Source organism: Streptomyces sp. L500, from assembly GCF_054551825.1.
Genome location: NZ_JBTOLC010000001.1, coordinates 455,302 through 569,604, shown reverse-complemented (window position 1 = coordinate 569,604; position 114,303 = coordinate 455,302). Strand labels below are relative to the sequence as shown.

The window sequence follows — 114,303 nt, the reverse complement described above, 5'->3', positions numbered from 1 at the left end:
TGCCGCGTGACATCCCGATGAAGTTCCGGCCGGGCGCCATGGCGGACGTCGACCGCTGGGTGCGCGAGGAGAGCCGGAACATGCTGTTCGTCTACGGGCAGAACGACCCGTGGAGCTCGGAGCCGTTCCGCCTCGGCAGGAACGCCGCGGCCCGCCACGACCACCGCTTCTACGCGCCGGGCGGCAACCACGGCTCCAACATCTCCCAGCTCGTGGCCGACGAGCGGGCCGTGGCCACGGCCGAGGTGCTGCGCTGGGCCGGTGTCGCGAACGCCGCCGTGCAGAAGGACGACAAGCTGGCCAAGCCGCTGGCGCCCTTCAACGCCAAGCTCGACAAGCAGACCGTGGAGCGGCAGTCCACGCTCCGCCCGTAACCCCACGGGGGCCGGAGCGGGGCTAGAGGCGGCGGGCGCACCCGACGGGGCGCCCGCCGCCGACCTGTACGTACAGGTCGGTCGAGGGCGGGCACTCGTCGCGGGTGCGCACCGTCGAGTCCACCCGGAACTCCGGCGCGTGGCCCCGCGAACCGTCGCAGGCCGTCTCCTTCACGACCCCGTGCCGCTCGGTGTACACGCAGTCGCCCGCCACCGTCAGCGGGCCGCCGCCCATGCCGGGGTCGCCCGGGTGCGGCGGGCGCAGACCGCGCATGCAGGCGTAGCCCTCGGGGGCGCTCTCCGACTCCGACGTGCCGGCGTTGACCGCCGTGATGTGCAGCACGAAGTCGGTGCTGTCGGGGCAGCGCGGACCGTCCTCCTGCGGGCCGTAGTAGCGGGCGAGGACGGCGGCGGTGGCGCGCTCGTCGGCGCAGTCCAGCTCGGTGAAGCCCGTCCGGTCCCGGCCCGCGCACGACCCCTGGGCCAGGAAGGTGGTGCTCCGGCCCGGATCGGCCCGTTCGAGCGCGGCCTGTCCGCCACCCTGTCCACCCTGTCCGGCCTGGCCGCCCTGTCCGCCTTGGGTGACGATCTCCGCGCCGGGGCGCCCCTGGAGCTGACAGCCGACGAGGGTCCCGAATCCGCACAGGACGGCGAACGCGAACAGCGCCTTCGGTAGCGCGCGATGGCGCATGATCTCCCCCAACCACCGACCGAGCGTCCAGAGTTACCCGACGGCCACCGGCGCACGCCAGGCGTGCGGGAGGGTTCGCGGAGGGTGACCGCGCGCCCCGCTCCCGCCCGCCGGCGTCCGCCGCCGGTGTGGTGGAGGGGGTGTGACCGGCGGCGGCGCGCTACCGGGCACAGGCGGCGGAGAGGGAGTGGCCCGCGCCGTCGGTACGGCGGGGCCGGCACCGCTCTGCGGGGACCGGCGGCAGCACGCCCCTTGGACGGGCCGCGCGCCGGAGCGGTTCCGCGCGGCGGCGCACCGGGCTAGCCGGCCCGGCGCCGCGCCCTGCCGAAGCCGCGCGACCGGCCGAAGCGCACGGGGACGCGCCGGGCCAGCAGCCCGGCGCGGGGCGCGAGCCGCCGGACCATCCCGAAGACCGACTCCGTCCGGGTGCGGTCGGCGTCCAGGACCGTGAAGAGGTTCACCCCGAGGTAGAAGACGACGGCGGCGTTGGCCAGGTCGCGCGGCGGGGTGAGCCGGGCGAGGGGGGTTCCGCCGATGACCCGTTCCAGGGTCTCCTCCATGAAGGCCATCCACGGCTCGACCCGCACCCGGATCTCCTCGCGCAGTTCCGGCTTGGCCACGGCCGCCGCGACGAGCTCGGAGAGCAGGGCGATGTGGCCGCCCTCCAGGTCGTCGCGGTAGATGACGGTGGCCCGTTCGGCGAGCTCCTCCAGGGTGCGCGCGTCCGCGACGGTGGCGGTGTGGCGCTCCATCCGCTCGGCCGAGGAGCGGTCGAGAGCGGCGAACAGCAGGGGGTCGACGCCGCCGAAGTGGTAGAAGACCAGCGCCGAGTTGACGCCGGCCTCCTTGGCGATCGTCCGCGCGCTGGCCTTGCCGTACCCCTGGGTGCGCAGGACCGTGCCCGCAGCGGTGATCAGCCGTTCCTTGGTCTCCACTGACATCCGCCGCCCCCTCGAAGAGCATTCATCATACGTTTTGAGCGGTTGCTCAAAATGATCGGTCCGGCCATTGCTCGCGCAGCATGCGCACCGTTTCACGTATCGCGGGGCGCCGGGCGGCGCCCTTGCGCCAGTAGGCGAACAGGTGCCGTACGGGCACGGGCTCCAGGGGCAGCGCCACGACCTCGGGGGGCAGCGGGCCGCGCCCGAGCCGGGGGGCCATGGCGATGCCCAGACCCGCCGCGACGAGCGCGACGTGGGTGTGGTTCTCGGCGGCCTGATAGGCGAGGTCCGGCTCGTCCCCGGACGCGCGCAGCGTCCGGACGAGCCAGTCGTGGCAGACCGTGCCGGGCGGCTGGCTGATCCAGCGCTGCCCCTCCAGGTCCGCGTGGCACAGCCCGTCGCGCCCGGCGAGCTCGTGACCTCGGGGCACCAGGATGTCGCAGAGGTCGGCGCCCACCCGTATCCGCTCCAGGCCCTCGGGCACGGGCAGCGGCGAGATGTCCCACTCGAACGTGACGGTCAGGTCGAGCACGCCCTGCTCCACGAGCCCCACGGACAGGTGGGGGTCGACCTCGACCAGCCGGGTGTCCAGGGACGGGTGCTCCCGGGCCAGCGCGGCCAGCACGCCGGGCAGCAGGCCGCGCGCGGCCGACGCGAACGCCCCGACCGTCAGCCGGCCCGTCGGCAGCCCGCGCCGCTCCTCCAGCTCGGTCTCCGCCCGCTCGACGAGCGTCAGCAGCTCGTGCGCCGCCTCCGCCAGCCGGACCGCCGCGTCGGTCAGCGCGATCCCGCGCCCCCGGCGCTCCAGCAGGGTGGTGCGGGTCTCCCGCTCCAGCTTCGTGATCGACTGCGACACGGCCGAGGGCGTGTACCCCAGGGCGACGGCCGCCGCGCTGACGGAGCCGTGTACGGAGACGGCGTGCAGCGCGCGCAGCCGGGACAGATCCAGCATGGTCCTTGGACCCCCAATGTTGAGCGTTGCTGAATCCCATCATGAAGAAACATGTGCTGGTGCTACATGGTTGGCGCATCGGATCCTCGTCACATGCGTCCTCAGCACCTCGCCCTGGCCGTCGCGGTCGCCGCCCTCTGGGGCGTCAACTTCGTCGTCATCCACGTCGGCCTCGACCACTTCCCGCCCCTGCTCTTCTGCGCGCTGCGCTTCCTCGCGGCGGCGGTGCCCGCCGTCTTCTTCGCCGGGCCGCCCCCGGTGAAGTGGCGGTGGATCATCGGGGTGGGACTGGCGCTGGGGGTCGGCAAGTTCGGGCTGCTGTTCGTCGGCATGCACGCCGGGATGCCCACGGGGCTGTCCTCGCTGGTGCTCCAGGCCCAGGCGGTCTTCACCGCCCTCTTCGCCGCGCTCGCCCTGGCGGAACGCCCCGGCCGCGGCAGGCTGCTGGGCATGGCCGTGGCCCTGGCGGGCATCGCGGTCGCCGCCGCGGACGAGGGCGCCTCCGGCCCGCTGACGGGCTTCGCCCTGGTCGTGGGCGCGGCGGCCTTCTGGGGCGTGTCCAACGTCCTCACCCGCAAGGCCTCGCCCCCGGACGCCCTGCGTTTCACCGTGTGGATCAGCACCGTGCCCGTGCTGCCGCTGCTGGCACTGTCCCTCGTGTTCGAGGGACCGGCCGCCGACGCCGAGGCGCTGCGCTCCCTCGACTGGACCGGCGTCGGCGCCCTGCTGTTCGTCGCCTGGGTGAGCACGCTGCTCGGATTCGGCGCGTGGGGATACCTGCTGCGCACCTACGACGCGTCGGTCGTGGCACCCTTCTCGCTGCTGGTACCGGTGTTCGGCATGTCCTCGGCTGCGCTGCTGCTGGGCGAGCACGTGAGCCCGCCGCGCTGGTGCGCGGCGGTGCTGCTGGTGGGCGGCGTCGCCCTCACGTCGCTCGCGGGGCGGCGGCGACCAGCCCCCGCAGATACTCCGCTCCCGCCCCCGCCAGCTGAGGAAAGCCGGCCGACCCCGGATACCAGCGCTTCTCGTACTCCCAGCTCAGCCAGCCGTCCCAGCCCGCGCGGCTGAGGGCGCTGACGCAGGCGCCCAGAGGCAGCACTCCCGCACCGAGCGGCAGCGGAGCGGTGTCCTCCGCCGAGGCGACGTCCTTCACCTGCACATAGCCCAGATGGGGAGCCAGCGCCGGGAGGCTGGCGGCCGGTTGCTCGCCGCCCAGCCAGGTGTGCAGCAGGTCCCAGAGGGCGCCCACGCTGCGGTGTCCCACGGGCCCCAGCACGCGCACGGCGTCCTGGGCCCGCCGGTGCGAGTCATGGGTCTCCAGCAGGACGCGGACGCCCGTGTCGGCGGCGAGCGGGGCGATCGAGCCGAGCCTGCGGGCGGCCGCCGCGTCGGCCTCCTCCGCCGGCCGCTCGCCCCCGCCGGGGAACACCCGTACGTACGGCGCCCCCACGTCCCCCGCCAGCCGGACCAGCTCGGCGAGCTCCGCCAGCACCGGCTCGTCGGGCCCGGGGGCGGCCACTCGGGCGTACCCGGCCACGGCCAGGACGCTCACGCCCGCGTCCGCGAACTCCATGGCCACCGCCGCCCGCTGCGCGGCGGAGATGCCCGGGTGCACGGGCTCCTCGGGGTGGGCGCGCAGCTCCACGCCGTCGTAACCGCAGGTGGCGGCGAGCCGCACCACGTCGCGGGGCGGCATCCCGGGGACGCCGAGGGTCGAAAAGGCCAGCTTCATGCCTCTTTCGCTTCCCCGTGGGGGCGTGGGAAATGCGTGGGCGTCGTCAGGGAGAGGGGTGGGGAGCGAACAGGGGTTCCCTACGGTAAGTAACGGATTGATAACAGCTTGAAATCGGTGCAACCCCGCGGGGCCCCCGGGGGTCGTATTGGACATCGGGCTTCCCGGGGAGGGATCCGGGGGGATTCGGAGGAGGCCCGTTCAGGGGGGAGCGCGAGGGGCCCGGTCGTCGGACCGGGCCCCTCGAATCATCCGCGCCCCGACCGCCGCCGATCGTCACCGCCCCCGGTGGGGCCCGGTCGAAGCGGAATGACGGCTATCCACAGGCCCGAACGCCCTGTCGGTCCTCGGCGGTACCGTCGGGGCATGGTGCAACTGGCTGTGGTCGAAGGGGTCCTGGAGCGGATCACCTACGCCAATGAGGACAGCGGCTACACGGTCGCGCGCGTCGACACCGGGCGCGGCGGCGGTGATCTGCTCACGGTGGTCGGCTCCCTGCTCGGCGCGCAGCCGGGCGAGTCGCTGCGCATGGAGGGCCGCTGGGGCTCCCACCCGCAGTACGGCAGGCAGTTCACCGTGGAGAACTACACCACCCTCCTGCCCGCCACGATCCAGGGCATCCGCCGCTACCTGGGATCCGGTCTCATCAAGGGCGTGGGGCCGCGCATCGCCGACCGCATCGTCAGCCACTTCGGCACGGACACCCTCGACGTCATCGAGAAGGAGCCCACGCGCCTGATCGAGGTGCCCGGCCTCGGCCCCAAGCGGACCAAGTCGATCGGGGCCGCCTGGGAGGAGCAGAAGGCCATCAAGGAGGTCATGGTCTTCCTCCAGGGCGTCGGCGTCTCCACCTCCATCGCCGTGCGCATCTACAAGCAGTACGGCGACGCCTCCATCACCGTCGTCCGCGAGGAGCCCTACCGGCTGGCGGCCGACGTGTGGGGCATCGGCTTCCTCACCGCCGACCGCATCGCCCAGTCGGTCGGCATCCCGCACGACAGCCCCGAGCGGGCCAAGGCCGGTCTGCGGCACGCCCTGTCCCAGTCCGCCGACCAGGGCCACTGCTTCCTCCCCGAGGAACAACTGATCGCGGACGCGGTGAAGTTGCTCCAGGTCGACACGGGGCTGGTCATCGACTGCCTGGCCGAGCTGGCGGAGGACGGGCCGGACGGCGCGGGAGTGGTCCGCGAGAGAGTGCCCGGCCCCGACGGAGGGGAGCCGGTCACCGCCGTCTACCTGGTCCCCTTCCACCGCGCGGAGCTCTCCCTCGCCGCCCAGCTGACCCGGCTGCTGAAGGCCCCGGACGACCGTCTGGCGGCCTTCCGGGACGTCCAGTGGGACAAGGCCCTGGCTTGGCTCGCGGGGCGCACGGGGGCCGAGCTGGCGCCCGAGCAGCAGGAGGCCGTCCGGCTCGCGCTCACCAGCAAGGTGGCCGTCCTCACCGGGGGCCCGGGCTGCGGCAAGTCCTTCACCGTCCGGTCCGTGGTGGAGCTGGCCCGGGCCAAGAAGGCCAAGGTGGTGCTGGCCGCGCCCACCGGCCGGGCCGCCAAACGGCTCGCCGAGCTCACCGGCGCCGACGCCTCCACCGTCCACCGGCTGCTGGAGCTCAAGCCCGGCGGCGACGCCGCCTACGACCGGGACCGGCCGCTGGACGCCGATCTGGTGGTCGTCGACGAGGCGTCGATGCTGGACCTGCTGCTGGCCAACAAGCTGGTGAAGGCCGTCGCCCCGGGCGCCCACCTGCTGCTGGTCGGCGATGTGGACCAGCTGCCGTCGGTGGGCGCCGGGGAGGTGCTGCGCGACCTGCTGGCCCCCGGCAGCCCCGTCCCGGCGGTCCGGCTCACCCGGATCTTCCGGCAGGCCCAGCAGTCCGGTGTCGTCACCAACGCCCACCGCATCAACTCCGGCGTCCAGCCCATCACTCAGGGCATGGCGGACTTCTTCCTCTTCGTCGAGGAGGACACCGAGGAGGCGGGCCGGCTGACGGTGGACGTGGCGGCCCGGCGCGTCCCCGCGAGGTTCGGCCTCGACCCGCGCCGCGACATCCAGGTGCTGGCCCCCATGCACCGCGGCCCGGCCGGCGCCGGCACCCTCAACGGGCTGCTCCAGCAGGCCATCACACCCGCCCGCCCCGATCTGCCCGAGCGCCGCTTCGGTGGCCGGGTCTTCCGCGTCGGCGACAAGGTCACCCAGATCCGCAACAACTACGAGAAGGGCGAGAACGGCGTCTTCAACGGCACGGTCGGCGTGGTCACGGCGCTGGACGAGGTCGAGCAGCGGCTGACCGTGCGCACCGACGAGGACGAGGAGGTCGGCTACGACTTCGACGAGCTCGACGAGCTCGCCCACGCCTACGCGGTGACCATCCACCGCTCCCAGGGCAGCGAGTACCCGGCGGTGGTGATCCCCGTCACCACGGGTGCCTGGATGATGCTTCAGCGCAACCTCCTCTACACCGCCGTCACCAGGGCGAAGAAGCTCGTGGTGCTGGTGGGGTCACGGCGTGCCCTGGGTCAGGCGGTGCGCACGGTCTCGGCGGGGCGGCGCTGTACGGCGCTGGACTTCCGCCTCGCGGAAGGTGGTGTTCGTCTCTGACCGGTTTACCAATCAGGGCGAAGGGGGCAGGATGGGCAGGCTGGGCGGCACTGAGTGCCGCCCTTGGGCCCTATGGCCGACCCCGAGTGCACGTACATCGTCCAAATGGGGGAAGGTAGGGGTAGTCAGGGCACCTCGAAGAAGAGGCACAACGTCGGTGAGGGATGACGTGAGCGACAACTCTGTAGTAGTGCGGTACGGGGACGGCGAGTACAGCTACCCGGTGGTCGACAGCACTGTCGGCGACAAGGGCTTCGACATCGGCAAGCTGCGTGCCCAGACCGGTCTGGTGACCCTGGACTCCGGCTATGGCAACACCGCCGCCTATAAATCCGCGATCACCTACCTCGACGGCGAGCAGGGCATCCTGCGCTACCGCGGTTACCCGATCGAGCAGCTGGCCGAGCGCAGCTCGTTCCTCGAGACCGCGTTCCTGCTGATCAACGGCGAGCTGCCCACCGTCGACGAGCTGGCGACCTTCAAGGGTGAGATCACCCAGCACACGCTGCTCCACGAGGACGTCAAGCGGTTCTTCGACGGCTTCCCGCGCGACGCCCACCCGATGGCGATGCTGTCCTCCGTGGTCAGCGCGCTGTCGACCTTCTACCAGGACAGCCACAACCCGTTCGACGAGAAGCAGCGTCACCTGTCGACGATCCGGCTGCTGGCCAAGCTGCCGACGATCGCGGCGTACGCGTTCAAGAAGTCGATCGGTCACCCGATCGTCTACCCGCGCAACGACCTCGGCTACGTCGAGAACTTCCTGCGCATGACCTTCTCGGTGCCCGCCGCCGAGTTCGAGCTGGACCCGGTCGTCGTCAGCGCCCTGGACAAGCTGCTGATCCTCCACGCCGACCACGAGCAGAACTGCTCCACCTCGACGGTGCGCCTGGTCGGCTCCTCGCAGGCCAACCTCTTCGCGTCGATCTCCGCGGGCATCAACGCCCTGTGGGGCCCGCTGCACGGCGGCGCCAACCAGGCCGTCCTGGAGATGCTGGAGTCCATCCAGGCCTCCGGCGGCGACGTCGACGCCTTCATCCGCAAGGTGAAGAACAAGGAGGACGGCGTCCGCCTGATGGGCTTCGGCCACCGGGTGTACAAGAGCTTCGACCCCCGCGCGAAGATCATCAAGGCCGCGGCGCACGACGTCCTCTCCGCCCTGGGCAAGAGCGACGAGCTGCTCGACATCGCGCTCAAGCTCGAGGAGCACGCGCTCAACGACGACTACTTCGTCTCGCGCAACCTCTACCCGAACGTGGACTTCTACACCGGTCTGATCTACCGGGCCATGGGCTTCCCGTCGGAGATGTTCACCGTGCTGTTCGCGCTCGGCCGGCTGCCCGGCTGGATCGCCCAGTGGCACGAGATGATCAAGGAGCCGGGTTCCCGCATCGGCCGCCCGCGCCAGATCTACACGGGCGTCGTCGAGCGCGACTTCGTCCCCGTCGAGCGCCGCTAGCCGGAAGGCTCCACGGAGCCGCTCCACAGGCGTACGAGAGGCGCCCCGCACCGGACCGGTGCGGGGCGCCTCTCGCGTGTGCGGGCGATGCGGGCGATGCGGGCAATGAAAAGCGCCCCGTCTCCGATCCCCCCACGGGTCGGAGCGAGGCGCTTCCCTGCCCCGGCACGGATTCCCCCCACGGGATCCGGCCGGGAGCCGGCGGACGCGATCTGCCGGGACGCGTACGTACGGGAGGGCCGCTCAAAGCTCCCCGGGTACGTGCCCCGGCCACGCGTGGCCGGTTCGTCCCCCAAGACGATCCAGCACTGCCTGGTTAGACCAATGCCCCCCCTCGATGGTTACCCCCCAATCGCTGTGATCTAGGTCTCCAGGCATAAGGGGTGTAAAAGGGCAAGAGGCTCCTTGTGGTGATTCTGTGAAGGTGCCTCGCGCCGGGAGCGCCTCAGGCGCGGCCGGACAGTTCGTATCCGGCCTCGTCCACGGCGGCGCGGACGGCCTCGTCGTCCAGCGGCCCGGCGGCGGTGATCGTCACCAGGCCGGTGGCGGCCACGGCCTCGACCGAGCTCACGCCGGCGAGCGCCGAGACCTCCTCGCGCACCGCGGACTCGCAGTGGCCGCAGGTCATGCCGGACACCTTGTAGACGGTGGTGGTGCTCATGGGTGTGCTCCTCGGAAGTGGGCTGCGCAGGGCTTCTGCCGATGCCTGGGTCATCGTACCCCCGGGGGGTATTCCGAGGGGTGGGAAACGGCGGAATCAAGGTTTCTTCGGACGGCGGTCGCGGTAACCGGGGCGCCGCGTCACCCAGTCACGGATGGTGTCCGCGAACCAGTAGGGCTTGCCGCGCTCGTGGAGGTCCGGAACGGGCAGCAGTCCGTGCTTCCGGTACGAGCGCACGGTGTCGGTCTGCACGCCGATGTGCGCCGCGATCTCCCGGTAGGACCAGAGCCGACGGTCGGTCATCTCTCGCCTCTCCGCCGCGGCGCAGCCACGGAGGAGGGGTCCGTCGGGGAGCTGCGGCGCGGCCGTTCTCGGTCGCTTGAGCCTCGCCCCGGGAACGACGGAGAGTGATCATTCGCGAGGGCCTGTCGGACTTCTGTGACGGAAGGCTCGCGCTGATGTGACGCTCGTAACAGGAAGGTGACTTGGTAACAGCGGGCGGTCCCGGCGGCAGGCCCGGCGGTGGTCCCAGCGGTAGGTCCCGGCGGCCGTGTCAGCCGACGTCGGCCAGGCGGACCGGCCGGGCCTCCCGCCGGGAGACCTCGCACGCCTCGGCGACGTGCAGGGCCCGCAGCCCCTCCGCCCCCGGGCAGGGGTTGCCCGCGAGCCCCCGCGCGGCTCGGACGAACGCCGCCAGCTCGGCCCGGAAGGCGTCCTCGAAGCGCTCCTGGAAGTCCGCCCAGGGCCGCCGCGGGGCGGCCGGGCCGCCGGGTTCGGCTGAGGTCAGCGGTGCCCGGTCGGCCAGCCCGGCGACCCACTGGTCGCGCTCCCCGGACAGCTCCACGCGCACGTCGTAGCCGGCGCCGTTGTACCGGGTCGCGGTGGCCGTGACGAGCGTGCCGTCGTCGAGGAGGAGCAGGGCCGCCGCGGTGTCCACGTCGCCGGCCTCGCGGAAGAAGGCCGCGCCGCCGTTCGACCCCCGCGCGTACACCTCCGTCACCTCCCGGCCGGTCAGCCAGCGGACGGCGTCGAAGTCGTGGACCATGCAGTCGCGGAACAGCCCGCCGGACAGCGGCAGGAACTCCGCGGGCGGCGGCGCCGCGTCGGAGGTCACGCACCGGATGGTGTGCACCCGCCCCAGCACCCCCGAGCGCAGCGCCTCGCGCGCGGCCAGGAACCCGGCGTCGAAGCGCCGCTGGAAGCCGATCTGGAGCAGGGTGCCCGCCGCCTCCACCTCGCGCAGCGCGGCGATCGTGCCCGCCAGGTCCGGCGCGACGGGCTTCTCGCAGAACGCGGGCAGCCCGGCGCGGGCCGCGCGGGTGATCAGGGCCGCGTGGGAGGCGGTCGCGGTGGCGATGACCACGGCGTCCACGCCCGCCGAGGTGAAGACCTCGCCCACCGTGCGGGCGGGACGGGCCCCCACGGCCTCCGCGAGGGCCGCCGCGCGCCGGGGGTCGGCGTCGGCGACGACCAGGTCGGCGACGCCCGGGGTCGCCGTCAGCCGGGCCGCGTGCCGGGAGCCGATCCGCCCGGCGCCGAGCAGCGCGACCCGCAGCCCGCCGCTCATCGCGGCGGGGCGGCGTAGAGGGCGGGGCGCTCGGGGAGGACGACCGGGACGCGCCCGCCGGTCTCCTGGGCCCGTACCGCCGCCTCGCAGACCACGGCGGCCGCGTAGCCGTCCCAGACGCTCGGCCCCGCCGTGTCCCCGCGCCGCACGGCGTCCACCCAGGTCTGGACCTCGCGGTCGTAGGCGTCCCGGAAGCGCGTGACGAAGTCCTGCGCGATCTCCCCGCCCCACCGCCCGGCGGCGTGGACGGTCGGCCCGTGCGCGTCGCCGATCCGCGCGGTGCCGCGCTCGCCGACGGCCTCGCAGCGCACCTGGTAGCCGAAGCCGCAGTTGACGAAGATCTCGACGTCGACCACCGCGCCCCCCTCCGTCTCGAACAGCACGAGCTGGGGGTCGCTCAGCCCCTCCGGGGCGCCGGAGGAGGGGGTGGGCCGCAGCACGGTGACGGCGGTGATCTCCTCGCCGAGCAGCCAGCGGGTGGCGTCGATCTCGTGGACGACCGAGTCGTTGATCGTCATCTGGCTCGTATAGCCGGGCGGTGTCGAGACGTTGCGGTGGGTGTAGTGGAGCATCAGCGCGCGCCCGAGGTCTCCCGCGTCCAGAAGCGCCTTCAGGTGCTGGTATTCGCTGTCGTAGCGGCGCATGAAGCCGACCTGGACCAGCCGGCGCCCCAGCCGGGTCTCCGCCTCCAGCACCCGGCGCGCGGAGGCGGAGTCGGGGGTGAGGGGCTTCTCGCACAGGACGGGCAGGTCCCGTGCGAACGCCTCCAGCAGGGCCTCCTCGTGGGCGGGCCCGGGGGAGGCGATGAGCACGGCGTCCACGTCGGCCGCGGCCATGGCGGCGGCCGGGTCGGTGTGGGCGGCGCAGCCGTCGATACGGGCGGCCGCCGCCTCGGCGCGGCGCGGGTCGATGTCGACGACGGCGGTCACGCGCGCCCCGCTGATGGCCTCGTCGAGACGCCGGACGTGGTCGGCGCCCATTCTGCCGGTGCCGATGACGGCCACGCCGAGCGTTCCGTGTTGCGTCATTGCATGTTCCTCGGTGCTGGTGCGCAAGCGAGTACGGGTGCGCATGGTGGTGCGGGTGGGGGCAGCCATGCTGGTGGGTTCGGTGGTGCCGGTGGGCGCGGTCACGCGCCGCAGGAGCGCAGGAAGGCGCGGGTGCGCCGGGCGATGGGCAGGGGCTTGTCGGGCGGGCAGGGGTACATGTCCTGCTCGACGATGGCGAAGAGGTCGACGCCGAGCCCCTGGGCGGCCGTCAGCACGGGCTCCAGCGCCGGGACGCCGCGCGGCGGTTCGCACATCACGCCCTGGCGCACGGCCGGGCCGAAGGGGGTGCCCCGCTCGACGACGTCGGCCAGGATCACGGGGTCCACCTGCTTGAGGTGGAGGTATCCGATGCGTTCCCCGTAGGTCTTGATGAGCTTGACGCTGTCGCCGCCGCAGTAGGCGTAGTGCCCGGTGTCCAGGCAGAGGCTCACCAGCGTCGGGTCGGTGGCGTCGAGGAAGCGCTCGACGTGCCTCTCGGTGGCGATATGGGTGTCGGCGTGGGGGTGGACGACCAGGGAGAGCCCGTAGGCGTCGCGCACCTCGGCCGCGAGCCGTTCCGTCCCGGTGGTCAGCGCCCGCCACTGATCGGCGGTCAGCTCGGGGCTCTCCAGGGCCGCGGCGGTCTTGTCGTCCCGCCAGAAGGCGGGGATGACGACGAGGTGGCTGGCGCCCGTGTCGCGCGCCAGCGCGGCCACGCGGGAGACCTGCTCCCAGGTCTCCTCCCAGACCGCCGGCCCGCGGTGGAGCGCGGTGAAGACCGTGCCCGCCGACACCTTGAGACCGCGGCTCCCGGTCTCCTCGCGCAACCGGGCCGCATCGGTGGGCAGATAGCCGTAGGGGCCGAGCTCGATCCACTCGTAGCCCGCCTCGGACACCTCGTCGAGGAAGCGCCGCCAGGGCGGCTGGGCCGGGTCGTCGGCGAACCACACGCCCCAGGAGTCCGGCGCGGAGCCGACGCGGATCCGGGCCGGCGCGGGGGGCGGTGACGGGCTGCGGTCGTGGGCGCGGACGCTCTCCGAGCGGCGGCTGTCCATGCGGCGGCTCTCCTCTCGCCGGTCGGCGCTGACCGGACAAGGGCTGGGGTTGCCCGTAGCCTCCCGGGTGGGCCGGGGAGTGTCAAGGTTACGTCCGGACATAAGGACGTAACGTCATTACAGCTCAGCCGGACGTCAGTATGTAAGGACAAATGCTTGACATGGGTGTCCGCGCCCGGCTAGACCTGGGCCCCGGATCGTGCCGACGCGCGGAGGGGAAGACCATGACCGGTCCGTACGACCTGATCACCATGGGCCGGCTCGGGGTGGACCTCTACCCGCTGCGGACCGGGGTCTCGCTCGCGGAGGCCGACACCTTCGGGAAGTTCCTCGGCGGCTCGGCGGCCAACGTCGCCGTCGCCGCCGCCCGGCTCGGCCGCCGCACCGCCCTCGTCAGCCGCACCGGCGACGACCCCTTCGGCCGCTACCTCCACGACGAGCTGCGCCGCTTCGGCGTCGACGACCGCTGGGTGACGCCCGTGGCCGCCTACCCCACGCCCCTGACCTTCTGCGAGATCCATCCCCCGGACGACTTCCCGCTGTACTTCTACCGCCGCCCCAAGGCCCCGGACCTGGAGATCCACACCGCCGAGCTGGACCTGGCCGCCATCCGCGCCGCCCGGATCTTCTGGATCACCGGGACGGGCCTGAGCGAGGAGCCCAGCCGCGGCGCGACGCTCGCCGCGCTCCAGGAGCGGAAGAGGAACGGGATCACCGTCTTCGACCTCGACTGGCGGCCCGTGTTCTGGCCGGAGGGCCCGGCCGCCGCCCGGCCCTGGTACGAGCGGGCCCTCGCCCACGCGACGGTGGCCGTGGGCAACGCCGAGGAGTGCGAAGTCGCCACGGGTGAGCGGGACCCGTACGCGGCGGCGCGGGCGCTCCTCGAGGCCGGGGCCGAACTCGCCGTGGTCAAGCGGGGTCCGAAGGGCGTCCTCGCCGTCCACCGCGACGGCACCGTCGCCGAGGCGGCCCCGGTGGAGGTCGAGGTCGTCAACGGCCTCGGCGCCGGCGACGCCTTCGGCGGCGCGCTCTGCCACGGGCTGCTCGCCGGCTGGGACCTCGGACGCGTGACGCGCTACGCCAACGCCGCCGGGGCCATCGTCGCCTCGCGGCTCGCCTGCTCGTCCGCGATGCCGACGGAGGACGAGGTGACGGCGCTGCTGGCCGGCACCGCCGGGAAGGCGGACCTCCGGTGACCGTCCGCATCGCCGACCTGCCGCGCGTGCGCAGCCGCCACCCCGAGGCCATCGCCGAGGCCGCCGCCCGGCGGGGCCGGCGTCCCCTCGTCGGCGACAGCGGCCGGCTGATGATCGTCGCCGCCGACCACACGGCGCGCGGCGCGCTCGACGCCGGCGGCCGGCCCCTGATCATGGCCAACCGCGCCGACCTGCTGGAACGCCTGTGCCTGGCCCTCTCCCGCCCCGGCGTCGACGGCGTCCTCGCCACCTCCGACATCCTGGACGACCTGCTGCTCCTGGGCGCCCTGGAGAACAAGGTCGTCATGGGCTCCATGAACCGCGGCGGCCTCGTCGGCGCCGCGTTCGAGATGGACGACCGCTTCACGGGGCCGCGTGCGGACGACCTCGTCCGGCGCGGCTTCGACGCGGGCAAGCTGCTGCTGCGCATCGACCACGACGACCCCGGCTCGCTCGCCACGATGGTCTCCGCCGCCCGCGCCATCGACGACATGGCGGAGCGTCGGCTTCCGGTCTTCGTCGAGCCCTTCATCTCGCGGAGGGTCGGCGGCCGGGTCCGCAACGACCTGAGCGCCGAGGCCGTCACGAAGTCCATCGCCATCGCGTCGGGGCTGGGCGCGACGTCCGCGTACACCTGGCTGAAGGTGCCGGTCACGAACGACGCCGCCGACATGGCGCGGGTGATGGAGACGTCCACGCTGCCGGCGGTGCTGCTGGGCGGCGACGTGGGGGACGACCAGGACGCGATGTACGAACGGTGGCGGTCGGCGCTGAGGCTGCCGACGGTGCAGGGGCTGGTGGTGGGGCGGGCGTTGCTGTATCCGGCGGACGGGGACGTCGTCGGGGCCGTGGACACGGCGGTGGGGCTGCTGTGACGGTCCGGTTCCGCGCCGTCGTGGCGGGAGGAGTGCCCCGGACCCGCCCCTTCCCGTTTCCTGGGGGCAAGCCCCCGGACCCCCAGCGCCGCAGGGGGCCGGGGCGCACCGGACAAGGAGCCGCATGACGTACACCCTCGACATCACCCCCGAATCCGCGGGCTGGGACCACTCCTCCCTGCGGGTGCTCACGCTCCCCCCGGGCGGCACCCACACCTTCCCCACCGGCGACAGCGAATGGATCGTGCTGCCGCTCAGCGGCGGCTGCGCGGTCCGGACGGAGGGCGAGACCTTCGAGCTCCACGGCCGTCCCGGCGGCGTCTTCACCGCCGTCACCGACTTCGCCTACGCCCCACGCGACGCGCACGTCACGCTGACCTCCCCGGCGGGTGGCCGGTTCGCCCTCGCCGGGGCGCGCTGCGAGCGCCGGCTCCCCGCCCGTTACGGCCCCGCCGAGAACGTTCCCGTCGAGCTGCGCGGCACGGGCGCCTGCTCCCGGCAGGTCAACAACTTCGCCGCGGCCGACACCTTCGCGTGCGACCGGCTCATCGCCGTCGAGGTCCTCACCCCGGGCGGCAACTGGTCGTCCCATCCGCCTCACAAGCACGACGAGCACCTCCCGGGCCGGGAGTCCCGGCTGGAGGAGATCTACTACTTCGAGATCGCCGAGGGCCCCGGCGGCACCCCCGGCCTCGGCTATCAGCGGGTGTCGCCGTCCCGTGACGGCGGGACGGACGTCCTCACGGAGGTCCGCACGGGCGACGCCGTGCTGATCCCCGACGGCTGGCACGGCCCGTCCATCGCCGCGCCCGGCCACGACATGTACTACCTCAACGTGATGGCCGGCCCCGGCCCCGAGCGGGAGTGGCTCATTCGCGACCACCCCGACCACGCCTGGATCCGCGGCACCTGGCCGGACCAGCCCGTGGACGCGAGACTTCCGCTCTACGGCCCGGGGCGCCCGGGCCCGCCGGACGACCGCGCAGGAGGAGACCGATGACCCGTCCGACCCGACGCCTCACCGTCGCCCAGGCCCTCGTGGCGTTCCTCGCCCACCAGTACACCGAGCGCGACGGCCGGCAGCAGCGGCTCGTCGCCGCCTGCTGGGGCATCTTCGGCCACGGCAACGTCGCCGGGATCGGGCAGGCCCTGCTGGAGACCGGCGACGAACTCCCCTACCTCCAGGGCCGCAACGAACAGGCCATGGTCCACGCGGCCGTCGGCTACGCCCGCCACCGCGACCGGCTCTCCGCCCACGCCGTCACCACCTCCATCGGCCCCGGCGCCACCAACCTCGTCACCGGCGCGGCCCTCGCCACCGTCAACCGCGTTCCGGTGCTGCTCCTGCCCGGCGACACCTTCGCCACCCGCCCCGCCGACCCCGTCCTCCAGCAGCTCGAACACCCCGGCGCGGGCGACGTCTCCGTCAACGACTGCCTGCGCCCCGTCTCCCGGTACTTCGACCGGATCGTCCGTCCCGAGGCGCTGATCCCCGCCGCGCTCGCCGCCATGCGCGTCCTGGCCGACCCCGTGGAGACGGGGGCCGTCACCCTCGCCCTGCCCCAGGACGTCCAGGCCGAGGCGTACGACTGGCCCGAGGCGTTCTTCGCCGACCGCGTCTGGCACGTCCGCCGCCCCGCCCCCGACCCGGCCGAACTGGCGGCGGCCGCACGGGCCGTACGGGCGGCCCGCCGTCCGCTGCTGATCGCGGGCGGTGGCGTCCACCACAGCGAGGCCGAGGACGCCCTGCGCGCGTTCGCCGACGCCACCGGCATCCCCGTCGCCTCCACCCAGGCGGGCAAGGGCTCGCTGCGCCACGACCACCCGTCGGACGTCGGCGGCATCGGCCACACCGGCACGGCCGTCGCCGACGCCCTCGCCCGCGCCGCGGACCTCGTCATCGGCGTCGGCACCCGGTACAGCGACTTCACCACCGCCTCCGCGACCCTCTTCGCCGCCCCGGACGTCCGCTTCGTCAACCTCAACATCGCCCCGCACGACGCCCACAAGCTCGCCGGGCTCCCGCTCGTCGCCGATGCCCGCAGCGGCCTGGAGGAGCTCACGGAGGCCGTCGCGGGACACCGCGCGCCGGACGCGTACGTCAGCGCGTACACCGCCGGGAAGGCCGAGTGGGAGACGACCGTCGCCCGCGCGTACGCCCCGGACGACGGCCGGGGCGACGGCGCCCGGCCCACCCAGGCGCAGGTGCTCGGCGCGCTGGACTCCGTCGTCGACGACGAGGACGTGATCGTCAACGCGGCGGGTTCCCTCCCCGGCGACCTCCACAAGCTGTGGCGGACCCGTTCCCGCCGCCAGTACCACCTCGAATACGGCTACTCCTGCATGGGCTACGAGATCCCCGGCGCCATCGGCGTCGCCCTGGCCGCACCCGGCCTGCCGGTGTGGGCGCTGGTCGGCGACGGGACGTACCTGATGATGCCCACCGAGCTCGTCACCGCCGTGCAGGAGGGCATCCCCATCAAGGTGATCCTGGTGCAGAACCACGGCTACGCCTCCATCGGCGGCCTCTCGGAGGCCGTCGGCGGCGAGCGCTTCGGCACCGCCTACCGCTTCCGCGCGCCCGACGGCACGTACACCGGCGCCCCGCTGCCGGTCGACCTGGCCGCCAACGCCGCCTCGCTCGGCATGAGCGTGCTCCGCGCCCGCACCGCCCACGAGCTGCGCGCCGCGCTGGCGGAGGCACGCGCCGCCGACCGTCCCACATGTGTCTACGTGGAGACCGAAACGGCCGACACTGTGTCCGGGGCGCCCCCCGCCCAGGCGTGGTGGGATGTGCCCGTCGCCGAGACCGCGACCCGCCCGGCGGCCGTGTCGGCCCGGGAGGAGTACGACCGCAACGCAGCCGCCCGCCGTCGTTACCTTTGACGTAGGGCCTTTGAGGCAAGAGAGGTCGCAGCAGAGATGAAGACCGTCAACCACTGGATCGACGGCAAGTCCGTCGAGGGCACCTCGGGCACGTACGGGCCGGTCACCGACCCGGCCACGGGCGTCGTCACCACGCGCGTCGCGTTCGCCACCGCCGAGGAGGTCGACGCGGCCGTGGCCGCCGCCAAGGCCGCCTACGGCACCTGGGGCGGCTCCTCCCTGGCGCAGCGCACGGCGGTGCTCTTCCGCTACCGCGCCCTGCTCGACGCCCACCGCGAGGAACTCGCCCGGCTGATCACCGCCGAGCACGGCAAGGTCCACTCCGACGCCCTCGGCGAGGTCGCGCGCGGCCTGGAGGTCGTGGAGCTGGCCTGCGGCATCACCCAGCAGCTCAAGGGCGAGCTGTCCACGCAGGTCTCCAGCCGGGTGGACGTCGCCGCCATCCGCCAGCCGCTGGGCGTCGTCGCGGGCATCACGCCGTTCAACTTCCCGGCCATGGTGCCGATGTGGATGTTCCCGCTCGCCATCGCCTGCGGCAACACGTTCGTCCTCAAGCCCAGCGAGAAGGACCCCTCGTCCGCGATCCGCCTCGCGGAGCTCGCCGCCGAGGCCGGGCTGCCGGACGGCGTCCTCAACGTCGTCAACGGCGACCGGGTCGCCGTCGACCGGCTCCTGGAGCACCCGGACGTCGCCGCCGTCTCCTTCGTCGGCTCCACGCCCATCGCCCGGTACATCCACACCACCGCCTCCGCCCACGGCAAGCGCGTCCAGGCCCTCGGCGGCGCCAAGAACCACATGCTGGTGCTGCCCGACGCCGACCTCGACGCCGCCGCGGACGCCGCCGTCTCCGCCGCCTACGGCTCGGCGGGCGAGCGCTGCATGGCCATCTCGGCGGTCGTCGCGGTCGGCGGCACCGGGGACGAGCTGGTGGCGAAGATCCGCGAACGCGCCGAGAAGATCAAGATCGGTCCGGGCGACGACCCCGCCTCGGAGATGGGCCCGCTGATCACCAAGGACCACCGGGACAAGGTCGCCGCCTATGTGGCGGGCGCCGCCGCCCAGGGCGCGGAGGTCGTCCTCGACGGCACGGGCTTCACGGTCGAGGGCTACGAGGACGGCCACTGGATCGGCCTGTCCCTGCTCGACAAGGTGCCGACCGACGCCGACGCCTACCGCGACGAGATCTTCGGCCCGGTGCTGTGCGTGCTGCGCGCCGGGACGTACGAGGAGGGCCTGGCCATCGTCAACGCCTCGCCGTGGGGCAACGGCACCGCGATCTTCACCCGTGACGGAGGCATGGCCCGCCGCTTCCAACTGGAGGTCGAGGCGGGGATGGTGGGCGTCAACGTGCCCATCCCGGTGCCGGTGGGCTACCACTCCTTCGGCGGCTGGAAGCACTCGCTCTTCGGCGACCACCACATCTACGGGAACGACGGCGTCCGCTTCTACACCCGCGGCAAGGTCGTCACCACACGATGGCCGGACCCGGCGGACGGCGGCGTCGACCTGGGCTTCCCGCACCACGGGTAGGCCCACCGGGCCGCGCCACCCTGCGCCGATCCGTCCCGGTACGGGACGTAAGCTCAGCCCATGACCTGGGCCAGCGCCCTCAAAAAGACAGCCCGCGCCGGGCTGGCCATCGAGCGCGTCACCCTCGAACCGCTCGTGGCCGTCCGCGGCGCCTGCGGCGTGGCGGTCGTCGTCGGCCTGATGCTGGCCTTCGGTTCGCCCGCCCTCGCCGTCTCCTCCGCGTTCGGCGCGTTCGCCTCCGGCCTGGCGACCTTCCAGCGCAGCTGGCGGCCCCGCCCCCTGCTCGCGCTGGCGGTCGCGGGGGTGCTGGGCCTCAGCACCTTCCTCGGCTACCTCGCCGCCGCCCACCTCGCCCTCTTCGTCGCGCTGCTGGCGGTGTGGACCCTGCTGTCGGGCATGGCCTGGGCCGTCGGCCCGGTGACGGGGTTCGTCGCCACCCAGACGATCGCGGTCATGCTCGTCACCGTCACCCTGCCCACCTCCGTCGCCGGGGCGGCCGAGCACGCCGCGCTCATCCTCGTGGGCGGCCTGGTGCAGGCGGCGCTCATCGTCGTCTTCCCCATCCGCCCCTGGGGCCGCCAGCGCGACGCCCTCGCGGACGCGCTGGCCGCCGAGGCGGACTACGCGCGCCGGCTGCGCCACGACCCGGTCGCCCACTTCGACCCCCAGCCGCTGATGCAGGCCCGCAGCGCCGCCGAGCTGACCCCGCGCCAGGCACGCAGCAGACCGCGGCAGCTGGGCGGTGCGCGCGGGGTCGCCGAGCGGATCCGGCCGGTGCTCGCCTCCCTCGCCGACCCCGTCGTGGGCGCGCCCCCGGAGGGCCCCGGGCGGGACCGGGCCCGGGAACTGCTGGGCGCCGCCGCCGACGTCCTCGACGCCGTCGCGCGTGCCATCCGGCGGGGCCGGCCCGTGCGGGTGACGCCCGAGGTGATGGCCACGCTGGAGGTGCCCGAGTCCGGGCCGCGCCTCGACGGCGCCGCCCGCCGCTCGGCGCTGCGGCTGATGGCGCTGCTGGCCGACGTGGTGGAGGCCGGCGACGAGCCCCTGCGCGCCACCCGGCCGACGGCGGGGACGGAGCGGCGGCATCTGCTGCGGCCCACCGTGGCCGGGCTCGTCCCCGTGGCCTGGCGGGCGCTGCGGCGCGAGGCGCGCTGGTCCTTGCCGGTGGGCCGGCACGCGGTGCGGGTGACGACCGTGGCCTGCGTGGGCTATCTGCTCGGCACGGCGCTGCCGCTGGGCCACGGCTACTGGGTGCCGATGACCTCGGTGATGGTGATGCGGCCCGACTTCGCCCAGACCTACCAGCGCGGCGTCGCCCGTTTCGTGGGCACGCTCGTCGGCGTCTGGGCGGGCGCGGGCATCATGGCGCTCACCCACCCCGGCCCCCCGGTCTGCGCGGCGCTGGCCGTGGTGAGTGTGGGGCTGCTGTATCTGCTGATGCGGACGGGCTACATCGTGGTGTCCGCGTGCATCGGCGCGTACATCGTCTTCCTGCTCGGCATCGCGGGGGAGGGCTGGTCGCAGACCGTGCAGGCCAGGCTGGCGCTGACGCTGCTGGGCGGGGTGCTGGCACTGGCCGCCTACGCGCTGTGGCCCACCTGGGAGACGCCCCGGCTGCGCGACCGGCTCGCCGACTGGCTCCGCACCAACGGCGACTACGCGCTGGCGGTCCTCGACGCCCACGCCCGGCCGGAGAACCGGAAGCGGCGGGTCCGCGAGGCGTTGCTGGACGCGCGGGCGGCGCGGCTGGAGTGGGAGGAAGCGGCCGCCCGCGCGCAGCAGGAGCCCGTGCGCCACCGGGGCATCTCGCGCGCCGCCGAGCGGGCGGCCGAGTCGGCGCTGGCCACGCTGGGGCGGGCGGCGATGCTGATGGAGGCCCACCTGCCGGGCCCGGACGCCGAACCGGATCCCGGGGCGGGCGAGTTCGCGGCGGCCCTGCGCGCCGCGCTGCCGGACGCCGTGACGGCGGTACGGGAGCGGCGGCGCCCGGACTGGTCCGCGCCGCACGCGGCGCTCGCCGCCTGGGTCGCGCGGGTCGGCGACGAAGGGGTGGCCGTACGGGGCTCGGAGCTGATCGTGGAGGCGCTCGACGAACTGGCCGAGGCGCTCGCGCCGGGGCAGCGGGGGCGCAACAGGGCGGCGCGCCGCTGAGCCTGTCGCCTCTTCAGGTGAACGGCCGGTTTCAGGTGAACGGCCGGTTTCAGGCGAACAGCCGGTCCAGGTGCGCGTCCACCAGCCGCATCGCCTCCTCGCCCGGCAGCACGTCGAGCAGGACGTAGCCGGTCAGGCCGTCCACGAGGGAGATCAGCAGCATCGCCTCGGTGTCCGGGTCGCGGTCGGCGGCGACGTCGCCCCCTTCCTTCGCGCGCCGGATCTGCGCGGCGAAGAACTCCCGCAGCGCCGGGATGCCCTCCTTGGCGTGCCGACGCAGCCGTTCGTCGTGGACGGCACGGACGAAGTAGGCGATCTGCACCAGCTGGCCGGTGCGGCTCTTGTCGTCCAGCGGCAGCATCTCCGCGAGCGTCTCGCGCAGCAGTGTCCGGGGGGAGGGGTCCCCCGTCAGGGAGCCGACGCGGGCGCCGATCCGCCGCGCGGCCAGCTCGCTGATGTGGCCGAGGGCGAAGACGAGCATGTCGTCCTTGGTGCGGAAGTAGTGCTGGAGCTGCCCCAGCGAGATGCCCGCCTCCGCCGCCACGTCGCGCAGGCTCGCGCCGTCCAGCCCGCGCTCGGACGCGATCCGCCACAGGGCCTCGGCGATGCGGTGGCGGCGTTCGTCGTGGTCGACGCGCTTGGGCACGGGGACCGGTCCCTCTCGTTTACAGGTCAGTTGTATTGCGATAGCTTAGCGCCTTGTGTTTGGCAATACGGTTGACTTGGAAAAGGGGTCGTCGTGGGCGGCGCGGCTCAGGGCGCCGCGCCATTCCGCGGATCCCCGGGCGCGCGCCTGGTGGACGGCCCGGGCGCTCCTGACCGTGAGCGGACCGGCGGGGCTGGTCGCCGCCACGCTGCTCACCCTCTGCTTTCTCTTCTTTCCCGGCGCCGCGTCATGGCTGGTGCCGCTGGTGACGGGGGTGCTCGTGGCGCCCGCCGTGGCGTACGCGGTGGTCATGCCGGCGCGACGGTGCCGGACGCACGGGTGGGAGCTGGGGGAGACGGCGCTCTACGCGGTCTCCGGCTGGTACGGGCGGCGGCGCCGGATCGTGCCGCTGGCCCGCGTGGAGTCCGTCGCGGTGCGCCGCGGACCGCTGCTGCGGCGGTACGGGCTGGCCGTGGTGGTCGTCGGCATGGGGCCGGACGCCGACGCCGTACGGATCACGGGGGTGCCGGAGGCGGAGGCCCGGCGACTGCGGGACGGAATCGAGGCTTCGGCTGCGGAGGCGGCCATTCCTCGTCGCGAGGCAGCGGTTTCCCGCGCCGAGGACGGGCGTGGCGCCGGGGTCCTCGCTGTCGGAAGGGCGGGCTGGCTGCGGTACGCCCCGCTGACGTTCTGGGTCTGGGGCGGCGTCCTCGTGGCGGGCGGCACGGCCTGGCGCATCCTCAACGCCCTGGGCGTCAAGCCCTGGCGGATCGGGATCGTCCGCCGCCTGTGGGCCGGTTACGGCGCCGGTGCGCCGTGGCTCGCCGTGCTGCTCGGCCTGGTGGCCGTGACCCTGCTGGGCGTGGCGGGGGCGCTGGCGGTCCACGCCGCGACCTGGTGGCGGTACCGGCTGGAGCGCACCCCCGCGGGCGGTCTCGACGTCCGGCGCGGGCTGTTCGCGACATCGGTCGTCTCCATCGAGGCGGACCGTTTGTGCGGGGTCGCACTGCGGGAACCGCTGCTGCTGCGCGCGGGCGGCGGGGCGTCCGTACGGGCCGTGGCGGGCGGCCTGGGCGACCGGGAGCGCAACCGCAAGCGGAGCGTCGTACTCCCTCCGGCGCCCCGGGCGGAGGCGCTCCGGGTGTGCGCCGAGGTGCTCGGGACGGACGGGGTGCTCGAGGCGGGGGCTCTCCGTCCCGCGCCGAGGGTCGCGTTGCGGCGGCGGCTGGTGTGGGCGCTGGGGTGGGGCGTCCTGCCGATGGCACTGGTGCTCGTCGTACTGGGGTGGCTGCTGGCTCTGCCGGTGCTGCTGTGGTGCGCGGCGGGGTGGGTGGCGGTGGCCTCGCCGGTGGTGTGCGCGCTGGCGCGCGACGCCTACCGGGCGCTGGGGTACGCGGTGCGGGGGCGGCATCTGGTCGTACGGTCCGGGACGTTCGAGCGGGAGACGGTGGCCCTCGACCGGAGTTCCGTACAGGGGTGGACATTTACCGATACGCCCTTTGCGATCCGGGCGGATGTGGTCACTGTCACTGCGGTGGTCGCCGCCGGGGAGGGCGGATACCGCATACGGGACATGTCGGCGGCGGAGGCCGTCCAGTTTGCGGAATATGCGGCTCCGGGGATCGTTCGTGAGTTCTTGATCCGGACATCCGCCTGAACCACCTGTCGTACATTCGCACCCAACTTTTTTGTTATCTGCCGATCGGCGCCCGGTCTCCCAGGTGTCGGATCGAGCGCCATTCGTGGCGGGTGCGGAAAGAGGTGCGGGCGTGAAGAGTGTGAGCGTGGCCGTGATCGAGGCGGCGCGTGCCGGGGACACGGCGGCACAGGACGAGCTCGTCGCAACCCACCTGCCACTCGTCTACAACATCGTCGGCCGGGCCCTGAACGGCCACGCGGACGTCGACGACGTGGTCCAGGAGACCATGCTCCGCGTGATCAACGGCCTGGACGGGCTGCGCGACGCCGCGAGCTTCCGGTCCTGGCTCGTCGCCATCACCATGAACCAGATACGCAGCCACTGCCGGGAGGAGCGCCCCGAGGCTCCCGTCAGTGGTCTGCAGGAAGTGGTCGGCGAAGTGCCCGACCCGAAGGCCGACTTCGTCGACCTGACCATCGTCCGGCTGGGCCTGGAGGGCCAGCGCAAGGAGGCCGCCGAGGCCACGCGCTGGCTGGACGAGGGGGAGCAGGAGGTCCTGTCCCTGTGGTGGCTGGAGGCCGCCGGCGAGCTGAAGCGCGCCGAGGTCGTCGCCGCGCTCGGGCTGACCCCGCAGCACACCGCCGTCCGGATACAGCGGACGAAGGCGCAGCTGGACGTCGCCCGCGGCGTCGTCCAGGCGCTCGCCGCGTACCCGCGCTGCGAGCGGCTCGGCGAGGTCGTCGCCGCGTGGGACGGCGTCCCGTCCGCGCTGTGGCGCAAGCGCGTCGCCCGGCACGTGCGCGCCTGCGGCCGCTGCACGGGCGCCCTGTCGACGCTGGTCCCGGCCGAGGGCCTGCTGGTCGGCCTCGGTCTGGTGCCGGTCGGCGGCGCGCTGCTGGGCTGGTGGGGCGGCGGTGCCGTGGTGCCGGGCGAGCCCGTGGGCTACGCGTCGGCGGCGCACCCGGCCGCCGCGCCGGCCGCACCGCACGGCGGCCGGGCGGCCGGCCGCCGCGCCGGGGGCCACCGGGGCGGCGGGCACCGGTCCGGCGGCCGCTCCGGCGGGCACCGCGCGGGCGGCGGGCGGTCGCGTACGGGCCGGAACGCCGTGATCGGCGCGGGCGCCCTCGCCCTGCTCGCCGGCGGTGTGCTGGGCGGCGGCTACCTCATGGAGGACTCGCCCGCCACGACCGTCAAGACGCAGGCCGTGGACGCGTCCGGCGACCTGAAGCAGCTGAACGCCCGGGAGCCCCTGCCCATCAAGCCCACGCCGTCGCTCTCCGCCTCGCCGAGCGCCTCGGCGTCCGCGTCGGCCTCGGCGAGCGCCTCGCCGAGCGGTTCGGCGAGCGCGTCGCCGTCGGCCAAGTCCTCCGAGTCCCGGGCGAGCGACCCCGCCCCCGAGCGCACGGCCGCCCCGGCCCGCACGCGGGCACCCAAGCCGCCGTCCTCCGGTGGCGACGGTTCCATGGCCGCGCAGGTGGTGGCGCTGGTCAACGCGGAGCGCGCGAAGGTCGGATGCTCGGCCCTGACCTCCAACAGCCTCCTGGACGCGGCCGCCCAGGGCCACTCCGACGACATGGCGGCCCGGAACTTCTTCAACCACACCAACCCCGACGGCAAGGGCCCGGGCGACCGCATCACCGCGGCGGGCTACAACTGGAGCACCTACGGCGAGAACATCGCCTACGGGCAGCAGGACGCGGCGTCGGTCATGGACTCGTGGATGCACAGCGACGGCCACCGCAAGAACATCCTCAACTGCTCCTTCAAGGAGATCGGCGTCGGCATCAACAAGGCGCCGGGCGGTCCGCGCTGGACCCAGGTGTTCGGGGCGCGGTGAATTCCGCCCGTTCCCCCATATGTTGATGGTTGAACTATGAGGATGACTGACCGCTGATTTTCATGTCGCCGTAAATGTCGCGGCGCGCCCGGGAGTTCCCCGGGCGCGCGTCGCGATAGGGCGCCCGTATTTCACCACCAAGACCATGGCCATAACGTTGTGATGATCTGTTCGTCATATTTACTCTCTTCGTGCGGCCGGGATCGAGAGATCCGGGAGGCGTCGCCCCCTGCCCGTACGAGCAGTGGTGTGCGCGTGGGTGAGGGGGCGCTCCCCCCGGCCGTGAGCAGGTGACCTGCGGTTCATCGTTCCCATCGCGAAAAAAGGAGAACGCCATGACGTACGAGCGTCCCACCATCGCCAAGGCCGGAGGCTTCCGTAAGGTGACGGGCCTGGCCAGCAAGACCGCGAAGGACGTTCTCGGCGGTCACAACCTCGTCTGAGGCGGGCAAAAAGGGCCCCGCCGTCACTGGTCGAGTCCAATGAAGAATGACCGGTGACGAGCGGAAGGCCCCCGGAATCGGGGGGTGAGGGCCATGGGCCGTTCACCCCCCGATTTCCATCCGCTTTCCGTGAAGTGCCGGTAATGCCGCCCGGATCGGCGGCCGGAGGTGTCTGCGCATGGACCGTTCCTCGTCCCTGTCCGCCCTGCCCAGCTGGTTCCTCGTCCTGCCCGACACCGCCGGCGAGGCGGTCACGGAGATCGCCGCGCGGGCCCGCCCCCACGCGGTCCAGAGCGTGCCCCACCCCTCCGGCCGGCCGTGGCTGCTGGGCCGCTGGGACCCGGAAGCGTTCGCCCTGGGCGAGGCCGGGGACGCCCGGGTGGCGGTCCTGGGCGAGCACACGGTGTCCGCCGCCGAGGCCGCACGGGCCGCCGGGGCCGTCCGGACGGCGGGAACCCTCGACGCGCTCGGCCGGTTCGCCGCCGCCTGGCCGGGAAGCTTCCACCTGCTCGCCCGGGACCCCGCCGGACGCGTCCGGATCCGGGGCGGCGTCGTCGGCGTACGGCGCGTCTTCCACGCCCGTACGGGCCCGGACGCCGTCGCGGCGGACCGCGCGGACGTGCTGGCCGACCTCCTCGACGCCGGCCTCGACGAGGACCGCCTGGCCGTCCAGCTGCTCGCGATGGGCCTGCTGCATCCCCTGAACTCCCGGCCGGTCTGGCACGGAATCGAAGCCCTGCCCGGGAGCCACCACCTCACCCTCGACCCCGGGGGCCCCGCCCGCACCGAGCGCTGGTGGGCACCGCCGGAGCCCGACGTGCCCCTGGCCGAGGGCGCCGCGCGCCTCGCGGCGGCGCTGGGCGCCGCCGTCGACGTCCGCACCCGCGGCCGCTCCCTGGTGACGTGCGACCTCGGCGGCCTGGACTCCACCGCGGTCTGCTGCCTGGCCGCACGCGGCGACGCCAAGATCGTCGCCTATACGGCCGCCCTCCGCGACCCCCTCGGCGACGACACCCACTGGGCGCGCCGCACCGTCGACGCCCTGGGCACCGTCGAGCACCACGAGATCCCGGCCGGGCAGGTGCCCCTGACCTTCGACGGCCTCGGCACCTTCGACCAGCTCCTCGACGCGCCCTCCCTCATGACGGTCGACCACAGCCGCCGCATGAGCATCGTGCGGCTGGCCGCCGAGCGGGGCTCGACCCTCCACCTCACCGGCATCGGCGGGGACGAGGTGCTCAGCGGCGCCTCCGCCCGCCTCCACGCCCTCGCCCGCACCCACCCGCGCGTCGCGCTGCGCCACCTGCGCGGTTACCGCGCCAAGTACCGCTGGCCCCGGGGGCTCGTGCTCCGCCAGCTCCTCGACCGCCGTTCCTACCGGTCCTGGCTGGCGCGGGTCGCCGCGGACCTCACCGAGCCGCCCGCGCCGTCGAACGCGCCGGTGCTGGACTGGTCCGAGCGGCCCCGGATGCCCCACTGGGCGACTCCGGAAGCGGTCGCGTCCGTACGCCGCCAGATCCTCGCCGCGGCCCGCACCGCGGCACCCCTGGCCCGGGACCACGGCGCGCACCGCGAGCTGGCGACCATGGAGTGCATCTCCCGGTTCGCCCGGCACGTGGGGCAGCTGGCCGGCCCGCTGGGCGTCGTCTGCTCGGCCCCGTACTACGACGACCGCGTCGTCGAGGCGGGCCTGTCGGTACGGCCGCAGGAGCGGATCACCCCCTGGCGCTACAAACCCCTGATCGTCGAGGCCACCCGAGGCGTCGTCCCCGAGGTCAGCCGCACCCGGGCCACCAAGGCCAACGCGTCCCTGGAGGAGGAGACGGGCCTGCGGGAGCACCGCGCCCGGCTGCTGGACCTGTGCGAGGACTCCCGCCTCGCGCGGCTGGGCCTGATCGACGCGGGCGCGCTGCGGGACTGGTGCCTGCGCCCGCTCGAAGTGGAGGTCGAGAGCAGCCTGTTGCACACCACCGTGGCCTGCGAAGTGTGGCTGCGCTCACGGGAATCGACGAGCCGCTGACGAACCGGAAAGGTGGAAAATGTCGCTCCGACTCCGCTCCGGAGTGGTGATGACCGAGACCGACTACGGCATCGCCCTGCTGGATCAGACCACTGGTGAGTACTGGACCCTCAACCCCACCGCCGCGCTCGTCCTGAGGACGCTCCTCGACGGGGAGTCCAGGGGAAACGCCGCCCACGCGCTGACCGCGCGCTACGACGTGGATCCCGGCGAGGCGGCACGCGACGTCGAGCGCGTCTACGGCGAACTGCGGTCGGCCAGGCTGCTGTCCGGGACCCGGCCATGACGACCCCGGAGGCGGTTCCGTACCGGCCGGGCGCCGTCCCCCTCGCCACCCGCTGGGCCGCCCGCGCCGCCGTCGCCCTCGCCCACCTGCTGGCCACCCAGCCGCCCGGGCGCATCCGCGCGGTCCTGCGCGTGCTCCGGCGCGGGGCCCGGCCCGCGAGCCTCGCCGAGGCGACCGGCGCCAGGGACGCCGTCCTCGCCGTCAGCCTCGCCAGCGGAGGGCAGAAGGGCTGTCTCCCACGGTCCCTCGCCACGGTGCTGCTGTGCCGGATGCGTGGCCAGTGGGCCGTGTGGTGCGTGGGAGTCCGCTCCCGGCCGCCCTTCGCGGCACACGCGTGGGTGGAGGCGGAGTCGGTCCTGGTGGGCGAGGGCGCACCGGCCGACTACTTCCAGCGCTTCTTCACCGTGGAGTGAGTGTCATGGAGACCGTGAACGAGGCCGCGGAAGCGTGGGAGACAGGGCGGGGGACCGGGGACGCGGAGAGCGCGGCGCGGCCGCGGGGCGCGGGCCGCCGGGCCCTGGCCCGGTACCTCCGGCCGCAGCGCCCCGCCATCCTCGGCGGGGCGCTGCTGGGACTCGCCGGCGGCGCCCTGGGCCTGGCCCAGCCGCTGGCCGCCGAACGCCTGGTGAACGACCTCGAACGGGACCGGACGGCCACCACGGAGGTGATCGCCCTCGGTGTGCTCGTCCTGCTGGGCGCGGTCCTCGTCGCCCTCGGCCACCTCGTGCTGGAACGGGCGGCCGAACGACTCGTGTGCACCGCCCGGCGCGGGCTCGCCGACCGGCTGCTCAGGCTGCGGGTCCCCGTCGCCGAGCGCCATGAACCCGGCGATCTGATATCCCGGGTCACCGCCGATACGACGCTGCTGCGTCAAGTGGCCACACAGGCGATGGCCGCGGCGCTGACCGGCACCGTCATCACCCTCGTCACCGTCGTGATGATGGGGGTGCTGGACCTGGTGCTGCTCGGTGTGACCCTCGCGGTGATCGCGTTCATCAGCCTGAGCAGCGGCCTGGTGATCCCCCGCATCGGCCGCGCCACCCGGCAGACCCAGGAGGCCGTCGGCGGCATGGGCGCCGCCCTGGAGCGCGCCTTCGGCGCCTTCCGCACGGTCAAGGCGTCCGGGGCCGAGCCGCGCGAGATCGCCCGCCTGCACGAGGCCGCCGAGCGGGCCCGCCGCATGGGAACGCGCGCCGCCTCCTGGGAGGCCGTCTCGGACACCGTCTCCCAGGTGTCCGTGCAGGTCTCCTTCCTGGTGGTCCTCGGCGTGGGCGGGGTGCGCGTCGCCTCCGGGGCGATCGACGTCTCCACGCTCGTCGCCTTCCTGCTCTACCTCTTCTCGCTCGCCCCCCGCATCAACCAGCTCGTGGGCGCCGCCGGCCAGTTCCAGGTGGGAGCGGCGGCCGCCCTGCGGATCCGGGAAGCCGAGGAGATGGCGGTCGAGGACCCCGGTGCCGGGCCGGAGCCGGCGGCGGACGCCGGATGCGGGCCCCGCCCCGCGTCCGTCACCTTCGACCGGGTGCGCTTCGGCTACCGGGCCGGGCTCCCCGCCGTGCACCGCCGTATCTCCTTCACGGTGCCCGCCCGCGGGCTGACCGCCTTCGTCGGCCCGTCCGGCGCGGGCAAGACCACCGTCTTCTCCCTCATCGAACGGTTCTATGAACCGGACAGCGGCCGCGTCCTGCTGGACGGCCGGGACGTCCGCCACTGGCCCCTGGCCGCGCTGCGCGCCGCCATCGGATACGTCGAACAGGACGCGCCCGTCCTCGCCGGAACGCTGCGGGAGAACCTCCTCCTGGGCGTCCCGCACGCCACCGACGGGCAGCTCCGGGAGGCCCTGCGCCGGGCCCGCCTCGACGACCTGGCCGACCGGCTGCCGGAAGGGCTCGACACGACCGTCGGCCACCGGGGCAGCATGCTCTCCGGCGGCGAGCGCCAACGCGTCGCGATCGCCCGCGCGTTGCTGCGCAGCCCGCGGCTGCTGCTCCTGGACGAGGCCACCTCGCAACTGGACGCGGCCAACGAGGCGGCCCTGCGGGGCACCGTCGCCGACGCGGCACGGACGATGACGGTGCTGGTCGTCGCCCACCGGCTGTCCACGGTGACCGGCGCGGACCGGATCGTGGTCATGGAGGCGGGCCGCATCCGGGCCGTGGGCACCCACGCCAAGCTGCTGGCGAGCGACGAGCTGTACGGGCAACTGGCGGCCACGCAGCTGCTGGCGAACTGAGTGCGCCGGAGTGCACACAGCCACACGCGCCGGGGTGCACACAGCCGCACGCGGCACCACCTTCGGGTGAATGGATTGTTTGTGTTGACGGTGGGGTGCGGTCCTCGCGGGGATCATGCGAGGCGTACCCCCGTATCGAGACGGAGCACGCCATGGCCCAGTGCAACACGTGTGGCAACGACTACTGGCTGGCCTTCGAGGTCAAGACCATCACCGGCGACACCTATACCTTCGACAGCTTCGAGTGCGCGATCAGCAAGCTCGCGCCCAAGTGCGAGCACTGCGAGTCCCGCATCATCGGCCACGGCGTCGAGGTCGCGGGCCGCTTCTTCTGCGGGGCGCACTGCGCCCGCGAGGGCGACTCGGGGCTGGGCAGCCAGATCCGCGACACGGTGGGGGCGCACCCGGGGTGACGAGGGGTGACGGCGGGGGCCGACGGGGGGCCGGCGGGGAGCGCTGAGCGGCCCGTCAGATTCTGGCGCGCAGCCACGGCCAGTAGCGCGGCAGGCCGCGCGCCGGCCAGATCAGCACCCACCACCAGACGGCCACGAGGGGGGCGGCCAGGGCGACCAGGAGGGCGACGGTGGCGATGACGGCGATCGACGCGTTGTCGAACACCTCCCGGGCGACCTGCTGACGGGTGACCTCCGGCCTGCGGAGCGGGCCGGGGTCGCGCAGCCGCAGCGCCATGACGGCCAGCAGCGCGGCTTCCAGGCCGATGGCGCCCGTGTAGACGGCCATGGCCACGGGCGCGCCGCCGTGTTCGCTCATCAGCCGGGCGGTGAAGGGCAGGAAGGCGATGACGGCCAGCAGGGCGAACTCCAGCCGGACCATGGCCCGGTCGAGGGTGGCCATCAGCCGGAAGAGCTTGTGGTGACCCAGCCAGATCGCCCCGACGAGCACGAAGCCGACGAGGTACGCCAGGACCTTCGGCAGCAGGTGGCCGAACGCCTGGCCCACCTCCGCGTCGGGCAGGCCCTCCGGCACGTGGATCTCCAGGGCCAGCAGCGTGATCGCGATGGCGGTCACGGCGTCGGCGAAGGCGAGCATGCGGTCCATCTCGATGACGTACGGGTCGCGCGCCACGGTCGTCAGCGTAGGGCGGACGCGGGGAACTTTACGGGGGTATCGACGGAAAACCGCACGATCGGATGATTCGGTGCCGCCCGGAACCGAGGTTTTCCACAGCGGAAAGTCGAAAGTTGCCGCTCTGGAAACCGTGTGCTTGACTTTCCGGCATGGCAACTGACGAGAACTCGCGGTCGTCCCGGCCGCCCATGCCCTCCCGGGAAGGCGCCGCCGAGGCCCTGGCCCTGGCCGAGCAGGCGCAGGTGGCGGTCGCGTCCCTCACCCCCGGCCGGGCGTTCGATGTGAAACTCTCCCTGTGCGTGGCCGGGGTGTATCTGTCCCATCTCCTGCCGGAGCCGTGGGACATCGTGGGCCTCGCCCTGATGTACGTGATCATGCTGACCGTGCTGGCGCTGCAGTTCCGCTCCAGCGGTGTCCGGCACCGAGTGCAGCCGGGCATGAAGCGGAGCATGCTCGGTGCCGCCGCCCTCGCCTTCGGGCTCTATATGGTGGCGCTGTACCTGGACGATCACCAGGGCATGCCGTGGATATGGGCCCCGGCGGGTCTGCTGGCCGCAGGGGGCATCCTGGCCCTGGACAGCAAAACCCGCAAGAAGGGCATAGCAGCGTCGTGACCGACCCCGAAGACGGCTTCAACGAGACGATCCACGCGCCGAACCGGCTCCGGATCTGTGCCGCGCTCGACGCCGTCGAGGAGATCGAGTTCGCGACCGTCCGCGAGACGCTGGGTGTGAGCCCGTCCGTGCTCAGCAAGCATGTGACGGTGCTGACCGACGCGGGGTACGTGGAGCAGCGGCGGGCCGTGCGCGACACCCGGCAGCGCGTGTGGCTGCGCCTGACCAAGGACGGCCGCGACGCCTACCGCGCCCACCTCGCCGCCCTCCGGGCGATCGTCAACGCCGACCTGGGGGAGGGCTGAAACCGGCGTCCGCGCCCGCGCCCGTGCCTGTGCCTGTGTCTGTGTCGGTGGGGGTCGGCTCAGCGGCGTCGTCCGGCGCCCTTGAGGGTGGCCCGCAGGTACTCGCGGTTCATCGTCGCGATCGACTGGAGGGGGATGCCCTTGGGACAGGCCGTGGCGCACTCGCCGGTGTTCGTGCAGCCGCCGAAGCCCTGGTCGTCCATGGCGCCCACCATGTCCAGCACCCGGGACTCGCGCTCCGGCGCGCCCTGCGGCAGGACGTTCAGGTGGACGACCTTCGCGGACGTGAAGAGCATCGCCGAGCCGTTGGGGCAGGCGGCCACACAGGCGCCGCAGCCGATGCACTCGGCGTGCTCGAAGGCCAGGTCGGCCACCGGCTTCGGCACCGGTGTGGCGTGGGCCTCGGGCGCGGAGCCGGTGGGCACGGAGACATAGCCGCCGGCGCCGATCACCCGGTCGAAGGCCGAGCGGTCGACGACCAGGTCCTTGACGACGGGGAAGGCGGCGGCCCGCCAGGGCTCGACGTCGATGGTGTCGCCGTCGGAGAAGTGCCGCATATGGAGCTGACAGGTGGTGGTGCGCTCCGGGCCGTGGGCCCGGCCGTTGATGACCATGCCACAGGCGCCGCAGATGCCCTCGCGGCAGTCGTGGTCGAAGGCCACGGGCTCGTCCCCGGCGAGGATCAGCTCCTCGTTGAGGTGGTCGAGCATCTCCAGGAAGGGCATGTCCTCGCTGATGCCACTGACCTCGTAGGTGGTCATGACCCCGGCGTCCTCGGGGGAGCGCTGGCGCCAGATGCGCAGGGTGAGGTTCACGCGTAACTCCGCTGGGTGGGGTGGACGTACTCGAAACGAAGCTCTTCCTTGTGGAGCACGGGAGGGCTGCCGGTGCCCGTGAACTCCCAGGCCGCGACGTAGGAGAACGCCTCGTCGTCGCGGGCCGCCTCGCCGTCGGTCGTCCGGCTCTCTTCCCGGAAGTGGCCGCCGCAGGACTCCGTGCGGTGGAGGGCGTCGAGGCACATCAGCTCGGCGAGCTCCAGATAGTCCACGATCCGGTTGGCCTTCTCCAGTGACTGGTTGAGCTCCTCGCCCGTCCCCGGCACCTTGACCCGCCGCCAGAACTCCTCGCGGAGCGCCGGGATGCGGTCCAGGGCCTTGCGCAGTCCGCTGTCGGTGCGGGCCATACCGCACTCGTCCCACAGCAGTTCGCCCAGTTCGCGGTGGAAGGAGTCGGGGGTGCGGTCGCCGTCGTTCGCGAGCAGCCGGCGCAGCCGGTCGGTCACCTCACGGGTCGCCTCCACGACCGCCGGATGGTCCGGTGGTATCTCGTCGTGGGAGTGGCGGGCCAGATAGTCGTTGATGGTGGAAGGGAGGACGAAATAGCCGTCGGCCAGGCCCTGCATCAGCGCGGAGGCGCCCAGCCGGTTGGCGCCGTGGTCGGAGAAGTTGGCCTCGCCGATGGCGAAGAGGCCGGGCACGGTCGTCTGGAGGTCGTAGTCCACCCACAGTCCGCCCATCGTGTAGTGGATGGCCGGGTAGATCCGCATGGGGACCTCGTAGGGGTTCTCCGCCGTGATCCGCTCGTACATCTCGAAGAGGTTGCCGTACTTCGTCTCGACGGCCGCGCGGCCCATCCGTGCGATGGCGTCCGCGAAGTCGAGGTAGACGCCCTGGCCGCCCGGGCCGACCCCGCGGCCCTCGTCGCAGACGTTCTTCGCGGCGCGGGAGGCGATGTCGCGGGGGACGAGATTGCCGAAGGAGGGATAGATCCGCTCCAGGTAGTAGTCGCGCTCGGATTCGGGGATGTCCCCGGGCGCCCTCGTGTCGCCCTTCGCCTTGGGCACCCAGATGCGGCCGTCGTTGCGCAGCGACTCGCTCATCAGCGTCAGCTTCGACTGGTGGTCGCCGGAGCGTGGGATGCAGGTCGGGTGGATCTGGGTGAAGCAGGGGTTGGCGAAGTGGGCGCCGCGCCGGTGGGCCCGCCAGACGGCGGTGGCGTTGGAGTTCTTGGCGTTGGTGGAGAGGTGGAAGACGTTGCCGTAGCCGCCGCTGGCGAGGACCACGGCGTCGGCGAAGTGGGTGCTGATCCGGCCGGTGATCAGGTCCCGGGCGACGATGCCGCGCGCCCTGCCGTCGACGACGATCAGGTCGAGCATCTCGGTGCGGGCGTGCATCTCGACATGGCCCGCGGCGATCTGGCGGCTCAGCGCCTGGTAGGCGCCGAGGAGAAGCTGCTGGCCCGTCTGGCCGCGGGCGTAGAAGGTGCGGGAGACCTGGACGCCGCCGAAGGAACGTGTGTCCAGCAGCCCTCCGTACTCGCGGGCGAAGGGGACGCCCTGGGCCACGCACTGGTCGATGATCTCGACGGAGACCTGGGCGAGCCGGTGGACGTTGGACTCGCGGGCGCGGAAGTCGCCGCCCTTGACGGTGTCGTAGAAGAGGCGGTGGATGGAGTCGCCGTCGTTGCGGTAGTTCTTGGCGGCGTTGATGCCGCCCTGGGCGGCGATGGAGTGGGCGCGGCGCGGGGAGTCCTGGTAGCAGAACTGCGTCACGCGGTAGCCCTGTTCGGCGAGGGTGGCGCCCGCCGCGCCGCCCGCGAGGCCGGTGCCGACGACGATGACGGTCAGCTTGCGGCGGTTGGCCGGGTTCACCAGCTTCGCCGTGAAGCGGCGGCGGTCCCAGCGCTCGGCTATGGGGCCTTCGGGGGACGCCGTGTCGACCAGCGGCTCGCCGACCGCGTAGGGGGAATACTCGCTCATCTCAGCTCACGACTCCTGTCAGGACACCGACGGGCACGGCGATGAAACCGCAGGTCAGTAGGGCGGCCAGGCCGTTGGCGAGGGCCTTGAGGAGCCGGTCGCGCCGGGGCGATCCCACGCCCAGCGTCTGGGCCGCGCTCCAGAAGCCGTGCCGGATGTGCAGCCCGAGGGCGAGCATCGCGGCGATGTAGAAGGCGGAGACGTACCACCGGTCGAAGGAGGCGACGAGGTTCTCGTACGTCCGCCCCTCCTGGGCGTTGGGGTTCACGGTGAGGGTGGTGAGGTCGAGGATGTGCCAGACGATGAACAGGCCGAGGATCACCCCGCCCCAGCGCATGGTCCGGGTCGCGTAGCTCGCGCGCCGCCGCCCGCGCCCCCGGTACTTCACCGGGCGCGCCGCGAGGTCCCGGCGGCTGAGCTGGTACGCGGCCACACCGTGGAGGACGACCGCGGCGCTCAGCGCCACCCGGGCCAGCCACAGGAACCACTCGCGGTGGAGGAACGGTTCGCCGATGGTGCGGATCCAGGCCGCGTAGTGGTTGAACTCCCCGGCCCCGAAGAAGACCTTGAGATTGCCCAGCATATGGGCGACCAGATACGCCAGCATGATCAAGCCGGTGACCGCCATGACCGCCTTCTTGCCGACGGTCGAGCGCCACACGGAGCCGATGAGGGACGGAGGTTTCGCCGTCCGGGTCGCCAGTGCCATGCCGCCGACGCTAGGTCGAGGGCCTTCGATGCGTCCAAGACATGATGGGGCTCGTTTCCATAGGCTCTCCCTATTTACCCTGGTGGGGTGCAACTCCAGCAGCTCCGCTACTTCGCCACGGTCGCCGAGGTCCGGCACTTCACCCGGGCCGCCGAGGCCCTCCACGTCGCCCAGCCCTCGCTGTCCCAGCAGATCAGGGCGCTGGAACGGGAGCTGGGCGCCGAGCTCTTCCACCGCGCGCGGGGCAACATCGCCCTGACCGACGCCGGCGAGGCCCTCCTGCCGCTCGCCCGCCGCATCCTCGCCGACACCGAGACCGCCCACCGCGAGGTGCAGGAAGTGGCCCGGCTGCGGCGCGGCCGGGTCCGGCTCGGCGCCCCGCCGAGCCTCTGCGCGAGCCTGGTGCCGGACGTGCTGCGCACGTACCACGCCCGGTTCCCCGGCATCGAGCTCCACGTCGACGAGGGCGGCTCACGGGACCTGGTGCGCCGGCTGGCCGACGGCGGGCTCGACCTGGCCCTGATCATCACGCCCCTCGGCGTGGGCGCCCCCGCGCTGGAGACGACGGAACTGCTGCGGGAGGACCTGGTGGTGGTGTCGGCACCGGACGGGCCCGCGCCCACGCGCCGGAGCCGGATGCGGGTGGGCGAGCTGCGGGAGCTGCCGATGGTGATGTTCCGCAGCGGCTACGACCTGCGCGAGATCACCATCGCCGCCTGCCGGGCCGAGGGCTTCGAGCCCTCCTTCACCGTCGAGGGCGGCGAGATGGACGCCGTTCTCGGCTTCGTCCGGGCCGGGCTGGGCCTGGCCGTCGTCCCCGGGATGGTCGCCGCCCGCTCCGGCCTGCGGGTCACCCCCTTCGAGGGCGACCGCATGCGGCGGACCGTCGCCGTCGCCCACCGCAAGGACACCCCGCCGCCCCGCGCGGCCCGCGAACTGCGCCGAGTGCTGCTGGACCACCTGGAAGCCGCGCCGGACGAGGACTGAGGACGAGGGCTACGTCAGCGCCTGCCCCAGCGCCACGCCCGCGAACGCCGCGCCCAGCCCGCACACCACGCTTCCGGCCACATTGAGCACCGCGTACCCCCGTGCCCCGTCCTCGGCCAGCCGCAAGGTCTCGTAGGAGAACGTGGAGTACGTCGTCAGGGCGCCGCACAGGCCCGTGCCCAGCAGCAGCCGCGTCGGCTCGTCCACCGCGCCCGTCAGCACGCCCAGCACCAGACAGCCCACGACGTTCACCGTGAACGTGCCCCAGGGGAACACCGAGTCGTGCCGGGCCTGGACGAAACGGTCCGTCAGATAGCGCAGCGGAGCACCGGCCATGGCGCCGGCCACCACGAGGAGCCAGTTCACGCGGGCCGCTCCCCGTCCCGGCCCCGGTAGGAGACGACCTCCACCCGGTCGAGGGTGACGAGGCCCTCGGTCACCAGCTCCGCCAGCTCCGCGACGAACGCCCGTACCCGCTCCTCCGTGTCCACGATCACCACCGCCACCGGCAGGTCCTCGCTCAGCGACAGCAGCCGGGAGGTGTGGACGACCGAGGACGCGCCGAAACCCTCGACGCCCCGGAAGACACTCGCCCCGGCCAGGCCCGCCGCGTGGGCCCGGTGGACGATCTCGGAGTAGAGGGGCCGGTGGCCGTGGGTGTCGGACTCGCCCACGTACACGGTCAGCCGCAGCGCGCCGCCCTGAAGTCTCATCGCGCTCATCGCGCCCTCCGCAGGACGAACAGCCGCCGTGCGGCGGTCGCCGCCGCCCACACCGAGGCCAGTGCGAGCAGCGGCGTCGCCACCAGATAGGCCAGCCCCTCGGCCGTCCGGCCGTCCGTGACCAGCCGCTGCACGTCCACCGCGTAGGTGGAGAACGTCGTGAAACCGCCCAGCACCCCCGTGCCCAGGAAGGGCCGGGCCAGCCGGTGGGGGGTGCCGACCTCGGCGATCGTCACCAGCAGCACCCCGATCAGGGCACAGCCCACCGCGTTGATCAGCAGCGTCGTCCAGGGGAAGGCGGCCGGCGCGGTCGGCCACAGCAGCCCCGCCGCGTACCGGGCCAGGGCCCCGAGGCCGCCGCCGAGCGAGACCGCGACGACGACCGGTCCCTGACCGGTGGAGGCGCGGCGTGGCGCCCGCGTCCCGCTTCCCGTCACCGTCTTCGGCGGTGCCGCGCCCGTGGTGCCCATCCGGCCAGGCTAGCTCACGGCCGCGCCACCGGACCGGCCCGCCACCGCCGCCAGGCACGCCTCGGCCCGGTCGGCGTCCATCAGCCACTCCTGGTAGTCGGCCGGGTCGGCGAAGCCGTTGACGTAGCGGTGGGCGAGCGCGGGGTGCCGGGCGGCCGCCGCCATCACGTCCTCGAAGTGCCGGGGGCGGGCCGCGTCCAGCACCATGTTGGTGAACGCCGTGGTGTGCCGGGCGTGCTCCCACCAGCCCGCGAACGTCTCGTGCATCCACGCCCGGTCGAAGGGCCGCTCGCCCCGCTCGACGATCGACGCCAGATAGCGGTCCGCGCAACGCGCCGCGTTGTTGGAGCCCTGCCCGGTGATCGGGTCGTTGAGGACCACCGCGTCGGCCATGCCCAGGACGTACGAGCCCGGGGCGACCTCCGCGACGGGATGGCGCACCACGGGCGTGAGGCTCCCGGTGAGGGCCGCCCCCGGATCGGTCGGCTCGGCCTGCGCGCACAGCTCGTACTCCCACGGGGCGTACGAACGCAGCAGCTGCCAGGAGCGCTCCAGCGCCGCACCCGGCCCGGAAACGTTTTGCCAGCAGTCGAACGGCCCGCCCGGACTCCCCTCCCAGAGCAGGATCACGCACGGACCCGAACCGGTGAGCGCGGGCAGCACGAAGAACTCCCCGGCCCCCGGGAACGCCGACATCCGCAGGAACGACGGCGGAAGCTCCGGATCCGGCCGCACCCCGTGGACGTACACACAGGCCAGGACGCGCTGCGGCCGCTCGTACGGGCTGTGCCGCTCGTCCCGCCCGAAGACCTCGCCCAACGGGCCGTGCCCCGTGGCCAGCAGCGTCAGCTCGTATCCGGAGGCCAGCGCGGGCAGCTCCTCGGGGGCGACCGGCCGGTACTCCACCCGCCCCCCGCGCTCCTCGAACAACTCCAGCCACCGCGCGGTCTTCACCCGCTGGTCGACGGACTGGGCGGGCGTGTCCAGCCGTGCCCCCACGGCCCGTTCCGGGATCCGGGCGCCGGGCGGGTCGACGGGGCTGATGACCACGCCGTCGATCGCCGGCGTCTGCTGGTCCCACAGATTCAGCCCCGCCCGCCGCTCCAGGGCGAGCGCCGGACCGTACATCAGCTGGGTGGACAGCACCCGCCCGGCCCGGACCTCCTGGGGCGTCCGGGCGGCGACGACGGTCACGTCGTAGCCCCGCTCCCGTAGCCCCAGGGCCAGCTGCAAGCCCGCCTGGCCCGCGCCGACGATCGCGATCCTGCGCATGGTTGCCTCCGAAAAAGCCGGATTCCCGTGGCCCGCCCTCGATGTAACAGCCCTCGGCGCGCCCTGTACAGACGGCACGCGAGGGCCGCGCCGACCGTCACCCCCGGCGCGCGACGGGCTCCCCGGTTGGCAGGAAACCGGCGCTTCCGCCGGGCCGGGCTGGGCAGTCTTCCGACCGGTCACCCTCCGCCACGACAGAGCGGAGCCGCCGCTCGTCAGGGGCGGCCGAAGGCCGCGACCGGTCCAGGGAGGCAGAGGCACCACATGACGAAACGACACCATTCCCCGCCGCGCCAAGTGCCGCCCGGCTCGGTGCCGCCGCAGCTCCAGCGCGCGAAGATGCTCGACCGCGTCGAGGAACGGCTGCGCGGCCTGTTCGAGGAGGAGCACCGCCGACGGCGCACCTCCGACGCCCGGGGCGCCGAGCTCATCGAGTCCCTCGCCGAGCTGCTGGCCGCCGGCGGCGACCGGGCCCGGCCGGTCGTCTTCCTCACCGGCTACCTCGCGGCCGGCGGCGAGGTGGCCGGGCGGGCCGCCGACCTCGCCGTCGACACCGCCGTAGCCCTCGAACTCCTCGACACCGCCACCCTCATCCGCGGTGACGTCCGCGACGACGCGCCCCTGCGCCGGGGCATCCCCACCCTCCACGTCGCCCGGGCCGCCGAGCACGAGCGCAACGGCTGGGCGGGCGAGTCCCGGCGCTTCGGCGAGTCCACGGCGACCCTCGCCGGCGATCTCGCCCTCGCCCACGGCGACCGGCTGGTGCTGCCGCTGCCCGCCGAGGCCCGGGGGATCTGGGACGAACTGCGCGTGGAACGGGTCATCGGCTCGTACACGCGCGAGGCCATGGTCGCCGAATACCTGGAGGACCCTTGGCCGGGGCGCTGCGTCTCCGGCTGCGACCGGGGCTGCGCGGCGGGCTGGTACGCCCTGCGGCACCCGCTGCGCCTGGGCGCGGCACTCGCGGGCCGGGCGGATCTCGGGCTCTCGTACGACGCGTACGCCCGCCCGCTGCACGCCGCGTGGCGGTTGCGGGGCTTCCTCGACGGCGGCCCGGAGTACGGGTGGGACGCGCGGCTGCTGCGGGAGATCCTGCTCGACCCGGACGAGCGGGAGGTCGCCGAGCAGATGATCGAGGAGCTCGTCGACCACGCGCGCAGGAGCGCGGCGGGCCTGTCGCTGGCCGCGGGCTGGCACGAGGAACTCGCCTCCTTCGCGGCCAGGGTGGCGGCCCAGGACGAGTGACGGGTGCCCCGCGCCTTTTGGGCGCGGGGCACCCGATTACGCGCCGACCGCGATGGCCGTCACGACCAGACCGTCCCGCACGAGCCATCGCCCCTCGAACCCCGACAACCGGCCCCCGGTGGCCGCCCGGAGCGGCTCCGGGGTGAGAATCGTCGCCCGGAAGGTCTTTGCGTCCGCATCGACCTCGAGAATCGCGTCCTGAAAGTCCAGCCACTGCCTCGTGAGCGGAAACCACGCCTTGTAGACGCTCTCCTTGGCGCTGAACACCAGCCGGTCCCAGCACACCTCGGGCCGTTCCGCGGCCAGCCGGGTCAGCCAGCCCTGTTCCTCGGGGCGCGTCACCAGTTCCCGTACTCCGCCGTTGGGCAGGGGCTCATGGGGTTCCGCGTCCAGTCCTATCGTCAGAATGTCGGTGGCGCGGGCCACCGCCGCCGCGCGATAGCCCGCGCAGTGCGTCATGCTGCCGATCACACCGGAGGGCCACTGGGGCGCGCCGCGCTGCCCGGGCACGATGGCGACGGGCCCGAAGCCCAGCCGGCCCAGGGCCGTACGGGCGCAGTTCCGCACCGTGGTGAATTCCCGGCGCCGTTTCTCCACGGCCTTGGCGACCAGCGCCTCCTCCTCGGGGAAGAGCGCCGGCGCGTCGGCCGGATCGGCGAATGCCTCGGCCGTCTCGATCGGTAAAGGCAGCAGGGTCCCAATCATTCTCGCGCGTCATTCCCCTGGTCGAAGCGGCCGGAGTGTCTGTACGAAAGGAACCCTGCCAGCTCGGCATCCCATGGGGAAACCCCCATTTCTGTTGATCGGCCCACACCCGGGATCACCCGGACGCTTCATCGACGAAACCTTTGCGACCCCCAAACGTTGATCCGGGCTCCCGGCCGTCACCGACCGGGTGCTCGTCCGTACGACCAAGCAAAGGTGTCTCCCCATGTCACGTATCGCCAGGGCAGTAGTCGTCACTGCCGCTGTGGGCGCCTCGCTCGCCGGTTTCGCCGGTAGCGCGGTCGCCGACTCCGTAGCCAACGGCGCAGCTGTCGGTTCCCCGGGTGTCGTCTCGGGCAACGTCATCCAGATCCCGATCCAGATCCCGATCAACCTCTGCGGCAACTCCATCGACATCGTCGGCCTGCTCAACCCGGCATCGGGCAACACCTGCATCAACGGGGACGTCGAGGGGCCCACCCTCGTGTCCGAGGAGCATCACAGCCACAGCCACCACGGCCACAGCCACCACGAGCACTGATGTCCGGCTCCGGGGCGCTCCCCGCCCCGGAGCGACAGCGGGCGTCGTACGCCGCCTGATCCTCGGGCGGCGTACCCGGCCGACCGGGCGGGGGCCGTCCTCTACGACCGAACGAAGGTGTTCTCTCCCATGTCACGAATCCTCAAGGCCGTGGCGGTGACCGCCGCCGTGGGCGCCTCGCTCGCCGGTTTCGCCGGTGGCGCCGCCGCCGACGCCGGAGCCCGCGGCGTGGCCGTCGGTTCCCCGGGTGTGGTCTCGGGCAACGTCATCCAGGTCCCGATCCACGTGCCGATCAACCTCTGCGGCAACTCCATCGACATCATCGGTCTGCTGAACACGGGGGCGTCCAACACGTGCGTCAGCGAGTGACCCGCGGCTCCGGGCCGCTCTCCGCCCCGGAGTCGTAAGCAGCGCAGCCTGGCGCCCCGGCCGACGGCCGGGGCGCCAGGCGCGTTTCCCGCCCTGTGCCGAGAGGCGTCCGAACGTAGGATCTTGCCCCACGACCGAGGCGGGCCAGGGGGGAACGCATGGGCGACGAGATCCGGAACGCCATCGAGGGCGGGACGTACCACGGACCGGTACTGCAGGGGCGGGAGATCCAGTACCACCATCACCACCACGCCGCCGCGCGGACACGGGCACCCCGTCAGCTCGCCTCGGAACCGGACGTGTTCGTCGACCGGCACCCGGTCTTCGCCGAGCTCGAACGCGCCGCCGCCGGGCGGGCCGCGCGGAACACGCCCCTGATCGTGGCGCTCACCGGCCTCGGCGGCATGGGGAAGACGGCAACCGCCCTGCGCTGGCTGCACCGCCTGCGCCGGCACTTCCCCGGCGGCCAGCTCCAGGCCGACATGAGCCCGCACGGCCACCTCCGGCCGCTCGACCCCCACTCCGTGCTGCAGGGCTTCGTCCAGGAGCTGGGGACGCGGGCGGACGAGAGACCGGCCGGACAGGCCGCGCTGGAGGCCCACTACCGCTCGCTGACGGCACACGCGCCGCTGCTCGTCCTGCTGGACGACGTGGTGAACGTCGGCCAGGTGCGGCCGCTGCTGCCCGCGCACCCCGGCAGCGTGGTCGTCGTCACCAGCCGTATGCCGCTGACCGCGCTGAAAGGCCGCTACCCGAGCATGCTCGCCCTGACGCTGGGCAGTCTGGACAGGGAGGCCAGCGCCGAGCTGTTCCGCGCCGTGGCCGGTGAGGACGCCGTCCCGGGCGCGGCCGCCCTGGAGAGCGTGCTCGCCGCCTGCGGCGGCTACCCGCTCGCCGTGCGGATCGCCGCCGCCCGCGCGGGCGAGCTGCACGGGCTCGGCGAGGACCCCGCCGAACTGGCCCGCGAACTCGGCGATCACCGGACCCGCCTGGAGGCGCTCGAAGTGGACGACCTCTCCGTCCCCCAGGTGCTGGGCGCCGTCCACCTGTCCCTGGCCGACGGCCCGGCCGCGCTCTACCGGGCGCTCGGCGCCCACCCGACGCCGGAGTTCTCCCGCGACCTGGTCACGTGGCTGGCGGGGAACGACACCGACACGCGCACGCTCGTCCGGGAACGCGTCCTGGAACCGGCCGGGGAGGGGCGGGTGCGCATGCACCGGCTCGTCCACGACCACGCGCGGTCCGTGGCGGACGGCCGGGCGCCCGTGGACCGGATCCTGGAGTGGTACCTGCGCCGGGCGGCCGCCGTGGAGCGGCTGGTCTCCGACCGCTGGCGGTACGGCCCGGTGTTCACCGGGCCCGGGGAGGAGGCGGGAGGCGCCGGCTTCACGGACGCCGAGGCCCTGGACGCCTTCGAGCCCGACCGCGCCAACGCGGTGGCGGCGGCGAGGCTGGCCCACGACCTCGGGCGGTACGCCATGGCGTGGCAACTGGCCGAGGCGCTGCGCGGGTTCTTCTTCCGGCGCAAGTACCACCCGGACTGGATCGAGGTGTGCGAGCTGGGCCTGAAGGCCGCCGCGGCGTGCGGCGACGACCTCGCCGTGGCCCGGATGCACTACGAGCTCGCCTTCGCCCACGCCGACCGCGGTGACGCGGCCGACGCCGGGACCGCCGGACACCACTACCGGGAGGCGCTGCGGCTGGCGTCCGCCGCCGGGCACGCCCGCACGGAGTCCTCGGCCCTGGAGGGCCTGGGCCTGCTCGCGCTCCGCGAGGGCGCCCCGGAGGACGCCGTCGAGCATTTCCGGCGGGCGGCCCGGGCGCTCGACGGGCTCGACCACCCGCGCGGCCGGGCCCTGCTCACCTTCCACCTGGGCCGCGCCCACGCCGCCGGGCACCGCCACCAGGAGGCGGCCGAACTGCTGCTGCGCGCCCGCCGGATGTTCGCGGAACTCCCGGGCCGCCCCGACCGCTTCAACGAGGCCAAGTCCCTCTGGCACCACGCCCGGGCCCGCCTCCGCGCGGACCGCCCGGATGAGGCCCTCCCCAGCCTGGACGAGGCCGTCACCCTGATCGCGGCCTGCGGCGCCCCCAAGGAGCAGGCCGACATACTCCTCGACCGAGGCGACCTCCTGGCGACCCAGGGCAACCGCCCGAAGGCGGAAACGGACTGGCGCCAGGCGCTGACCCTGTACGAACAGGCGCTCAGCGCCTCGGCGGAGAGCGCGCGGGGCAGGCTGCTGTAGCTGGTTTGTGGGCAGGCGTTCCGCAGGGCTGGGGGCACCTCCCAGCGGTAGCTGGGGGAGGGTGGGCACAAACCACCCACCGGCGGCCAGGTGTCACCCCACCCGCAGCACCCCCACCCCACCCCCGACCCGCACCGAAACCACCGACTCCGCACCCGCCCCCGCAACCGCGTAAAGCACCGAGGCCGCCACCCCGAACCCCAACGCGGCGCCCCCCTCCTCCCACCGCCCGCCGAGAACGTCTCCGTCCCGCGTGACCGCGACACACCCCGCCCCGCCGACGGCACGGTCCTCGAACGCCACCAGCCAGCACCCTCCGTACGACGCGAACACCCGCTCCGCGGCCGAGCGGTACGTCTCGCGCGGGCCCGGCGCCCGGCCGAGGACGACGTCGGCCGCCCCGGCCCACCGCCCGTCCGGGTCGCCCTCGGCCACCACCAGGTGGGGATCGGCGAGGTGACCCGTCACCGTCCCCTGGAGCCCGGCGACGTGGCGGCGCAGCACCAGCGTCCCGTCCGGCTCGGGCCGGGCGTCGACGAACATGGGCGGCGGCACCGGCCCGTACCGCTCCGCGGGGAGCGGCAGCGGCAGGGCGACGGGCCGGGGGACGGCGGGCCACGCCGGCTCGTCGAGCTCCAGGCGCTCGTAGTAGAGGCGGCGCAGCAGTTCGGCCGCCCGCGCGGGGCGGGAGGTGACGAGGCCGCCGATCGCGGCCAGCCGCTCGTCGCCGGCCCGGGCGGCGGCCGCGCGGCGCAGCTGGCGCCCGAGCGGCACGTGCGGCGCCACGCGCGGCAGTGCCGTGCCCAGCCGGGCCATGGGCGAACCGGCCGCCACCACGTCGTCGCCGAAGGCGCCGAGCAGGCCGGGCACGCCGAGGGCGGCGGCGTAGAGGGTCAGGGATCCGTGGTCGCCGATGAAGGCGTCGGCCGCGACCAGGGCCGCCTTCCAGGTGTCCGTCTCCGGCGCGGGCAGGAGAAGTCCGGCCCGCAGGTACGGCGCCAGCCAGGCACGGACCTGCCAGCCGCCGTGCCCGTACCAGACGTTGGGGTGCACGGCCGCGAGGACGCGGTACTCGTCGTGCGGCAGCTCGGCGAGGGCCCGGCGGACGAGGTCCATGTTCGCGCCGAGGAGGGAGCGCGGCCCCCAGGTGGAGGTGAGGACGAGGAGTTTCCGGCCGGGCGTCAGGCCGAGGGCGGCACGGTACTCCGCGCGGAAGGGGAGGCCGGCGCGGAGGTCGTCCATGCACGGGTCGCCGGCGACGACGGAGATCGGTACGGCCTCGGGGCAGCCGCGGCGGAGGCGTTCACGCTGCTCGTCGTGGGAGAGGACGATCGCGGAGGGGATCAGCTCCCCGTCGTGAGTGAGCCATTCCGCATCCAGGCCGAAGGCCTCCGGCTCCCGGCTCCCGGCTCCCGGCTCCCGGCTCCCGGCTCCCGGCTCCCGGCTCCCGGCGCAAGTGTTTATTGTATCCAGCGCCGTGCGGTGCGCCCACAAGTGGGGCGTTGAGCTTATGGAGTTCGCCGCCCCGGCTGCTGCTGACCGCGAGGTCGAATTTCTCCCGCTTCGCTTCCTCCCAGGATATCCAAGGGAGTTGTCGCGCGGCTATGAATTCCCGCGTTCCGTTCTCGAACGCCGACGACCCGGTGCAGGTGAACACCACATGCACCCGGCTGTCGCCCTCGAAGGGCGCGAGCAGCTCCAACAGCCGGGTCGCGGACGTGACGTTGTGGATGACTCCCAGCACCGTACGCTCCGGCGCGGCGGTGGCCCACCGCCCCGCGTCGTCCCGCAGCAGGATGTGCGACGGTCGCGACGACCCCGCGTGCGGCATCGCGAACCTCCTCGTCGGTCGGTGCGTCGGTCGGGTGAGTCGATCAGGCGCGCGCAGGGCGCGCTCGGCATCCGGCCGACGATACCTCGCTCCAGGGCGCCGATTCCGCAGAGCAGTACGATCATTACTTTGCGTATATATGCATGTTTCGGGGGAGTAGGTGGTAAAGGGGGTGGGGGCATGGCGGCTGGGGGATCGGCATCGACCAGGGCCCAGGAGGCCCGGCGGCACGAGCGTGAGCTGCGTGAGCAGCTGAGGGCCGCGCAGCGGGAGGCGCGGCGGTGGGAGGCGGCCAGCGAGGGCGAGCGGAAGGTCGCCGCCCAGTTGCTGATGCTCACCGAGCGGGGCTGGCGGCTGCTCGTGGACCGGCGCTGGCCGGGGACGCGGTCGGCCAATGTGGACATGCTGCTGATCGGGCCCGGCGGCGTGTTCGTCATCGACGTCAAGAACTGGCGGGCCGCCCCGGAGACCGCCGACGGCCATCTCGCCGCCGCCCGGCAGCGCCGCGACGGGGAGGTGGGCAAGCTGCTGGCCGTGACCCGGCTGGCGGAGGCGGCCGTGGCGGAGCTCGGCATGTCGCCCGTGGCGGTCCGGCCGGTGATGGTCTTCGCCGGCCGCTCGTTCAGCGGCGAGCTCGGCCGGGTGCGGCTGCTGGGGGAGCGCGAGGTGGGGCCGGCGCTGCTGGCCGAGCGCACCCGGCTCGCCCCGGCCAGGGTGGGGGAGGTCGCCGGTCATCTGGCCCGGGTCTTCCCGGCGTACGAGGGCTCGTCCGTACCCGCCGAACGCTCCGGCGCGAGCCCGGCGGCGCACGCGCCCCAGGAGCCGACGGACGCCCTGTTCGACGTCGAGAGCCTGCGGGACGCGGCCGTCGAGGCCGCCCGCCGGGGCCCGATCGAGCAGTGGATGACCTTCCTCCACCCCGACCAGGTCGCCCTGGTCCGGCGCAACTGGTCGGGCCCGGCCCGGGTCAGTGGCCCGGCGGGCACGGGAAAGACCGCCGTGGCCCTCCACCGCGCCGCGCTCCTCGCGCAGCGCACGACCGGACGCGTGCTGTACGTGACGTTCGCCAGCAATCTGCCCCGGGTGCAGGCCACTTTCCTGCGGACGATGTCCCCGGCCGTCGCCGACCGGGTCGAATTCCGCAGTCTGCATTCCTGGTCGCTGAAATTCCTCGAAGAGCGCGGAATTCCCCACCGGCTGCACGGCGAGGGCGCGTTGACGGCGTTCAACCGGGCCTGGATACACCGCGGTCGCGACAGCGTGCTCGGCACCCTCGACCCGTCGCCGCACTACTGGCACGAGGAGGTGGACTGCGTCATCAAGGGCCGGGGCATCACCCGCTTCGAGGAGTACGCCACGCTCAGGCGCCACCGCCGCCGCACCCACCTCCGCCGTCCGCACCGCGAGGCGGTCTGGGCACTGTACGAGGAGTACGAACGGGTGCGCGCCGAGCGGGGCGTGCACGACTTCAACGACATCCTCGGCCTCGCCCTGGCCGAGGCCCGCGCCCGGCCGGGCCGCTCGCCGTACGCGGCCGTCATCGCCGACGAGGTCCAGGACCTCACGCTCGTCGGGGTGCGGCTGCTGCACGCGCTCGTCGGCGACGCGCCCAACGGCCTGCTGCTGGTCGGCGACGGCCAGCAAGCCGTCTACCCCGGCGGTTTCCGGCTCTCCGACGCCGGGATAGACGTGCGCGGGGACCGCGGCCAGGTCCTGCGCGTCAACTACCGCAACGCCAAGGAGATCCTGGACACGGCCCTCGCCGTCGTCGCCGAGGACGCCTTCGACGACATCGACGGCACCCGGCTGGCCGGCCTGCGCGACGTCGACCTCACCTACCGGGGCGGCCAGGTCACCCGCGCCGTCCTGCGGACCCCCGCCGAGCTGGACGAGGCCCTGCTCGCCGCGCTGCGCGGGCGCGGCGAGGCAGGCTGGCCCGACTCGGCGGTGCTGTGCCCCACCCGGCGCGAGACGGAGCACTACCAGCGGCTGCTCGCCCGGGCGGGGATCCCGCAGTGCTCCCTGGAGCGCTACGACGGCCGGCCCGTGCCCGGAGTGAAGGTCGGCGGCTACCGCCGCGCCAAGGGGCTGGAGTTCAAGCATGTCTACCTGCCCGGCCACACCGCGGCGGGCTCCCCCGGACCGCCGGACGAGGACGGCATCGCGCTCGAACGCGAGGAACTCGGGCGCGCCCGGCTCTTCGTGGCCATGACCCGGGCGAGGGACACGCTGTGGCTGGGCTCGGTCGCGCCCCGGGCCAACGGCGCCCCCGTGGGCGATGTCCCACCGGTCGGTGTGCCGGCCGTGGCCTCGGCGGCCCCGGCGTCGGGGCCTGCCCGATTGTGATCTTCTCGTGGGTGCCGGTACGGGCTAGCGTGCGGGACGACGCCCGTAGGCATTCGACGACCCACCGACGACAGACACTTGGAGCACCGCTCGTGGACGACTCCCGCTCGGCCATACGCGCCGCACGCCTCTTCGACGGCGAACGGGCCCACCACGGCCCGGTGCTGGTCCTGGTCGAGGACGGCCGGATCACCGATGTCGACCTCACCGGGGCCAACCCGCCGGAGGGAGTGCCGCTCACGGACCTCGGGGACGCCACCCTGCTGCCGGGCCTGATCGACGCCCACAGCCATTTGGCCTTCGAGGCGGGCGGCGCCACCGAGCACCAGATGTGCCACGACGACGACGCCACCGTGCTCGCCCGGATGCGGGAGCACGCGGCCCGCGCCCTGCGGGCCGGGATCACCACGATCCGCGACCTGGGCGACCGGGGCTATCTGTCGCTGCGGCTGCGCGAGGAGTTCGCCGAGGGAGGCACGGGCCCCCGGATCGTGGCGGCCGGCCCGCCCCTCACCCGTACCCGGGGCCACTGCTGGTACCTGGGCGGCGAGGCCGACGGGGCGGACGAGGCGGTCGCCGCCGTCGCCGACCGGGCCGGGCACGGTGTGGACCTCGTCAAGATCATGGCGACGGGCGGGATGTCCACGACGGGTTCCGACCCCGGCGGGTCCCAGTACACCCTGGCCGAGCTGCGGGCTGTCACCGAGGCCGCGCACGGCCGGGGGCTGCCCGTCGTCGCCCACGCGCACGCGGCGGCGGGCATCGCCGACGCCGTGGCCGCCGGGGCCGACGGCGTCGAGCACTGCACGTTCATGACCCCGCAGGGCGTGCGCCTGGACCCCGAGACGGTCGACGCGATGGCCGCCGCGGGCACCTTCGTCGGCTGCACGGTCGTCAAACCCCGCGCGGGCATGCCCGAGGAGGTGCTGCGGACCATCGAGCCCTACTGGGAGAACCAGGCGTACATGCACCGCCGGGGCGTGCGGGTCGTCTGCTGCACCGACGCGGGCATCAACGCGCACAAGCCGCACGACGTGCTCCCCGTCGACCTCGTGTACTTCGCCTCGCAGGTGACCACCAACACCGAGGCCCTCACGTCGGTCACCTCGCTCGCCGCCGCGTCCTGCGGCCTCGCGGGCCGCAAGGGCCGCGTCGCCCCCGGCCACGACGCCGACCTGCTCGCGGTGGCCGGGAACCCCGTGCACGACCTCGGCGCGCTCTCGCGCGTCCGCGCGGTCCTGCGCGCGGGACGACGGGTCGCCGGTGCTCCGTCGGAGGGCGACGCGGTCCCGCCGCAGGCCGGCGTGTCAGGAACCGCGTCAGGAGCCGGCGCCCACCGCTGACGGTGTCTCGGGCCGGAAGCCGTCGGCGAAGGAGGCGACCGTACGGGAGCGCAGCGCCCGGTGCAGCCGCAGCATCCGGCGGATCTCGCGGTGCACGGTCGACCGGTCGGCGAGGACCTCCGGCAGCAGGTCCTTGTCGAGCTCCTTGTGGTAGAGCTTGTCCGCTCCGGCCGCCGCCTCCCGCCGGGTCACCTCGATCCAGCAGGCGGCGGCCGTCAGCCGCTGCCGCTGGACCAGGCGGGACTGCCCGGGACCGCCGGAGTACGGCGGCGCGCCCGTCGCCTCCCCGGCCTCGTGGAGGAGCTCCGGCGACGCCCAGCCGTCGTGCAGGAACGTGATGCTGTCGTGGATCTCGATGACCCGCTGGTGCAGCCGCTCCCAGGCGCTGTCGAAGGCCAGCAGGTCCGCCCTCCGCGACGGGGGCGGCGCCACGACGAGTTCGGGCGTCGCGCGCCGCAGCAGCAGCCACAGCCCGTACAGCCGCTGTCGGCGGTACCAGTAGAGGGACACCTGCCACAGCGGCTCCAGCGCGGCCAGCGAGCACCCGAGGGCGACGAGGACGAACCGCGCGAAGGAGCACCAGAATCCGGCCAGCGCGAGCGACGCCGGGGCCTCGGTGAACCACCGGACGCCGCGGATCAGCAGATAGGGCACCTCCGCGCTGGTGCCCACGGCGAGCGCCAGCACGCTGACGCGCAGCACCGGGCTGCGCATCGCGACACCGTGCCGCCAGAAGACCGCGGCCGCCCCCACCGCCGTGATCAGCCCGTAGGCGATCCACACGACCGCGTACCCGGCCCACCAGCCGTGCGCCCGCGCCCCGAACCGGTCGGGCGCGGGGGTGACGGTGAAGAAGGCGAAGGCGAGCGCCGCCATCGCGGCCGCGCAGACCACCGGCGCCCGGCGCAGCCAGGCGGGGACGGTCCGCCCGGCGCCGTCCAGCGCCACCGCGAGCCACCACACGAACGCGAAGTCCGTGAGGGCCACCAGCGCGACGGCGAGCTCACCGGCCTTGGGCACCCCGGTCACCTCGTCGACCCAGCCGCCCACCTCCGCCTGGATCACCAGCGAGCCGGTCGCCAGGACCGCCAGGGCGATCCACACCGGTCGCTGCGGCGGCCGTCGCAGCGCGGGTACGCGCAGGACCAGCACGGTCCAGGCGATCAGGAGGATGACCTCCCGCAGCGTCTCGACCCATGCGGGAACGTCATGCACGGCCGGCTCCGAGGAGGTTCCCCGCCCGCCGCTCGACCGCGCTGATCCCCTTGGGCCGCATCTGCCCGGCGATCCTCAGCACCAGGGAGGCGAACGTCTCCGCCAGCTCCTCCTCGGCGTCGCTGCACGACTTGCCCTTGGCCCGCCGCCCGTCCGCGCCCGAACCCGACCCCGGACCGCTCAACACTTCCTGCAGCGCCGTCCCGTGCCCCGCGAGCATGTGGCAGATCTCGTGCAGCACGATGTGGTCGCGGTAGTAGCCGGTGGCGGACGAGCGGATGATGATGTGGTCGGTCGCGCCGTCGTCGTACCACATCCCGAACGGCAGCGCCGGAAGGTCCGCGGAGTGGAGCTTCAGCGTCCTTCCCCGGGCCCGTCCCAGCGCCCGGCAGAGCTCTTCGACGTCCCATGGCTGGGGGAGTTCGGGAAGCCGGGCGACGAGCTTCTCGGCCATGGCCCGCACGTGCTTATTGGCCACGACGTACCCCCTCCCTCGCGATCGCGGGCACCGTCGGCTCACCCCTCCCCGACCAGGTGCCGCACTGTCCTCTCGCCGCCACGCGCCATTGCCCCGCTCCCTTTGCTCACGACTGCTCACGACAACCGGAAGACGGCCCCCCCAAGCCCCCTGAAACGCGGTCGAGTGTACAGACCGGCCGGTACGGCAGCACGAAAAACGCCCCTCCCGGAGGGAGAGGCGAAAGGGTCCGGCGGAGCGCCCCCGGCAGGACTCGAACCTGCGGCCAAGCGCTTAGAAGGCGCCTGCTCTATCCACTGAGCTACGGGGGCCGGTGTGTGCGGCGGTCGCGGACGGCTGAAGCCCCGGGCTCGGTGGTGCCGTGACCTTGCCGGGGACAAGGATAGGGCTCCGCGTACCTCGTCCCGGTTGCTTCACCTCCGTGACACGATGTGGAGGTTCGGTGAAGCGGTCCTGATAATCGCAGGCAGGTGCGATTTTCGCATCGTTTTTGACGCAGTTGGTATCGGGTGTTGTGTACTCGTTATGCCTGGGCCCCATACGCCACGCCTCGCGCGCCGTGGCCTATATGTTTCAAAATCACCCCAGAATTGGGCATTCTGCACGTGTGGCGACCTTGGACGTACGGCCCCGACTGCTTGACGCGCTGTCCGCACTGCGTGACCGCGTGGACGCCGCACGCTTCCCGCTCCCCCTTCCCGGCGCCGCTCGCGCCCGCCGTAACCGGGCCGAGCTCCTGGCGCAGCTCGACGACTACTTGGTGCCCCGCCTGTGCGCCCCCGAAGCGCCGTTGCTGGCGGTGGTCGGGGGGTCCACGGGGGCCGGCAAGTCCACTCTGGTCAACTCGCTGGTGGGGCGGAGGGTCACTGAGGCGGGGGTGCTGCGGCCGACAACCCGCACGCCAGTGCTGGTCTGTCATCCGGACGACCACCACTGGTTCGCCGGCCCCCGGGTGCTGCCCCGGCTCCAGCGGATCTGGGTGCCCGCGCAGGACGGCGCGTCCGGCGCGTTCGAGGCGGAGGGGGCGGACGAGGAGGCCGGTGCCGCCTGCGAGCCGGAACCGGCCGAGGACGGGCCGCTCGCCCTGCGGATCGAGACCGACCGCGCCCTGCCGCGCGGGCTGGCGCTGCTGGACGCCCCCGACATCGACTCCCTCGTCGCCGGCAACAGGGAGGTCGCCGCCTCCCTGATCTGCGCGGCCGACATCTGGGTGCTCGTCACCACCGCGACGCGGTACGCCGACGCGGTGCCCTGGCACCTGCTGCGCACCGCCAAGGAGTACGACGTCACGCTCGTCACCGTGCTGGACCGGGTGCCGCACCAGGTGGCCGTCGAGGTGTCCCGGCAGTACGACGCGCTGCTGGAGAACGCCGGCCTCGGCGACGTCCCCCGCTTCACCATCCCCGAACTGCCCGAGTCCGCCGACGGCAGCGGACTGCTGCCCGCCACCGCCGTCGCCGGGCTGCGCGCCTGGCTCGCCCAGCGCGCCGAGGACCCGGCCGCCCGGCTCGTCGCGACAGCGCGCACCGCGCGCGGAGTGCTCTCCTCACTGGGATCCCGGCTGCCGGGACTGGCCGGCGCCTCGGCCGTCCAGCACGCGGTGGCCGTACGGACCCTCCAGCGCGTCGAGGACGCCTACGGACGGGCGGTCGAACGGGTACGACGGGAGATCGCGGCGGGGGAGGCGCTGGCCGGGGACGCCCTCACCCACTGGCGCGGCTACCCGGACGACAGCACCCCGGACGAACTGCTGACCGCCCTCACCGGTTCCGTCGTCGCGCTGCTGAGCTGCGCCGCCGACGCCGCGGACGAGGAGATCGCCGCCGCCTGCGCCGACGACCCGGTGGCGGCGGCCGCCCTCGCGCCCCCCGACCCCGACGGCGCGCGGGCCAGGATCGGCGTGGCCGTCCGCCGTTGGCGGCGCTGCCTGGAGGAGATCGCCGAGGAGGAGGTCCGCGCCGCCGAGCGCGACCGGGGCACCGAGAGCGAACGGACCGCCGCGCTGCTCGCGGCCGAGCTGCTGGGCGGCCGCCGGGCGGGCCGGGCCGGCGACAAACTCGCCGGGACGTTCGGCGCCCAGCGCGCGCTGCGGCTGCGCGACCGCGGGGCCGAACTCCTGACGAGCTGTCTGGAACAGGTCCTCGACTCCGAACGGGACCGCAGGGCGGCGCCCCTGGAGGCCCTGGAGATGACCCCCGAGCACCAGGTCGAGCTCATCGCCGCGCTGTCCCTGCTGCAGAAGGAGAGGTGACCGCCATGACCCCCGACGTACCTCCGTGCGCGCCCCCGAAGAACGGAGCGGAAGGAGGAGGCGGCAGGAAGGGGGCGGACGGGGACCGCTACTGGTACGACGGCGTGATCGCGCGCCGCGTACGCCCGGAGCCCACCCCGCGCCCCGGGCGCGCGGCACCGCTCGCGGACCCGTCCTCCTCCCCCGTGCCCCGCGTCGCCGCGCCCCCCTCGCCCGTCGGCCTGGCCCTGCGGCCGCGGCTGGACGCCCTGCGCGAGCTGGTCGGGCTGTCCCGGGCCCGGCTGGACCGGCACACCCTCGCCGAGGCGAGCCGGGTGCTGGACGAGGCCGCCGCCCGCCACCGCCACTCCCTGGACCTGACGGTGGTGGCCATCGCCGGAGCGACCGGAAGCGGCAAGTCCACCCTGTTCAACGCCCTGGCCCGGGCCCAGCTCTCGGAGGCCGGGGTACGCCGGCCGACCACCGCGCTGCCCGTCTCCTGCGCCTGGAGCGACCGCGCGGAGGGGCTGCTGGACCGGCTGGGCATCCCGGCCAGGGCCCGGCGCACGCCCGTCCGGCCCTACGACCCGGCGCTCGCCGGGCTCGTCCTGCTCGACCTGCCGGACCACGACTCGGCGGCCGCCGGCCACCGGGAGCAGGTGGACCGGCTGCTGGCGCTGGTCGACGCGGTGATCTGGGTGGTGGACCCGGAGAAGTACGCGGACGCCGTGCTGCACGAGCGCTACCTGCGGCCGCTGGCCGGGTACGCGGAGGTGACGTTCGTCGTCCTCAACCAGGTCGACCGGCTCTCCGCCGACGGCGCGGACCAGGTCCTGGACGACCTGCGGCGGCTGCTGGACGAGGACGGGCTGGCGCTCGGCGAGTACGGCGAGCCCGGCGCCTCGGTCATGGCCCTGTCGGCGCTGACCGGCGCGGGCGTGGGCGAACTGCGCGAGGCGCTGGGCGCGTTCGTCGCCCGCCGCAACGCGGCCGAGCTACGGCTGACGGCGGACGTCAACGGCGTGTCGGCGCGGCTGCGCCCGGCGTACGTGACGGACGTGCGGCCGGGGCTGACGGAACGGGCGCGGCAGGAGTTCGAGGACCGGCTGGCGGAGGCGGTGGGCGCCCAGGCGGCCGGGCTGGCGGCGGAGCGGGCGTGGCGCCGAGAGGCCGAGCGGGCGTGCGGGACGACGTGGACGCGGCTGCGCTTCGGCTACGAGCGCTGCAAGGGGCTCCTGGGCCTGGGCTCCGGCGGCCGGGCGGCGCTCGACGGCGACGGTCACGACACCGGCGGCCGGGGCACGGGCGGGCTCGCGGGCGGCGCGTCCGCGCCGCGCCGGACGGCGTCCCGGCCGCTGGTCGAGCAGGCGGTGCGCACCCTGGCGTACGAGGCGTCCGCCGGGCTGCCCGGCCCCTGGGCCCTGGCCGTCCGCGAGGCGGCGGGCCGGGGTGCGGAGGGCCTCGCGGAGGCGCTGGACGCGGTGGCCGCCGCGTCGGCCCCGGCCCTGGTGCCGGGCACCAGGCGCGCGGGCGGGCGCCCCCCGGGCGGCGTGGCGGGCGCGGACGGCGGGCGGACGGGCGTCTGGCCCACGGACGCGGGGACGGGCGGCGGGCGCACGCGTGGGGGCGCGGGGGCGCGGATGGTACGGCCCCGGTGGTGGGCGGCGGTGGCGGCGGGGCAGGGCGCGCTGTCGGCGTTTCAGTTGATGGGGCTGGCGTGGCTCGTGGGGGCGTTCATGGGCGAGTTCGGCGGGCCGTGGTGGGTGCCGGTGGTGCTGATGTCCGGCGGTGGCGTGGGCGGTCCGGTGCTGGCGTGGTGCGGGCGGCTGGCGGCGCGGGGTCCGGCGCGGGGGTACGGGCTGGAGACGGAGCACCGGCTGCGGAGCGCGGCGGCGGGCTGCGGGCGGGCCCGGGTGCTGGAGCCGGTGGCGGCGGAGCTGCTGCGGTACCGGGAGGTGCGGGCGCAGTTCGTCATCGCGGCGGGGGAGGGCTGAGGCGGGGGAGGGCCGAGGCTTCTCGTGGGGAGTGGCTAGTCCCCTGTGGGTGACGGAGTTGTGCACAACCGCGGAGTTGTCCACAGCCCTCGGCGGGCCTCGCCGATCACGGTCACTATGGGCCCACGGACACGGGGGAGGCGTTCAGGATGAACGAGACACTGGTGACGGTCGTGGGCAACGTGGCCTCGCAGCCCGACTACCGGGAGGCGGCCAACGGCTCGGCCGTCTCCCGCTTCCGGCTGGCGGCCACGGTGCGCCGCTGGGACCGGCAGCGGGAGGAGTGGGCGGACGCCCATACGAGCTTCTACACGGTGTGGGCGTGGCGGACGCTGGCGGCCAACGTGGTGGGCTCGGTGTCGGTCGGCGAACCGCTCATCGTGCAGGGGAAGTTGCGCGTCCAGGACCAGGAGCGCGAGGGAAAGCGCTGGTTCTCGGCGGATATTGACGCCGTGTCCATCGGGCACGACCTCACGCGCGGTACGTCGGCGTTCCGCAGAGTGTCACCGGCCAGGCCGCTGCCGATCGAGCCGGTGCGGATGGTGGCCGGGGGCGGCAAGGGGCCTCTTGCCGAGTCGGCGGAGGCGGCGGCCGGGGCTGCGGCACCCCTGTGAAATGCGGGGTTTGTCCCGGCGATTTATCGATAATCCCGGGCCGGAAACCTTGCGGGGGTAACGATTCCGATTCGGAACCGCCATCCGAAGGGATGTGCGACTTCCAAGTGATCACCGCTCCCTAAGATCACCCTCCATAGCAACGGGGGCTGCTGAGTTTTGAGTTGCCCTGCGGGGCGCGTCCGCGACGACCCGGAGCCGGTCCTCGCGGGATCCGCGCCCGCCCGAAAGGAAATCCATGAACTCTGTCACGAGACGGGGCGCCGCCCGTCTTGCCGCGGTGGCGCTGACGGCAGGGCTGGCCGTCGCCGGTACGGCCGCCGCCGCGGGCGCCGCGGTCGCGGACGAGGCGCCGCGGAGCCAGGGCGGCGTGTCCGCCACCCTCGGCCGGATCACGGCCGGCGGCCCGGCCGTCCTGCGCGAGGGCGGCGGCCGGAACGTCCTGGCCGGACTCTTCGAGATGAAGGTCGACGGCGGCGGAACGCTCCAGACCTACTGCGTCGACATCCGCACCAGCACCGTCGACGGCGCCAGGTACCGGGAGACCGGCTGGAGCGAGTCGTCCCTCCACGCCAACAAGAACGCGGGAAGGATCCGCTGGATCCTGGAGCACTCCTACCCGCAGGTCAACGACCTCAGCGCGCTCGCCAAGGCGTCCGGCGCCGGGACCCTCGACGCCAACACCGCCGCCGCGGGCACCCAGGTCGCCATCTGGCGCTACTCGGACGGCGTCGGCGTCGACGCCGGGAACCCCGCGGCCCAGAAGCTCGCCGACTACCTCCACAAGAGCGCCGAGGACGCCGAGGAGCCCAAGGCGTCCCTGACCCTCGACCCGCCGGCCGTCTCCGGCAAGGCGGGCGGGCGCCTGGGGCCGGTCACCGTCCGCACCGACGCGGGCAGCGTCACCGTCACGCCCTCCACCGACGCCGCAGGCAAGGGCGTGAAGATCGTCGACAAGGACGGCAAGCCGGTCACCACCACGACCAACGGCACCGAGCTCTACTTCGACGTCCCGGCCGGCACCCCCGACGGCTCGACCACGCTCCGGGCCACGGCCAGCACCAAGGTCCCGGTCGGCCGGGTCTTCGTCGGCGACCACACCAAGACGCAGAGCCTGATACTCGCCGGCTCCAGCGAGAGCACCGTCTCCGCCGGCGCCACGGCCAGCTGGGCCGCCAAGGGCGCGATACCCGCGGTCAGCGCCACGGTGAACTGCGCCCGGGGCGGCGTGGAGATCACCGCGGTGAACAAGGGCGACCAGCCCTGGACCTTCGACCTGGACGGCAGGAAGCACACCGTCGCGCCCGGCGGCACCGACACCGCCTTGGTGAAGGTCGGCGAGGACCAGCCCTACAAGATCACCGTCACCGGTCCCAACGGCTTCTCGAAGACGTTCTCCGGCATCCTCGACTGCAACACGGCGACGCCCGTCACCGCCATGAGCGGCCCCGGCAGGCCCGCCGCCTCGCCGAGCCCCACCCCGGCGAAGAGCTCCGGCGGCCCCGGCGGCCACGGCTCGGGCGGTCACGGCTCCGGCGGGTCCGTCAGCGGTGACCTCGCCAGTACCGGTGGCAGCACCGCGACGCCCAAGATCGCGGGCCTGGCCATCGTCCTCATCGTGGCCGGCGGCGGCGCCGTCTTCCTCCTCCGCAGGAAGGAGCCGTCCGGCCGCTAGCACGGCCCGCTCCACGACGTTCGGTGACCGAGGAGTTCCGCTCGGTCACCGGCACGTCGCCCATAACGCGTTTCCGCCCAGGGCTTCCCGTACGGCAAGATGGGGTGTATCTGCCCTCACGCGGCGGAGCCGCACATTGGCCCTTCTCGACTGCCGGACGGTTTCTCTTGGCTGAGTACATCTACACCATGCGCAAGACGCGCAAGGCGCACGGCGACAAGGTCATCCTCGATGACGTGACGCTGAGCTTCCTGCCCGGTGCGAAGATCGGTGTGGTCGGCCCCAACGGTGCCGGTAAGTCCACCGTCCTCAAGATCATGGCGGGCCTGGAGCAGCCGTCCAACGGTGACGCGTTCCTGTCGCCCGGCTACAGCGTCGGCATCCTGATGCAGGAGCCGGAGCTCGACGAGAACAAGACCGTGCTCGAGAACGTCCAGGACGGCGTCGCCGGGATCAAGGGCAAGCTCGACCGGTTCAACGAGATCGCCGAGCTGATGGCGACCGACTACTCCGACGCGCTGCTCGAGGAGATGGGCAAGCTCCAGGAGGAGCTCGACCACGCCAACGCCTGGGACCTCGACGCCCAGCTGGAGCAGGCCATGGACGCGCTGGGCTGCCCGCCCGCCGACTGGCCGGTCGTCAACCTCTCCGGTGGTGAGAAGCGCCGCGTGGCCCTCTGCAAGCTGCTGCTGGAGGCCCCCGACCTGCTGCTCCTCGACGAGCCCACCAACCACCTCGACGCCGAGTCGGTGAACTGGCTGGAGCAGCACCTGGCCAAGTACGCCGGCACCGTCGTGGCGATCACCCACGACCGCTACTTCCTCGACAACGTCGCCGAGTGGATCCTCGAGCTCGACCGCGGCCGCGCCCACCCCTACGAGGGCAACTACTCCACCTACCTGGAGAACAAGGCCTCCCGTCTGAAGGTCGAGGGCCAGAAGGACGCGAAGCGCCAGAAGCGCCTCAAGGAAGAGCTGGAGTGGGTCCGCTCCAACGCCAAGGGCCGCCAGGCCAAGTCCAAGGCGCGCCTCGCCCGCTACGAGGAGATGGCGGCCGAGGCCGACAAGATGCGGAAGCTGGACTTCGAGGAGATCCAGATCCCGCCGGGCCCGCGTCTGGGCAGCGTCGTCGTCGAGGTCAGCAACCTCTCGAAGGCCTTCGGCGACAAGGTCCTCATCGACGACCTGTCCTTCACCCTGCCGCGCAACGGCATCGTCGGTGTCATCGGCCCGAACGGCGCCGGCAAGACCACCCTGTTCAAGATGATCCAGGGCCTGGAGAAGCCGGACTCCGGCACGATCCGGGTCGGCGAGACCGTCAAGATCTCCTACGTCGACCAGAGCCGCGCCAACATCGACCCCAAGAAGACGCTGTGGGCCGTCGTCTCCGACGAGCTGGACTACATCAACGTCGGCCAGGTCGAGATGCCGTCGCGCGCCTACGTCTCCGCGTTCGGCTTCAAGGGCCCGGACCAGCAGAAGCCGGCCGGTGTGCTCTCCGGTGGTGAGCGCAACCGCCTCAACCTGGCGCTGACCCTCAAGCAGGGCGGCAACCTGCTGCTCCTCGACGAGCCCACCAACGACCTCGACGTCGAGACCCTCTCCTCGCTCGAGAACGCCCTGCTGGACTTCCCCGGCGCGGCCGTGGTCGTCTCCCACGACCGCTGGTTCCTGGACCGAGTGGCCACGCACATCCTGGCGTACGAGGGCGACTCCAAGTGGTTCTGGTTCGAGGGCAACTTCGAGTCGTACGAGAAGAACAAGATCGAGCGCCTCGGTGCGGACGCGGCCCGTCCGCACCGCGCCACCTACAAGAAGCTCACCCGGGGCTGATCGTGGCGCGCCACATCTACTCGTGCCCCCTCCGCTGGTCCGACATGGACGCCTACGGCCATGTCAACAACGCGGTCTTCCTGCGCTACCTCGAGGAGGCGCGGATCGACCTCATCCACCAGCTGAAGGCGGGAGCGGGCAAGGAGTCCTTCGTCGACGGGTCCGTCGTGGCCCGTCACGAGATCGACTACCTCCGCCCGCTGGTCCACCGGCCGGAGCCGGTGACCGTCGAGACGTGGGTGACCAAGGTCGGTGCCGCGTCCATGACCGTCTCGTACGAGGTCAAGGACGACGAGCAGGTCTATGTGCGGGCGTCCACCGTGATCGTCCCGTTCGACTTCGCCGCCGGCCGGCCCCGGCGGGTCACCGCCGAGGAGAAGGCGCTGCTCAAGACCTTCGCCGACGAGCCCGGGGAGGCCGTCGCCGCATGACGCAGCGGCTGTGCTTCGCCGACGCCCGGGAGGCGGCCGACCTGGCCGCCTTCCTGGCCCGGCTGATCCACTACGACCGGGCCGCCGCCGTCCGCCTCCAGGCGGGCGGCGGTGTCCTCGGTGTCTTCGGCCGTCCGCCGTCCTTCGAGGTCCTGGCGATCCGCACGGCCCGGCTCGCCGGGCCCGTCGAGCTGGACGTCACCGTCTCGGCGGGACAGCTCGCGGACGCCCTCGACGCCGGTGCCCCGGCGCCCTCCGGGGCGCTGGAGATCACCGTTCCCGAGGCCGTCACCGGCCCGCCCTGGGCCGGCGTCCTGCCGCCCCGCGGCGGCTGGCGGCGGGTCGAGGGATTCCCGGGGGCGGAGGCCGTGCGGGGTGCGGTGGCCGCGGCCGTCGCGGAGTTCCGCGCGCGGGACGAGGCGCTGCCCGAGCACCGGCGCACGCGGGCCGAGCGCGACCGCATCGGGCGGGAGATCTGGTCCCGGACGCTCGGGGACACGGGGTTGCCGTTGCGGGCCGTGCACGCGGCGCAGTCGCTGGGATTCTTGCGGCCGGCCGTGCGGGCCGGGGCCTTTGCCGGCGGGGCCGGGCCGGTCACGGCTGCGGCGCCCGAGGAGCCGGTGCTGTTCGCCGCCCGTGGGTGGCTGCGGTTGCGGACGCCGTACGGGTCGGTGGCCGTGAGCGTCAGCCCTGCCGGGAGTGGGTTGCGGGGGCTTACGGTTACGCCCGCGTAGTCGGTGCGGGCCGGTGGGTGGGTTTGTGCCCACCCGTTCCGCCCTGCGGAACGCCTGCCCACAAACCGGTCAGTCCGCCGTGTTGATCATCGACGCTGCCGCGTACGTCATGTAGTTCCAGAGCTGGTGCTCCAGTTCCGGGGCGAGGTCGAGTTCGTCGACCGCGTCGCGCATGTGGCGGAGCCAGGCGTCGTGGGCGGCGCGGTCGACGACGAAGGGCGCGTGGCGCATCCGCAGGCGCGGGTGGCCCCGGTTCTCGCTGTACGTCCGGGGGCCGCCCCAGTACTGCATCAGGAAGAGGACCAGCCGCTCCTCGGCCGGGCCGAGGTCCTCCTCCGGGTACATCGGCCGCAGCAGCGGGTCACCGGCCACACCCTGGTAGAAGCGGTGGACCAGGCGCCGGAAGGTCTTCTCCCCGCCGACCTGCTCGTAGAAGGTCTGCTCGGGAAGCGTGCCGCGCGGAATCTCAATCACGCTTCCATGGTCTCAGACCCCCCGGCCGAGGACCGGAGTCTTACGACCCTTCCGGCTCCTCAGCCCCGCCGCACCGTGATCGTCGTCCACGCGCCCACGTGCACCCGGTCCCCGTCCCGCAGCGGCACGGGCACATAGGGCTGGATCGCGTCCTCGGAGTCGTTGATCGTCGTGCCGTTGGTGGAGTCCTGGTCGACGACCGCCCAGCCCCCGTCCGGCTGCTGCACCAGCATCGCGTGCTGGTGCGAGACGCCCGGGTCCTCCGGGGGACGGGAGAGGTCGATGTCCGGGGACTCGCCGGTGCTGTGCCGGCGCCGGCCGATGGTGACCTGCTGGCCGCCGAGGGGGAAGCGCAGCTCAGGGGAGTAGGCGGGCAGGTTCAGCCCCGCCGCCTCCGGGCCGCTGCGGTTCATCATCGACAGGAAGTACTCCCGGTCGGGCGCGACGACCGCGACCCAGCCCGCCGTCGGCGCGGGCACGGCCGGCTGAGGGGGCGAGGACTCGTAGGGCTCATAGGTCTCGTAGGGCTCGTACGCGTACGGGTTGTGCCCGGCCGACGGCGCCTGGGCGGCCTGCACGGCGGGGGCCGGCGTGTCCGGCGGGGTCAGCACCCAGTCCTCGTCCTCGCCGAAGGGCGGTGCCAGCGGCTCGGCCGGGCGGTTGACCCGCGACGGCCGGGAGCCGGTGTACTCGAAGCTCGGCGGCGACTGGGTGTGCTGCGCCGGGGGCGGCGGGGCCGACTGGAGGGGCTGCGGGGGCGGGGGAGGCGACGCGTAGGGGTTCGCGGAGCGGGTGACGAAGTTGTAGCGGCACTCCTCGCAGAAGGGGCCCTGCGCCTCGCGGGGGGTGCGGCACTGCGGACAGAGCTCCGCCTGGACGGTGGCGTCGCCGCCCGGGTAGCCGTAGCCGCCGGTGCCGCCGGCCGAGGGCGGCGCGGTGGGCGGCGGTGGGACGGCGGCCGGGGGACCGGGCGGTGCCGTGGCCGCCGACATCCGGTGGCCGCACACCTCGCACCAGTCTGCGGCCTCCGACGGGTGGCCGTTCGGGCAGGTCGGCATGTCGGTCTCTTCCCCCTCTGGCGGTTGCTTCTCGGCGCTACTTCTTGACGCGAACGGTCTTGGTGGAACGGGTTTCCAGCGTCATCTCGGCCTCCTCCGAGACCTTCGCCTTCAGCCGCACAGTACCGTTCGCCGCGTCCACGACGTCCACCACCTTCGCAAGGAGTTTCGCGGTGTCCGCGTGGCCGGAGCGGCTGGCCAGCTGGACGGCCCGGCCGAGCTTGGCGGTCGCCCCGTCCACGTCCCCCGCCTTGCGCAGGTCCAGGCCCTGCTGGATGGCCAGGGCCAGCTCGGCCTGGCCCGTGTAGTGGGCCACCTGGGGGCTGATGGCCGTCGACGCCTCCAGGTCGTCCGTCCACACCGCCCGGATCAGGCCCTGGGCCAGGACGTGCGGTGACGAGCCGTCGGGAGTGGGCAGCACCAGGGACACCCGGGCGGCCAGCATCTCCTGGCCCACGTGCGCGCTCGGCACCCGGACGCAGACGTGGTAGTCGCGGGACTCGTCCCCCCACGCGCCCGTCGGGTAGTCGCCGGAGCGCGGCCCGGACTCCTGGCGGCGGTCCGTCAGCTCCTCCATGGTGGGCGCGACCTGCTTGACGAAGACGACCTCGGCGCCCTGCGGCGTCCACAGCCGCAGCGAGACGTCCGCGACCTCCTTGCCCATGACCGTTTCCATCACCCGCGTGAAGTCCTCGGCCAGCCCGGCCGGGTCGGCGACGATGTCGGCGCTGCCCAGCAGGGCGGAGGCGATGCCCGTGACCTCCTTGACCTCCCAGTCCGTCCCCACGCCCCGCGCGTCACAGGTGAACCGGCCCGCGCACGCGTCCAGCGACGCCCGCAGCGCGTCGGGCTCCTCGTGCTCGTTGCGGCCGTCGGTGAGCAGGATGCCGTGACGTATCGCCGCGTCGGACGAGGACAGCAGCCGGTCGGCGAGGCGCAGCCAGGTGCCGATGGCGGTGCCGCCGCCCGGACTGAGCTTGCGCAGCGCCTCCTTGGCCTGGTTCCGGGTGATGTCGTCGGCCTTGGCGAGCCGCCCGCCGGCCGGATAGATCTCGCGCGCCTGGTGGGTGCCGCCCACCACGGCGAAGGCGACGCCGTCGCGCAGCGCGTCTATGGCGGCGGCCGTGGCCTCGCGGGCGCTGCGCATCTTGGCGGGCGGGTAGTCCATGGAGCCCGAGCAGTCGACCATCAGGACGACGGCGGCGCCCGGGTCGCGGGGGCCGGGCACGACGGCGCCCGCGTCCGTGTCCGTCCCGGTGGAGGTCACCGTGACGATGGCGTTGACCTCCCGGCCCCCCTCCGGAAGATTGACGTTCTGATACACGTCGACGGCGAACCCGGGCACGTTCGGTTCGGCGAGATGGGCCATCTGATCCGCTCCTTCGTACGTACTCCACGTGGTCGGCACGGGCGTAGCGGCGGGGCGGACGGACGGCGCGGCGCCGGAGCCCGGCACCGTGCGTGGATCCCCCCGTGGAAACCGCGGCGCGTCAGGCCGATCCTGCCCCTTCGGCCCGGGACGGGAACGGCACCACTGCCACTGTTACGTTGTCGTGGCCCCCTCCGTCCAGAGCGTGGGTCAGCAGACGGCGTGCGCACTCCAACGGCCGGGAGCGGGCGTCGGCGGGCACGACGGACGCCATCTCCTCGGCGGATTCGGCGTAGTTCCACAGCCCGTCGGTGCAGACGATCACCACGCCGGGGCGGTCGAGGTGGTACGAGGCGGTGTGCGGCTCGACCTCGTAGGCGTCCGCGCCGAGCCAGCCGGTGATGGCGTGGGCGCGCTCGTCGGCGTAGGCCTCGGCCTCCGACATCAGGCCCGCCGCCACCATCTGGGCGGCCCAGGAGTCGTCCTCCGTGAGCCGCGCGGGCTGCTTGGAGCGGTCGTCGGGCACCCAGTAGGCGCGGCTGTCGCCGACCCAGCCGACGGTCAGCAGGTCGCCGGTGACGACGGCGCTGACGATGGTGCAGGCGGGGGCGTTCTCGTGGCGGTAGTGGCCGTGCTCGCGCGGCTCGTGGCCGGGGGTGGTCAGGGCGGCCACGGCCTCGGCGGCGGCCACGATCGCCTCGTGCGTGGCCTCCTTGGGGGCGGTGCCCCGGGTCAGGGCCGTCACCAGCGAGTCGTGGGCGGCCTCGACGGCGGCGGCCGACGCCTCGTCGGGACGTGCCGCGGACGACACGCCGTCGCTGACGACCGCGACGACGGCCGGCGGCCGGCCGGGGAGGTCGGTGGTGGACACGGCGTACGCGTCCTCGTTGCGGTGGTGGCGCAGGCCGCGGTCGGTGACCGCCGCGACTCCTGCCGACTCGTGCTCCATGTGATCCCGTTCGCGCGGCTGTGCATGTCCGCAGTGTTCGCAGTACCCGTCGTTGTCGATCATGCCCGACCGGCAGGCCGCGCAGGGCCCGGCGGGGCCCGCGCCACGCGCCGGCTGCGCGGGGACGCCGGCGGCCGGCGGGGCGAGCCGGTAGTCGTCCGCCTCCCGCGCCACGGGCGTGTCAGGCCGCCGCCATCCCGCCGCCCGTGGGTCGTCGGGCGCGGGCGGCACCGCCGAGAGGTCCACGCCGCAGCCTCCGCAGAAGTTGTCGGCGGGTTCCAGCGGCTCCTGACAGGCGGGGCACGCCGTCAGCTGTGGGGGCAGTTGCGACATCGATCACACCCATGTCCTGGGGCGGTAACGGTTGGCCCGTTCCACCAGTTCGATCCGTTCCTCACCGCGCTGGGCCAGCCGCGCGAGCACCCGGTACGAGCGTTCCAGCCCGAACCGCAGCTCCCGTTCGTCCAGCCCGCTGCCGAGCAGCACGGGCGGTCCGCCCGGGGGCGCGGGGGCGGTCCCCGGCGCGCCGCCCTCGCGGCCCGACAGCACCCAGTCCAGCGCGGTGCCGAGCACTTCCGTCGACAGCCGTTCGCGCCGCACCGCGTCCAGCCCGAGGTCCGTGAGGCCCACCACCTGGCCGGCGGCGGCCCGCAGGTCGTCCAGCAGCGGTTCCGCGGCGGAGCGACCCCGCAGCCGGGCCCGTACCGCCGCGACCCGGGCCGCCGTGCAGTGGATGGACGCCGCCGGCACGGACTCCAGGGCCGCCACCGCGCCCGCGCGGTCCCCGGCGGCCAGCCGCACCCGGGCCAGGGCGAACGCCGCCCCGACGAAGCCCGGGTCGGTCGCCCACACCAGGTGGTAGTACTCGGCGGCGTTGTCGAGCTGCCCGAGCACCTCCGCGCACAGCCCGAGGGCCAGCTTGGGCGCGGGCTCCCCGGGGAAGGCGTCGTAGACGGCGTCGAAGGACAGGGCCGCCGTGGCGTGGTCGCCGACGGCGAGGGCGTGGACGCCCCGGTGCCAGACGGTGCGCCAGTCGTCGGGGTTCGCGGCCTCCAGCGCGGCGAGCGCGTGGGACGCCTGCTCGTCCTCGCCGAGCTCCAGCTGGGCCCGCACCCGCCGCAGCCGCAGCTCCGGCGACTCGGTCGGCGCGGCCTGGAGCGCGGCGTACAGCTCGGCGGGCTGCGAGGCGATCAGCCCCGCGAGGAAGCCGGCGTTGGCGTCGGCGGGGTCGACGAGCGGGAACGGCAGCGCGAGCGCGGCGGCCCGCGCGTCGATCGGCCGCAACGCGGCGCCGCCTCCGGCGGGGGACACCGGGCCGGTGGCCACGGCGGGTGTGACGACCGGGACGGTCCACCCGGAGGGCGCGGCGCCGCCCGCCGCCGGGGCGGTCGCGCCCGGGCCCGACCCGGGCAGCGCGCCGGAGGCCGCCCCCGGGCGCCCTGCGGCGGATGTCGGCCCGGCGCCCGTGCCGGCCGTTCCTGCGGCGCCCGCCGCCGGGCCCGCCGAGCCCGGCGGAACGGCGCCCGCGCCGCCCCGGCCACGCGGCAGGCGAAGGCGCGGCCATCCGTTCCGGCGGGGCGCCGGGGCGCGGCCGCCCAGGGCGGACACGTCGCGGTCGCACTCCTCGAACAGGACCGTGTCCACCACCCGCGGCTCCGGGCCGAAGAGCGTGGACAGCGCGGGGCGCGGGGCGCCCGTCTGGAGGGCCACGACCTCCCGCAGCACGCCCGTCAGCTGCTCGGCCATCTCGTCGGCGGAGGCGAACCGCCGGGCCGGGTCCGGGTCGGTGGCCCGCACCAGCAGCCGGTAGAAGGACTCGTAGCGCGCGAAGACCTCGATGTGGTCCGGGGAGGGGATGCTGTCCACGAAGACGTTCGTGTAGCCCTGGAAGTCGAAGGTGAGCACGGCGAGGGTGCGCGCCACCGTGTAGAGGTCGGAGGCGACCGACGCGCCCAGCTCGGCGATCTCGGGCGCCTGGTAGCCGATCGTGCCGTAGATGGGGCTGTCGTGGTCGTCCATCCGGCGCACCGCGCCCATGTCGATCAGCTTCAGCTGGTCCTGCTGCTGGATCGCGTTGTCGACCTTGAAGTCGCAGTACAGCAGATTGCGGCTGTGGAGGTGCCCCAGCGCCTCCAGCGCCTCGATGCCGTACGCGCACGCCTGCTCGACCGGCAGCGGGTCGCGGCGCCCGTCGGGGTGGCGGCGCTCGTTGGCGATCTCCTTGAGGGACTTGCCGCCGACGTACTCCATGACGATGTAGCCGTCGAGGCTGCCCGTGCGCTGGTCGAGGTGCTCGACGAAGTTGTAGATGCGGACGATGTTGGAGTGCTCGATCTCCGCGAGGAAGCGCCGCTCGGCGACGGCCGCGGCCAGCGCGTCCTCGTCGCCGGTGTCGAGCAGGCCCTTGAGCACCACCCAGCGGTCGGCCACGGCCCGGTCGATGGCCAGGTAGATCCAGCCGAGCCCGCCGTGCGCGAGACAGCCCGCCACCTCGTACTGCCCGCGCACCACATCGCCGGGGCGCAGCTTCGGCACGAAGGAGTACGGGTGGCCGCACTTGGTGCAGTAGCCCTCCGTGCGCCCCGCCCGGTGGGGGCCCGAACGCCCCACGGGCGCGCCGCAGTCGCCGCGGCTGCAGAAGCGCTTGCGCTCGGGGACCTCCGGGCGCTCCAGCACCGCCGCCCGGGGGTCGGGGCGCGGCACGCCCGGCATGCTGACCAGGCCCGCGCCCAGCTTGTTGCGGCCGGCGCCGGACCCGCCGGACGCCCGGCTGCGCACCGAGACGGACCGCGTCGCGACGCCCGTGCCACCGTTCACCGAACGTGTCAGCCGCCCCGACACCGACCGGCGGGACCCCGACGACCGCGACGACGGCCGTGACGACGAACCCGACGACGAACCCGACGACGAGCGCGAGGACCCGGACGAGCCCGACGAGCCCGACGACTTCGACGAGCCGGACGACCCCGAACCGCCGGAGCCGCCCCGGCCGCCCGCGTGGGTGATCCCCGTGGCGGGCGAGGCGATCCGCCCGCCCGGCGACACGACGGGGGCGAGACCGCACGTGTCGCAGTACAGCTCGCCGTCGCCCACGTCCTCGTAGCGGCCCGCGCAGCCCGGGCGCTGGCACTCCTCACCGGTCACGCGTCCCCCCAAGCCCGTCGGTTCCCGAGGCGGCCGAGCCCTGCGGGGCCGGCGCCCCGGCCACGGCCCGCTGATAGCGCAGCACCGCCTGCTCGGCGGCGACGAGATCGCAGGGCGCGCTCCACAGCATGCGGCGCGCCACGTCGTACCGCTCCACGACGAGACCGTCCTCCGCCAGGCCCAGCCGCGCGGCCTTGGCCTTGTACGCGTCGAGCCGGCCGCGCAGCTCGGCCCGGACGGCCAGGGGCGCCGTGACCGCCGTCAGCGACTCGCGGGCGCGCAGCAACTCCTCCTCGGCGTGCCGCTCCAGGCCCTCCAGGAGCGGGGAGAGCCGGTGCCACGCGGCGCGTCTGCGGTACTCGACGGCCGTCTCCAGCTGTTCGTAGAGCACGGTCGGCGGGCCGGAGACCACGGGCACCTCATAGGCGGCGATCTTCGACAGGACCTCCATCCGGGCCCGGCGGGCCTCGCCCAGGGTGCGGTCGGCGCGCGAGAGCACGTCGCGCACGCGCATCAGCCGGCGCTCGGCGTCCTGGCGGACGTCGAGGACGGCCTCCACCTCCCGGCGCACGTCCTCCAGGGCGCGCTCGGCACGGTCGTAGCGGGCGGTGTCGGGGCGGCCGCCGGGGGCGGAGCTGGGCGGGGCGCCGGTCCAGAAGACGAGCGGATCGGATATCACCTCGGACCGCAGCGCGGTCAGTTCCATGGTGAGGCGCTCCAGGTCGTCGCCCGCCGGGTGCTCGCCCGGCAGGACGCCCACGGAGTGGGCGAGGGAGCGGACGCGCCCGAGTTCGGCGGCGAGCAGGTCGATCCGGGTGGGCAGGGCCGACCAGACGGCGTCGGCGATGACGAGCACGTCCAGGGCCTGGGCGTACCAGGAGTTCATCCGCTCGACGAGCTCGGTCAGGCTCAGCCGTTCGCTCAGCCTGGCCGCCACGCCCAGGGTCACCAGGCCGGCCTGGGGCGGGCCCGCGGGCAGGGTGACGGCGGTGCCGCGCAGCAGGTCGGTCAGCTCGGACAGCTCGCCCGAGGTGGGCCAGCGGCGGCGGCCGCGCAGCTCACGAGCCGCCTCCAGGGCGTCGGTGTAGGCGTCGAAGTACACCCACAGCTGGGTGATGAGCACCTCGGTGGACTCCCACCGGCTCCTGGTGACGCCGGTCAGCTCCGCGCCCTCCAGCAGCCGCCGCCCGGCGTGGTCCTGGAGGGCGAGCAGGGAGGACTCGACCGCCTCGTGCTCCGCGCCGAGCCGTGCCAGCGCACGGTCCACCTCCTCGCGGCTCAAGGTCGGCCCGGTGGGCCCCGCGACCACCATCGGTCCCCTCTCCTGTCCCGCGGCCGGTGCCGCGCGCGAACGGTGTGGTGCTTCGGTCCTTCCGTGCCGTCAGTCCCGGTACCGGGGCTCCGGCGGAGCGGTGATCCCCTGGAGGTCGGCCGCCAGCCACTTGCGGTACGCCAGCATCCAGGGGCTCGCCTCGCCGCCCCGGCGGTAGTCCTCCAGTACCGCGTTGACCCGGCGTACCAGGTCTTCGTCCTTGAGGTTCATCGCCACGCCGTAGGACTCGGTGGTGAACGGTTTGCCGACGAGTCGCACGGACGGGTCCTGGGCCGCCTGTCCGGCGGCCAGGGCGCTGTCGGTGATCACCGCGTCGACCTGTCCGAGCTGGAGCCGGACCAGGCAGTCGAGCTGGTTGGGCACGGTCAGCACGGACGCGCCGTGCGACTCGTTCTTCAGCTCGCTCTCGCCCGTGGATCCCTTGGCCGTACAGACTTTCTTCCCCTCCAGGGTGTCGTCGAACGCCGTGACCGGTGAGGCCTTGGGGGCCAGCACCTGCTGTCCGGCCTCGAAGTAGGCCGTGGAGAAGGCGACTTGCCGGGCCCGGTCGCAGTTGATCGTCATGGTGCGCGCGATGATGTCCACCTTGCCCTTTTCCAGGGCGGGTATGCGCTGGTTGGTGGGGATCGCCAGGAAGACGACCTTGCCGGGGTCGCCGAGGACGGCCTTGGCGATGGCGTGGACCAGGTCGATGTCGAAGCCGCTGAGCTCGCCGGTGGCGGGGTCGCGGTAGCCCCAGCGGTAGCTGTTCTGGTCGACGCCGGCGATCAGCCGGCCGCGCTCCTTGATGCGCCGGACGGCCGGGCCGTCGGCCGTCGACGGGCGCAGGCTCGCCTCCGGGGCGACGCACGTCGCGGGCGCGCGCACGGCCGCCGCCTGCGCGGCCGCCGGGGTCGGGGCCACGGGTCCGGTGGGGCGCGCCGCCGGCAGGACGGCCGCGCCCACGGCGACGGCGAGCGTCCACACGCAGGCCGTCACCACGGCCCCGGCCCTGGTTCCGCGTCGTGCGCCCATCGCCGTTCCTCCCCGCCTCACCGGTACTCCGACAGCCTGCGGCCGATGCCGAGCACCGCTCCCGCGGCGCCGAGCACGGCCAGGACGGTGGCTCCGGCCGCGAGCCCGGTGAACGCGCCGCGCCCGTCCTCCGCCGCCCGCCGGAAGTCGTCCTCCTCGTGGGCGAGGGCTCGGCGCAGCGCGGTGTCCACCTGGTCGAACGATTCGCCGGTGCTGCCCCGGGCGCTGCCCTTCTCCCCGATCACCTTGGCGAGCGCCTGGCCGTAGTACCCGCCGACGTCGGCGGTGCGGGCCTCGCCGTGCCGCTGCTGCCACTGTTTGACGTCGCGTATCGCCTCCAGCACCGGATCGCGTCCTTCCGAGCCGTCCGCGAGGGAGCGGGCCCGGCCCAGGAGGCTGTCGGGGGCGGGCTCGCCGGAGGCGGTGACGTCGCCGCCGATCAGCTTGCGCATGCCCGTGCGGTAGCTGGCCTCGTAGGCGTCGTCGCCCGCCGGGGTGAGCACGGCGCCGCGGGCCACCAGGGTGAGGCTCTCGTCGCCCCGGGCCTGGAGCGAGGCGATCCGGGCCTCGCTGAGCACCTGGAGGGACTTGGCCCCGTTCTCGTAGGAGTCGGTCAGGTCCGCGCGGGCCACGGCGTGGCCGACGGTCAGCCACAGCAGGACCACCGCGCCGGCGGCGGTGCCGGCGAGGAGGCCGTGGTTGAACACCCGGTTGGTGCGCAGGAAGGTGCGGCGCTGGGCCCAGCCGAGGGCGCCGAGGGCCACGACGCCCGTGGCGAGGGCCGTCCAGGGCCAGGACTTGGCGTCCGCGTAGTCGGAACGGAGGCGTCCGGTCTCGGCCTCGTAGAGGGCGCGAGCGGCAGGCAGCAGATCCTCGCGCATCCGGTCGCTGGCGTAGCGCAGGTAGGCGCCGCCCAGGGGCAGGCCCTGCCGGCCCGCCGCGCGGGCGGACTCCACCAGGCCGGTGTAGACGGGGAGTTGCTGATTGAGCCGGGCTATCTGCTCGCGGGCGGAGCTGGAGCCTCCGGTGTCGGCGGCGGCCTTCACCAGGAGCTCGGAGGCGACGCCGATGTCCTTCTCGTAGCGTTGGCGGACCGTGCGGGGCTCGTCCCGGCCGGCCAGGAACCCGGCGGCGGCGGCCGTGTCGGCGTCGGCCAGCGAGCGGTAGATGTCGGCGGCGTCGGCGCTCAGCGGCTCGCTGCGGTCGATCACGGCGTCCGCCGCCGACGACCGGTCGGTGACCTGCCAGGCGGTCACCGCGCCGAAGGCGACCAGCAGCGCGGCCAGGACCGCGCCGATCACCCTGAGTCTGCCGGGCTCCGTCGTGGCCGCGTCCGCGATCCGTTCCAGCCCCTCGCGCCACGCGGTGCGCCGCGTTCCCGGATCCGGCTGCGCTGGTGACACGTGACCTCCCCCTCGGTCGCCGCGGCCCGCTGTCCCCCGGGCGGCGGGGAACGGGTGCCAGGCCAGCAGTATGGCCGCAGGGACTGACAAACACACCGGTTGTGCATCGATCTTGCACGGGTCGTGAGCGTCGCCCGGGTGTCCGTTTCGGCCTTTCACCCCATTTCACGCGTGGGGCGTCTGTTCGGTTCCCGTGCGGACGGAGTACCCGGAAACGGGAACGCCGGGGGTGACGGGCGCTCATGCCCGTCACCCCCGGCGGGGCGTACCGTCAGCGGTCGTACGTGTAGAACTTCGTGTGGTCGAGCATGTCGGCCGGGGTCACGTTGTTCCACGGGCGCATCGTGTCCTTGAGGTCCACGACGTTGGTGGTGCCGCCGGTCGGCAGGTAGCCCGAGGTCGGGTGCATCCGCTGCCAGTCGGCCCACAGCTTGTCGATGAAGCAGTGGTGCAGCCAGAAGACCGGGTCGTTGGGGGAGACGCCGGTGGCCATCTGGCCGCCCATCCACACGTGCACCCGGTTGTGGAGGTTGACGCCGCGCCAGCCCTCGAGGTGGTTGCGGAAGCCGTCGGAGGCGCTGTTCCAGGGGGCCATGTCGTAGGTGGCCATGGCGAGCACGGAGTCGACCTCGGCGCGGGTGGGCAGCGCGCGGACGCTCGCGCCCATCTCCCGCTGGAGGTAGGGGCGGTCGTCGGCCGAGACGTTGATGTTCCACTGGCCGGTGGAGTACGCGAACGGGCCGGTGGTGACCTGCGCGTCGCGGCTGCGGCCGTTCCCGCCGAGGAAGTCGGCGGCGAATATGGAGGCCGTGACGGTGCGGTCGGCGGTCCAGTCCCAGTACGGGAGCGTGACCGAGGAATCGATTCTCTGGAGCTCCTGCTCGAACTGGATGAGGAAGCGGCGGTGCCAGGGCAGGAAGGACGGCGAACGGTGGCCGACGCGGTCGGTGTCGTCGCCGTCGCTCATGATGAACTCGTTGTGCGTCCGCACGAATTCGTCGTACTTGCCGCTCTTCTTCAGCGCCAGCAGGGCGTTGACGAAGTTGCGCTTCTCCGTGGCCGTCAGGGTCGCCTGGTTCTTGCGCACTGCCATGGGGGTCTACGTCCTCTCGGTTCGGGGGACCGGCCGCGTCGGGCCGGACGGTCGGCAGTCGGCCGGGGTCAGCGGGTGGTGATCGGGACGAGCGAGGCGCCCTGGAGCTTGTCGACGGCGGCGCGGGTCAGCGCCAGCGGGTCGGGATACGTCTGGTAGTGGTTGATCACGCTGATCCACGTACCGTCCGCGTTCCGCATGACGTGCAGTTCCTTGCCGTCGATCGTCACGGCGAAGCCGCCGTGGTGGGCCTCGTGGCCACCCGTAGCGGGCGTGCCGACGATGCGCCGGCCCTGGTAGACCTCGTCGAAGGGCTGGAGGCCGTGGGAGCCGTGCCCGGAGTGGTCCATGCCCGTGTGGTCCATGGGCAGGGCGGCGCGGGTCGCCGCCATGGCGACCGGAGCGGCGAGGGCCGCTCCGGCGACGGCTATCGCGGTGCCGCGCAGGACGACGCGGCGGGTGACGTTCTTCGACATGCGTGTATCCCCCCTCGGGATCTGTGGGTCGGGAGCAGGGGCTGTCACGAATGCTCAGCAACGCCCTTTTGAGGCGAGTTGCGGCAGTTCTTTGTCGTATTTCGTGATCAATCCATGCGTGGCCGGATGCTTGCACGATCTTGGGGAGAGGAGGAAATGGTTGGCCCGAATACGGACATTGGGCATATGAATGGTCAACCAGCGGTAGGGGAGGAATTTCTGGCCAATCCCGCTATTGACGCGAGTGTCAGGAAGTCCGCCGGACCGGACCGGCCTCCCGTGAAGGATTTGCGGCGGACCGCCTCCGCCGGTGACGTCTCTCACGACGCGAACATGACGCGAACATGGCGCCGCGCCGTGGATTCCGGCCGGGAAGGCCGGGGTCCACGGCGCGGTTTCCGCCGATCTCGTTCCGCTGTCCCGTTCTGTCGCCCCTACGCGAAGTGCTCCCGCAGCCGCGCGTACGCGGCAGGGGGCGCCCCGAGGTGGTCGAGGGCCAGCAGCGCCGCCCCCAGCACGGGCGGCGCGGTCACGACGCGGGGCACGGCCCGGGGCGCCCGTCCCGCCAGCCCCCGCACGACGCGCTCGTGGAGCAGCGGGTGACGGGCCGCCAGGACCCCGCCGCCCAGCACCACCGGCACCGCCGCCTCCAGCAGCCCCAGCCGGTCCAGGGCCGCCGAGGCCAGGGCCACCACCTCGTCGGCCTGCCGTGCCACGATCGCCCCGGCCACCGCGTCACCGGCGGCGGCCACCGCGAAGAGCACCGGCGCCAGTTCGTGCCGCCGCGCCCGCTCGATCCGCCCCAGGTGGAGGGCCTCGATCAGCTCCGGCATCGTGGACAGCCCGAAGTGGGCCGGGAGTTCCCGCGCCAGCGCCGTCGCCTCGCCGCGCCCGTCCGCCGCCCGCGCCGCCCACCACACCGCCTCCTCGGCCAGGTGCGCCCCGCCGCCCCAGTCGCCCGAGATCCGCCCGACGGCGGCGAACCGGGCGACCCGGCCCCCGGGCGCCAGCCCCGAGCAGTTGATCCCCGCCCCGCACACGACGGCGACGCCCGCCGGCTCGCCCTCGTCGGACAGCCCCGCGCGCAGCAGCGCGAAGGTGTCGTTGGCGACCCGGACGGGGGGATGCCCCGCCGGGTCGCCCGCCGCCCGGTTCCGCCGGGCGATCGCCCCCGCCAGCTCCGCCTCCTCCACCGGGAAGTCGGCGTTGGCGAGACAGGCCGAGAAGAGGCGGACGTCCAGTGGAAGGCCGAGCTCCGCCGCCGCGTCGGACATCGCCTCGGCGACGGCCGACTGGAGGGTGTCCACGGCCTGCTCGACGCCCACCGCGTGCGGCCGGAAGCCCCCGCCCCGTGCCCGGCCGAACACCGTGCCGTCCGTACCGGTGACGGCCACGTCGGTCTTGCTGTTGCCGGCGTCGATCGCCACGATCACGCCCACGCCAGGTGCTCCCGGTTGTGGTGGAGGAGGGCGTCCGTCAGCTTCTCCGCCCGGTCGGTCTGGCCGACGAGCGGATGGGCGAGGAGCGCCGCGAAGACCCGGTCCCGGCCGCCCTTGAGGGCCGCCTCCAGAGCCAGGTGCTCATAGGCCGTCACATGCGCGACGAGCCCGGCGAACAGCGGCTCCAGCGGCCGGACGGGCAGGGGGCGCGCCCCGGCCGCGTCCACCGCCGCCGGCACCTCGACGACGGCGTCGTCGGGGAGGAAGGGCAGGGTGCCGTTGTTGAGGGTGTTGACCACCTGAACGGGCCCGGTGCCGGTCAGCAGCGACGCCGTCAGTGCGACGGCGGCCTCCGAGTAGTACGCCCCGCCGCGTTTGGCCAGCAGTTCCGGCTTGTGGTCCAGCGCCGGGTCGGCGTACATCGCCAGCAGCGTCCGCTCCATCTCCGCGACCTCGGCCGCCCGCGAGGGCTTCTTCCGCAGCTCCTCGACGACCGCGTCGTGCTCGTAGAAGTAGCGCAGGTAGTAGGAGGGGACGACGCCCAGCCGGTCCAGCAGCCGGCGCGGCATCCGCAGGTCCGCCGCGATGGCGTCGCCGTGCTCCGCGAGCAGCCCGGGCAGGACGTCCCGGCCGCCGACGCGCACCGCCCGCTCCCAGGTGAGGTGGTTCAGGCCGACGTGGTCCAGCTCGACCTCGCCGGGCGCCACCCCGAGCAGGGCGGCGAACTTCCGCTGGAAGCCGATGGCCACGTTGCACAGCCCGACAGCGCGGTGCCCGGCGGTCAGCAGGGCGCGGGTGACGATCCCGACGGGGTTGGTGAAGTCCACGATCCAGGCGCCGAGGTTGCGGCGGCGCACCCGCTCGGCGATGTCGAGGACCACCGGGACCGTCCGCAGCGCCTTGGCGAGGCCGCCCGCGCCCGTGGTCTCCTGGCCCACGCAGCCGCACTCCAGCGGCCACGTCTCGTCCTTCTCGCGGGCCGCCTGGCCGCCGACGCGCAGCTGGAGCAGCACGGCGTCGGCGCCGTCGACGGCCGCGTCGAGGTCGTCGGTCCAGGTGACCCGGCCCGGGTGGCCCTGGGCGGCGAGGATGCGCCGCGCCAGGCGGCCGACCGGTTCCAGTCGCTCGGCGGCGGGGTCGACGAGGACGAGTTCCTCGACGGCGAGGACGTCCCGCAGCCGTGCGAATCCGTCGACGAGTTCGGGGGTGTAGGTGGAGCCGCCACCCACTACTGCGAGCTTCAACCCTTGACTCCTGTCAGTGTGACGCCTTCGACGAAGGCCTTCTGGGCGAAGAAGAAGACGGCGATGACCGGTGCCATGACCAGCAGGGTGGCGGCCATCGTCAGATTCCAGTTGACGCTGTGGGCGCTCTTGAAGGACTCCAGGCCGTAACTCAGCGTCCAGGCGCCCGGGTTCTGCGCCGCGTAGATCTGCGGCCCGAAATAATCGTTCCAGCAGGCGAAGAACTGAAACAGCGCGACCGCCGCGATGCCCGGCTTCGCCATCGGCACGACGACGCGCAGCAGGGTGCGCGACTCGCCACAGCCGTCCAGCCGCGCGGCCTCCATGTACTCGGTGGGGATGGTGAGCAGGAACTGCCGCAGCAGGAAGATCGAGTACGCGTCGCCGAACGCCAGCGGCACGATCAGCGGCCACAGCGTCCCCGACAGGTGCAGTTGCTGGGCCCACACCAGGTACATGGGGATGACGACGACCTGTGGCGGCAGCGTCATCGTGGCGATCACGAGGACGAGCGCGGTCCGCCGGCCCCGGAAGCGGAACCGCGCGAGCGCGTAGGCGACCGGGAGAGAGGAGCACACGGTGAACAGGGTGCCCAGCCCGGCGTACAGCAGCGAGTTCCGCCACCAGGTGAGGAAGCCGGGGGTGCGGAAGACCTCCGCGTAGTTGGACCAGTGCCAGGAGCGCGGCCACAGCTCGCCGCTCATGGCCTGGTCGTCGCTCATCACGGAGGTGAGGAGGACGAAGACGAACGGCAGGGTGAAGAAGAGCGCCGCGGCGACGGCGACGGTGTGCACGGCGATCCAGTGGAGGACGCGTCCTCGCTTCAGGGGCCCGGTCCCCGGTCTCATGGCCGGTCCTCCGCCCCGAGCAGCCCGGCGCGGCCGCGCATCAGCAGCGAGGCGGCGGCCATGGCGATGGCGAACAGCACCAGGGAGAGCACGCACGCGGCGCCGGTGTTGAAGTGCTGGAAGCCGAGCGAGTAGACGAGCTGGGTCACGGTGAGCGTGGAATGGTCCGGATAGCCGGGCTGGACGGGCGTGCCGGGGCCGGCACTGACGCCGGAGGCGAGCTTCCCGGCGACGAGCGCCTGGGTGTAGTACTGCATCGTCTGCACGACTCCCGTCACGACCGCGAACATCACCACCGGGGTGATCGCCGGCCAGGTGACATAGCGGAACGTCGCGACGGGCCCGGCACCGTCGAGCTGGGCGGCCTCGTACCGCTCCTTGGGCACGTCCAGCAGGGCGGCCAGGAAGACGACCATCAGGTCGCCGATGCCCCACAGCGACAGCAGGACCAGCGAGGGCTTGGCCCAAGCGGGGTCGTTGAACCAGTCGGGCGCGGGGACGCCGAGGGCCGTGAGGGCGTCGTTCACCGGGCCGGTGCCCGGGTTGAGGAGGAAGACGAAGGCCACCGTCGCGGCCACGGGCGGGGCGAGGTAGGGCAGGTAGAAGGCGGTGCGGAAGAAGCCCGCGCCCGTCTTCACCTTGGTGACCAGCAGTCCGGTGCCCAGCCCGAAGACGACGCGCAGGGCCACCATGACCACGACCAGCCACAGCGTGTTCCACAGCGCGGGCCCGAACAGCGGCATCTGCGTGAACACGTACGTCCAGTTGCGCAGCCCCACGAAGGACGGGGGCTGGATCTGGTTGTAGCGCGTGAAGGAGAAGTAGACGGTGGCGATCAGCGGATAGCCGAAGAAGACGGTGAAGCCGATCAGCCAGGGGGAGAGGAAGCCGAGGACGCGCAGGCGTTCCCGGGCGCGCCGGCGGCGTGCGCCGGGAGCGATGGCGAGGTGTGCCATGACAGGGCCTTCGTCGGGTGGCGGGCGGCGGGGGCGGGTCAGCCGGCGCTCTGGCGGGTGTCGTCGTCGATCCGCCGGTCGAGGCGGCGCAGCCCCCGGTCCAGGTCGGGGACCCGGCCCGCCTCGCTGTCGTAGCCGAAGTCCCGCAGGGCGAGGAGGTACATCCCGCCGTTGGCCGAGGGCGGCACGGAGACGCTGTGCGGGTCGCCGGCGATGCGGACGAAGGTGCGGAAGGCGGGGTCGGCGTCGAGCGCGGGGGAGGCGAGCGCGGCCTTGGTGGAGGGCACGTTGTGGATGGCGTTCGCGAAGGCGACGACCTGATCGGTGTCGGTCGTCAGGAATCGCACCAGCTCCCAGGCCGCGTTCTGGTGCCGGCTGCTGTGGGCGATGCCGATGACCGTGCCGGTGAGGCAGCCGCGCCCGTAGGCGTCGGCCTGGTCGTCGGGCACGGGCAGCGGGGCCGTGCCCCAGCGGAAGTCCGTGCCGGCTTCCTTGAGCATCCGGCCGCGCCATTCACCGTCCAGGAGCATGGCGACCTTTCCCGTGCGGAAGGCGTTCTGGGAGGACATCTCCTCGCCGAAGGTGGTGCGGTGGCGCTCCAGCGGGCCGTATCCGCCGAGGGCGGTGACCAGGTCCCGCTGGAAGCTGAGGAATCGTTTCGTCGAGGGCTCCCGGGCGAGCCGGGACGTCCCGTCGGCGTCGAACCAGGTGGGCGCCCACTGGGCGAAGAGCCGCTCGGGGCTGTTCTCGTAGAACCGGAAGCCGGGCATGAAACCGAGCTGTTCGTACGAGCCCCCGGCGCTCCGCCGGGTGAGCCTGCGGGCCGCCTCCGCGAACTCCGACATCGTGCGCGGCGGCCGGGTGACGCCGGCCTTCTCGAAGGCGTCCCGGTTGTAGTAGAGGCCGTAGGCGTCGGCGAGCAGCGGGAGGGCGCACTGCGTGCCCCGGTAGGAGCTGTAGTCGAGGAGGGGCCTCGGGAAGACCGCCGCCTTGTCCACGCCGGACTTCCGCAGGAAGGGGTCGAGGTCGGCCCACATCCCCGAGGAGCAGTACTGGCCGACGTTGTCGGTGGTGAAGGACGACACCACGTCCGGTGTGGCGCCCCCGCCCGCCCGCAGGGCCTGGTTGACGGTCTCGTCCGTGACGTTCCCGGTCGTCACCACCCGGATGTTGGGGTGCCGCCGCTCGAACCGGGCGATCGCGGCGTCGACGGCCGCGACCTCGCTCCGCTGCGACCAGCCGTGCCAGAACCGGAGGGTCACCGGGCGGGTCGGGTCGTCCTCGGCGCTGCCCACGGCAGGGCGGGCGCAGCCGGAGAGCAGTAACCCGGCCGTCGTGAGGAGGAGGACGAGCGCGGGGAGCGGGGTGCGGTGTCGTAATCGCTGCATGACGGAGCTTCCTTGGCGGCGGTGGACGGGGGTGTCGCGCGGTGGGGGGAAGCCGGTGGAGGGGGCAGGCCGGTGGATCAGGGGTCAGCCGGTGGATCAGGGATCAGGCGGTGTCGAAGACGTCGTTCCGGACGTCGGTGAGGGCGGTGCGCAGGGCGCCGATGAGGATGGCGGAGCCCGTCACCTCGCTCAGCCGCAGCCGGGGCCGGGGCAGGGCGAGCCCGGTCAGCCCGGCCTCGACCTCCGCGCGGAGCCGCTCGCCACCGGCCCGGCAGACCGCGCCGGAGAGCACGATCAGCTCCGGGTCGACGACGGCGACGATCGCCGCGAGCCCGGTGGCGACGCGCGAGCCCAGCTCGGCGAGGAAGGCGTCGGCGGCCGGGCCGGGGGTGCGCGCCGCGCGTTCGAGCGCCTCGGGGCCCGAGGGGGCGTCGAAGCCGTGCTCGCGCGCCAGCCGGGCCACGGCCAGGACGCCCACGAGCCTCTCGAAGCCGCCCCCGCCGTCCGGGGCCTTCAGCGCCTCGCCGCGGGCCAGCGGGGCGCCGGGCAGGGGCATGTAGCCGACCTCGCCGGCCCCGCCCGTCGCCCCGCGCAGCAGCCTGCCGCCGAGGACGATGGCCGCGCCGACGCCCTCGTCGATCCAGACCAGGACGTAGTCCTCGGCATCGTGCGCGGCACCGGTGTGGCGCTCGGCGACCGCGGCGAGGTTGACGTCGTTCTCGATGACGACCGGGGTGCCGATGACGTCGGTGAGCTCGGCACGCAGGGTGCGCGAGTGCCAGCCGGGCAGGTGGGGGGCGTAGCGCAGGGTGCCGGTGCGCGGGTCGAGGGCGCCGGGGGTGCCGATGACCGTGCGGTGGAGGGCCTCGTGGCCGAGGCCACAGGCGGCCAGCGCGCCGTCGACCGCGGCGGCCACCAGCCGGGCGGTGCGGCCCGGCACCCCCTCGTCCTTGATGTCGGCCTCGACGCGGTGCTCGCCGAGCACGGTGCCCGTGATGTCCGCGACGGCGGCCGAGATGCCCTTCTCGTCGACGGCGAGGCCGGCCACGTGGGCGACCGAGGGGTTCACCTCGTACAGCTGGGCGTTGGGTCCGGGGCGGCCGGTGACATTGCCGACGGCGCGCACGAGCCCGCCGGCCTCCAGCCGGGCGAGCAGCTGGGAGGCGGTGGGCTTGGACAGCCCGGTGAGCTCACCGAGGCGGGTGCGGGTCAGGGGACCGTGGCTGATCAGCAGGTCCAGCGCGGCGCGGTCGTTCATCGCCCGCAGGACACGAGGTGTCCCGGGGATTCCGGTTCCGGCCATCGCGTGTGGTCCCCCGCCCTCGAGGTGCCCCTCGAACAGTCTGTAAAGAAACTTTCCTATCGTTTGCTCAGGACGTTAGGCGCAGGTCAGCACACCGTCAAGGAGCCCGGAGCAGCGGAATCGGTTCTTCCGAGGCAAAAATAACGCGACATGGCGGCATGCCCGCCGGTAGGTTCCCGACGCATGGAACCACTGGGCGACAGCGAGATACGCGCCTCTTTCGTCAACTGCTCGAAGGGCGAGGCCCGCAGGATGAGCCTCCCCCGGGAGCTCGACGGGCTCCCCTGGGCCGACCTGGACTTCCTGGGCTGGCGGGATCCGGGCGCCCCTGACCGGGGCTATCTCGTCACCGAGCGGGCCGGTGAGCTGGTGGGCGTCACCCTGCGGGTGCCGCAGGGCGGGCCCCGGGCGCTGACGAAGACCACCATGTGCTCGCTGTGCCTGACCGCCCACGGCGGTTCGGGCGTCTCCCTGCTGGCCGCCCGCAAGGTCGGGGCCTCCGGCCGCGACGGCAACACGGTCGGCGCCTATATGTGCGCGGACCTGGCCTGCCCGCTGTACGTGCGGGGGAAGAAGACGCCGCTGATGGCCATGCGCTACAAGGAGTCCCTCTCCGTCGAGGAGCGCCTGGACCGGCTGCGCGGCAACCTCGACGAGTTCCTGGACAAGGTCCTCCGCGAGGGCTGACGCGCCCCCCGGCAGGCCAGAGAAGCCAAGGGCCCCCTCGCCACATCGGCGGCGAGGGGGCCCTCTCCTGTTGCCGGGGGTGCTACGGCTTGCCGAGCGTCACGCCCGTCGGCGCCGGCGGTATCGGCGCCGTGGCCAGCGACTGCGGGGAGGCGGGGTTGGCCATGGCGGACGGGGCGGCGACGGCCGCCGCCGTGTCCGCCGCGGTCGCCGCCGTCCGCAGCTCCTGCTCGTGCGGCTGGCCGACGATGGCGATGCCCTCGGCGTCCAGGGCGCGCTTGATGCGCCAGCGCAGCTCGCGCTCCACGGAGAGCGCCTTGCCCGGCACCGTCTTGGCCGACACGCGGACGACCACCGAGTCGAGGTAGACCGCGTTCAGGCCCAGCACCTCGACGGGCTCCCACAGCCGCTCGCTCCACGGCTCGGCCTTCTGCATCTCCTCGCCGGTGCGCTCGATCACCGCGCGCACCCGGTCCAGGTCCTCGTCCGAGCGCACCTGGACGTCGACGCCCGCGGTCGCCCAGCCCTGGCTGAGGTTGCCGATCCGCTTGACCTCGCCGTTGCGGACGTACCAGATCTCGCCGTCGGCGCCGCGCAGCTTGGTCACGCGCAGCCCGACCTCGATGACGGTGCCCTTGGCGACGCCCGCGTCGACCTCGTCGCCGACGCCGTACTGGTCCTCAAGGATCATGAAGACGCCCGAGAGGAAGTCGGTCACGAGATTCCGGGCGCCGAAACCGATGGCCACACCGGCCACACCGGCGCTGGCCAGCAGCGGCGCCAGGTTGATCTTGAGTACGGAGAGCACGGTCAGCGCCGCCGTGCCCATGATCAGGAACGAGGCGACGCTCCGCAGCACCGAGCCGATGGCCTCGGAGCGCTGGCGCCGCCGCTCGGCGTTGACCAGCAGGCTGCCCAGAGCCGTGCCGTCGACGGCCTGGGCGGTGCGGTTCATCCGCGCTATCAGCTTGGTGATGCCCCGGCGGATCAGGGAGCGCATGGCCACCGCGATCACGATGATCAGCACGATCCGCAGGCCGTTGGTCAGCCAGACGGACCAGTTCTGCTCGACCCAGCCCGCGGCGTCGTTCGCCGTGCGTTGGGCCTCGTCCAGGGACACCGGGCGGGGTGTCGCGTCTGTGGCCAGAACAGCGGACCGGAACACAGCAGAAATCCTCCGATAGGGGACGTCGCCCGCGGTGAGGAGTGGTGCGGGCCGATTCACCACACTAACGGGGCAGACGGAATGCTCCGTTGTTGTGTTCGAGATGGGGCATGTCTTGCGCGTGCGTGCCCGTGATTGTCCTGGGTGTGCTCCAAAACACCTGAGACCCGTTACCCGATGATGGTGGCGCTCGTGGCGGGGACCAGGGGACACTTGCAGGAGATCGTCCCGGCGCGAGCCACGCGCCGCCGGCGTACAAGGAGGCACCCGTGCCGCATGTCCTGGTCCTCAACGCGTCGTACGAGCCGCTCGGCGTCGTACCGCTCCGCCGCGCGCTCATACTCGTCCTCAATGAGAAGGCCGTCAGCCTCGAGGACACCGGCGCCTTTCTGCACAGCGCGACCTGCACCATCCCCGCACCCAGCGTCGTCCGCCTGAAGCGCTTCGTGCGGGTGCCCTTTCGGGGCCCCGTCCCGCTCACCCGCCGTGCCCTCTTCGCCCGGGACGGCGGACGCTGCGCGTACTGCGGTGGCGTCGCAACCAGCGTCGACCACGTCGTCCCGCGCAGCCGCGGCGGCCAGCACAACTGGGAGAACGTGGTGGCGGCCTGCCGCCGCTGCAACCACGTCAAGGCCGACCGGCACGTGTGGGAGCTGGGCTGGCGGCTGCGCCACCAGCCCGCGCCGCCGTCCGGCCTGGCGTGGCGGATCATCGGCACGGGCCATAGGGACCCGCGCTGGCTGCCCTATCTGGAGGCATACGGCGCGGAGGACGCGATGGCCCGGATCGACGGCATTTCCGCCTGAGACCACCGGGCCGTCGTCGTTTCCGGGCAGGGGTGGGCGGCGCCGGGCAGGGCCCGGCGCCGCCGCTCAGGAGCCCTTGGCGGCCTGCACGGCGTAGGCCTCCACCTCCCACAGCGAATAGCCGAAGCGGGTGGCCCGCTTCTCGCCCTGGACGCGCACGAACCGCGCGTCCGGCGCGTCCATGCGCACCGACTCCACGCCGCCCTTGCCGTCGGTGACCACCGCCGCGTCCCGCCAGGTGCGGCCGTCCGGCGAGACCTGGACGCGGTAGCGCAGCGGGTGGGCGTCCTGCCAGTGGAGCACCAGCCGGCCCAGCCGGACGGGCCGGGCCAGCTCCAGCTGCCACCAGGCGGCGTCGGTGTGCGGGGACGACCAGCGGGTGCGCGGATCGCCGTCGATCGCGGCCGAGGCGGGGAAGGCGGCCGTCTCGTCGCCGGAGGACGTCGCCCGGGCGCCGCGCGCCAGGTCCGGGCCGCCGGTCGGCGGATACGCCCGGACGGTCACCGTCTTCTCCTGCCCGGCCAGCCGGACGGGCACCGTGAACGTCCCGGCGGGCGCCCCCGCCGGCACCGACAGCTCGACACGGGCCGTGGTCACGCCCCCACGCACGGCGGTGAGCTCGGCCGGGGCCTTGACGTTCACACCCGTCGGCGCGGCCACGGTGAGCCGCTCCTTGATGGCCTCCGGCCGTTGATTGATCATGCGGAGCTCGACGACCGCGGGCCGCCCGCCGATCTCCGCGTCCGTGTCGCCGCCCGTCAGCTCGACGGTGGCGGTGGGGCTGTCGGCGAACCACGGGGTGAGCTCGTGCACCGCGGGCGGCGTGGCGCCGCCGTCCCACACCACGCGCAGCGCGTCGGCCTTGACGCCCTTGCCCGGCAGCTGGGTCCAGCCGCCGTCCGCGACCCGGCCCAGCGGCTGCCAGCCCCGGGCCGGATCATGGACCTCGACCACACCGCCCGCCCCGGGCGCGGGCTGGGTGAGCAGGGTGACCACCGTCAGCGGACGCGGCTGGGGGAGCCGTACGGACAGCGGGACGCCCGGCTTGGGGGTGACGGCCGTGGCCGGATCGCCGTCGGTGGCCGCGCCCGCCGTGCGCAGCGGCCGGTCGACGCCGGTCCAGCCGTTGGCCCGGGCCAGGGCCGTCTCCAGGAACGGCAGCAGCACGCCCTTGCCGACGGTCGCCCGCTCCTTCGTGATCGTCCCGCGCAGCCGCTGGACGTCCAGCTGGGCCTGCCAGGCCGCCGCGCCGTCGCCCCGCGCCTGTGCGGTGATCATGTCCACGGCCCGCCCGCCCGCCTCGCCGTACCGGCCCAGCTGGTCCAGCCACGGCCGGATCTCGCCGCCGAGCAGCGGGGCGAGCCGCGCGGGGGCCTCGGCCATGGTGCGGAAGGCCGCCTTCAGCCGGTCGGCGGCCTCCGCCAGCTTTCCCGCGTCGGCCGTGCCCTGGGCGTCCCAGAAGGCGTCCAGCAGCGGGCGCAGATACGCCGACTCCTCGCCGCCGAGCACCGAGGACGCGTCGTTCGCGGCGAGCGCCCGCAGGGCCTCGCGCGTCGCCGCGTCGCCCGGCTCCCCGCCCGCGAGGTCGTCGACGGCCGCCCGCCAGGATTCGTCGGGCCGGTAGCCGCGCGGGTTCCACGCGAAGTCGGCGGCGGTGAACAGCGGGATGCGCGAAGCGGTGGGCTGCGCCGCCGCGTTGGCCAGCAGCGCCGCGGAGCCCGCGGCCACGGCCGGCTCACGGCCGGTGTACGGGCCGAGGAAGATACGGTCCTGCGCGAAGTCGTTGACCGGGTAGTTGTCCATGGTCACCAGCGGGTGCGCCAACGCCGCCCGGGCGTCGGCCAGTTCGCCGCCGGTGATGGTCTTCGGCACCACCCCGACCCCCGTCCAGGCCACCTCCACCCGGCGGTCCAGCGCCTCGGCCAGCGCGCGCCGGAAGGCGGTGCGCCCGTCCTGGTAGTACTCGGTCGGCAGCAGCGACAGCGGGGCCGCCTCCGAGCCCTTGGCCGCCAGGTGCTTCGCCAGCTCGCCCGCGACCTTCGCCTGCGCCTTCGCGGCCGCCTTCGGGCCGGAGCCGAACGCGTCCGCGTCGGCGTCGCAGTGCCACTCGCTGTAGCTGACGTCCTGGAACTGCAGCTGGAAGGCGCGCACCCCCAGGGCCCACATCGCGTCGACCTTGCGCTTGAGCGCCCGCATGTCCGAGGCCGACGAGAAGCACATCCCCTGCCCCGGCGCGACCGCCCAGCCCAGCGTCACGTGGTTGCGGCGGGCCCGCTCGGCCAGCTCCCGGAACTCCGCGCGCCGCTCGGCGGGGTAGGGGGCGCGCCAGCGGGCCGTGCGGTAGGGGTCGTCGCCCGGCGCGTAGAGATAGCGGTTCTGCTTGGTGCGGCCCAGGAAGTCCACCTGCGCCAGCCGCTGCTGGTGCGACCAGGGCTGCCCGTAGAAGCCCTCCGTCAGCCCGCGCACCGCCGTGCCCGGCCAGTCGCGGATCACGGCCCCCGCGAACGCGCGGCCCCCGTCGTGCGCCACGGCCAGCTGCCGCAGCGTCTGCGCCGCGTGGAAGAGCCCGTCCTCGCCCACGCCCGCCAGCGCCACCACCGGCCGGCCGTCCACCTGCCCGGTGGCCAGCCGGTAGCCGCCCGTGGGCAGGTCGCCGACCGGCTGGGCGCCCAGCGCCCGCAGCGCGGCCTCGGCCGCCTGTCCGCCCGCGTAGACGATCAGGCCGCCGGCCGGCGGGGTACCGCCCGGCTGCGCGTCGACGACCGTCCGGGCGCCCTGGGCGCGCAGCACCTCGCGCAGCGCCTCCAGGGCGTACTGGTCGGTGCCCTGATCGGCCATCAGCGTGACCTCGTCGCCCACCCGCGCGGAGCCGCCCAGGGCCCGCGCCGACTGGGGGCGCGGCCACACCGGCGGCAGGCCCCCGGCGCCCTCCCGGTCCGGCGAGCCGGGCGAACCGGCGGCGGCCGACGCGGCGTCACCCGGCAGGGGGTCGGCCACGGCGTCCCCGGCCCCGCCGAGCAGCCCGCCGAGGAGCGCTGCCGCCAGCACCGTGACTCCGGCGCGGCGCGGCCCGGGGCGCCCCAGACGCCCCGTGCCCACGGCCCGGCCGGTCCGCTCGCTTCCGTGGGGCATGGTTCTTCTCCTCCGGACGCGTTGCGGGACGAAGTGCGGGACCCGGGTGCGGGACCAAGGTGCGGGGCGACGCCCCGGAAAAGCCGCCACGAGCCCATCACCAGCGCTGATGGCATGTCAACGCAGGTGACCGAACTGCCGGTAATGCCCGGCGGGATGTACGGATGTGTCGTCCGCCGCGCGGAGTGGGTAGGCAGCAGGAGCAGTCGGCGGCGGCGACCACGGAGGTCCGGATGGACAGAGCACGCCTCGCCGAGCTGCACGGCGTCGCCACGTCCTACGAGCCCGCGCCCGGCAGCGTCGTCCGCGTCCCCGAGGACACGCTCGTCGCCGTCCTCGCCGCGCTGGGCGTCGACGCCTCCACGCCCCGGGCCGTCCGGGACGCCCTGGCGGCCCGCGAGCAGGCCGAGCGCGGCCGGCTGCTGCCCCCGGCCGTCGTCCTGCGCGGCCGCACGGGCGGCCCGCCGTCGCTCCCCGAGGGCACGGCCCTGAGCGTCGAGACGGAGGACGGCGCCACGCTCCCCTGGAACGCCGGGCCCCTCCCGTACGGCGGGCACGTCCTGCGCGCCCGGACCCCCGACGGGCGGACCGCGAGCGCGCCGCTGATCGTCGCGCCCGAGCGGCTGCCCGCGCCCCCGGAGCGCGGCCACGGCTTCCTCGTCCAGCTCTACTCCCTGCTGTCCGCCCGCTCCTGGGGCATGGGGGACCTCGGCGACCTCGCCGACCTCGCCGCCTGGGCCGGGCGCGCCGCCGGCTCCGACTTCCTCCAGATCAACCCCCTCCACGCGGCCGTCCCCGGACCGCCCACCGACCCCTCGCCCTACCGCCCCTCCTCCCGCCGCTTCCCCGACCCCGTCCATCTGCGCGTCGAGGAGATCCCCGAGTTCGCCTACCTGACCGGGGCGGCGCGCGAGGAGGTGGAGACGCTGCTCGCCCGCGCCGCCGTCCTCCGCGAGGCCGTCCTGCGCCATGACGCGCTGATCGACCGCGACGCCGTCTGGGAGCTCAAGCGGCGGGCGCTGGAGCTGCTGCGGGCCGTCCCCGCGTCCCCCGGCCGCCGGGCCGCCTACGCCGCCTTCCTCGCCGAGGGCGGCCAGGCCCTCGACGACCACTCCACCTGGTGCGCCCTCGCCGAGGCGCACGGCCCCGACTGGCGCTCCTGGCCCGCCGGCCTGCGCGACCCCCGCTCCGCCCGCACCGCCCGGGCCCGCGGCGAGCTGCTGGACCGCGTCGACTTCCACTGCTGGCTCGCCTGGCTCACCGACGGGCAGCTGGCCGCCGCCCAGCGGGCCGCCCGCGAGGCGGGCATGCGCGTCGGCCTCGTCCACGACCTGGCCGTCGGCGTCCACCCCTCCGGCGCCGACGCCTGGGCCCAGCAGGACGCCTTCGCCGCCGGGATGTCCATCGGAGCGCCCCCCGACGCCTTCAGCCCCCACGGCCAGGACTGGGGCCTGCCGCCCTGGCGCCCCGACGCCCTCGCCGCCACCGGCTACGCCCCCTACCGCGATCTGCTGCGCGGGCTGCTGCGGCACGCGGGGGCGCTGCGCGTCGACCACGTGATGGGCCTGTTCCGGCTCTGGTGGGTGCCCCAGGGCCACGACCCACGGCGCGGCGCCTACGTGCGCTACGACGCCGAGGCGATGCTGGGCGTCCTCGCCCTGGAGGCGCACCGCGCGGGCGCCGCTGTCATCGGCGAGGACCTGGGGACCGTCGAGCCCGGCGTCCGGGAGGCGCTGGCCGAGCGCGGGGTGCTCGGCACCTCGGTGCTGTGGTTCGAGCGGGATTACGCGAGCGGCGAGGCGGATCCCGAGCCCCTGCCCCCGGAGCGCTGGCGCGAGGCGTGCCTGGCCACCGCCACCACCCACGACCTGCCCAGCACCGCCGCCCGGCTGACCGGCGACCACGTGGCGCTGCGGCACCGGCTCGGGCTGCTCACCCGGCCGCTCGCCGACGAGCAGCGCGAGGACGCGGCGGACGTCGCCCGCTGGCTGGCCGCCCTCGGCCGGCTGGGCCTGCTGCCGGAAGGGCCCGGCGACGAGGAGGCGGCGGTCCTGGCCGTCCACCGCTTCCTGCTGCGCACCCCGGCCCGGCTGGTGGGCGTCTGGCTGCCGGACGCGGTCGGGGACCGCCGTCCGCAGAACCTGCCGGGCACCTGGGACCAGTACCCGAACTGGCGGCTGCCCGTGGCCGACGCCTCGGGCCGGCCGCTGTCGCTGGAGGAGCTGGTGGCCTCGCCCCGGCTCCAGGCCCTGGTGGACGAGGTGCGGCGGTGGGGCGGACGCCCATAGGCCACCCCGGGCGCGCGGCTCTGATGCCGGTCCGATAATTTGAGGCTGTGAGCAATAAGGTCAACAAGAACGCCGTGCGCGCCGGTGCGATCTCCGCCGGCACGCTGCTGATGCTGCTGATGTCGTCCCCCGCGTTCGCGCTCACCCGCGACGACGGTGACGACCCGGGCCCCGGCCTGAGCGTGATCAACACGCTCGGCCTCTACGTGGCCGCGCCGATCGTCCTCTTCCTGGTCATCGCGGGCCTGACGATGGTCCTCGCCAGGAACTCCGACAACACCGCCACCCACGCCGTCAACACCCACCACTCGCGCTGACACCACCGCGCGGGAGCGAAAGCCGACACCTTCGAGGTGTCGGCTTTTTTGTTGCCCATTTCACTGTAGAGGCCACGGGCTTTGGCGTTCAGGCGACGGTTAACCTACGGTGTCGTAACCTACGCCACCGTAGGTGATGATCGTTCTGGAGCTGCCCGTGACCATCGCCCCCCCTTCCCACGGCTCGGCCGTCTGGAGCGACAGCCGCCTGCTGTACGCGCTCGAGGAAGTCGTCGAGACCGAGCTGAACCGCCACCTGAAGGTCGCCAAGGAATGGATGCCGCACGAGTACGTGCCGTGGAGCGACGGGCGTAACTTCGACGGCGTCATGGAGGGCGAGGCCTGGGCGCCCGAGCAGTCCAAGGTCAGCGACATCGGGCGCACCGCCCTCGTCGTCAACCTGCTGACCGAGGACAACCTCCCCAGCTACCACCACGAGATCGCCCAGCTCTTCGGCCGCGACGGGGCCTGGGGCACGTGGGTGCACCGCTGGACGGCGGAGGAGGGGCGGCACGGCATTGTCATGCGCGACTACCTGCTCACCTCGCGCGCCGTCGACCCGGTCGCGCTGGAGCGGTTCCGGATGGCGCACATGTCGGAGGGCTTCGAGTCCGACAACCGGCACAGCATGCTGCACTCGGTGGCCTACGTCGCCTTCCAGGAGCTGGCCACGCGGATCTCGCACCGCAACACCGGCCACCACTCGGGCGACCCGGTCTGCGACCGGATGCTCTCGCGGATCGCCACCGACGAGAACCTCCACATGGTCTTCTACCGCAACCTGCTCAAGCAGGCCTTCGTGCTGGCGCCCGACCAGACGATGAGCGCGGTGCGGGACGTCGTCACCGGCTTCCGGATGCCGGGGCACGGCATCCCGGGCTTCGAGCGGGCGGCCGCCACGATGGCGATCGGGGGGATCTACAACCTGCGGATCCACCACGACGACGTGCTGCAGCCGGTGCTGCGCTTCCTGAAGGTCCTGGAGATCGACGGGCTGGGCCCGGAGGGGCTGCGGGCCCAGGAGGAACTGGGCCTGTTCATGGCGGAGCTGGACGCGCAGGGGCGTAAGTTCGAAGAGCGCCGTCAGGCGCTTCTCGCCCGTCGCGCCGCCCGCCAGGGCTGAGGGCCCCCGGCCCGGGGTTGTGGGCAGGCGTTCCGCAGGGCGGAACGGGTGGGCACAACCCACCCGCGGCCTGCACCGCACCCCGGGCCGGAGCGAGAACTACGCTGTCGCGGCCGCGTCCGCCGCCTGCGCCTTGAGCGCCCGCTCGACGCCCGCGCGGGACTCGGTCACCAGCCGCCGCAGCGCGGCGTTCGGCTCGGCCGAGGCGAGCCAGGCGTCCGTCGCGTCCAGCGTCTCCTGCGAGACCTGGAGCGCCGGGTACAGCCCGACCGCGATCTGCTGGGCCATCTCGTGGCTGCGCTTGTCCCAGACGTCCTTGACGACCGCGAAGTACCGCTCCGCGTACGACGCGAGGAGCTCGCGCTGGTCGGCCTGCTGGAAGCCGCCGATCACCGACTCCTGGACCGCGTTGGGCAGCTTGTCGGACTCGACGACCGACGCCCAGGCCTCGGCCTTGGCCTCCGCTGTCGGGCGGGCGGCCCGGGCCCACGCGGCGTGCTCCTCGCCCGCCGACGTCCTGTCGCGCTCCAGCTCCGCCGCGATGGCCTTCTCGTCGGCGCGGCCCGTCGCGGCCAGCCGGCCGAGCAGGTCCCAGCGCAGGTCGGTGTCGACGGTCAGGCCCTCGACGGTCTCGGTGCCGTCCAGCAGCCCGGCGAGCAGGTCGAGCTGCTCGCCGGTGCGGGCGGTGGCCGCGAAGGCGCGGGCCCAGGCCAGCTGGTGGTCGCTGCCGGGCTCCGCCGCGCGCAGGTGGGTGAGCGTCGCCTCGGTCCACTTCGCCAGGCCCGTCTCGCGCCAGGCCGGGGCCGCGTAGAGGTCCAGGGCGGTCTTGACCTGGCGCTGGAGGGACTGGACGACGCCGATGTCCGACTCCTTGGCGATGCCCGAGAGCACCAGGTCCAGGTAGTCGCGGGTGGCCATCTCGCCGTCGCGGGTCATGTCCCAGGCCGAGGCCCAGCTCAGGGCGCGGGGGAGGGACTCGGCGAAGTCGCCCAGGTGCTGGGTGACGGTCGCCAGGGACTCGGCGTCCAGCCGCACCTTGGCGTACGACAGGTCGTCGTCGTTGAGCAGGACGACCGCCGGGCGCCGCTTGCCGACCAGCTGCGGGACCTCGGTCAGCGCGCCGTCGACGTCCAGCTCGACGCGCTCGTCGCGGACGAGCTTGCCGTCCTTGAGCTCGTAGAGGCCGATCGCGATGCGGTGCGGGCGCAGGGTCGGCTCGCCCTTGGCGCCGGCGGGCAGGGCCGGGGCCTCCTGGCGGACGGCGAAGGCGGTGATGACGCCGTCGGCGTCCGTGGTGATCTCGGGCCGCAGGATGTTGATGCCGGCGGTCTCCAGCCACTTCCTCGACCAGGCCGAGAGGTCGCGGCCGGAGGTCTTCTCCAGGGCGCCCAGCAGGTCGGACAGGCGGGTGTTGCCGTAGGCGTGGGCCTTGAAGTACGCCTGCACGCCCTGGAAGAAGGCGTCCATGCCGACGTAGGCGACGAGCTGCTTGAGGACGGACGCGCCCTTGGCGTAGGTGATGCCGTCGAAGTTGACCAGGACGTCGTCCAGGTCGCGGATCTCCGCCATGATCGGGTGGGTGGAGGGCAGCTGGTCCTGCCGGTAGGCCCAGGTCTTCATGGAGTTGGCGAACGTGGTCCACGAGTGGGGCCACTTGCTGCCGGGCGCGTAGGCCTGGCAGGCGATGGAGGTGTACGTGGCGAACGACTCGTTCAGCCAGAGGTCGTTCCACCACTCCATGGTGACCAGGTCGCCGAACCACATGTGGGCCAGCTCGTGGAGGATCGTCTCGGCGCGCAGCTCGTAGGAGGCGTCCGTGACCTTCGAGCGGAACACGTACTGGTCGCGGATGGTGACCGCGCCCGCGTTCTCCATGGCGCCGGCGTTGAACTCCGGCACGAAGAGCTGGTCGTACTTGGCGAAGGGGTAGGCGTAGTCGAACTTCTCCTGGAACCAGTCGAAGCCCTGCCGCGTGACCTCGAAGATCGCGTCCGCGTCGAGGAATTCGGCGAGCGAGGGGCGGCAGTAGATGCCCAGGGGGACGGACTGGCCGTCCTTCTCGTAGCTGCTGTGCACCGAGTGGTACGGGCCGGCGATCAGCGCGGTGATGTACGTCGAGATGCGCGGGGTCGGCTCGAAGCGCCAGACGTTGTCGGCGGGGCGCTCGGGCGTGGGGGAGTTCGAGATGACCGTCCAGCCCTCGGGGGCCGTCACGGTGAACTGGAACGTCGCCTTCAGGTCGGGCTGCTCGAAGGAGGCGAAGACACGGCGGGCGTCCGGCACCTCGAACTGGGTGTACAGGTAGGCCTGCTGGTCCACCGGGTCCACGAAGCGGTGGAGGCCCTCGCCGGTGTTGGTGTACGCGCAGTCGGCGACGACCTTCAGCTCGTTGCGCCCGGCCACCAGGCCCGGCAGCGCGATGCGGCTGTCCTTGAAGACGCCGGCCGCGGCCAGCGCGGTGCCGTTGAGGACGACCTCGTGCACCGTGGGCGCGACCAGGTCGATGAACGTCTCCGCGCCCGCCTCGGCGGAGTCGAAGCGCACGGTGGTCACGGACCGGTAGGTGCCGCCGTCCTGGGCACCGGAGAGGTCGAGCTCGATCTCGTACGAGTCCACGCTGAGCAGCCGCGCCCGCTCCTGTGCCTCTTCGCGGGTCAGATTCGTACCGGGCACCTGGCCATCTCCTTCACGTCGCGATGTTCCGGCCATCCTTCCACGCCGTGCCCGGGACGTCGCCCTCCGTACGCTGACGGCGGATGAACGAAGGGGCGGGCCGTGGCGGCCCGCCCCTCGTATCGCGTTCCGCCCGGCGTCAGCCGCGCAGCTCCTCGGCGACGAGCTCCGCGATCTGGACGGCGTTCAGCGCGGCGCCCTTGCGGAGGTTGTCGTTGGAGAGGAACAGCGCCAGGCCGTGCTCGACGGTCTCGTCGACGCGGATGCGGCCGACGTAGGAGGCGTCCTTGCCGGCCGCCTGGAGCGGGGTCGGGATCTCGGAGAGCTCGACGCCGGGGGCGGCCGCCAGCAGCTCGTAGGCGCGCTCGACGCTGATCGGCCGCTCGAAGCGGGCGTTGACCTGCAGCGAGTGGCCGGAGAAGACCGGCACGCGGACACAGGTGCCGGAGACCTTGAGCTCCGGGATGTCCAGGATCTTGCGGGACTCGTGGCGGAGCTTCTGCTCCTCGTCGGTCTCGAAGAGGCCGTCGTCGACGATCGAGCCGGCCATCGGCAGCACGTTGAAGGCGATGGCGCGCTTGTAGACGCCCGGGGCGGGGAAGTCCACGGCCTCGCCGTCGTGGGCGAGCTCGGTGGCCCGGTCGGCGACCGCGCGCACCTGGCCGTCGAGCTCGGCCACACCGGCCAGGCCGGAGCCGGAGACCGCCTGGTAGGTGGTGGCGATCAGGGCGGTCAGCCCCGCCTCCTCGTGCAGCGGCTTGAGGACCGGCATGGCGGCCATCGTGGTGCAGTTCGGGTTGGCGATGATGCCCTTGGGGCGGTTCGCGATCGCGTCCGGGTTGACCTCGGAGACGACCAGCGGCACCTCGGGGTCGCGACGCCAGGCGGAGGAGTTGTCGATGACGACGGCACCCTGCGCGGCGACCTTCTCGGCCAGCGCCTTGGAGGTGGCGCCACCGGCGGAGAAGAGCACGATGTCCAGGCCGGAGTAGTCGGCGGTGGCCGCGTCCTCGACGGTGATCTCCGTGTCGCCCCAGGGCAGGGTCGTACCGGCGGAGCGGGCCGAGGCGAACAGCCGCAGCGTGTCGACGGGGAATTTGCGCTCGGCGAGGATCTTGCGCATGACTCCGCCGACCTGGCCGGTCGCTCCGACGATTCCGATCCTCACGAGGACTCCCTACTCGCGTTCAGCCGTCGCGTTCAACGACGGCTGGCGTGGTGCGTACGGTTCCCATCATGCGGTGCCACCCGCCCCATAAGTCCAATCGGTTGTCCGAGGGACGGGACGGGGCGGGCGCCCCCGTGGCCGCCCGCCCCGTCCGCCATGAGCCCCGGAGGGTTACGGCAGGACCTTCTCGATCTTCACGCTGCCCGTCCCGGCGACCGTGCCGGCCGCGTTGACCAGCTGGACGTCGCCGAAGAAGGAGCGGCCCTCGGGAGCCGCGCCGGCGACCACGACCTGGGCCGTGAGCTGCGCGGAGGCGCCCGCGCCCAGCTTGACCGGGTCCGCGGCGGCCTTGAGCTCGCCCAGGGAGGGGGCGAAGTACACGTCGCGGTAGTCGTAGGCGGTGCTGCCCGCCGGGACGGAGTAGCCGCTGACCTCGATCGTGTACTCGCCGGCGGCGGGCTTGGCCAGCGTGACCAGCTCGTCCGAGCCGCCGGTGGTGGAGGAACCGACGACCTTGCCGTCCTTGAGGACGGTCAGGTCCAGGTCGGCCTTGGGGTCGGCGGTGCCGCCGATCGCGGCCTCGAAGCGGGTGACGCCCTCGCCGAGGGTGACCGTGGTGGTCTGCTTCTCACCCTGCTTGATCACCGGCCGGGCGATCTTCGAGGAGCCCAGCTGGCCGCCCTTGAGGGTGCCGTCCAGGGCCGCGAAGCCGTTGGTGGCCTTCCAGGAGACGGCCACCGGGGTGCCGACCTTGGCCTCGGCGACGGTCTGGACCGCCGGCTCGAAGGTGGTGCCGAGCGCCGAGGCCGTCAGGGTGTAGGGGTTGTCCAGCAGCGGGGAGGTGCGACGGGACTCGACCTCGATCTCCCAGACGCCGGGCACCGGGGCGGCGTAGGTCCGCAGGTCCGGGCGGCAGGTGTTCGCCGCGTTCTTGTAGTTCGGGTAGCAGTTGACCGTGGAGACGGGGTCGACCGGTACGCCGTAGGGGTTGATCGCTATGAACCGGGTCTGGCTGCCGGCGGCCAGCCCGCCGAGGGCCACCTCAAGGGTCTTGGCACCCTTGGGGACGGTCACGAAGTACGAGGTGGACGCGTTGCGCGTGGCCTTGGCCGTCTTCTTCACCACGTACGACGGCTGCGCGAGCGGCTCGGCGACCACGACGGTCGTCATGATCTGCTCGTCGATTCCCTCGGTGCGGTCGTCGTTCACGGTAAGGATCGCGCTGTGGATGCCCGCGGTCTTCGCCTTGGCCCGGACCTTGACGGTCACCGGCTTGTTCAGCGGCAGCTTGACCTCGTCGTCGCCGACCAGCGAGAACGTGCCGTCGTTGGTCTTCCACTCCAGCTCGTGCCACACGGGCCTGTCCGGGCCGGAGGTACGGGTGACGGTGATGTCGTACGTACGGCTCTCGCCGGTCTTGAGGCCGCCCTCGCGGTCGTAGAGGCCGGTGCCGAAGCCGGGGGTCTTCAGCGCGCCGGAGAGCGCGGTGGAGACGGGGGCCTTGACCGTGTAGTCATGGGCGGTCGCGCCCTCGCGGATCGCCTCCCACGCCTCGACGACGTCGATGAGGCCGGAGCCCTGCTCGTACGCCTGGGCACCCTTGATCTTCTTCGCGGTGCTGGTGAGCGCCGTGCGCAGATCGGCGGGGGTGAGCTTCGTCTTCTTCTGCTTGGCGGCCGAGATCAGCAGCGCCGAGGCGCCCGCGGCCTGCGGGGAGGCCATCGAGGTGCCCTGGAGCATGCCGTAGCCGGGCGGCAGGTCGTAGCCGGACTCGGCGACGGGGGCGCCGGGCTCCCAGGTCGGGGTGGTGTTGATCGAGGCACCCGGAGCGGTGATCGTCGGGGTGAAGCCGCCGTCCTCGCGCGGGCCGCGCGAGGAGAAGGGCATCATGGCGTACGGGGTCTTCACCTCGGAGCCGTAGTTGGCGGCCCAGGTCTCCTTGGAGACGGACGCGCCGACGCTGAGGACCTTGTCGGCCAGGCCGGGGTCGCCGATGGTGTTGGCGCCGGGGCCGCTGTTGCCCGCGGAGATCACCAGCTGGACGCCGTAGGTGTCGATGAGCCGGGTGTAGAGCTCGGAGCGGGCGTTGTTGCCGTCGTTGAGCGCCGGCAGACCGCCGATCGACATGTTGACGATGTCCACGCCGCGGTTGACGACGAGGTCGATCATGCCTTCGGTGAGCGCCACGTTGGTGCAGCCGCCCGACCAGGTGCAGGCCCGGGAGGAGACGAGCTTGGCGCCCGGCGCCGCGCCGTTCATCTTCCCGCCGAAGAGGCCGTTGGCGGCCGTGATGCCCGCGACGTGGGTGCCGTGCTCGGACTCGATGAGGCCGATGCTGACGAAGTCGGCCTTCTTGCCGACCCAGTCGCCGCCCTTGGGGTCCATCGGCACGTCCTTGCGGATCTGCACGACGAAGGGGATGCGCTCGGCGATCGGGGTGGCGGGGTCGTCCTTGCCGAAGTACCCGACCTGGAAGCCGTCCTTGTACGGCTTCATCTCCTCGTCGTTCCCGAAGTTCCCGTCGTCGTCGAGGTCGACCCGGACGGTGCCCTTGGCCTTGTCGTAGAGGACCGCCCAGGAGTCGGTGGTGTCGCCGTCCCGGTTGAGGTCGCCCTTCATGTCGCCGCCGGCCGTGACGTTCTCCCGGAACAGGGCCACCTGGTACGTGCCCGGGCCGGGCGCGGTGTAGGTGCGGCCGTTGAAGGAGAAGCTCGGGCCGGTCACGTCCCGCGTCATCGGCAGCCAGGTGCCGTCCGCGTCCGCCAGGGGGTCGGTCGAGGTGACCCAGTCGACGATCTTGCGCTCGCCGGTGCTGGTCTTCTGCAGCGCCGGGTGCCCGAGGTCGATGCCGGAGTCCAGGATGCCGATGGTCACGCCCCGGCCGTCGGCCTTGGGGTGGTCCTTGACGAAGTCCACGGCACCGGTCTCGAAGGCCGGCTGGTACGGGTTCTTCGCCGGGGTGTCCTTTCCGGGCGCCGGGTACTTCTTGTCCTTGGCGAGCTTCGGCGCGCCCTGCGCCACGTCGGCGCGCGGAGTCGGGTCCGGGAGCGGGATCTCCTGCTTGAGGTCGATGCCGTGCACCGAGGCCAGCTTCTTGGCCTCGTCGATGGCGGTGTCGGCCTTGGCGGTGGGGACGGTCGCCCGGACGTAGCCGAGCTTGTCGTAGGCCTGGCCCACCGAGGCGCCCTTGATCGCGTCCAGCTTCGCGGCGACCTGCCCGGTCTGGCCGGGCGCGGTGGCGATCATCATGGTGACGGTCTTGTCGCCCTCGGCCTTGGCCTTGGCGAGGAGGCCCGCGTCGTGCGAACCGAGCTTGTCCGAGGCGGACTTCACCGGGCCCGGGGTCGGCGTGGGGTCGTCCGCGAAGGCGGGCGCGGCGCCCGCGGCGGTGAGCGCGGCCACGAGGGAGGCCGCGAGGGCTATTCGGGCCGCGCGTCTCGCGCCGCCTGGCGCGATCGGGGCGTCGGGGGTGGGGGTGGTCATGGGCATCCCTGGGCTGGAAGTGATGAGGCGACAGCAAAATCAGCGGAAAGTGCACAACGCTGGGCACCACGACGCGGCGTCCGAAAATCGGAGCCGGATGAGCGATCACTTTTATGGAAGTGATGCGGGTTTGGGGAGAGTTGCCAGGGCAGGAATATAAAGATGGCGTAAACCCGCCACCCGCCATGTGGGATGAAGCGGGACGGAGGCCGTGAAGCGGTCGGCACCTTCCCTTGGCTCAGCCCTTGTAGGACAAACGGACTAAAAGACTGCATCCAAGGGTGGCCCAGGGCTTCCCGCGCGGGTGAACGCTGAGTGAGCGTCAGTACGCCAGGGGACGAGTGGTGTATGTCAGTTCGCAGTAGCCAAGATCCATGCGAGGTGACCGGCGGCGAGCGTTGCGGCCCTGTTCACGCCCAGGTCATCCGGGCTGCCAACGATCCTTGACAACGGAGCCCGCAACCCGCACGCCAGACCGCTCGCCTTCGCGTTCGCACCGGGGAGACCGCCATGCACCGCAGATCCCGCAGCACCACGGAACCGCAGCTCGACCGCCGTGCCTTCCTGGCCGCGGCGGGCGCCGTCACCACGGCCGCCGGACTGGGGCTGGGGGCGGGCGACAGCCACGCGGCCGCCGATCCCCCACCCGAACCGGCCGCCCGGGCGACCGCCACCGCGACCGCCCAGGCCGGCTCCCCCACGGCGGAGCCCTCCGCCGCCCCCACCGGGGCCGGCACCACGCTGGTCTCCGTCGCCGCGCCGCGCGGCACCGGCGGCTACCGGCGGCTGGGCGACGGACCCGGCTGGCCCCGGCAGGTGCGGGCCGAGCTGGCCGCGCCGCAGGGCGGCCGCGAGGACCGGCGCACCACCCTCGCGTCCTTCGTGCAGTTCACCGACCTCCACCTGACGGACGTGCAGCACCCGCTGCGCTACGAGTTCTTCCGCTCCGGCGAGCCCGGAGCCTGGCGTCCGCACGAGGCGCTCACCCTGCCCGGCGTGGTCTCCCTCGTCGAGCGGGTCAACAAGGTGCGCCGGGGCCCGGTGACCGGTACTCCGTTCGCGTTCGTGATCACCACGGGGGACAACGGGGACGAGAACGCCAGGATCGAGGTGGAGTGGTTCCTCACCGCCCTCAGCGGCGGCCGCCTCGACCCCAACACCGGCGACCCCCGCCACTACGAGGGCGTCCAGAACAGCGGCCTCAAGCTCTACTGGCACCCCGAGGGCGACCTGCGCGACCAGGACAAGCAGGCCGGCTATCCGAGGATCGACGGCTACCTCGACGCCGCCACCCGGCGGGTCGTCAGCCCCGGCCTCAACATCCCCTGGTACTCCACCTTCGGCAACCACGACCTGCTCTCCGGCGGCTGCTACCCGGCGGCGGGCTCCTACATCGCCGACGTCTGCGTCGGCGACCGCAAGCTCCAGTACGTCCCGCCGGACGAGGCCAAATACCTGATGCAGGGCGAGGCGGGCGGCTCCGACCCCAAGGGCAAGCGCATAGAGGCCATGCTCAAGACGCACCGCAAGGAGATGCGCCGGATCACCCCCGACCCGCGCCGGGCCCCCCTCACCCCCCGCCAGTACATCGCCGCGCACCTCGACCCCCAGCACGCCGGCCAGGGGCCGATCGGCCACGGCTACACCAAGGCCAACCTCGACTCCGGCACCCTCTACTACACCTTCAAGATCTCCGAGAAGGTCATCGGCGTCAGCATCGACTCCACCGACCCCGGCGGCCACTACCAGGGCTCCCTGGGCACCGATCAACTGAACTGGCTCGACCACACCCTGACGGCACATCAGGACCAGTACGCGCTGATCTTCAGCCACCACCCGAGCTGGAGCATGACCAACACCGTCCCCGACCCCGCCCGGCCCCGCGACAAACGCCACGGCGGCGACGAGGTGATCGCCCTCCTCCAGCGCCACAACAACGTCCTGGCCTGGATCAACGGCCACAGCCACCGCAACCGCATCCGCCCCCGGGGTACCTTCTGGGAGATCGCGACCGCCTCCCACGTCGACTACCCCCAGCTCGCCCGCGTCTTCGAGATCACCGACAATCACGACGGGACGATCTCCCTGTTCACCACCCTCATCGAGTCGGACGCCCCCTACCGCACCGACTTCCAGGACCTCTCGCAGTCGGGCCTGGCCTCCCTCTACCGCGAGCTGGCCTTCAACGCCCCCGGCTCGGACACCTCCCTCGCCGGGACGCCCACCGACCGCAACACCGAGCTCGTCCTCTCCACCCGCTGACCCGCCGGCCCGCGGTGACGCGCGGCCCGGCGCGTCACCGCGGCAGCACCACGACGTACGAGGTGGGCCCGTGGTCGGCCGACGCCACCAGGGCGGTGCGCACGACCGCCGCCTGCTGCTCCAGCGCCGTGTCGTCGCGCAGCTTCCTCGGCGTCAGCCGGATCAGCACGATGCCCAGCCGGTCCAGGTACTCGCGCTTGCGGGACGGCTCCGACCACGGCACCTCGCCGTCCTGGCGCGGGGCCCGCACGTCGATCTCCACCGCCACCCCGTGGTCCGGCCAGTAGGCGTCCACGCTCCCCAGGCATGGCCCGCCGGGCAGCCGCAGGTCGACGTTCCACAGCGGGGCCGGCAGCGCGTGCTCGCGCACCATGTCGTACAGCCGCCCCTCCGCGAACGACCGGCCCTCGGCCAGCAGCGCGTCCACGGCGTCCACCACGTGCGGCCGGCTCAGCAGCCGCGCCCGCGACAGCTCCCGGACGAGCGCCGAGGGCTCGCAGTGCCCGCCGCGCACCGCCTCCGCCAGCAGCCGCCGGACGGCCTGCGGGTCGGCCAGCCGCGCCACGGTGTCGGCCACCGCCCGGGCGGCCGGGGCGACGGGCAGGCCCGTCACCAGCTTCGGGCGGGGCACGGTGTGCGCCCGGACCAGCCGGACGAAGCCCGTCGCGCGCAGCCGGCGGGTGCGCGGCACCAGGACGTCGATGTGCTCCAGGGAGAGCAGCGAGGGCACGGAGGTGAAGCGGTGGAGGGCCAGCGCGGCGGGCCCGGTGATCATGGCCTGGCCGTAGGGGGCGGGCGGGGTGTCGCGGTCCGCGACCGGGCCGGGCTGCCGGGGCACCCGGTCGCGCGGCACGGTGTACATCAGGGCGGCGTGGAGCCGCTCCTCGCTGGTGGCGGGTCCGGTGCGGAGCAGGAAGACCCCCGGCAGCAGCTGCTGCCAGGGGCCGCCGGGACGGCACCGCTCGGCAGTGACGGACCCGGTGACGCCGTGCTCCCGCAGCTGACGCGTGCTCAGGACGCGGTGGCGGACGTCGGAGAGGTGGTGGAGGGGGCGGGGGGAGAGGGGGGTGTTGGGGTTCATGACCCGGCCATTCCCGCTCCCCGACCGCCCCCTAACCGCTGTTACGGGCCCGTCGTCACTTCATGACAACGTGCCCGGCGGGCCGGTGGTGTTGGGTCGAAACTGCGTCGGATCAGGCCGTAACCGCGTTCGCGTCGCACTCCTGGGCGCGCAGGGCCCGCGCCAGGTCGTCCCGCGCCTCCAGCACCAGCCGCCGCAGCGCCGGGGGCGCGTCCGCGTGGTCCGCCAGCCAGGCGTCGGTGGCGGCCAGGGTCTCCGGGTGGTCCTGGAGAGCCGGGAACAGCCCGCGCACCACGGCCATGGCGATCTCGATGGACCGCTCCCGCCACACGCGCTCGATCACCTCGAAGTAGCGCGGCGCGAACGGCGCCAGCAGCTCCCGCTGCCCCGGCTGGTCGAAGCCCGCGATGGTCGCCTCGGCCAGGGCGTTGGAGAGGGTGTCGGAGTCCACGACCGCCCGCCACGCCGCCTCCTTGACCTCCGCTTCCGGCCGGGAGGCCAGGGCGCGCACCTGGTGCCGCTTGCCGGAGGCGGTGTTGTCCCGGGCCAGCTCGGCGGTGAGCGCGGACTCGCCGACGGCGCCCCGGGAGGCCAGCGCCGCCTGGAACGTCCAGCGCAGCTCCTGGTCGACGTCCAGCCCGTCGATCTTGGCGGTGCCCTCCAGCAGGCCGCGCAGCATCCGCAGGTCGCCGTCCTCGCTCGCGTGGGCGGCGAAGAACCGCGCCCAGGCCAGCTGGTGGCCGCTGCCGGGCTCGGCCAGCCGCAGCTCGCGCAGCGCGCTGCCCGCGAGCTCCCGGCCGGCGGGCTCGCGCCGGGCGGGGACCGCGTAGTGGGCGAGCGCCTCGGTGGCCCGGCCCTGCACCATCTGGAGCACGCCGATGTCGGTCTCGGCGCCCGCGAAGCGCTGGACGAGATCGAGGTAGTCGCGGGTGGGCAGCTGCCCGTCGCGGGTGAGGTTCCACAGCGCCGACCAGCACAGGGCCCGCGCCAGCGGGTCGGTGAGGTCGCCCAGGTGCTCGCGCAGGGTGGCCAGCGAGCCCTCGTCGAAGCGGATCTTGCAGTAGGTGAGGTCCTCGTCGTTGACGAGGATCAGCTCGGGCCGCTCGGCGCCCGCCAGTTCGGCCACGACCGTCCGGGGGCCGGTGACGTCGACCTCGGCGCGGGCGTAGCGCAGCAGCGGGGCGCCCGGCGCCTCGCGGCGGTAGAGGCCGACGGCCAGCCGGTGGGGGCGGAGCTCCGGGTGGGTGTCGGTGGCTTCCTGGAGGATCGCCAGCTCGGTGATCCGGCCGGCGGAGTCGTAGGTGGCCAGCGGCGTCAGCGCGTTGACGCCGGCCGTCTCCAGCCAGGAGCGCGACCAGGCGGCCATGTCCCGGCCCGAGGTCTCCTCCAGCACCTGGAGGAGGTCGGTCAGGCGGGTGTTGCCGTAGGCGTGGCGCTTGAAGTAGCGCCGGGCGCCCTCCAGGAAGGCGTCGCGGCCCACATAGGCGACGAGCTGCTTGAGGGCCGAGGCGCCCTTGGCGTAGGTGATGCCGTCGAAGTTGAGCTTGGCGTCCTCCAGGTCGTGGATGTCCGCCGTGATCGGGTGGGTGGAGGGCAGCTGGTCGGCGCGGTAGGCCCAGGCCTTGCGCTGGTTGGCGAAGGTGACCCAGCCGCTGGTGTAGCGGGTGGCCTCGACGAGCGAGAAGGAGCCCATGAAGTCGGCGAACGACTCCTTGAGCCACAGGTCGTCCCACCACTCCATGGTGACCAGGTCGCCGAACCACATGTGCGCCATCTCGTGGAGGATGACGTTCGCCCGGCGCTCGTAGGCCGACCGCGTCACCTTGCCCCGGAAGACGAACTCCTCGCGGAAGGTGACACAGCCCGGGTTCTCCATCGCGCCGATGTTGTACTCGGGGACGAACGCCTGGTCGTACTTCCCGAAGGGGTACGGGTAGTCGAAGTGGTCGTGGAAGAAGTCCAGGCCCTGCTTGGTGACGGTGAAGATCTCGTCGGCGTCGAAGTGGGGGGCGAGCCCCTTGCGGCACAGCGCGCCCAGGGGGATGTCGAGGACGGTCCCGTCGGCGAGGGTGCGGCTGTAGTGGTCGCGGACGACGTGGTACGGGCCGGCGACGACGGCCGTGATGTACGTGGAGATCGGCCGCGTGGGGACGAACCGCCAAGTGGCCGAGGAGTCGTCCACGGGCTGCGCCTCGCCGTCCTGGGCGCCGTTGCTCAGCACGGTCCAGCCGGCGGGCGCGGTCACCGAGAAGGTGAAGGGGGCCTTGAGGTCGGGCTGCTCGAAGTTGGCGAAGACCCGGCGGGCGTCGGCGGGCTCGTACTGGGTGTAGAGGTAGACCTCGCCGTCCTCGGGGTCGACGAACCGGTGCAGCCCCTCGCCGGTCCGGCTGTACGCGCAGAGCGCGTCGACGACCAGCACGTTCTCGGCGGCCAGGTCCGTGAGCGCGACCCGGGCGCCGTCGAAGACCTCCTTGGGGTCCAGCTCCCGGCCGTTGAGGGTCACGGCGGTGACGGCGGGCGCGACCAGGTCCACGAAGCTCGCGGCGCCCGGCTCGGCGCAGCGGAAGCGGATGGTGGCGACGGAGCGGAACGTCCGCGGCTCGTCGCCCGGCCCGCCCGCTCCGGTCGCGGAGCGCAGGTCCAGCGCCACGTCGTAGGCGTCCACGGTCAGCAGCCGGGCGCGGACGCGGGCTTCCTCACGGGTCAGGTTCTCACCGGGCACGACGCGGCTCCCTCGGCTTGGTCTCGTCTCTCGTCCCATTTATCGAACACCAGGAATGATGGCATGCGGCTCCTTGTTGAATCACTGACCAACCGGCTGCAGAGGAGCCCCGCGTGACCGTCGAGAGAGTGACCGCCGACTTCTGGTTCGACCCCATCTGCCCGTGGGCCTGGATGACCTCGCGGTGGATGCTGGAGGTGGAGAAGGTCCGGCCCGTCGACGTGCGCTGGCACGTGATGAGCCTGGCCGTGCTCAACGAGGAGAAGCTGGACGAGCTCCCGGAGCAGTTCCGCGAGGCGATGGCCCCCGGCGGCTGGGCCTGGGAGCCGGTGCGGGTGTGCGTCGCGGTCGAGCGGCAGTTCGGCGGCGAGGCGCTGGGCCGCTTCTACACCGCGCTGGGCACCCGCTTCCACAACCGCGACCTGCCACGCACGCGCGAGACGATCGTGGCCGCCCTGGAGGACGCGGGCCTGCCGGCCGCGCTCGCGGAGGCGGCGGACACGGACGAGTACGACAAGGACCTGCGCGCCTCCCACAAGGAGGGCATCGAGAAGGTCGGCCAGGACGTCGGCACCCCGATCATCTCCGTCCCCGGCCCCGACGGCACCGAGGTCGCCTTCTTCGGCCCGGTCGTCACCCCGGCCCCCAAGGGCGACGCGGCGGCGAAGCTCTGGGACGGCACGCTGCTGGTCGCGTCGACCCCGGGCTTCTACGAGATCAAGCGCACCCGGACGGTCGGCCCGATCTTCGACTGATTCCAGGCCCACCGGGCCGCACCTGCCCAACGGGCGCCCACCCGCACCGTCCATTAATGTCCCGGTATGGGCCAGACCGACCTCACCCGGCCGCTAGGCCGCACCGGCGGCTGGGCCGACCCGGAACCCCACTGCGGCAACGCCGAGCACGGCACGCTGCCCGTCCGCCCCTACGACCTGCTCACCCTCGCCGCCTGCCACACCCTCGCCGCCCTGTGGCGCCTGCTCGGCCTGCGCAACGCGGCCGGCATGCTGCGCCACTACCTGCGCGGCGACGGCACCCCGCACCGCGTCGACGCCGAGCGGCTGCTCGCCCTGCCCGCCGTGCGGGCCGCCGCGGAGGCCCAGCTGGCGCGGTGGCGCGCCGAGGCCCTGGAGCGCTGGGCGGCGGCGGGGGACCGCGCCCCCGCCGCCTACCCGGCCGACAGCGGCTGGCGCGACGTACTGATCAGCCGCCACGTCAGCCCCGACTGGTGGCTGGCGCTGCGGTACGTCGAATTCCGGCTGACGGGCACGGTCCGCGTCGCCGCGGACGGCACCACCGTCGTGGACTACCGCTGCGCCGTGCACAAGGCGTGGAACTTCGATCGCGGGGGACGGGAGCTGGGCGTACCCTTCACTCCGTTCGCCCGGTTGCACGAGACGGGCCTGGCGAAGGAGTTCGCCGTGACCGGCGAGGCGTTCGGCCACCACAGGTGAAGGACGCGAGAGGCCCCCGCGCGATGCGACCGCGCGGGGGCCTCCGCCGTGCCTGCCACGTGAAGGGTGAGAAGACGATCACGAGCAGGCGGCCTGAAGGGGAAGGGTCAGGCGGGGAAAAGGGTCAGGGCGCCAGGATGATGGCGCTGCCCTTCTCCTTCGCCGCGAGGTAGCGCGCGCTGACGTCCTGCCAGTTCACGACGGCCCACATGGCGTCGATGAAGTCCACCTTCTGGTTCTTGTACTGCAGGTAGAAGGCGTGCTCCCAGGCGTCGAAGACCAGGATCGGCACGGAGCCCTGGCCCACGTTGCCCTGGTGGTCGTAGACCTGCTCGACGATCAGCCGGCCGCTGACGGGCTCGTAGGCGAGGACGCCCCAGCCGGAGCCCTGCGTGGTGGCGGCGGCCTTGGTCAGCTGCGCCTTGAACTTGGCGAAGGAGCCGAAGGACTCGGCGATGGCGCCGGCGAGCTCGCCCACGCCGTCCTTGTCCAGCGGCTCGCCGCCGCCGTCGCCGGTCATGTTGGTCCAGTAGATGCTGTGCAGGATGTGGCCGGAGAGGTGGAAGGCCAGGTTCTTCTCGAGGCCGTTGATGGCGCCCCACTGGTCCTTGTCCCGGGCCTCGGCCAGCTGCTCCAGGGTGTCGTTCGCGCCCTTGACGTACGCCGCGTGGTGCTTGTCGTGGTGCAGCTCGATGATCTCGGGGCTGATGACCGGGGCCAGCGCCGAGTAGTCATAAGGAAGTTCAGGAAGTGTGTAGATGGCCATGCCGAGCCCTCCGACTACTTATTGCAACCTACTTGCAGGTAGACGCTATCAGTAAGTACGTGTCAGAAGTGGTAAGGGGGGAGGGCTTCGGTCCAAAGACGGAGGCGGGGTAGGTCCTGAAGATCAGGACCTACCCCGCCTCGAAGAAAGACGCGTCGGCGTTCAGCGCTTCGCGGCCACCGCGCGCTGCCGCAGGTATCCGATCAGCGCGAGCGCGATCGTCAGGCCACCCGTGAAGTACAGCTGGATGCGGGTCTCCTCCTCGCGGAGCATCAGGCCCAGCACGCCGAGGATGCCGATGATGGCGGCCCAGGTGAGGTAGGGGAAGAGCCACATCTTCACCAGCAGCTGGTCCTTCGGGGTGCGCTTGCGGCCGCGCAGCTGGGAGACGGCGATGAAGCCCCAGACCACCAGCGTGGCCGCGCCCACCATGTTGAGCAGCCACTTGAAGATGGTGTCCGGCCACCAGTAGCTGAGCAGCACGGCGACGTAGCCGAAGGCGGCGGAGGAGATGACCGCGTAGCGCGGCACGCCACCGCTGACCTTGCCCAGCCTGCGGGGGCCCTGGCCCCGGGAGACGAGCGAGAAGGCGATGCGCGAGCAGCCGTAGATGTTGGCGTTCATCGCCGAGAGCAGGGCGATCAGCACGACCACGTTCATGATCTGGCCGGCGCCGGGGATGTCCAGGTGGTTGAGGACGGCGACGTAGGGGCCGCTCTTGACGACCGAGGGGTCGTTCCAGGGGATCAGGGTGACGACGACCAGCAGCGAGCCCACGTAGAACAGGGCGATGCGCCACATGGCCGTGCGGACCGCGCTCGCCACGCCCTTGCGCGGGTGCTCGGACTCGGCGGCGGCGATGGTGACCGTCTCCAGCCCGCCGTAGGCGAACACGGAGGCGAGCAGGCCGACGACGAGACCGTTGCCGCCCATGGGGAAGAAGCCGCCGTTCCCGGTGAGGTTGGACATGCCGGGGGCGTGGGTGCCGGGGAGGACGCCCGCGATGGCGAGGATGCCCAGGACCAGGAAGACCGCGATCGCGGTCACCTTGAGGGCCGCGAACCAGAACTCGAACTCACCGAAGTTGCTCACCGCCGCGAGGTTGCTGCCGGTGAAGACGACCATGAACAGGGCGACCCACATCCAGGAGGACGTGCTGGGGAACCAGTTCGTCATGATCGCCGCCGCGCCGATGCCCTCGGCGGCGACGGCGACGCACAGTAGGGTCCAGAACACCCAGCCGGCGGTGAAACCGGCCCAGGGGCCGATCATCCGGTCGGCGTGGACCGAGAAGCTGCCCGAGGCGGGGTTGGCCGCGGACATCTCACCGAGCATGCGCATCACGAGCATCACGAGAATGCCGGAGGCCGCATACGCGAGCACGATCGACGGACCGGCGGCGGCGATGCCCGCGCCGGATCCCACGAAGAGCCCGGCGCCGATGACGCCGCCGAGCGCGATCATCGACAGATGACGCTGCTTGAGTCCGTGCGACAGCGAGGGGCCCGGTGGGGTGTCCGGGATCGCGTCGGCGGGGCCGGTCGCCGGCGGGGAGGGTATACCAGTCATGATCGTAAAAGCCCCGTTGAGTGTGAGCGGAAAAGTTGCCTCAGTGTGGAGGTCAGGTTGGCCGAGGACAACACCCTTCACACATCTGTCCGGTATTCAGACAGACATGTGACCTTCCGCGACTGACATTTCGGCAGAAACGAAATTCGTCAGCGATCGACGGCCGCCGAGGACCGCTGCCGGAGGTCCCGCAGCAGGGCCACCGCGACCACCGCGGCCGTCGCGCCGGCCGACCACAGCAGCTGCGGACGCGCCACGTCGTCGGTCAGCATCAGCACCAGCACGGCGCCGATCGCGGCCAGCGCGACCCAGGTCAGATAGGGGAAGCACCACATGCGCAGGGTCAGCAGCTCCGGCGTCTCCCGCTCGATGCGCCGGCGCAGCCGCAACTGGGAGACGGCGATCAGGCCCCAGACGAATAGCAGGACCGAGCCCACCGCGTTCAGCAGATACTGGAAGATCGAATCCGGCCATTCCAGATTGAGAATCACCGAGACAAAGCCGAACGCGACCGAGGCGAGCACCGCCCGCCGGGGCACTCCGCCCGACGAGACCTTCAGCAGCGTGCGGGGGGCCTCCTTCCGCTCGGCGAGCGAGAAGACCATCCGGGACGAGCCGTAGAGGTTGGCGTTCAGGGCGGACAGCAGCGCCACGAAGACCACGACGTTCATGATCTGACCGGCCGCCGGCACCCCGATGCGGTCGAGCACCGCCACATAGGGGCTCTCCCCGGGCTTCAGTGACGACCAGGGCAGCAGGGTGACGATGACCAGCATCGAGCCCACGTAGAAGAAGAGGATGCGCCACACGGCGCTGCGCACCGCCCGGCCCACCGCGCGCGCCGGGTCGTCGGACTCGGCGGCCGCGATCGTGAGGACCTCCAGCCCGCCGAAGGCGAAGACGACGGCCAGCACACCGGAGACCACCCCGCCCCAGCCGTGCGGCAGCAGCCCGCCCTGGCCGGTGAGGTTCGTCATGCCGACGGCGTCGGTGTCAGGAAGAACGCCGAAGATCGCAAGAAGGCCCAGGGCGAGGAAGAGCACGATCGCGCCGACCTTGAGGGCGGCGAACCAGAACTCGAACTCACCGAAGTTCTTCACTGCCGCGAGGTTGGCAGCAGTGAAGACGACCATGAACAGCAGCACCCAGCCCCACTGCGGCACCCCCGGCGCCCAGCCATGGGCGATCCGGGCCGCCGCCGTGGCCTCCACGGCGAGCACGACCACCAGCAGGAACCAGTAGAGCCAGCCCACCGAGAACCCGGCCCAGCGGCCCAGCGCCCGCTCGGCGTGCACCGAGAAGGCGCCCGACGCGGGCATCGCCGCCGACAGCTCGCCCAGCATGCGCATGATCAGCATCGCCAGCCCGCCGGCCAGCAGATAGGACAGGATGATCCCGGGCCCGGCGACCGCGATCCCGGCGCCCGAACCCACGAAGAGCCCGGCGCCGATCACCCCGCCCAGCCCGAGCATCGTCAGGTGGCGCTGCTTGAGACCCGCCGCAAGCGGTTCCTTCTCGCCGGCGAGTGGCTCGACGACGGGCGGTGCATCGTGCATGGAGCTCGTTCTTTCGGGTCTTGCGAAGGTGTGCGCATCTGCAAGAACGCAAACGCGCGCAAAGGGTTGAGGACCAGAGTCTCCCGGGCGGGGGCCACTGGCCAAGCTCCACTCGCGCTCCGTGACGAGCATCACGTTTCCCGGTGAAACCGTCACCAACTGTGTGTACTCGGCACCTCGCGGCCCTTCACGCGCTCGGAACCCGCCAAGACCGGGCGTCGGCCTTTGTCACCGCTGCCCGGTGCCCAAAGCGTCACGCTCGGCTAACGTCGGCGTGTCCCACCCGTCCCTCATCACTCGCGGAGTACCGATGGCCACCGCCGCCACCCTTCCCCGGACCGGTACGGTCCTCGCCGACCTGCTCCCCGCCTCGACGGCCGGCCGGGCCCGCGTCCGCGACGCCGCCCTGATCGTCGGCGGCGCCGCGCTGACCGGCCTCACCGCCCAGATCGCCGTGCCCGTCCCCGGCTCCCCGGTCCCGGTCAGCGGCCAGACCTTCGCCGCCCTGCTCGTCGGCACCGCGCTCGGCGCCCGCCGCGGCTTCCTCTCCCTCGCCCTGTACGCCGTCGCCGGCGTCGTGGGCATGCCGTGGTTCGCCGAGGCCCGCTCCGGCGCCGCCTTCCCGTCCTTCGGCTATGTGCTGGGCATGCTGCTCGCCGCGACCGTTGTGGGCGCCCTGGCCCGCCGCGGCGCCGACCGCTCCGTGCTGCGCACCGCCGGCACCATGGCCCTGGGCTCCGCGATCATCTACGCGGTCGGCGTCCCCTACCTGGCGCTGGCCACCCACATGTCGTTCGCCGAGGCCGTCGCGGCGGGTCTGACGCCCTTCCTGATCGGTGACGTCCTCAAGGCCGCGCTCGCGATGGGCGCGCTGCCGACGGCGTGGAAGCTGCTGGGCCGCCGCGGCTGACACGTATATATACGAACGGGCCGGGCCCGCACCCCGAGAAGGGGTGCGGGCCCGGCCCGTTTCGCGTACGGCCTGATTACTCCGCCGCCTGGACGGCCTTGCGCCGCTTGTCCAGGACCAGGCCGATGGCCAGGACCAGAACGCCCACGAGGGTGGAGAGCAGGACCTGCTCCCGGTTGTCGCCGCCGTCCACGACCATGTAGCCGAGGACGAAGACGATCATGGCGATGGTGGCCCAGGTCAGGTACGGGAAGAGCCACATCCGGACGACGAGCTTCTCCGGCATCTCGCGCAGGATGACCCCGCGCATCTTCAGCTGCGTGACGCAGATGACCAACCAGACGAAGAGGGCGACGGCACCGGAGGAGTTCAGCAGGAACTTGAAGACGGTGTCGGGCCACAGGTAGTTGAAGCCGACCGAGATGAAGCCGAAGACGACCGAGCCGAGGATCGCCGCCGCCGGGACGCCACGGGCGTTGACCTTGGCGAAGGCCTTCGGCGCGTCACCGCGCTGGCCGAGGGAGAAGGCCATGCGGGAGGCGGTGTAGAGGCCCGAGTTCAGGCAGGACAGCACGGCGGTCAGCACGATCACGTTCATGATCTGGCCGGCGTGCGGGATGCCGATCGAGTCGAGGGCCGCGACGTAGCTGCCCTTCTCGGCGATCTCCTTGGAGTCCCAGGGGAGCAGGGAGACCACGACGAGGATCGAGCCCAGGTAGAAGACGCCGATGCGCCAGATGACGCTGTTGGTGGCCTGGGTCACCGCGCGCTGCGGGTCCTCGGACTCACCGGCGGCCAGGGTGACGATCTCGCTGCCCATGAAGGAGAAGACGACCATCAGCACACCGGTGAGGATCGCCCCGGGGCCGTGCGGCAGGAAGCCGCCGTGCGAGGTGAGGAAGTCGAAACCGTTGCCCGGGTTGTCGGAGCCGGGCAGCACGCCGAAGACGGCGAGCAGACCGATGACGACGAACGCGGCGATCGCCACGACCTTGATGCCGGCGAACCAGAACTCGAACTCGCCGTAGGAGCTGACCGAGGCCAGGTTGGTGGCCGTGAGGACGACCATCACGATCAGGGCCCAGCCCCACTGCGGCACGGCCGGGACCCAGCCGTGGAGGATCTTGGCACCGGCGGTCGCCTCGACCGCGAGCACGACGACCCAGAAGAACCAGTACAGCCAGCCGATGGTGAAACCGGCCCAGCGGCCCAGCGCCTTGTCCGCGTAGGCGGAGAAGGAACCGGAGGTGGGGTTGGCGGCGGCCATCTCGCCGAGCATCCGCATCACGAAGACGACCATCGCGCCCACGAGGGCGTACGAGATCAGGATGCCGGGACCGGCGGCGGCGATGCCGGAGGCGGAACCCACGAAGAGGCCCGCGCCGATGACACCACCGATAGCGATCATGGACAGGTGGCGGTTCTTGAGTCCGGCCTTCAGGCCGTCCCCGCCCGACGCCGGGGCGTTGCCGGGATCGCCGGTCGTCGACCCCTTCGTCATGGTCGGCGGTGTCGCGCTCATCTGCACGTTCCTTCGGGTTGTTCCTCTGGGTCTCGGGTTGCGAGCCACCGAATTAGAACTTCTTGATGCCGCCTTTAGGAAGACCCGAATCCATTTCGTTGTGTTCACCGAGAGTTACGAAAGGGGGTCACCGGCCCCTGCTGACCGATCCGCCCCCGGGGTCGTGCCACACTCGGACGCATGCGCGTGTACCTCGGTTCCGACCATGCCGGCTACGAACTCAAGAACCACCTCGTCGAGTGGCTCAAGGCCCAGGGCCATGAGGCCGTCGACTGCGGTCCCCACATCTACGACGCCCAGGACGACTACCCGCCCTTCTGCCTCCGCGCCGCCGAGAAGACGGCCGCGGACGCCGACGCCCTCGGCATCGTGATCGGTGGCTCGGGCAACGGCGAGGCGATCGCCGCGAACAAGGTCGAGGGCGTCCGGGCCGCCCTGGCCTGGAGCGAGCAGACGGCCTCCCTCGGCCGTGAGCACAACAACGCCAACGTCATCAGCGTCGGCGCCCGTATGCACACGCAGGAGGAGGCGACGAAGTTCGTCGAGATCTTCCTGGCCACGCCGTACTCCGGTGACGAGCGTCACACGCGCCGCATCGAGATGCTGAGCCGCTACGAGACCACGGGCGAACTCCCGGCCATCCCGGCCCACCACCCGCAGCAGGACTGACGGGATCTTTCCCTCACCCACCCGGTTCCGGGCAATCGGGCGGGTGGGTGGGGGAGGCCCGCCGCGAAGCGGCGGGGAGACACCCACGGCCCGCGGCCGAAAGGAAACAGCAGCCCCATGCCCGAAGGGCATACGATCCACCGCCTGGCGGCGGACCACCACAAGGCGTTCGCGGGACGAACCGTCCGCGCGACCAGCCCCCAGGGCAAGTTCTCCGACAGCGCGGCGCTGATAGACGGCCAGGTCCTGGAAACCGCCGAAGCCCACGGCAAACACCTTTTCCTCGGCTTCGCCGCAACCGGCTGGGTCCACATCCACCTCGGCCTGTTCGGCAAATACACCTGGGGCACCGGCCAGGCGGCCCCGCCCCCCACGGACACCGTCCGCCTCCGCCTGGCGAACCCCACCGCGTACGCGGACCTGCGCGGCCCGACGACCTGCGCGCTGATCACCGACGGCGAGAAGCAAGCGATACACGACCGCCTGGGCCCCGACCCGCTGCGCCCCGGGGACGACGGCGGCCGCGCCTACGCCCGGGTCTCCCGCAGCCGCACGAGCGTCGCCGCCCTCCTCATGGACCAGAAGGTCGTCGCGGGCGTCGGCAACGTCTACCGGGCCGAGGTCCTCTTCCGGCACGGCATCGACCCGTACCGCGCCGGCCGTGACGTGACCCGCCGCGAGTGGGACGCGATCTGGGCGGACCTCGTGGACCTCATGCGCGAGGGCGTGCGCAACAACCGCATCGACACCGTGCGCCCCGAGCACACCCCCGAGGCCATGGGCCGCCCGCCGCGCGTGGACGACCACGGCGGCGAGGTCTACGTCTACCGCAGCGCGGACCGGCCGTGCCTGGTCTGCGGCGGCGCGATCCGCACCGCGGACCTGGCCGCCCGCAACCTCTTCTGGTGCCCGACCTGCCAGCAGGCGTGACCGCCACAAGGCGACAACCCGTCAGAACCCGTGCGGCAGCCAAGGCGCGACCGCGCTCATAAAGCCGGTCGACGCCTCCGCCAGCGCCCCCTCCCGCAGCTCCCGGACCCGCCCCGCGCCCGCCAGCGCGGCCAGTGACGTCCCGCCCAGATAGGCGGCGCCCAGCTCCCGCGCGGACAGCGCCAGGTCGGCCGCGTCGCGCGTCCGCGCGCACGTCGCGCCCTTGGCGTCGCCGGTCAGCCGCCACCGCCCGGTGTTCCAGGGGCAGAACGCGTCCGTCACGTCGAGGACGACGTCCACGGGCGCCGCGTACGTCCGCGCCGCGAGCGCGTCGCCGACGTCGACCAACCGCAGGTGCAGCTGGTCGGCGACCTGGACGTCGCAGCGCCGGATGTCGTCGACGAGCTGGAGCAGCGGATCGTCGACGGGGAGGCTGAACGCGTCGATCTCCGAGGTCAGGTCGAGGCCGAAGAGGTAGCGCCACAGGGCGGCGCGCGCCGCCGGGGTCAGGGCCTCCAGATCGCGCAGGACGACCGTGCCCCGGGGGCCGCGCCGGTCCCAGGAGGGCCGGATCGCGTAGCGGGCGTACCCGACGGTCTCGCCGTCGGCCTCGGCCAGCACGCAGTTCAGGGGCGAGGCGCCGTCCCGCCTGTCCACGGGGTCGAGCAGGGGCACGGCGTCCCACGCGGGCTGCCGGGCGAGCATCCCGGGGCGGGTGGTGACCCGGCGCGCGTACACCTCTTCGCACGCGGCACGCGCGTCCTCGGGCGCCGACAAGCGGATCCGCACACCATCTGTTGCGTATGAGCCGTCTGTGACTGATGGGTCTTCCGGTATGACAAGTCGCACACGGGAGGTGTCGACACGCGCGTGAATTCTGTGTGTCGCGATTCCGTACCCGAACCGCCCGTAGATCCCCGGCTCGGAGGCGGTCAGCGCGGCCAGCGGCTCACGCCGCTCCCGGACGCCCTCCAGCAGGT

The 114,303-nt window shown here is 73.2% G+C and carries 95 protein-coding genes, 1 tRNA gene and 1 pseudogene (2 of these 97 cut by a window edge); 46 read left to right on the top strand and 51 right to left on the bottom strand.

The window, feature by feature from the left end; all coding sequences use genetic code 11:
• Positions 1–374: the end of a S28 family serine protease gene (locus ACX9I7_RS02720; RefSeq protein ID WP_459386375.1), read on the top strand. Its footprint begins 1,057 nt before the window's first position; 374 of the gene's 1,431 nt are visible here — the last part of the coding sequence; its start codon lies beyond the left edge, outside the window; its stop codon occupies positions 372–374.
• A 22-nt stretch (positions 375–396) separates the two neighbouring features.
• Here the strand turns inward: ACX9I7_RS02720 and ACX9I7_RS02715 are convergent, their stop codons facing one another.
• From ACX9I7_RS02715 to ACX9I7_RS02705, 3 genes are all read right to left on the bottom strand, one after another.
• Positions 397–1,065 (bottom strand): hypothetical protein, encoded by a 669-nt coding sequence (locus tag ACX9I7_RS02715; RefSeq protein WP_459386374.1) that lies wholly within the window; start codon positions 1,063–1,065, stop codon positions 397–399.
• A gap of 299 nt (positions 1,066–1,364) precedes the next feature.
• On the bottom strand, positions 1,365–2,006 hold the full coding sequence (locus tag ACX9I7_RS02710) for a TetR/AcrR family transcriptional regulator (protein WP_387574859.1): 642 nt from the start codon (positions 2,004–2,006) through the stop codon (positions 1,365–1,367).
• Between the two features lie 46 nt (positions 2,007–2,052).
• The gene (locus tag ACX9I7_RS02705; RefSeq protein ID WP_459386373.1) at positions 2,053–2,958 is read right to left on the bottom strand and encodes a LysR substrate-binding domain-containing protein; all 906 of its coding nucleotides are present in this window, start codon (positions 2,956–2,958) and stop codon (positions 2,053–2,055) included.
• A gap of 93 nt (positions 2,959–3,051) precedes the next feature.
• Between ACX9I7_RS02705 and ACX9I7_RS02700 the strand changes: the two genes are divergently transcribed.
• Entirely contained in the window at positions 3,052–4,026 is a 975-nt protein-coding gene (locus ACX9I7_RS02700) for an EamA family transporter (protein WP_459386372.1), read from the top strand.
• Here ACX9I7_RS02700 and ACX9I7_RS02695 read toward each other — a convergent pair.
• Positions 3,977–4,654: pseudogene (locus ACX9I7_RS02695) on the bottom strand (sugar phosphate isomerase/epimerase family protein); the annotation flags it as partial. The gene ACX9I7_RS02700 and the pseudogene ACX9I7_RS02695 overlap by 50 nt on opposite strands.
• 402 nt (positions 4,655–5,056) lie before the next feature.
• Here ACX9I7_RS02695 and recD2 point away from each other — a divergent pair.
• Together recD2 and ACX9I7_RS02685 are read left to right on the top strand one after the other, a co-directional pair.
• Entirely contained in the window at positions 5,057–7,285 is a 2,229-nt protein-coding gene (gene recD2 / locus ACX9I7_RS02690) for an SF1B family DNA helicase RecD2 (RefSeq protein ID WP_387574854.1), read from the top strand.
• Between the two features lie 169 nt (positions 7,286–7,454).
• Complete coding sequence (locus tag ACX9I7_RS02685; RefSeq protein WP_126914237.1) at positions 7,455–8,744, top strand: citrate synthase; 1,290 nt, start codon at positions 7,455–7,457, stop codon at positions 8,742–8,744.
• A gap of 445 nt (positions 8,745–9,189) precedes the next feature.
• Here ACX9I7_RS02685 and ACX9I7_RS02680 read toward each other — a convergent pair whose 3' ends face one another.
• The 5 genes from ACX9I7_RS02680 to ACX9I7_RS02660 form a co-directional block, all read right to left on the bottom strand.
• Positions 9,190–9,459: a heavy-metal-associated domain-containing protein gene (locus tag ACX9I7_RS02680; RefSeq protein WP_459386371.1), complete on the bottom strand. Its 270-nt coding sequence runs from the start codon at positions 9,457–9,459 to the stop codon at positions 9,190–9,192.
• 42 nt (positions 9,460–9,501) lie between these two features.
• Positions 9,502–9,708, bottom strand: a complete 207-nt coding sequence (locus ACX9I7_RS02675) for a MerR family transcriptional regulator (RefSeq protein ID WP_126914235.1) — start codon at positions 9,706–9,708, stop codon at positions 9,502–9,504.
• 250 nt (positions 9,709–9,958) lie between these two features.
• Positions 9,959–10,960 carry a Gfo/Idh/MocA family protein gene (locus ACX9I7_RS02670; RefSeq protein WP_459386393.1) on the bottom strand — a complete coding sequence of 334 codons (1,002 nt, stop codon included), beginning with the start codon at positions 10,958–10,960 and terminating at the stop codon, positions 9,959–9,961.
• A gap of 8 nt (positions 10,961–10,968) precedes the next feature.
• Positions 10,969–12,000: a Gfo/Idh/MocA family protein gene (locus ACX9I7_RS02665; protein WP_459386370.1), complete on the bottom strand. Its 1,032-nt coding sequence runs from the start codon at positions 11,998–12,000 to the stop codon at positions 10,969–10,971.
• A 101-nt stretch (positions 12,001–12,101) separates the two neighbouring features.
• Positions 12,102–13,055: a sugar phosphate isomerase/epimerase family protein gene (locus tag ACX9I7_RS02660; protein ID WP_387574847.1), complete on the bottom strand. Its 954-nt coding sequence runs from the start codon at positions 13,053–13,055 to the stop codon at positions 12,102–12,104.
• Positions 13,056–13,279: 224 nt separating this feature from the next.
• On the opposite strand from ACX9I7_RS02660, the gene iolC reads away from it, so the two are divergent.
• From iolC to ACX9I7_RS02630, 6 genes are all read left to right on the top strand, one after another.
• Positions 13,280–14,251, top strand: a complete 972-nt coding sequence (gene iolC / locus ACX9I7_RS02655; RefSeq protein WP_459386369.1) for a 5-dehydro-2-deoxygluconokinase — start codon at positions 13,280–13,282, stop codon at positions 14,249–14,251.
• Positions 14,248–15,126 (top strand): Cgl0159 family (beta/alpha)8-fold protein, encoded by an 879-nt coding sequence (locus ACX9I7_RS02650; protein ID WP_387574842.1) that lies wholly within the window; start codon positions 14,248–14,250, stop codon positions 15,124–15,126. Before iolC ends, ACX9I7_RS02650 begins: the two co-directional genes overlap by 4 nt.
• A gap of 124 nt (positions 15,127–15,250) precedes the next feature.
• Complete coding sequence (gene iolB, locus ACX9I7_RS02645; RefSeq protein WP_459386368.1) at positions 15,251–16,126, top strand: 5-deoxy-glucuronate isomerase; 876 nt, start codon at positions 15,251–15,253, stop codon at positions 16,124–16,126.
• Entirely contained in the window at positions 16,123–18,012 is a 1,890-nt protein-coding gene (iolD, locus tag ACX9I7_RS02640; RefSeq protein WP_459386367.1) for a 3D-(3,5/4)-trihydroxycyclohexane-1,2-dione acylhydrolase (decyclizing), read from the top strand. Before iolB ends, iolD begins: the two co-directional genes overlap by 4 nt.
• Before the next feature lie 36 nt (positions 18,013–18,048).
• Positions 18,049–19,542 carry a CoA-acylating methylmalonate-semialdehyde dehydrogenase gene (locus ACX9I7_RS02635; RefSeq protein ID WP_459386366.1) on the top strand — a complete coding sequence of 498 codons (1,494 nt, stop codon included), beginning with the start codon at positions 18,049–18,051 and terminating at the stop codon, positions 19,540–19,542.
• Between the two features lie 60 nt (positions 19,543–19,602).
• The gene (locus ACX9I7_RS02630) at positions 19,603–21,693 is read left to right on the top strand and encodes an FUSC family protein (RefSeq protein ID WP_459386365.1); all 2,091 of its coding nucleotides are present in this window, start codon (positions 19,603–19,605) and stop codon (positions 21,691–21,693) included.
• 49 nt (positions 21,694–21,742) lie between these two features.
• Here ACX9I7_RS02630 and ACX9I7_RS02625 read toward each other — a convergent pair whose 3' ends face one another.
• Entirely contained in the window at positions 21,743–22,339 is a 597-nt protein-coding gene (locus ACX9I7_RS02625) for a TetR/AcrR family transcriptional regulator (RefSeq protein WP_387574832.1), read from the bottom strand.
• A 175-nt stretch (positions 22,340–22,514) separates the two neighbouring features.
• On the opposite strand from ACX9I7_RS02625, the gene ACX9I7_RS02620 reads away from it, so the two are divergent.
• The 8 genes from ACX9I7_RS02620 to ACX9I7_RS02585 all read left to right on the top strand — a co-directional run bounded on the left by ACX9I7_RS02620 (position 22,515) and on the right by ACX9I7_RS02585 (position 31,207).
• Complete coding sequence (locus tag ACX9I7_RS02620; RefSeq protein WP_459386364.1) at positions 22,515–23,996, top strand: PH domain-containing protein; 1,482 nt, start codon at positions 22,515–22,517, stop codon at positions 23,994–23,996.
• Between the two features lie 112 nt (positions 23,997–24,108).
• The gene (locus ACX9I7_RS02615; RefSeq protein ID WP_459386363.1) at positions 24,109–25,815 is read left to right on the top strand and encodes a sigma-70 family RNA polymerase sigma factor; all 1,707 of its coding nucleotides are present in this window, start codon (positions 24,109–24,111) and stop codon (positions 25,813–25,815) included.
• 335 nt (positions 25,816–26,150) lie between these two features.
• A complete protein-coding gene (locus ACX9I7_RS02610) occupies positions 26,151–26,258 on the top strand; it encodes a keywimysin-related RiPP (protein ID WP_126914222.1) in 108 nt (35 codons plus the stop codon).
• Positions 26,259–26,436: 178 nt separating this feature from the next.
• A complete protein-coding gene (locus ACX9I7_RS02605; protein ID WP_387574825.1) occupies positions 26,437–28,278 on the top strand; it encodes a lasso peptide isopeptide bond-forming cyclase in 1,842 nt (613 codons plus the stop codon).
• 19 nt (positions 28,279–28,297) lie between these two features.
• Positions 28,298–28,564, top strand: a complete 267-nt coding sequence (locus ACX9I7_RS02600; protein WP_358237574.1) for a lasso peptide biosynthesis PqqD family chaperone — start codon at positions 28,298–28,300, stop codon at positions 28,562–28,564.
• On the top strand, positions 28,561–28,977 hold the full coding sequence (locus tag ACX9I7_RS02595) for a lasso peptide biosynthesis B2 protein (protein WP_126914219.1): 417 nt from the start codon (positions 28,561–28,563) through the stop codon (positions 28,975–28,977). The genes ACX9I7_RS02600 and ACX9I7_RS02595 overlap by 4 nt, the downstream gene beginning before the upstream one ends.
• A 5-nt stretch (positions 28,978–28,982) precedes the next feature.
• A complete protein-coding gene (locus ACX9I7_RS02590) occupies positions 28,983–30,794 on the top strand; it encodes an ABC transporter ATP-binding protein (RefSeq protein ID WP_387574822.1) in 1,812 nt (603 codons plus the stop codon).
• 152 nt (positions 30,795–30,946) lie between these two features.
• A complete protein-coding gene (locus ACX9I7_RS02585; protein WP_189452479.1) occupies positions 30,947–31,207 on the top strand; it encodes a Prokaryotic metallothionein in 261 nt (86 codons plus the stop codon).
• A 55-nt stretch (positions 31,208–31,262) separates the two neighbouring features.
• Here the strand turns inward: ACX9I7_RS02585 and ACX9I7_RS02580 are convergent, their stop codons facing one another.
• A complete protein-coding gene (locus ACX9I7_RS02580; RefSeq protein ID WP_358631342.1) occupies positions 31,263–31,880 on the bottom strand; it encodes a TMEM175 family protein in 618 nt (205 codons plus the stop codon).
• A 152-nt stretch (positions 31,881–32,032) separates the two neighbouring features.
• Between ACX9I7_RS02580 and ACX9I7_RS02575 the strand changes: the two genes are divergently transcribed.
• Positions 32,033–32,497, top strand: coding sequence for a hypothetical protein (locus ACX9I7_RS02575; protein ID WP_387574818.1), 465 nt, complete (start codon positions 32,033–32,035; stop codon positions 32,495–32,497).
• Positions 32,494–32,802, top strand: coding sequence for a transcriptional regulator (locus ACX9I7_RS02570; protein WP_126914214.1), 309 nt, complete (start codon positions 32,494–32,496; stop codon positions 32,800–32,802). The genes ACX9I7_RS02575 and ACX9I7_RS02570 overlap by 4 nt, the downstream gene beginning before the upstream one ends.
• 59 nt (positions 32,803–32,861) lie before the next feature.
• Here ACX9I7_RS02570 and ACX9I7_RS02565 read toward each other — a convergent pair whose 3' ends face one another.
• The 3 genes from ACX9I7_RS02565 to ACX9I7_RS02555 are packed head-to-tail and all read right to left on the bottom strand — an operon-like array spanning position 32,862 to position 36,269.
• A complete protein-coding gene (locus ACX9I7_RS02565) occupies positions 32,862–33,617 on the bottom strand; it encodes a succinate dehydrogenase/fumarate reductase iron-sulfur subunit (RefSeq protein WP_459386362.1) in 756 nt (251 codons plus the stop codon).
• A complete protein-coding gene (locus ACX9I7_RS02560) occupies positions 33,614–35,560 on the bottom strand; it encodes a fumarate reductase/succinate dehydrogenase flavoprotein subunit (RefSeq protein ID WP_459386361.1) in 1,947 nt (648 codons plus the stop codon). Before ACX9I7_RS02560 ends, ACX9I7_RS02565 begins: the two co-directional genes overlap by 4 nt.
• Position 35,561: 1 nt before the next feature.
• Positions 35,562–36,269 (bottom strand): succinate dehydrogenase cytochrome b subunit, encoded by a 708-nt coding sequence (locus tag ACX9I7_RS02555; protein ID WP_387574810.1) that lies wholly within the window; start codon positions 36,267–36,269, stop codon positions 35,562–35,564.
• An 87-nt stretch (positions 36,270–36,356) separates the two neighbouring features.
• On the opposite strand from ACX9I7_RS02555, the gene ACX9I7_RS02550 reads away from it, so the two are divergent.
• Positions 36,357–37,256: a LysR family transcriptional regulator gene (locus ACX9I7_RS02550; protein ID WP_126914211.1), complete on the top strand. Its 900-nt coding sequence runs from the start codon at positions 36,357–36,359 to the stop codon at positions 37,254–37,256.
• A 9-nt stretch (positions 37,257–37,265) separates the two neighbouring features.
• On the opposite strand, the gene crcB (ACX9I7_RS02545) is transcribed toward ACX9I7_RS02550, so the two are convergent.
• The 4 genes from crcB (ACX9I7_RS02545) to ACX9I7_RS02530 are packed head-to-tail and all read right to left on the bottom strand — an operon-like array spanning position 37,266 to position 39,720.
• Entirely contained in the window at positions 37,266–37,622 is a 357-nt protein-coding gene (crcB, locus tag ACX9I7_RS02545; RefSeq protein WP_126914210.1) for a fluoride efflux transporter CrcB, read from the bottom strand.
• Positions 37,619–37,969, bottom strand: a complete 351-nt coding sequence (locus tag ACX9I7_RS02540; RefSeq protein ID WP_189452461.1) for a DUF190 domain-containing protein — start codon at positions 37,967–37,969, stop codon at positions 37,619–37,621. Before ACX9I7_RS02540 ends, crcB (ACX9I7_RS02545) begins: the two co-directional genes overlap by 4 nt.
• 5 nt (positions 37,970–37,974) lie before the next feature.
• Positions 37,975–38,448: a fluoride efflux transporter CrcB gene (gene crcB, locus ACX9I7_RS02535; protein ID WP_387574805.1), complete on the bottom strand. Its 474-nt coding sequence runs from the start codon at positions 38,446–38,448 to the stop codon at positions 37,975–37,977.
• Between the two features lie 9 nt (positions 38,449–38,457).
• A complete protein-coding gene (locus ACX9I7_RS02530; RefSeq protein ID WP_459386360.1) occupies positions 38,458–39,720 on the bottom strand; it encodes a styrene monooxygenase/indole monooxygenase family protein in 1,263 nt (420 codons plus the stop codon).
• Positions 39,721–39,984: 264 nt separating this feature from the next.
• On the opposite strand from ACX9I7_RS02530, the gene ACX9I7_RS02525 reads away from it, so the two are divergent.
• Positions 39,985–40,965: a polyprenyl synthetase family protein gene (locus tag ACX9I7_RS02525; RefSeq protein ID WP_387574801.1), complete on the top strand. Its 981-nt coding sequence runs from the start codon at positions 39,985–39,987 to the stop codon at positions 40,963–40,965.
• Between the two features lie 36 nt (positions 40,966–41,001).
• On the opposite strand, the gene ACX9I7_RS02520 is transcribed toward ACX9I7_RS02525, so the two are convergent.
• Positions 41,002–41,670, bottom strand: a complete 669-nt coding sequence (locus ACX9I7_RS02520; protein WP_358631367.1) for a 4'-phosphopantetheinyl transferase family protein — start codon at positions 41,668–41,670, stop codon at positions 41,002–41,004.
• Positions 41,671–41,896: 226 nt separating this feature from the next.
• Here ACX9I7_RS02520 and ACX9I7_RS02515 point away from each other — a divergent pair, with 226 nt between their 5' ends.
• From ACX9I7_RS02515 to ACX9I7_RS02505, 3 genes are all read left to right on the top strand, one after another.
• A complete protein-coding gene (locus tag ACX9I7_RS02515) occupies positions 41,897–42,211 on the top strand; it encodes a chaplin (RefSeq protein ID WP_387574798.1) in 315 nt (104 codons plus the stop codon).
• A 129-nt stretch (positions 42,212–42,340) separates the two neighbouring features.
• The gene (locus tag ACX9I7_RS02510; RefSeq protein ID WP_387574796.1) at positions 42,341–42,580 is read left to right on the top strand and encodes a chaplin; all 240 of its coding nucleotides are present in this window, start codon (positions 42,341–42,343) and stop codon (positions 42,578–42,580) included.
• A gap of 158 nt (positions 42,581–42,738) precedes the next feature.
• On the top strand, positions 42,739–44,826 hold the full coding sequence (locus tag ACX9I7_RS02505; protein ID WP_459386359.1) for an NB-ARC domain-containing protein: 2,088 nt from the start codon (positions 42,739–42,741) through the stop codon (positions 44,824–44,826).
• A gap of 93 nt (positions 44,827–44,919) precedes the next feature.
• Here the strand turns inward: ACX9I7_RS02505 and ACX9I7_RS02500 are convergent, their stop codons facing one another.
• Positions 44,920–46,320, bottom strand: a complete 1,401-nt coding sequence (locus ACX9I7_RS02500; protein ID WP_459386358.1) for a hypothetical protein — start codon at positions 46,318–46,320, stop codon at positions 44,920–44,922.
• Positions 46,321–46,837: 517 nt separating this feature from the next.
• Here ACX9I7_RS02500 and ACX9I7_RS02495 point away from each other — a divergent pair.
• Together ACX9I7_RS02495 and ACX9I7_RS02490 are read left to right on the top strand one after the other, a co-directional pair.
• Entirely contained in the window at positions 46,838–49,003 is a 2,166-nt protein-coding gene (locus ACX9I7_RS02495) for a nuclease-related domain-containing DEAD/DEAH box helicase (protein WP_459386357.1), read from the top strand.
• Between the two features lie 92 nt (positions 49,004–49,095).
• A complete protein-coding gene (locus tag ACX9I7_RS02490) occupies positions 49,096–50,346 on the top strand; it encodes an amidohydrolase family protein (RefSeq protein WP_459386356.1) in 1,251 nt (416 codons plus the stop codon).
• Here ACX9I7_RS02490 and ACX9I7_RS02485 read toward each other — a convergent pair.
• The 3 genes from ACX9I7_RS02485 to ACX9I7_RS02475 form a co-directional block, all read right to left on the bottom strand.
• A complete protein-coding gene (locus ACX9I7_RS02485; RefSeq protein ID WP_459386355.1) occupies positions 50,323–51,561 on the bottom strand; it encodes a DUF6545 domain-containing protein in 1,239 nt (412 codons plus the stop codon). The two genes, ACX9I7_RS02490 and ACX9I7_RS02485, sit on opposite strands and share 24 nt — an antisense overlap.
• Complete coding sequence (locus ACX9I7_RS02480; protein WP_387574783.1) at positions 51,554–52,039, bottom strand: hypothetical protein; 486 nt, start codon at positions 52,037–52,039, stop codon at positions 51,554–51,556. Before ACX9I7_RS02480 ends, ACX9I7_RS02485 begins: the two co-directional genes overlap by 8 nt.
• Before the next feature lie 238 nt (positions 52,040–52,277).
• Positions 52,278–52,350 (bottom strand) — tRNA-Arg (locus ACX9I7_RS02475).
• 296 nt (positions 52,351–52,646) lie between these two features.
• Here ACX9I7_RS02475 and ACX9I7_RS02470 point away from each other — a divergent pair.
• The 7 genes from ACX9I7_RS02470 (at position 52,647) to ACX9I7_RS02440 (ending at position 61,549) form a co-directional block, all read left to right on the top strand.
• Positions 52,647–54,290 carry a dynamin family protein gene (locus ACX9I7_RS02470; protein WP_392753444.1) on the top strand — a complete coding sequence of 548 codons (1,644 nt, stop codon included), beginning with the start codon at positions 52,647–52,649 and terminating at the stop codon, positions 54,288–54,290.
• Between the two features lie 5 nt (positions 54,291–54,295).
• A complete protein-coding gene (locus tag ACX9I7_RS02465; RefSeq protein WP_459386354.1) occupies positions 54,296–56,263 on the top strand; it encodes a GTPase in 1,968 nt (655 codons plus the stop codon).
• 149 nt (positions 56,264–56,412) lie between these two features.
• Positions 56,413–56,877 (top strand): single-stranded DNA-binding protein, encoded by a 465-nt coding sequence (locus tag ACX9I7_RS02460; protein WP_358631395.1) that lies wholly within the window; start codon positions 56,413–56,415, stop codon positions 56,875–56,877.
• A gap of 238 nt (positions 56,878–57,115) precedes the next feature.
• Positions 57,116–58,552 (top strand): Cys-Gln thioester bond-forming surface protein, encoded by a 1,437-nt coding sequence (locus ACX9I7_RS02455; RefSeq protein ID WP_459386353.1) that lies wholly within the window; start codon positions 57,116–57,118, stop codon positions 58,550–58,552.
• Between the two features lie 167 nt (positions 58,553–58,719).
• The gene (ettA, locus tag ACX9I7_RS02450; RefSeq protein WP_387574773.1) at positions 58,720–60,384 is read left to right on the top strand and encodes an energy-dependent translational throttle protein EttA; all 1,665 of its coding nucleotides are present in this window, start codon (positions 58,720–58,722) and stop codon (positions 60,382–60,384) included.
• 2 nt (positions 60,385–60,386) lie between these two features.
• A complete protein-coding gene (locus ACX9I7_RS02445) occupies positions 60,387–60,815 on the top strand; it encodes an acyl-CoA thioesterase (RefSeq protein WP_189452432.1) in 429 nt (142 codons plus the stop codon).
• The gene (locus ACX9I7_RS02440) at positions 60,812–61,549 is read left to right on the top strand and encodes a hypothetical protein (RefSeq protein WP_459386352.1); all 738 of its coding nucleotides are present in this window, start codon (positions 60,812–60,814) and stop codon (positions 61,547–61,549) included. The genes ACX9I7_RS02445 and ACX9I7_RS02440 overlap by 4 nt, the downstream gene beginning before the upstream one ends.
• Positions 61,550–61,618: 69 nt before the next feature.
• Here ACX9I7_RS02440 and ACX9I7_RS02435 read toward each other — a convergent pair whose 3' ends face one another.
• The 5 genes from ACX9I7_RS02435 to ACX9I7_RS02415 all read right to left on the bottom strand — a co-directional run bounded on the left by ACX9I7_RS02435 (position 61,619) and on the right by ACX9I7_RS02415 (position 68,102).
• Positions 61,619–62,023, bottom strand: coding sequence for a globin (locus ACX9I7_RS02435; RefSeq protein ID WP_387574769.1), 405 nt, complete (start codon positions 62,021–62,023; stop codon positions 61,619–61,621).
• 59 nt (positions 62,024–62,082) lie between these two features.
• Positions 62,083–63,081, bottom strand: a complete 999-nt coding sequence (locus tag ACX9I7_RS02430; RefSeq protein WP_459386351.1) for an FHA domain-containing protein — start codon at positions 63,079–63,081, stop codon at positions 62,083–62,085.
• A gap of 37 nt (positions 63,082–63,118) precedes the next feature.
• A complete protein-coding gene (locus ACX9I7_RS02425; protein ID WP_459386350.1) occupies positions 63,119–64,450 on the bottom strand; it encodes a vWA domain-containing protein in 1,332 nt (443 codons plus the stop codon).
• Positions 64,451–64,571: 121 nt separating this feature from the next.
• Positions 64,572–65,732 (bottom strand): protein phosphatase 2C domain-containing protein, encoded by a 1,161-nt coding sequence (locus tag ACX9I7_RS02420; protein WP_459386349.1) that lies wholly within the window; start codon positions 65,730–65,732, stop codon positions 64,572–64,574.
• 3 nt (positions 65,733–65,735) lie between these two features.
• Complete coding sequence (locus tag ACX9I7_RS02415; protein WP_459386348.1) at positions 65,736–68,102, bottom strand: serine/threonine-protein kinase; 2,367 nt, start codon at positions 68,100–68,102, stop codon at positions 65,736–65,738.
• A 7-nt stretch (positions 68,103–68,109) separates the two neighbouring features.
• Here ACX9I7_RS02415 and ACX9I7_RS02410 point away from each other — a divergent pair, with 7 nt between their 5' ends.
• The gene (locus ACX9I7_RS02410) at positions 68,110–68,502 is read left to right on the top strand and encodes a hypothetical protein (protein ID WP_459386347.1); all 393 of its coding nucleotides are present in this window, start codon (positions 68,110–68,112) and stop codon (positions 68,500–68,502) included.
• Between the two features lie 30 nt (positions 68,503–68,532).
• Here ACX9I7_RS02410 and ACX9I7_RS02405 read toward each other — a convergent pair whose 3' ends face one another.
• From ACX9I7_RS02405 to ACX9I7_RS02355, 11 genes are all read right to left on the bottom strand, one after another.
• Positions 68,533–69,855, bottom strand: coding sequence for a hypothetical protein (locus ACX9I7_RS02405; protein ID WP_459386346.1), 1,323 nt, complete (start codon positions 69,853–69,855; stop codon positions 68,533–68,535).
• Between the two features lie 69 nt (positions 69,856–69,924).
• Positions 69,925–70,890 carry a glutamate ABC transporter substrate-binding protein gene (locus tag ACX9I7_RS02400; RefSeq protein ID WP_387574752.1) on the bottom strand — a complete coding sequence of 322 codons (966 nt, stop codon included), beginning with the start codon at positions 70,888–70,890 and terminating at the stop codon, positions 69,925–69,927.
• Between the two features lie 17 nt (positions 70,891–70,907).
• The gene (locus ACX9I7_RS02395) at positions 70,908–72,293 is read right to left on the bottom strand and encodes a hypothetical protein (RefSeq protein ID WP_387574749.1); all 1,386 of its coding nucleotides are present in this window, start codon (positions 72,291–72,293) and stop codon (positions 70,908–70,910) included.
• Between the two features lie 271 nt (positions 72,294–72,564).
• On the bottom strand, positions 72,565–73,386 hold the full coding sequence (melC2, locus tag ACX9I7_RS02390; RefSeq protein ID WP_126914185.1) for a tyrosinase MelC2: 822 nt from the start codon (positions 73,384–73,386) through the stop codon (positions 72,565–72,567).
• Between the two features lie 68 nt (positions 73,387–73,454).
• Positions 73,455–73,862 (bottom strand): apotyrosinase chaperone MelC1, encoded by a 408-nt coding sequence (gene melC1 / locus ACX9I7_RS02385; RefSeq protein WP_459386345.1) that lies wholly within the window; start codon positions 73,860–73,862, stop codon positions 73,455–73,457.
• A 434-nt stretch (positions 73,863–74,296) separates the two neighbouring features.
• Positions 74,297–75,301, bottom strand: coding sequence for an N-acetylglucosamine kinase (locus ACX9I7_RS02380; RefSeq protein WP_459386344.1), 1,005 nt, complete (start codon positions 75,299–75,301; stop codon positions 74,297–74,299).
• Positions 75,292–76,545 carry a 6-phospho-beta-glucosidase gene (locus tag ACX9I7_RS02375; RefSeq protein ID WP_459386343.1) on the bottom strand — a complete coding sequence of 418 codons (1,254 nt, stop codon included), beginning with the start codon at positions 76,543–76,545 and terminating at the stop codon, positions 75,292–75,294. Before ACX9I7_RS02375 ends, ACX9I7_RS02380 begins: the two co-directional genes overlap by 10 nt.
• Positions 76,542–77,393: a carbohydrate ABC transporter permease gene (locus ACX9I7_RS02370; RefSeq protein WP_459386342.1), complete on the bottom strand. Its 852-nt coding sequence runs from the start codon at positions 77,391–77,393 to the stop codon at positions 76,542–76,544. Before ACX9I7_RS02370 ends, ACX9I7_RS02375 begins: the two co-directional genes overlap by 4 nt.
• Entirely contained in the window at positions 77,390–78,349 is a 960-nt protein-coding gene (locus ACX9I7_RS02365; protein WP_459386341.1) for a carbohydrate ABC transporter permease, read from the bottom strand. The genes ACX9I7_RS02370 and ACX9I7_RS02365 overlap by 4 nt, the downstream gene beginning before the upstream one ends.
• 38 nt (positions 78,350–78,387) lie before the next feature.
• Entirely contained in the window at positions 78,388–79,737 is a 1,350-nt protein-coding gene (locus tag ACX9I7_RS02360) for an ABC transporter substrate-binding protein (RefSeq protein ID WP_459386340.1), read from the bottom strand.
• A gap of 103 nt (positions 79,738–79,840) precedes the next feature.
• The gene (locus ACX9I7_RS02355; RefSeq protein WP_459386339.1) at positions 79,841–80,995 is read right to left on the bottom strand and encodes an ROK family transcriptional regulator; all 1,155 of its coding nucleotides are present in this window, start codon (positions 80,993–80,995) and stop codon (positions 79,841–79,843) included.
• A gap of 228 nt (positions 80,996–81,223) precedes the next feature.
• Between ACX9I7_RS02355 and ACX9I7_RS02350 the strand changes: the two genes are divergently transcribed.
• Positions 81,224–81,727: an FBP domain-containing protein gene (locus ACX9I7_RS02350; RefSeq protein ID WP_387574727.1), complete on the top strand. Its 504-nt coding sequence runs from the start codon at positions 81,224–81,226 to the stop codon at positions 81,725–81,727.
• An 82-nt stretch (positions 81,728–81,809) separates the two neighbouring features.
• Here the strand turns inward: ACX9I7_RS02350 and ACX9I7_RS02345 are convergent, their stop codons facing one another.
• Complete coding sequence (locus tag ACX9I7_RS02345; RefSeq protein ID WP_387574725.1) at positions 81,810–82,892, bottom strand: mechanosensitive ion channel family protein; 1,083 nt, start codon at positions 82,890–82,892, stop codon at positions 81,810–81,812.
• A gap of 269 nt (positions 82,893–83,161) precedes the next feature.
• Here ACX9I7_RS02345 and ACX9I7_RS02340 point away from each other — a divergent pair, with 269 nt between their 5' ends.
• On the top strand, positions 83,162–83,698 hold the full coding sequence (locus ACX9I7_RS02340) for an HNH endonuclease (protein WP_126914175.1): 537 nt from the start codon (positions 83,162–83,164) through the stop codon (positions 83,696–83,698).
• Positions 83,699–83,764: 66 nt separating this feature from the next.
• Here the strand turns inward: ACX9I7_RS02340 and ACX9I7_RS02335 are convergent, their stop codons facing one another.
• Positions 83,765–86,830 carry a beta-N-acetylglucosaminidase domain-containing protein gene (locus ACX9I7_RS02335; protein ID WP_459386338.1) on the bottom strand — a complete coding sequence of 1,022 codons (3,066 nt, stop codon included), beginning with the start codon at positions 86,828–86,830 and terminating at the stop codon, positions 83,765–83,767.
• A gap of 233 nt (positions 86,831–87,063) precedes the next feature.
• On the opposite strand from ACX9I7_RS02335, the gene malQ reads away from it, so the two are divergent.
• The 3 genes from malQ (at position 87,064) to ACX9I7_RS02320 (ending at position 90,558) form a co-directional block, all read left to right on the top strand.
• Entirely contained in the window at positions 87,064–89,118 is a 2,055-nt protein-coding gene (gene malQ / locus ACX9I7_RS02330) for a 4-alpha-glucanotransferase (RefSeq protein ID WP_459386337.1), read from the top strand.
• Positions 89,119–89,165: 47 nt separating this feature from the next.
• A complete protein-coding gene (locus ACX9I7_RS02325) occupies positions 89,166–89,435 on the top strand; it encodes a hypothetical protein (RefSeq protein WP_189452386.1) in 270 nt (89 codons plus the stop codon).
• A gap of 157 nt (positions 89,436–89,592) precedes the next feature.
• Complete coding sequence (locus tag ACX9I7_RS02320; RefSeq protein ID WP_387576118.1) at positions 89,593–90,558, top strand: acyl-ACP desaturase; 966 nt, start codon at positions 89,593–89,595, stop codon at positions 90,556–90,558.
• 99 nt (positions 90,559–90,657) lie between these two features.
• Here ACX9I7_RS02320 and pepN (ACX9I7_RS02315) read toward each other — a convergent pair whose 3' ends face one another.
• From pepN (ACX9I7_RS02315) to ACX9I7_RS02305, 3 genes are all read right to left on the bottom strand, one after another.
• Entirely contained in the window at positions 90,658–93,231 is a 2,574-nt protein-coding gene (gene pepN / locus ACX9I7_RS02315) for an aminopeptidase N (protein WP_459386336.1), read from the bottom strand.
• Positions 93,232–93,370: 139 nt separating this feature from the next.
• A complete protein-coding gene (locus ACX9I7_RS02310) occupies positions 93,371–94,399 on the bottom strand; it encodes an aspartate-semialdehyde dehydrogenase (RefSeq protein ID WP_387575753.1) in 1,029 nt (342 codons plus the stop codon).
• Positions 94,400–94,570: 171 nt separating this feature from the next.
• Positions 94,571–97,882, bottom strand: a complete 3,312-nt coding sequence (locus ACX9I7_RS02305; RefSeq protein WP_459386335.1) for a S8 family serine peptidase — start codon at positions 97,880–97,882, stop codon at positions 94,571–94,573.
• A 510-nt stretch (positions 97,883–98,392) separates the two neighbouring features.
• Here ACX9I7_RS02305 and ACX9I7_RS02300 point away from each other — a divergent pair.
• Positions 98,393–100,144, top strand: coding sequence for a TIGR03767 family metallophosphoesterase (locus ACX9I7_RS02300; protein WP_459386334.1), 1,752 nt, complete (start codon positions 98,393–98,395; stop codon positions 100,142–100,144).
• 34 nt (positions 100,145–100,178) lie between these two features.
• Here ACX9I7_RS02300 and ACX9I7_RS02295 read toward each other — a convergent pair whose 3' ends face one another.
• Both ACX9I7_RS02295 and pepN (ACX9I7_RS02290) read right to left on the bottom strand, forming a co-directional pair.
• Positions 100,179–101,225, bottom strand: coding sequence for a hypothetical protein (locus ACX9I7_RS02295; protein WP_387575759.1), 1,047 nt, complete (start codon positions 101,223–101,225; stop codon positions 100,179–100,181).
• A gap of 112 nt (positions 101,226–101,337) precedes the next feature.
• Positions 101,338–103,947, bottom strand: a complete 2,610-nt coding sequence (gene pepN, locus ACX9I7_RS02290) for an aminopeptidase N (protein ID WP_459386333.1) — start codon at positions 103,945–103,947, stop codon at positions 101,338–101,340.
• Between the two features lie 113 nt (positions 103,948–104,060).
• Here pepN (ACX9I7_RS02290) and ACX9I7_RS02285 point away from each other — a divergent pair, with 113 nt between their 5' ends.
• On the top strand, positions 104,061–104,702 hold the full coding sequence (locus ACX9I7_RS02285) for a mycothiol-dependent nitroreductase Rv2466c family protein (protein WP_387575763.1): 642 nt from the start codon (positions 104,061–104,063) through the stop codon (positions 104,700–104,702).
• A gap of 66 nt (positions 104,703–104,768) precedes the next feature.
• Complete coding sequence (locus ACX9I7_RS02280) at positions 104,769–105,401, top strand: hypothetical protein (RefSeq protein ID WP_189452370.1); 633 nt, start codon at positions 104,769–104,771, stop codon at positions 105,399–105,401.
• Positions 105,402–105,525: 124 nt separating this feature from the next.
• Here ACX9I7_RS02280 and ACX9I7_RS02275 read toward each other — a convergent pair whose 3' ends face one another.
• The 3 genes from ACX9I7_RS02275 to ACX9I7_RS02265 all read right to left on the bottom strand — a co-directional run bounded on the left by ACX9I7_RS02275 (position 105,526) and on the right by ACX9I7_RS02265 (position 109,292).
• A complete protein-coding gene (locus ACX9I7_RS02275; RefSeq protein WP_387575765.1) occupies positions 105,526–106,167 on the bottom strand; it encodes a superoxide dismutase in 642 nt (213 codons plus the stop codon).
• A gap of 162 nt (positions 106,168–106,329) precedes the next feature.
• Positions 106,330–107,736, bottom strand: coding sequence for an amino acid permease (locus tag ACX9I7_RS02270; protein WP_459386332.1), 1,407 nt, complete (start codon positions 107,734–107,736; stop codon positions 106,330–106,332).
• A gap of 149 nt (positions 107,737–107,885) precedes the next feature.
• Positions 107,886–109,292, bottom strand: a complete 1,407-nt coding sequence (locus ACX9I7_RS02265) for an amino acid permease (protein ID WP_387575769.1) — start codon at positions 109,290–109,292, stop codon at positions 107,886–107,888.
• A gap of 310 nt (positions 109,293–109,602) precedes the next feature.
• On the opposite strand from ACX9I7_RS02265, the gene ACX9I7_RS02260 reads away from it, so the two are divergent.
• Positions 109,603–110,202 (top strand): biotin transporter BioY, encoded by a 600-nt coding sequence (locus ACX9I7_RS02260; RefSeq protein ID WP_189452361.1) that lies wholly within the window; start codon positions 109,603–109,605, stop codon positions 110,200–110,202.
• 76 nt (positions 110,203–110,278) lie between these two features.
• Here ACX9I7_RS02260 and ACX9I7_RS02255 read toward each other — a convergent pair whose 3' ends face one another.
• Entirely contained in the window at positions 110,279–111,724 is a 1,446-nt protein-coding gene (locus ACX9I7_RS02255; RefSeq protein WP_459386331.1) for an amino acid permease, read from the bottom strand.
• Between the two features lie 180 nt (positions 111,725–111,904).
• On the opposite strand from ACX9I7_RS02255, the gene ACX9I7_RS02250 reads away from it, so the two are divergent.
• Together ACX9I7_RS02250 and ACX9I7_RS02245 are read left to right on the top strand one after the other, a co-directional pair.
• Positions 111,905–112,393: a ribose-5-phosphate isomerase gene (locus tag ACX9I7_RS02250; RefSeq protein ID WP_387575775.1), complete on the top strand. Its 489-nt coding sequence runs from the start codon at positions 111,905–111,907 to the stop codon at positions 112,391–112,393.
• A 117-nt stretch (positions 112,394–112,510) separates the two neighbouring features.
• A complete protein-coding gene (locus tag ACX9I7_RS02245) occupies positions 112,511–113,323 on the top strand; it encodes an Fpg/Nei family DNA glycosylase (RefSeq protein ID WP_459386330.1) in 813 nt (270 codons plus the stop codon).
• 21 nt (positions 113,324–113,344) lie between these two features.
• Here ACX9I7_RS02245 and ACX9I7_RS02240 read toward each other — a convergent pair whose 3' ends face one another.
• On the bottom strand, positions 113,345–114,303 hold the 3' portion of the coding sequence (locus ACX9I7_RS02240) for a GNAT family N-acetyltransferase (RefSeq protein WP_459386329.1). It continues 298 nt past the right edge of the window; the window shows 959 of its 1,257 coding nt (coding positions 299–1,257); its start codon lies off the right edge, out of view — the gene reads right to left on this strand; the stop codon is at positions 113,345–113,347.

What these genes read in the sequence shown, in the direction of transcription:
- recD2 (WP_387574854.1), top strand. Translation starts at nt 5,057, where the DNA reads ATGGTGCAACTGGCTGTGGTCGAAGGGGTCCTGGAGCGGATCACCTAC.
- ACX9I7_RS02305 (WP_459386335.1), bottom strand. Translation starts at nt 97,882, where the DNA reads ATGACCACCCCCACCCCCGACGCCCCGATCGCGCCAGGCGGCGCGAGA.
- ACX9I7_RS02370 (WP_459386342.1), bottom strand. Translation starts at nt 77,393, where the DNA reads ATGAGACCGGGGACCGGGCCCCTGAAGCGAGGACGCGTCCTCCACTGG.
- ACX9I7_RS02660 (WP_387574847.1), bottom strand. Translation starts at nt 13,055, where the DNA reads ATGGACAGCCGCCGCTCGGAGAGCGTCCGCGCCCACGACCGCAGCCCG.
- ACX9I7_RS02710 (WP_387574859.1), bottom strand. Translation starts at nt 2,006, where the DNA reads ATGTCAGTGGAGACCAAGGAACGGCTGATCACCGCTGCGGGCACGGTC.
- malQ (WP_459386337.1), top strand. Translation starts at nt 87,064, where the DNA reads ATGGACAGAGCACGCCTCGCCGAGCTGCACGGCGTCGCCACGTCCTAC.
- ACX9I7_RS02605 (WP_387574825.1), top strand. Translation starts at nt 26,437, where the DNA reads ATGGACCGTTCCTCGTCCCTGTCCGCCCTGCCCAGCTGGTTCCTCGTC.
- ACX9I7_RS02400 (WP_387574752.1), bottom strand. Translation starts at nt 70,890, where the DNA reads ATGGGCGCACGACGCGGAACCAGGGCCGGGGCCGTGGTGACGGCCTGC.
- ACX9I7_RS02600 (WP_358237574.1), top strand. Translation starts at nt 28,298, where the DNA reads ATGTCGCTCCGACTCCGCTCCGGAGTGGTGATGACCGAGACCGACTAC.
- ACX9I7_RS02350 (WP_387574727.1), top strand. Translation starts at nt 81,224, where the DNA reads ATGGAACCACTGGGCGACAGCGAGATACGCGCCTCTTTCGTCAACTGC.
- ACX9I7_RS02365 (WP_459386341.1), bottom strand. Translation starts at nt 78,349, where the DNA reads ATGGCACACCTCGCCATCGCTCCCGGCGCACGCCGCCGGCGCGCCCGG.
- ACX9I7_RS02505 (WP_459386359.1), top strand. Translation starts at nt 42,739, where the DNA reads ATGGGCGACGAGATCCGGAACGCCATCGAGGGCGGGACGTACCACGGA.
- ACX9I7_RS02610 (WP_126914222.1), top strand. Translation starts at nt 26,151, where the DNA reads ATGACGTACGAGCGTCCCACCATCGCCAAGGCCGGAGGCTTCCGTAAG.
- ACX9I7_RS02715 (WP_459386374.1), bottom strand. Translation starts at nt 1,065, where the DNA reads ATGCGCCATCGCGCGCTACCGAAGGCGCTGTTCGCGTTCGCCGTCCTG.
- ACX9I7_RS02430 (WP_459386351.1), bottom strand. Translation starts at nt 63,081, where the DNA reads ATGCCGACCTGCCCGAACGGCCACCCGTCGGAGGCCGCAGACTGGTGC.
- ACX9I7_RS02630 (WP_459386365.1), top strand. Translation starts at nt 19,603, where the DNA reads ATGACCTGGGCCAGCGCCCTCAAAAAGACAGCCCGCGCCGGGCTGGCC.
- ACX9I7_RS02560 (WP_459386361.1), bottom strand. Translation starts at nt 35,560, where the DNA reads ATGAGCGAGTATTCCCCCTACGCGGTCGGCGAGCCGCTGGTCGACACG.
- ACX9I7_RS02665 (WP_459386370.1), bottom strand. Translation starts at nt 12,000, where the DNA reads ATGACGCAACACGGAACGCTCGGCGTGGCCGTCATCGGCACCGGCAGA.
- crcB (WP_387574805.1), bottom strand. Translation starts at nt 38,448, where the DNA reads ATGGGCACCACGGGCGCGGCACCGCCGAAGACGGTGACGGGAAGCGGG.
- ACX9I7_RS02245 (WP_459386330.1), top strand. Translation starts at nt 112,511, where the DNA reads ATGCCCGAAGGGCATACGATCCACCGCCTGGCGGCGGACCACCACAAG.
- ACX9I7_RS02575 (WP_387574818.1), top strand. Translation starts at nt 32,033, where the DNA reads ATGGCAACTGACGAGAACTCGCGGTCGTCCCGGCCGCCCATGCCCTCC.
- ACX9I7_RS02635 (WP_459386366.1), top strand. Translation starts at nt 18,049, where the DNA reads ATGAAGACCGTCAACCACTGGATCGACGGCAAGTCCGTCGAGGGCACC.
- ACX9I7_RS02540 (WP_189452461.1), bottom strand. Translation starts at nt 37,969, where the DNA reads ATGAGACTTCAGGGCGGCGCGCTGCGGCTGACCGTGTACGTGGGCGAG.
- ACX9I7_RS02555 (WP_387574810.1), bottom strand. Translation starts at nt 36,269, where the DNA reads ATGGCACTGGCGACCCGGACGGCGAAACCTCCGTCCCTCATCGGCTCC.
- ACX9I7_RS02590 (WP_387574822.1), top strand. Translation starts at nt 28,983, where the DNA reads ATGGAGACCGTGAACGAGGCCGCGGAAGCGTGGGAGACAGGGCGGGGG.
- iolC (WP_459386369.1), top strand. Translation starts at nt 13,280, where the DNA reads ATGACCGGTCCGTACGACCTGATCACCATGGGCCGGCTCGGGGTGGAC.
- ACX9I7_RS02260 (WP_189452361.1), top strand. Translation starts at nt 109,603, where the DNA reads ATGGCCACCGCCGCCACCCTTCCCCGGACCGGTACGGTCCTCGCCGAC.
- ACX9I7_RS02360 (WP_459386340.1), bottom strand. Translation starts at nt 79,737, where the DNA reads ATGCAGCGATTACGACACCGCACCCCGCTCCCCGCGCTCGTCCTCCTC.
- ACX9I7_RS02525 (WP_387574801.1), top strand. Translation starts at nt 39,985, where the DNA reads ATGACGAAACGACACCATTCCCCGCCGCGCCAAGTGCCGCCCGGCTCG.
- ACX9I7_RS02410 (WP_459386347.1), top strand. Translation starts at nt 68,110, where the DNA reads ATGCTGACCAGGCCCGCGCCCAGCTTGTTGCGGCCGGCGCCGGACCCG.
- ACX9I7_RS02405 (WP_459386346.1), bottom strand. Translation starts at nt 69,855, where the DNA reads ATGGTGGTCGCGGGGCCCACCGGGCCGACCTTGAGCCGCGAGGAGGTG.
- ACX9I7_RS02300 (WP_459386334.1), top strand. Translation starts at nt 98,393, where the DNA reads ATGCACCGCAGATCCCGCAGCACCACGGAACCGCAGCTCGACCGCCGT.
- ACX9I7_RS02465 (WP_459386354.1), top strand. Translation starts at nt 54,296, where the DNA reads ATGACCCCCGACGTACCTCCGTGCGCGCCCCCGAAGAACGGAGCGGAA.
- ACX9I7_RS02510 (WP_387574796.1), top strand. Translation starts at nt 42,341, where the DNA reads ATGTCACGAATCCTCAAGGCCGTGGCGGTGACCGCCGCCGTGGGCGCC.
- ACX9I7_RS02275 (WP_387575765.1), bottom strand. Translation starts at nt 106,167, where the DNA reads ATGGCCATCTACACACTTCCTGAACTTCCTTATGACTACTCGGCGCTG.
- ACX9I7_RS02460 (WP_358631395.1), top strand. Translation starts at nt 56,413, where the DNA reads ATGAACGAGACACTGGTGACGGTCGTGGGCAACGTGGCCTCGCAGCCC.
- ACX9I7_RS02675 (WP_126914235.1), bottom strand. Translation starts at nt 9,708, where the DNA reads ATGACCGACCGTCGGCTCTGGTCCTACCGGGAGATCGCGGCGCACATC.
- ACX9I7_RS02280 (WP_189452370.1), top strand. Translation starts at nt 104,769, where the DNA reads ATGGGCCAGACCGACCTCACCCGGCCGCTAGGCCGCACCGGCGGCTGG.
- ACX9I7_RS02255 (WP_459386331.1), bottom strand. Translation starts at nt 111,724, where the DNA reads ATGAGCGCGACACCGCCGACCATGACGAAGGGGTCGACGACCGGCGAT.
- ACX9I7_RS02700 (WP_459386372.1), top strand. Translation starts at nt 3,052, where the DNA reads ATGCGTCCTCAGCACCTCGCCCTGGCCGTCGCGGTCGCCGCCCTCTGG.
- ACX9I7_RS02455 (WP_459386353.1), top strand. Translation starts at nt 57,116, where the DNA reads ATGAACTCTGTCACGAGACGGGGCGCCGCCCGTCTTGCCGCGGTGGCG.
- ACX9I7_RS02355 (WP_459386339.1), bottom strand. Translation starts at nt 80,995, where the DNA reads ATGAACGACCGCGCCGCGCTGGACCTGCTGATCAGCCACGGTCCCCTG.
- melC2 (WP_126914185.1), bottom strand. Translation starts at nt 73,386, where the DNA reads ATGGCAGTGCGCAAGAACCAGGCGACCCTGACGGCCACGGAGAAGCGC.
- ACX9I7_RS02295 (WP_387575759.1), bottom strand. Translation starts at nt 101,225, where the DNA reads ATGAACCCCAACACCCCCCTCTCCCCCCGCCCCCTCCACCACCTCTCC.
- ACX9I7_RS02595 (WP_126914219.1), top strand. Translation starts at nt 28,561, where the DNA reads ATGACGACCCCGGAGGCGGTTCCGTACCGGCCGGGCGCCGTCCCCCTC.
- ACX9I7_RS02265 (WP_387575769.1), bottom strand. Translation starts at nt 109,292, where the DNA reads ATGCACGATGCACCGCCCGTCGTCGAGCCACTCGCCGGCGAGAAGGAA.
- iolD (WP_459386367.1), top strand. Translation starts at nt 16,123, where the DNA reads ATGACCCGTCCGACCCGACGCCTCACCGTCGCCCAGGCCCTCGTGGCG.
- ACX9I7_RS02515 (WP_387574798.1), top strand. Translation starts at nt 41,897, where the DNA reads ATGTCACGTATCGCCAGGGCAGTAGTCGTCACTGCCGCTGTGGGCGCC.
- ACX9I7_RS02495 (WP_459386357.1), top strand. Translation starts at nt 46,838, where the DNA reads ATGGCGGCTGGGGGATCGGCATCGACCAGGGCCCAGGAGGCCCGGCGG.
- ACX9I7_RS02440 (WP_459386352.1), top strand. Translation starts at nt 60,812, where the DNA reads ATGACGCAGCGGCTGTGCTTCGCCGACGCCCGGGAGGCGGCCGACCTG.
- melC1 (WP_459386345.1), bottom strand. Translation starts at nt 73,862, where the DNA reads ATGTCGAAGAACGTCACCCGCCGCGTCGTCCTGCGCGGCACCGCGATA.
- iolB (WP_459386368.1), top strand. Translation starts at nt 15,251, where the DNA reads ATGACGTACACCCTCGACATCACCCCCGAATCCGCGGGCTGGGACCAC.
- ACX9I7_RS02705 (WP_459386373.1), bottom strand. Translation starts at nt 2,958, where the DNA reads ATGCTGGATCTGTCCCGGCTGCGCGCGCTGCACGCCGTCTCCGTACAC.
- ACX9I7_RS02335 (WP_459386338.1), bottom strand. Translation starts at nt 86,830, where the DNA reads ATGCCCCACGGAAGCGAGCGGACCGGCCGGGCCGTGGGCACGGGGCGT.
- ACX9I7_RS02530 (WP_459386360.1), bottom strand. Translation starts at nt 39,720, where the DNA reads ATGCGCAGGATCGCGATCGTCGGCGCGGGCCAGGCGGGCTTGCAGCTG.
- ACX9I7_RS02585 (WP_189452479.1), top strand. Translation starts at nt 30,947, where the DNA reads ATGGCCCAGTGCAACACGTGTGGCAACGACTACTGGCTGGCCTTCGAG.
- ACX9I7_RS02250 (WP_387575775.1), top strand. Translation starts at nt 111,905, where the DNA reads ATGCGCGTGTACCTCGGTTCCGACCATGCCGGCTACGAACTCAAGAAC.
- ACX9I7_RS02520 (WP_358631367.1), bottom strand. Translation starts at nt 41,670, where the DNA reads ATGATTGGGACCCTGCTGCCTTTACCGATCGAGACGGCCGAGGCATTC.
- ACX9I7_RS02270 (WP_459386332.1), bottom strand. Translation starts at nt 107,736, where the DNA reads ATGACTGGTATACCCTCCCCGCCGGCGACCGGCCCCGCCGACGCGATC.
- ACX9I7_RS02425 (WP_459386350.1), bottom strand. Translation starts at nt 64,450, where the DNA reads ATGGCCCATCTCGCCGAACCGAACGTGCCCGGGTTCGCCGTCGACGTG.
- ACX9I7_RS02680 (WP_459386371.1), bottom strand. Translation starts at nt 9,459, where the DNA reads ATGACCCAGGCATCGGCAGAAGCCCTGCGCAGCCCACTTCCGAGGAGC.
- ACX9I7_RS02420 (WP_459386349.1), bottom strand. Translation starts at nt 65,732, where the DNA reads ATGTCGCAACTGCCCCCACAGCTGACGGCGTGCCCCGCCTGTCAGGAG.